This is a genomic window from Phocaeicola sp. GP0067, from assembly GCF_031119655.1.
Lineage (GTDB): Bacteria > Bacteroidota > Bacteroidia > Bacteroidales > Bacteroidaceae > Phocaeicola > Phocaeicola vulgatus.
In genome coordinates this window covers 57,672-146,338 of record NZ_JAVHZY010000013.1, presented here as the reverse complement: position 1 = coordinate 146,338, position 88,667 = coordinate 57,672, and the positions used below count along the sequence as shown (strand labels likewise).

Genomic DNA, 88,667 nt, shown 5'->3' with positions numbered 1-88,667 from the left:
CTGAAGTTCTTCATGTTCAGACTGGCTAGGCTATACGCTTAAAAGAAAGCTTGCCAACCCGGAAAATCCGCTGACCCGAAATTTCCGCAGAGCCAATATTCCTGCCATTCCATGCTGAGTTAAAATGGTGGGAGGTTTAGGGCGTTATTTCGAACTGACCATGTAATCTGATGTCTGTAGAAGAAGCTCCGAGCATTACTTTGAAACTACCCGGTTCCACACGGAAATTCATATTTTTGTCCCATAATCCTAAATCTTGTGGTCGCAATCTGAAATGAACAGTTTGTTCTTCTCCAGCTTTCAGACTGATACGTTCAAAGCCGCGTAATACTTTGGTATAAGTGGTAACGCTGCTGATTTCATCCCGTAAATAAAGTTGTACTACTTCATCTCCTTTTATTTTTCCTGTATTTTTGATTTTACAACTTACATGGATATCTCCTTGTACTCCTTGATGTGATGGTGATATATGTAAATCACTGTAAGTAAAAGTGGTATAACTTAAACCATGCCCGAAAGGATATAACGCTCCGTAAACGGAAGTGGAGGAACTTTCGTCTGACCCTGGTTTAAAGGGAAAAGCAAAAGGAATTTGCCCTACAGATTTAGGAAAAGTAACTGCCAGTCTTCCCCCCGGATTATAATCGCCGAACAAGGCTTCGGCCACAGCTTGTCCGCAAAATTCTCCGGGAAACCAAGCATGTAAAATGGCAGGTACATGAGCTGCTGCGTAGTTTATAGAAGAAGCGCGTCCGTCGAGCATTACTAGAATGACCGGTTTTCCGGTAGCACAAACAGCTTTTAAAAGTTCTTCCTGCCGTCCGGGAAGGTTAAGGCTGGTTCGTGAACGATCTTCCCTGACGGTCAACTCATTCCCTCCTAATACCATGACTACCACCTCGGCTTGTTTGGCTGCACGAATGACTTCTTGCATTAATCGGACTTCTTCCGCAGTTTTCGGGAAATCAAGGATTTCACTTTCCGGGAAATGAGGGTCTATGATGTCACATCCTTTTTTATAGATCACTTCTGCATGAGGCAACAGTTCTTTTATACCCTGATAAACGGTTTTAATAGGAGCATTGGCCGGACCGTATCTGCAAATCAATTGAGTCTGTTCGTCGGCATTGGGACCGATAACGGCAATGGAACGGATAGATTTGGATAAAGGAAGCAGGTGCGTTTCATTTTTTAGTAATACAAGTGACTGACGGGCAGCCTCCAATGACACAGCTTGATGTTCCTTACTATGGACTATTTGTTCTGCTTGTTTACCATTGCCACGATAGGGATTGTCAAATAACCCTAGCCAGAATTTGATACGAAGTATCTCGGCTACCCGTTTGTCGAGAGTTTCCTGAGAGATTTTGCCATCATCAACAGCTTTACGAAGAGGCAAGATAAAATCGGCAGGCGGAGTGAAATGGGTACGGATATTCAGTCCGGCATTGACCGCCTGTGCTATTCCGTCTTCGTATGTATCTGCTACTTTATGCTTGTTGGAGATAAATTCCACAGCTTCACTATCCGATACTACGTATCCTTTAAATCCCCATTCTTGACGTAATATTTCGGTCAGAAAATGGTAGCTTCCCGTAATGGGTTCCCCGTCATAGTCATTATAAGAGCTCATTACTCCCAGCGCTCCGGCTTCTTGAAATGCCATCCGGAAAGGTTCTATATATAAGGTACGCATTTCTCGTGGGGCTACGTGTGGGTCGGTTCGTGTCTTTCCGTCACGTCCGCCTATCGGGATACTATAAACTGCAAAATGTTTCGGAGTAGCTACCAGATTGTATTTTTGCAAACTGGTAATCATTTGTTTTCCTAATTCTCCTACTAAATAAGGATCTTCTCCGTATGTTTCTACACATCTTCCCCAGCGAGGGTCTTGGGCGATATCAAGGATGGGAGAATAGATGTTGGTATATCCCAATGCTACCGCTTCTTTAGCTTCCACTTCTCCGATACGGGCTATTAATTTTTTGTTCCAGGTGGCACCCTGTCCGCACTGGGCGGGGAAGTAGGTTGCCCGGTCATGACATAATCCGCGAATACCTTCATTGGTGAAATCTACTGGGATACCTAAACGTGTTTTTTCTACAAACCAGCGTTGAATGGTGTGTTTGGCATCCACATGTTTGGCGTATGGAAAAGAATATTCGGACTTGAAAGCCCCTAATCCGTTATGCTCTTCATCTATGTTTCCTATTCCGTCTTTCCATACTTCTGTTTTCCAATTGTCTTGAGGCAACGCATCTTTCAGTACGCGTCCTGAACCGTAAAGGGTGGCCATTTGACAGGTTTTTTCTTCTAGTGTCATTTGTGAAAGCAGGTCTTGTACTCTGTCTTCCAGCGGGGCTTTAGGATTTTCATATAGATCCATTTTCCCGTTCTTGTTGAAGTCTATCCATCCTTTGTGGTAAATTCCGTCCGGTGTGCCCCCTGATATTGGGGTACAGAATAGGAAAGTGATTGCTACAGATAAAGTGTGTTTATTCATGCTATTTAAGTTTTGTATATATCTAATACGTACAAAGATAGTTTTTTACTCATTTCTTTGGAAGATAATTTTAGAATAAAGTTGAGTGTTTCTTGATTCTGGTTCGTTTTTATAATAAACAATGAAGATAGCTATGAAACATGTATTTTTATTTGGAATATTCGGTTGGCTTTTATCATTTACGCTTGTTGCACAAACAGGAATTTGGCAATGGTCTGTACCTGTTCGTAATTTTAGCACTCATCCCAAAAATTCTGAGTCAAGGGCTTACTTGTGGATTCCCGGGCAGTGTGAACAAGTAAAAGCAATCTTGGTTGCCCAACACAATATGGAGGAAATTTCTATCCTTGAAGATGAGGCTTTCCGACAACGTATGGCTGAGCTTGATGTTGCTCAAATATGGGTATGTCCTTCTTTCAATCATGGATTTGATTTTACGGATGGGGCATGGGAAACTTTGGATGGCCTTTTGGCAGATCTTGCTGAAGAATCTGGATATAAAGAGTTGTCTACAGCTCCTTTAATAGCCATAGGACATTCGGCTGCTGCTAGTTGGCCTTATTATCTTGCTGCCTATAAACCGGAACGTACATTGGCATGCATTTCTGTCAGTGGTCAGTGGCCATATCATCGTGATCGCTGGCTATGTCCGGATATTTGGGGAGAACGTAACATCAATAAAATTCCTTGTCTGGAAACCATGGGAGAATATGAATCAGCACATACATGGAGCAATGAAGGTTTGAAAGAACGTAAGGAGCATCCATTGCTGCCTTTAAGCATGTTGGCCTGTCCTGCTGAAGGACACTTTGCCTATACTCCGGAAAAAGCACAATATATAGCTCTCTATATCAAGAAGGCAATGCATTATGGACACGTAGATCCGACAAAGGAGGGATGGTTGATGGAGCGATGGAAAAAAAATGAAAAGCCTTCATGTATTCCGGCACCGGTAAATCAATTTAAAGGGGATCCTGCACAAGCATTTTGGTTTTTTGATCGTGAGATGATAGAGGCTACTTTGGCGTATCAATCCCGATATTACGATATGAAGCCACAATTGGTAAGTGTGTCTCAAAACGGAAAAACAGTATCCCAACAGAATACTCATTTACAAGTTCACCCGGCTTTTATACCACAGGAAGATGGTATCACATTTCAATTGACCCCTGTTTTTTTGGATACTGTTCCAGGAGAAAGTCCCCGACTTTCCAATTGGACTGATTTGCCTGTTGGGGCATCTATTGGTCATGCTGGAAAAGCTCCGGTCCTGCAGATGATTACCGGCCCAGTTGTTTTAGTTGATTCTGTGACATTTCGAATACAATGGAATCGGGGAACTTTATGGACGGACAAGAAATCGGATATTGTTTTTTCAATAACTCATCCGGGAGATGAAGAATATAAACCGGCTGTTCAGCAAGCTCAGATGATAATTCCGGTTAAAAATACGGAAGGACAGCAGCAATATATTAAGTTTGCAACGTTACCGGACATAAAGCGTGGTACTAAGTACGTTTCTTTATCTGCTGTTTCCAGTTGTGGCTTGCCGGTCGATTTTTATGTGGAATCGGGACCGGCTTATGTGGATGGTAATCGATTGATATTAACTGCTATTCCTCCTAAAACCACCTATCCGGTAAAAGTAACTGTAATAGCATGGCAATACGGAAAAAACTCTGATCCTAAGATAAAGACTGCAGAGCCGGTAAAGCAAACATTTTATATTCGGTAACTTTAAATTTGAATGGAAGAGGCGGATGATAAAATAATTCATTTGGATTGAGTGGAATAGCTTTATGATACGTATTTTTGTGAAAGAGAATGAATAGAATTATGAGAAAGATCGTTTTATGGATATGCTTGCTTGTAACAAGTGTATTATATGCACAGGAAACTTCCTTATCGGTGAAACTGTCACAAGGTCATCCCCGTTATCTGACGGATAGTAATGGCAAAGTTGAAACGCAGAAGTTGATAAAGGAAGAACCGTGGGCACAGGAAGTGTTTGAAAAGTTAAAGCAACGGACTGACCGGTATGCTGACCGAGGGCCTGAATGGCTTACTTCCCGTTTGCAAATGTATTGGAAAACTCATGCAACGGAGGTATATATTAAAGGAGAATATTATGATCATGCAGGAGGAGAGAAGGCGCCGGCTCCTACGGTGATGTATACCGGTGCACGCAGTCATGCAACTAACTATGTACGTCCCAAGCTGGAAGATTTGAAGCCTTATCAGGAAGATGCTCGGGGAATGTATCTGGCAAATGGGACGTTGGAAGGCAGACCGTACGAATGGGTGAATATCAGTAAAACCGGAAATATCATCCAAAGTATTAATGTAGAGATACTGGGTATCGCCCGTGATGCCGCTTTTCTTTGGTGGATGACCGGGGAGAAGAAATATGCTGATTTGGCAGCTTCGGTATTTGACACTTATATGACGGGGATTTATTACCGGAATGTTCCCAAGGATTTGAATCATGGACATCAGCAGACTTTGGTGGGTATGAGCAGTTTTGAAGTCATTCACGAGGATGCTGTGAATGCTTTGGTTCCATTGTATGATTTTTTATATGATTATTTGAAAACCGATAAGGCTGATAAGATGGACATCTATGCCGGAGCATTCAAGAAATGGGCGGATAATATCATTGATAATGGAGTGCCGCATAATAACTGGAATCTGATGCAGGCACGTTATATCATGAGCATCGGCATGATTTTGGAATCTGATGCTTCTTATCCGGATAAAAAGGGAGGCGAGTATTATATTGATTATGTGTTGAATCGTTCTTCCATCCGTCAATGGTCACTGAAACAGCTTGCTGATTATGGTTATGATGCTGAAACCGGTATTTGGGCTGAATGTCCGGGTTATAGTCAGGTAGTTGTCGGGGATTATACGGATATGGTCACTATCTTTGACCGTAATTTGGGTATGGACCTGACCGAGGAGATTCCTGTCATAAAAAAAGTGGTGGCCGCCGACCCGCAATATTTGTTTCCGGATTGTATGACAATGGGTTTTGGCGATACACATCCCGGTAAATTGAATCCTGCTATCTTTGCCCGTATGGTAGCTAATGCCCAGAAACATGGTAAAAAAGATCAGGAAAGACAATTTACTGCTATGTTGAAGTTATTTGATCCCGATGCCTCCAAACCGGCGACTGAAAAGAAAAATGTGAGGGTGGCGGTAACTTCTTTTTTCAGTGACAAGCCTTTGGTAATTGATGATAAGATACCTGCCGGTGATATCAATGATTATGTAACTCCTACTTTTTATGCTCCCAATGCCAGTTGGTTGGTGCAACGCAATGGCATGGACAAACGTCATAGTTTGATGATTGCCCAAAATGCCAGTGAAGGGAATCACATGCATGCCAATGGCATCAGCATGGAACTTTATGGAAAAGGATATCGTCTGGCACCGGATGGAGGTATTGGCTTGACCCTTTATTCCGGTTTGGATTATTTGGAGTATTATAGTCAGTTCCCTGCACACAATACGGTTTGTGTAGATGGAATCTCTTCTTATCCGGTTATGAAAAGCAATCATGCTTTCAAATTATTGAACTGCTACCCCGAAGCAGGGATGAAAGTAGATTATCAGCCTGTGAGTTATAGTGAAGTCTTTTTCCGTGAACCTGAATCACAAGCTGATCAAAACCGTATGATGAGTATTGTGACTACAGGAGAAAAGAACGGATATTATGTCGATATTTTCCGTAGCAGGAAAGTGGAGGGAGGAGATAAAATGCATGATTATTTTTATCATAATATGGGACAAACCATGAACTTGACTGCTGCTGACGGGAGTAGCTTGTTTCTTCAACCAACGGAGGAACTGGCTTTTGCTGGGGCACATATATATGCCTATTCTTATTTGTTTGACAAGAAAAGTGCCGAGACCTCCAAAGATATTAAAACAACGTTTACTATACAGATGCCGGATGAGGATAATATCAGTATGAATATGTGGATGAAAGGTGCTCCTGAACGTAAAGTCTTCTCGGCTTTGAGCCCGATGACTGAAGGATTGAGCCGGATTCCGGATATGCCTTATGCTATCAAAGAGCAACCTACGTTGACTTTTGTAGCCCGCCAACAAGGTGAAGCTTGGAATCGTCCGTTTGTAGCTGTTTATGAACCTTCTTCGGTAAAGGAGCCGGGATGTATTTCCTCCGTTACTTTTCCAGAAGTGGAAAGTGGTGTGGCTGGAAGTCATGTCGGAATTTGTATTCAACAAAAAGAGGGGCGTGTGGACCGGATTATTTCTTCGGATGATGCAGGTCATTTGTGTAAAAGTGGAGAAATGACTGTACAAGCTGCTTATGCATTGTGGGGAAATAAACAAGGCGATGATTGTATTTTCTTTTTGGGAGGAGGTACACTATTGAAAACTCCACATGTTGAAATAAGTTCATTGACAGTAACAGATGTGATGTTGGTGTATAAAGAGGGCGTTTGGAAATATGCAGCTTCTGCACCTTGTAAAGTCAGGATGAATGGAAAAGAATATAATTTGTTGCCCGGACATGATTTACGCAAACTTTGATATAAACTTTCTTTTATAAAGTAATCTTTTTAAATCATCATCCTTTCTTTTTCATACAGCAAATAAGAAGTGGATGATGATTTTTTCTTTTTTTGATAGGGAAAATATATTCCCTTTTCACTATATTTGCATTATTTGATAAACACGAGGTTCCAAATATGCACAATGTAATGAAAAACATTTTAAGATTTATATTTATATTGTTTCTTATATTCTTGTCTTTACCCATTTTCTCTCGTTCCTACGCTTTTCGTGGCTTGTCTGTAACTGAGGGATTATCAGATTTAGTGGTAAATGCCATCTATAAAGATTCTTTAGGTTATGTGTGGTTGGGGACCGGCAATTCGTTGGAATGTTTTGATGGAATTCATTTCAAGCATTATCTTATTCCGGGTTCAGATGAAAAATTGAAACGGGTAAATGCCATTGCTGAGATGCCTGGCAATGAATTGTGGATGGGGAATGGTAGTGGATTATGGCGTGTTAGCAAGCAGAAAAATAGTTTGGAGCCCATTGCCCGTGAAACGATAGGATATGCTGTGCGCTCTCTTTTACATGATGGGAAAGGAATACTTTATATCGGAACAGAAAGGGGGCTTTTCATTTATAAAGGAGGTAGCTTGAACCAAATTATGATAGATCCTAATATGTTGTCGGCGGCGAACTCTATTGGTGGCTTGAATTTGGGAGAAGATGGAATACTTTGGATGGCTACGGAGAATGGTCTTTATTCTCTGCGACTTTCAGATAGAAAAATAGAGGCTTATCATAATGTGATGGAAGAGAAGCATGTTTGTTCTTTTAAGAATATAGCTAGGATTGGGAGTATGCTTTATTTAGGAACGATGGGGCAGGGAATCATCAGTTTTGATACACAAACTAAAGAATTTGCTCGTTTTGTTGATGTAGGTTGTAATGTAATTTCTTCTTTATCCGGTGATGGGAAAAGCCTTTTGTATGTGGGAACCGATGGTAACGGAGTTCATTTTGTATCAACGGATAAAAAGAAAGTTGTTCGTTCCATGCGTCATGAAACAGGGAAGGATGAAACTTTGCGTTCTAATTCCGTTTATTCTGTTTTGGTTGATAAAGAAGGTTTGATTTGGGTAGGATTCTATCAGCTGGGGTTGGATTACACATTATATCAGAGTGGGCTGTTCTCCACTTATACGTATGCTCCTTTTTTTGATTCCAGAGATATGCCAGTACGTGCACTTGCTATCAAAGAGAAAGAAAAACTGATTGGATCTCGTGACGGACTTTTTTATATTGACGAAGAAAATCATCGTTATAAAAGTTTCAAGGTTCCACAGTTACGCTCAAATATGATTTTCAGTTGTCTGTATTATCAGAATGAGTATTATATAGGTACATACGGTGGTGGAATGTATGTTTTAAATCCTGCGACTTTGACACTCAGAGATTTTGAACCGGATGGAGGAATGCCTTTTAGTAAGGGACATATTTTTTGTATCAAGCAGGATCGTGAAAAGAATTTGTGGATAGGAACATCTTTAGGAATATTCTGCTATAAAGACGGCAGACAGATAGCTCATTATACCAGTGCCAATTCTAAGTTGCCAGAAGGGAACGTATATGAAATCTATTTTGATTCCACTCATAAAGGATGGATATGTACAGAGAATGGAATGTGCATTTGGGACCCCTCTGCCCGGACATTGAAAACCGATGTGTTTCCTGAGGGATTTATTCATAAGGAAAAAATAAGAGTGATCTACGAAGATTCCAACCATGATCTTTATTTTTTTCCGGACAAAGGCTCTCTTTTTATCTCTGATTTGTCTATGACTATTTTTAGGCGTTTGCAGCCGGGGACTCCTTTGGATGGGAATGATGGTATGTTTATTGTAGAGGATCGTGAAAAGTGGTTATGGCTGGGAACTAACAATGGTTTGTTCCGGTATGATAAGAAAGACCATTTTATTCCTTATAATTTTGTTGATGGTATTCCCAGTTCCATTTTTACTCTTTGTCCGCCGGTACGTGATGAGAACGGCATTTGGTTTGGAAACTCCAAAGGGCTTCTGTATTTGGATACAGTGCGGATGAATCAGAGGAAATCCGTTCCCTATTCGGTTGCCATAACAGATATATGTGTAAATGGAAAATCTGTAGTGCAATCTGTTGTGGGAGATGGCGGCAAGAGTGAAATTTCATTGGAAGCTTCTCAGAAGAATGTTACCTTTTACTTTTCTGATTTCAGTTATACGGCACCTGCTTTTATGTCATACGAATATCAATTAGAGGGTGAGGATACCGGATGGATGGCTTTGACAGGTCGTTCGGATATTACTTATTATGATTTACCGTCCGGTAATTATACTTTTAAAGTAAGACAGATGGGGAATCCAGAGTCAGAAACTCAGCTAACGGTTAAAATAGCGTCTTCTATTAGTATATGGAGCATAGTGTTCATCGTGATAGCTGTGGTGACCGGAAGTATTGCTGTCCTTTATCAAAAAAAGAAAGAGGTGGAGAACGAAAGGGAAGAACTGATGCCTGACTCTGCTAAAGTTATAGAAAAGGAGATTCAGCCAGTTGAGGAATCCCATATTGTAGCGGAAGAGAAATACAGGACAAATAAGATAAGTGTGGAGGAATGTAAACGGTTGGCTGAGAAATTGGAGATTGTTATGCATAGAGAAAAACCTTATACTAATCCTAATTTGAAGATTGCCGATTTGGCTGTGTCCATTGGCACATCATCTCATACTTTGTCCTATTTATTTAATCAGTATCTAAACCGTAATTATTATGATTATATCAATGATTATCGCATAGCTGAATTCAAGCGCTTGGTGGAGAAAGATGAATATGCTAAATACACTTTGAGTGCTTTGGCTGAGTTGTGTGGGTTCAGTTCAAGAGCTTCTTTCTTTCGATATTTTAAAAAAGCGACTAATATCACTCCCAATGAGTACATTCGAAGTATTGGGAAAAACAATGAATAACCTCTCTATTTTTTGTTGAGAGTCTCAAATTATTATATGATACTGAGTGTGTCAAATTCTTAATCTGTTATAAATTAGCGGATTAGTATGTCTTTGGTCTAGGGTAATGATATGAGATTTATTAGAATAGAAAAAGTGTTTTTCTTGTCCTTCTACCTTCTATATTTGCATTCGTAAATGTAACCCAAAAAGCTGAAGACATGAAAAACATATCCATGAAATCTACTCAATTAATAGAGGATTCTTATACGAATTATCATCATTCGGTCTATCTGTATATCTATTATAGGATAGCTCATAAAGAAGAGGCGGAAGACTTGGCTCAAGATGTGTATGTACGGCTGATGGACTACGATCAGATGCTCTGTGCAGAGACTATTAAGTATTTTATTTTTACTATTGCCCGTAATTTGGTAACTGACTATTTACGTCGTTATTATAAGAGGCAAGAAGTTACTTCTTATTTATATGAGCATACGGTTGCTTATACAAATGAAACAGAACTTCGTGTGGTGGCCAATGATTTGGAAGCGTGTGAGAAATATAGATTGTCTTTGCTTCCTCCACGGCGTCGTACTATTTATGCAATGAGTCGTTTTGAAGACAAATCTATTTCAGATATTTCAGCGGAATTAAATCTTTCGCACCGTACCGTTGAAAACCATTTAAGGATAGGGCGGCATGAGGTGCGCGAGTTTATCAAACAGTGTATATAATAAGAAAACAACAATAAAACTGTTAATATTAAATTTTAAGTTTATGAAAAACGAATTCTTTAAATTTTCATCGAGAAGAATCTTGTTTTCTACGGTGATGGCTTCTGCCTTGTTGGCAGGTAGCCCGCAGACTGTATTTGCAGAGGTGAATGGGGTGCAGACTGTTATGCAGACTGGAACGGTAAAAGGGCAAGTGGTGGATGCTACAGGAGAACCGGTAATTGGTGCTACGGTACAAGTAAAAGGCACGACTAATGGTACAATTACCGATTTTGATGGTAATTTTACATTGAATAATGTTCCGGAAAAAGGCATATTGGTCATTTCTTATATCGGATACAAGACTCAGGAAGTTAATATATCAGGGAAAACAAACGTTAAGGTCGTTTTGAAAGAGGATACTGAGGTGCTGGATGAAGTAGTAGTAGTTGGTTATGGTGCCCAAAAGAAAGCTTCTTTAACTAGTTCTATTAGTCAGATCAAGGGGGATGAGGCTTTTAAAAATAAGGGTATTGCTAATGCTACAGTAGCTTTGCAAGGTGAAGTTCCGGGATTGACTATTACACGCACTTCTACTCGTCCGGGTAGTGAGGGAGCAGAGATGAAAATACGTGGTGATATTTCTGTTAATGGAAAATCTTCTCCATTAGTTATCATTGATGGTATAACAGGTTCATTGGATGAGTTAAATGCTATGGATGCAAGTGATATTGAAAATATTTCAGTTTTGAAGGATGCTTCGGCTGCGATATACGGTGCCCGTTCGGCTTCAGGTGTTGTACTGGTAACAACAAAGCGTGGTAAAAAAGGAAAGGCTCAAATATCATATAGTGGCTCTGTTAGTCGCACAATTAACGGTATTCAGCCTCCTATTACAAATAATCGGGAATGGTTGGATATGTTTTATGAAGCTCAATATAATGATGCTGCCGCTTTAAATCCTAGTTTAACTACTGCTGATGAAATTCATAAAGCTGTAAATTGGTGGATATTTAATTCTTTTGGTGGTCCTACTTTGGATCAATCGGATATTGATCCGGCTACTGGTGCACCAACAGTATATAAGGGGGAAACTCTTTTTAATGCTCTTCGTGCAGGTAAAGTCTTGACATTACAAAATGGTGATAAAGTGGAACGTTGGGACCCAAATGTGTATATGATGGATTATCTTTATGGTCAGGCAACTTCTCAAAAGCATTCGATTAGTATTTCTGGAGCAGATGAAAAGTTTAGTTATCGAGCGTCTTTGGGGTATGCGGATAATAATTCACAGTTGAAAGTTGCTAATGATGGAGAAAAAAAATATAGTGGTCGTTTAAATGCTGATTATCAAGCGACAGATGCTTTGAAATTTGAAACAAGTATGTCGTATGACAAACGTGATATTATAACCCCAACTACTGATGTGGGAGCTGGATATTTTGATCCTTGGTTTTGGACTGTGTATAATAAAAATGGTCAGGCTTATGATACATTTAGTGGTAACCGGAATCCTATTGGTGGGTTGACCCAAGGAGGGGAGAAGAAAAATTCATTGACAACTTTTAGAGGAAGTGCTAAAGCAACTTATGATTTTTCTAAATGGGTAAAAGGACTTTCTATTTCAGCTTCGGGGGCTTATAAGACTGTACAGAGAAATATGCAGGAAGTGAAGAATAAAGTACAATATTATGATTGGGTAGGTACACAGACTGGTAATAAGCAAGGTCCCGGACAATTGAAAGAAGAAATAGCGAAATGGGAAAACATTACTTTAGGTGCTTTTGCTAATTATAATCGTACTTTTGCTGATGTGCATAGCGTTTCTGCCATGTTGGGTATGACTGCCGAACAAGAAACATATAAAAGGGTAGGTGCGGTTCGTAAATCCGGTGCTGTTTATCCGGGGTCTGGATTAGCAGATTTGGATGTATGGGTGAATGGAAATAATAATGAGGCATATGGTGGACAGAATTCTTGGGGATTGGTTTCTTATTTAGGGCGTTTGAATTATACTTATGCTGATAAATATTCAATAGAGGTATTGGGTCGTCGGGATGGGTCTTCTAAGTTGGCGAAAGAACAACGTTGGAAAAATTTTTATTCTATTTCTGGTTTTTGGAGACTTTCAAATGAAGACTTTTTAAAAGATGTTTCATGGTTGAGTGATTTGAAGCTGCGTTACAATTATGGTAGAACAGGTAGTGTGGAAGGTATTGACAATTACGAGAGATTTGCTACTATCAAAACTGGTACGACTATTTTTGGTGTAAATCCCGGTACGCATACTTCATTGTGGGTAGACGGTATGAGATCTGCGGAACGTACATGGGAAACTATTGACAGCCACGATGTGGGAGTGGATTTTGCTTTTCTTAGCAATCGTTTGAGAGGTTCATTTGATTATTTTATCAAGACCAATAACGGTATGTTTATTGATGTACAATATCCTTCTATTTTAGGTGCGGCTGCTCCTAAAACCAACAATGGTAAGTTTCGTGCCCGTGGTTGGGAGTTGGCTTTGAATTGGAATGATCAAATAGGTCAGGTAAAGTATAACATTGGAGGATCTCTTTCGGATGCATGGTCAAAAGTGCTTGAATTAGCTAATAATGAAAATGTACCTAATGAGGGTAAGAATGAAAATCGCTTAATCGGTATGCCAAGACAAGCATTGTATGTATACCAAACTGATGGTATTTTCCAAAGTGCAGATGAAGTGGCTGCATATTATGAGAAGTATTATTGGAATGCGGATCATTCAGGACCGAAAGCTAATAATATTCTTCCTGCACCTCAGGAGGCATCTACTAATACACTTCGTCCGGGGGCTCGTAAAGTAGTCGATTTGAATGGTGACGGTGCTATAACAAAAGATGATCTTTACTATGCAGGAGATATGGCCCCTCGTTTGACATTTGGCTTTAAATTGGGATTGGAATGGAAAGGAATCGATTTCTCGGCTTTCTTCCAAGGAGTAGGTAAACAAGTATTGTTAAGAGGTGGATATTTGGCTGCTCCATGGACTACAAATTATGTTCTGCAAAATAAAAACTTCGCAGGGAAAATGTGGAGTGAGAATAATCGGGATGCAGAATATACTATTGCTTCACGTGACCAGAATTTTAATAAGTGGAATTATAATAATAAAGATGTCAGTGTTCAGAATAATCGGTATGTCCGTTTGAAATCTTTGGTAGTGGGGTATTCATTGCCTCAAAAGTGGATTTCAAAAGCCGGACTCAGTAAATTGAGAGTTTACTTCTCCGGTGATGATCTTTGGGAATGGACAAAAGTAAAGGATGGATATGATCCGGAATATGGTGAAAATTCAAATAACACATTCCCGTTCAGCAGATTGCTGACATTCGGAGTAGATGTTACATTCTAATAACCTGTTAAAATATAAACATATGAAAACCATAATAAATAAATTTTTTCTTGCATCGGCTGTGGTGATGTCATTGACTGCATGCAGTGACTTTCTTGATAAAGAACCGTTGTCTCAGGGAACAGAGGCTATTGTGTTTAAGACTCCTGAACATTTTGAACAGGCAGCCAATGCTTTATATAATGTAATTGGATGGAAAAATCTGGATAATAAGCCGTCATACGGTGATATAATGGACCGAGGGACGGATATCAGTGGATTAGGAAGCAATGGAGGTGGTTCGGCACCGGAAGGAAATTGGAGTTGGGATAAGCCTTATTCGCATATCCGTACTTGCAATATATTGTTGGAAAAGGCAGAAGCTTATGATGGTAGCCAAAGTGATATTGCCCAGTCTGTGGGGACTGCTTATTTTTTTCGCGCATGGCAGCATTTTTATTTGTTGCAACATTTTGGTGGTGTGCCTATTTCAGACCATGTGTTGACTGTTAGTGATGGAGTGTTACAGGCCCCGCGAAACAGTCGGTATGAGGTGGCAGCCTTTATTATGTCCGATTTAAGAGAGGCTGTAAAGCGTTTGCCTAAAGAAACGGAAATTCCGGAAGGAAGCAAAGGAAAAGTAAGCAAGGAAGCTGCCAAATCTTTTTTGGCCAGAGTATTGCTTTATGAGGCTACGTGGGAAAAGTATGTTCCTGCTATCAATTATGATTTAGATGGTGATGGGACTTCGCAGGGGGCAGGAACTGTTAAACCGGAAGGATATCCTTCTATAACCGATATGTTGACAGAAGCAAAGCAGATGTCAAAAGAGGTGATAGAAGAAGCTGAAAGTGGAACTTATAAGTTGTGGGCAGAATGTGATTCTTTGAGTTATTACTATTTGTTTAATATTGATGATAAGGGTGGAAATATTCCTAATTTCAAAAGTGCTGGAAAAAGTACGAATAAAGAATTTATTTTCTCAAAAAAATGTGACTACGATCTGAGTCGTGGTGGTATTAATTTATCGCATTCGGTCATGGTAGGTGCAGCAACGGGTATGAGTGCTCAGTTTGGTGAATCTTTCCTTTGTCGTAATGGACTTCCTATTCGTATCAGTTATACAGGTAGTATGTCTGATGCGCAGAATAATCCAGAATTCGAGGGATATGCAACATTTATAGGTGAATATCGTAATCGTGATTATCGTTTTGTTGGTTGTACTTTCTTACCTGACCGTGTATCTTATAGTAGCCGTACTGAAGATGGACGTCAACGTATGGATGCTAGTCAACCTTATCCTACTCCTGTGTTTCCTAAGGACAATGATCATTATGATCCTACTGATCCCGTATATAGTAGTTCTTGTGCAGTCTTCCATCCCACAATTAGAAATAATAGTACAATGGGGGGATACAGCAGCCGTAAGTATTTGATTGAAGGGGCAAATCGTCCGGATAATACAGAATCTGCAGATTTTCCATTGATTCGTTTGGCAGAGGTGCATTGTATTTATGCCGAGGCGACTTGTGAATTGAATAATGGAAACATTTCAGATGAAGATCTTAATTTCTCTATTAATAAAAATCGTGCTCGTGCTGGAGTGGCTCCTTTGACCAATGCGTTAATTGCTAATGTTTGGGATGCTGGTTATTGGGATCATGCTACAGGAAAAACTATTTGTAAAAAAATGAATATGTTGGATGAAATACGTAGAGAGCGTGCATGTGAACTTTTTGGTGAAGGTTTTCGTATGGACGATTTAAAACGTTGGGGTATTGCGCATATTAACTTGACTGGTCGTAAATTGGGTCGACATGTTTTGGGGACGGCATACGAAACAGAGAAAGCCAATGATGCCACTTACTTCGGTGAACCCTGTTATTATCCAGAAAAATATCCTTTGCTTTATGGGCTTTATGAGGGCTCTGATCCTAACGACCCTGACTATGGACGTTCTATAGCAACTTTGGCTGGTAATTTGCTTTATACACAAAGGGATTATTTAGATCCTATTCCTCGTCAGCAGATACGTTTGAATCCGCAATTAACGCAGAATCCTGGTTGGTAATAAAAACTGAAGGATAAATCGAAAATCAATAGACTGATTTATAGTAGTTAGGGTGTGAAATAAGAATATTCTTTAGGTAAAGGATTATTTCATGCCCTAATTGATAATGAAATTGTGGTATATTAGAATTGCTGGTAGGCGCTTTGAGTGATTGATAGTTATTGAACGTATATTCTAAAATAAATAGCAGACTTTACAAATGAAAAGAATGAGAACATTATGCTTGACAGGTCTTTTATGGATGATAACCTGTATTCTTTATGCACAAAACCAGTTGATAACTTATACGGTTCCTGGTGACGGGGTGGAGTTGAAAGACGATTTTACAGTTCGGGTGAGGCAATCTGGCAGTGGATGGAAAGAAGTAGTTACTTATCCGGTGAAAGTAGATGAAGTACGCCAGACGAAGCATCATGTTGAACTAGCCTCAATGGGATATTTTGACTTTTCCGGTCAGGTGGAAGTTTCCGTTACCTATAATAAAGGAGAAGTAAAGAGTAGCAGGGTGCGTCCGTTGTCGTATGGTATCACTCCGCAGATTAGCGGCAGTACGATGACTTTTACGCTAGACCGTCCGCGTAATCTGTCCATTGAGGTAAATGGAGACATATTCCATAATCTTCATCTTTTTGCGAATCCGATAGATGAAAATCGCCCGAAGAAATTGAAAGACAAGAATCTGATTTATTTTGCTCCGGGAATACATCAGTTACCCGGCGATACACTTAATGTTCCTTCGGGAAAGACTGTCTATGTGGCAGGTGGGGCCATTGTGCGTGGATGTATCCGTGCGGTCAATGCCCGTGATGTGAAAATTTTGGGACGAGGTGAGGTGCATCCTGAGGGTCGTGGAGCAGGTATCAGCATTATTAATTCACGAAATATATATGTGGAAGGTCTCATTACGACCCAGTGTCCCACTGGAGGTTCGGACAGTGTGATAATCCGCAATGTAAAAGCCATCAGTTCATATGGATGGGGGGATGGCATGAATGTATTTGCCAGTAACAACGTCTTGTTTGATGGAGTATTTTGTCGTAATTCCGATGATTGCACTACCGTGTATGCTACACGTCTGGGATTTCATGGCGGATGCCGTAATGTGACAATGCAGAATTCTACCTTGTGGGCAGATGTGGCGCATCCTATTTTTATCGGATTACACGGAGATGTAGATAGGAATGAAGTGATGGAGAATCTGACCTACCGAAACATTGATATTTTGGATCATCGGGAAATGCAGGTGGATTATCAAGGCTGTCTGACTATCAATGCAGGTGATAATAATCTGGTCCGAAATGTGCGGTTCGAGAATATCCGTATCGAGAATTTCAGGCAAGGCCAATTAGTGAATCTGCGTATATTTTACAACAAGAAGTATTGCAAAGCTCCGGGCAGGGGCATTGAAAATGTGCTTTTTAAAGATATTACTTATAATGGTAATCATGCCGAACTCTCACATATCGTAGGCTATGACGAGGAACGGATGGTAAAGAATATTCGTTTTGAGAATCTGAAGATAAACGGTAAAGTTATATCGGATGATATGGCCGGCAAGCCTGCATGGTATAAAACGTCGGACATGGCGCGTTTCTTTGTTGGAGAACATGTAGATGGTATTGTATTTGCAAAATAAAAAAGGCTATTCTTTCAAGCAAGAGTTTCAAGAAGAGAATTAACTAAAAATATCTACAACAGAGTTTTTTAAAAGTGCTGCCACTGCTACCACTTTTTCCTGCAGAACTTCGATGAACAGGGAATGGTAAGGTGTGGGGGCAGCAGAATAAGTAAACACTGAAAAATACGTGCTGCCACCATTTTTCTATCATCTTTCTTCCTTTTTATTTGTTTTCGGTGGAATAAAACCGTAAATTTGATAATTCTTAAACAAAGAAAAATGATAGACACATTAAATTATGAAAAAGTTCCGGTAAACTTTACGTATTGTTTTAACGGAGCTTGTAAATTGGCGGATACCTGCCTGCGATATCAGGTGAGCCGCCACATCCCCGAAACCAAACGAAGCGTCCGCACACTCAATCTTTCCTATATCAAGACAGAAGAAAGCTGTTCTGAATTTATGAGTGATGTTCCCGTGAAGTATGCTTACGGATGGGGCCACATGTTCGATAAACTGATACACGAGAAGGCGGTTGCTATTAAAGATGTGATGTACAACTCCAAACGTGGTGTGTTATATCTTGTTGTAGAAAAATAAAGTAAGAATAGTGGTGGCAGCAGGCGTTGAAAAGCAGGCTGCCACCACCTCTTGTAACTCCCTGTTTTTCGTGGTTATACAGGAATGGGTGGTGGCAGTGGCAGCATTTTTTAAAAACTCTATTGTAGACACTTCTTCTTGGATTTAAATTGTAGGAGTTAAACAGATTTTTATACTTTATTTTCTCGTTTTTCTTATTAATTTTGTGTCTGTCTAAATGAAAAGAGAATGAATACTATTGGAAAATATATACTGATTGTTGGGATGCTGCTTTTTTGCTTGCTTGGCAGAGCGTATGATTATGTCATAACTACACCTAGTGAGAATGGGGTTCTATTTGATAATTATGTTCATTGTATTTATGAGGATTCCGATGGATATATTTGGGTAGGTACAGGAAGTACTGTTGAACGTTTTGACGGAATAACCGGTCAAGTTTATAAATTTGAGGAAGGGATGCCGAATTATGCTCCGCATTTGGTGAATACAATACTTGAAAAAGAAAGGCATGAATATTGGGTTGGAAATGTACATGGGTTGTTTCAACTAGATCACCATAATCATATAGCAAAACGTATATTTAGAGATCAAATCAATAATTCTGTATATTCTTTAAAGAAAGATCAGAAAAATCATATTTATATCGGTACTTCGAATGGGTTATATATTTATAAAGACGGAAAATTGCATTATATAACGGTAGATAATAAAAATATTATGTCCGAGCATAATAGAATATTGTCTATAGAAGTAACTGATTCAAATAATGTATGGCTGTTGACAGCAAAAGGAGTTGCTGTATATGATATTAAATCAGGAGCGATAAAACTTTATCAAAATACGTTGTCCGATTGTGGATACTTTCGTTGTTTTGTAAAAGCAGGAAATCATTTGTATATAGGGACTGAGAAAAAAGGAATTGTTACTTTTGATTTGTCTCATTATCGTTTTTTGCCTTACTGGAATGAGGTAAAAGTTCCGGTCACTGCCCTTTCACATGAAGAAGGATTGTTAGGCATTGCAACCTCAGGTCAAGGAATTAGTTTGCTCTCTTTGCATAATAAAAAACAAATTTATGCAGCCGGGTGTAATACTAATCAGAATAGAGGATTGTTGTCAGATAATATATCCTCTATTTTGGTATCCAAAGGGAATGTTTGGTGCGGTACAGAATATTATTTGGGTTTTAATTATTTGAGGAGTGTTGAGAAACCTTTTCGTTTATATAAGTGGGGGAATTTTACTTCAAGAAATCTCATAGTTCGTAGTTGCTATTATTGGAATGAATATATGTTTATCGGCACACGTGAAGGATTCTATTTTGTATCTGAAAAAACGGGGCGTGTACAACATTTCGGTTCTGGTAAAGTGGGTTGTGAAAAATTACGTTCCAATTTAATTTTTTCCTTTTATAGCTATCAGGGAAATATTTTGATAGGAACTTGTAGTGGGGGATTGGCTGCTTTTAATCTGGAATCAAATAAATTTGTTGAAAATTTGTTGACTAAGACATTGGTTTCAAATGATATTTTTATGTTTCTTGAAGATGGAGACGGGAATTTGTGGATTGCTGCTTCTGATGGACTTTATTGTTACGAAAAGAAAACTCATGAAGTAAAAGAATATAATGTAGTCAATAGTGGAATGCCAGGTAATATAGTTTATAGTATTTGCATTGATTCTTCCAAACGCTTTTGGGTGGGAACGGATAAAGGGACGGCTTTGCTTGATTGTAAAACAGGTAAATGCAGCCAAGAACAGTTACCGGCAAATTTTTTAAGTAATGAGATTATCCGGTATATTAATGAGGGAAAGGATGGTTCATTGCATTTCTTTTTGTTGGAGAATAATAGATTATATGTTGTGGATAAAGAACTGAAAAAAAGTAGGTTGTTTACAGAAATAGCTCCTTTTAATATGGCTCAGGATGAAGAAGAAGGTTATTGGATGGGATGTGATGATGGTATATTGAAATCTGACAGGAATTTGTCTCACTTTTCTCTTTTTTCTGTAGATGGTTTGGTTGATGTCATGATGGGGGCTAGTCCGGGGGCTTCTATAGGACGATATAAACAAAAACAATTGTTAGTTCCTTGTATGAAAGGATTGGTAGTGGTGGATCCGGAGTCTTCTTATTATGTGACACCGTTACAGGTTACTGAGATGTTTGTAAATGGTGAGCGTTATGCCGATAATTATCAGATTAAATCAGATACTACCTTTGTATTAAAAGAATATGAGAATAATTTGACATTCAATTTTACTTCTTTGGAATACGAGAAACCGGATTTGATAAGATATCAGTATAAACTTGTCGGAAAAGATTCTGTTTGGAATTGGTTGAGAGGAGAAAATGAAGTGTCTTTTTTTAATCTGCCTGCAGGAGACTATGTATTTATGGTTCGAAAGGCATTGAATGAAGATTCTGTTTGTATGGTTACTTTTAGTATTCAAAAGAGTGGAATATGGATATGGCTTGTTTTTTTAGGTATGATATGTATTGGGATGATTGCCGGTTTTATTTATAGTAGACAGAAAAAAGTGAAAGCTTTAGATATTGATTCTGTAAAAGAAGAACCGGTTGGAATACAGGTTTCGAATAATAATGTGAAATTGAATGAGGAAGAAGCTCGAAAAGTGATGGAAGCATTGAAGGAATATATGGAAAAAAGTAGACCTTATCTGAATGTTGATTTAAAACAGTCAGAGGTGGCTGCTGCTATCGGATGTTCAGCTTATATTCTTTCTACTGTCTTTACTCATTATTTGAAGGTGGGATATTATGATTTTATAAATGGTTATCGTGTGGAGGAATTCAAGCAAGCTATAAAAGAAGGTAAACATCAAAAATATACTTTAGTGACTTTGGCTGAAAAATGTGGCTTTAAGTCGAAAACATCGTTCTTCCGTACTTTCAAGAAATTCACAGGATTTACTCCAAATGAATATATACAACATCAAGATGAAAACTGATGGATGAGAGTACCATAAATGAGTGGTACTCTTTTTATTTGTTTGAATATCAGTTGTTTATTTCTGATATGATTACTCTCTTTTGTTTGGAACTTATTACTCCTTTTTTTGTGAATGTTTTTTTCTCCTTTTCTATATATTTGCTATGTGATACTCTCCAATTATATCAGATGGCATGTCCGATAGGTCTGCACAGTATAAAGTATCAGATAGGGCGCGTTTCTTTGTTGAAGAGTATAATGAGTGATGTTATATTTATAAAATAAAAATAATGAGAAAGATAGTATTATTAATCGGTTTAATTTTGATGGCGTCTACTTCATTGGTAGCACAGAAATTTCCAAAAGTAATTTTATCGGGAGATTATCCCGATCCATCCATTATGCGTGATGGAAAGGATTATTATATGACACATTCTCCCTTTTATTATATGCCGGGGTTCTTGATATGGCATTCACAGGATTTGATGAATTGGGAGCCTGTTTGCCGGGTAATGCCCGAGTACGATGGGTCTGCTATGGCACCTGATTTATTGAAATATGGTGATACTTTTTATATTTATTATCCGGCGGCCGGGACAAATTGGGTTATTTGGGCAAAAGATATAAAGGGTCCTTGGAGTAAGCCGGTGGATTTGAAAGTAAGTGGGATTGATCCGGGGCATATAGTTGACAAGCAAGGTAACCGTTATCTTTATGTGGATAAAGGAGAAGTAATCCGCTTGACGGAAGATGGATTGTCAACTATAGGTAAAAAGCAGAAGGTATATGAGGGGTGGCTTTATCCTGATAAGTGGGATACGGAATGTATGTGCTTGGAATCACCGAAACTGAATTATCATAACGGTTATTATTACTTGACTTCTGCACAAGGAGGAACTGCCGGTCCTGCGACAAGTCACATGGTAGTGTCTGCTCGTTCAAAGAGTATAATGGGACCATGGGAAAATTCTCCTTATAATCCCGTTGTACATACTTATAGTGCAACGGATAACTGGTGGTCTAAAGGACATGGCACGCTGATTGATGATGTGAACGGTAATTGGTGGATTGTATATCATGCCTATGCAAAGGGATATCACACTTTAGGACGTCAGACGTTGATTGAACCTATTGAATGGACAGCGGATGGCTGGTATCGTACCAAATCTACTGCTACTTCGATTAAGCCGGATAAACAAATCAAGCATGGAATAGAACTGTCTGATGATTTTAACGAAGCTAATTTAGGGCTTCAATGGACTTTCTGGAAAGAATATGTTCCGAAAGCTTTGACTTTTGATAATGGAACCTTATGGATGAAAGCTAAGGGAAGAACTCCTGCTGACGGACGCCTGCTTCTAACAACTGCTGAAGATAAGAATTATGAAACTCAAGTAGAGATAAATATCGGCAATGGGAATACAGGCGGACTTGTTTTATTTTACAATGAAAACGCATATGCGGGAGTTGTTTCTGACGGAAAGAAGTTTATTGTCTATCAAAATGCAAGCAAGCAACTGGAATTACCTAATGAGTTGGGTAAACGTTTTATTGCTAAAATTCATAATCAGGGTAACAATCTGCGTATAATGGTGAGCAAAGATAGTAAGGAGTGGATTACCCTTGCGGAAAATGTTGATGTGTCGCAAATGCATCACAACAATTATCATGGTTTCTATGCCTTGCGTATAGGATTACTTTCTGCTGGAAAGGGAAGAGCCGGATTTAAACAGTTCCGATATAAGAATGCTGTTCCGCAGGAGAAAGATATGAGTGCTTATCTGATGGTATTCCACAAGGACGAGACGCATGGCTTGTATATGGCTGTCAGCCGTGACGGATATACTTTTACAGCCATGAATGACGGGGAACCGGTAATTGCCGGCGATACGATTGCCTATCAGAGAGGTATTCGTGACCCGCATATTTATCGTGGACCGGATGGCGCTTTCTATTTGGCAATGACAGACTTGCACGTGTTTGCAAAGCGGGACGGTTACCGGGAAACCGAATGGGAACGTGACCGCAATATGTATGGTTGGGGAAACAATTATGGACTGGTATTGATGAAGTCTTGGGATCTGGTTAACTGGAAACGCGCGAATATCCGTTTTGACAAGTTAACGGCAGGGTTGAGTGAGATTGGTTGTGCATGGGCGCCGGAGGTAACATACGATGAGAAAAAAGGGAAACTGATGATTTATTATACAATGCGTTTCAGAAATGAAGCGAATAAACTGTATTATGTATATGTAAATGATGACTTTGATACCATTGAGAGCTTACCGCAGATTTTGTTTGAATATCCTAATGAGGGTGTTTCTGCCATTGACGGAGATATCACGAAAGTAGGAGACAAATATCACTTGTTCTATGTTGCCCACGATGGACCTGCCGGAATCAAACAGGCTGTTTCAGATCGTGCGAACGGTGACTATGAATATGATCCACGCTGGTATGACTTTGAGCCCAAGGCTTGTGAGGCTCCTACTGTATGGAAGCGTATCGGAGAAGATAAATGGGTATTGATGTATGATGTATATAGTGTGACTCCTCATAATTTCGGTTTTATTGAAACGTCAGACTTTGTGAACTTTAAGAATCTGGGGCGTTTCAATGAAGGAGTGATGAAAACGACCAATTATAATGCTCCCAAACATGGAGCGGTTATTCATCTGACTACTGAAGAAGCAGATAATTTAGAGAAGTATTGGCAGAAGAATAAAAGGAAATATGTTTCTACTGCATCTATTCAAAAGAATCCGATTATTCAAGGATATTATGCTGATCCGGAAGTGATGTATTCAGAGAAAACGGGGAGGTATTATATTTATCCGACGTGTGATGGTATTCCCAACTGGGGGAGTACACAGTTTAAGGCTTTTTCTTCGAGTGACTTGGTGAACTGGAAAGAAGAAGGGGGGATTTTGGATTTGAAAAATGTTTCGTGGGCAAAAAAGAATGCATGGGCTCCAAGTATTATTGAAAAGAAGCAGGCAGATGGCAACTATAAGTATTATTATTACTTTACTGCGGAAAAGCAGATTGGTGTGGCTATATCCGACCATCCTACAGGTCCTTTTATTGATTCAGGGAAACCTTTGATTGGACGGGAACTGCCTAAGGGGATGCCGAGAGGACAGAATATTGATCCGGATGTATTTACAGATCCTGTAAGTGGAAATACTTATCTGTATTGGGGAAACTATTATATGGCTGTGTGTGAGTTGAATGATGATATGGTATCGGTGAAACCAAATACAACCCGTATTCTGATAGGTCATGATGCTCATTATAGCGAGGCGGCTCATGTGTTTTATAGGAACGGCTATTATTATTTTACATGGTCTAAGAATGATACGAGAAGTACGGAGTATGAGGTGCGTTATGTACGTTCTAAATCTCCGGTGGGGCCGATAAATCCAGCAGAAAGTCAGGTCGTTATTTGTAAGAAACCGGAACAGGGAATTTATGCCACCGGACATCATTCGGTAGTACAAGTGCCGGGGAAGGATGAATGGTATATTGTTTATCATCGTTTTAAATTTCCAGATGCTGTGACCAAAGGAAGGGATGCCGGCTATCATCGCGAGGTGTGCATAGATAAACTGGAATTTAATACGGATGGAACAATCAAAAAAGTGGTTCCGACTCTTTAAATCGAAATTAATAAACTATTGAAACTCAAATTATATATAATGAAACAGAAAAAGAATCTGATATCAGTTTTGCTTCTATTGTTTTTTTCAAGTTGGGCAAGTGCGCAAAATATTCCTGTGAAACTAAATGTGGATGCGGGACGGCAGATTGCTACTGTAACCAAGTTGTTTAACGGTTCTAATATCGAGGACCTTAATAATCAGACAAATGGTGGAATATTCAGTCAATTGCTTCATGGAGAGGCCTTTGAAGAAAATATTGACATTGATTTCCTGAATTTGGATAAGGCTGACTACTCTAAAATATATGTAGTATTGGATGAAAGGAGAATTCCTCATTTGATTACACAGACGGATATTTATCATCGTATCCCATGGAATAACCTGACAGAAAAATATGACTTTAATTCCAAAGACATTTATGATGCCAAACCTTTCAAGCATCCCCGGGTCATTTCGGGATGGAAGTTCCCCGGTCGTTTTCTTGTGTTTGACTCATTACCTGCTCCTATACAAAAGGTTATGCTTGAACGTATTAATGGGAATGAACAGATATCCAAGTATTGGAGTAAAATGTTGTTAGGAAGTCCGCAATATAATTACGAACTGGTGCATGACGGAGAAGCTTATATCGGGCGTCAGACGCAAACAATCTGTTTTAAAGGAGGCTCGGGAGAAGTCGGACTCACTAATCATGGCTTATATAGAATGGGGATACGGTTTGATAAAGGAAAATCTTATGATGGCATTTTGAGAATCAAGTCAGATTCACCGGAGACTGTATATATATCGCTTCGTGATGAAAAAGGAACCGTGATTGCAGAGGAACCATATTCTCTGAAAGGGGATGGCTCTTATGAAAGAGTACAGTTTAAGTTGGTACCTGATGCTGACGTAACTCGGGGAAGTTTCGGAATATCGCTTAAAAAGCCCGGAAAAATAGAGCTTGGATTCGCTTTTCTGCAACCGGGAGAATGGGGACGGGTGAAAGGTTATCCCATTCGGAAGATGTTTGTGGACGTATTGAAGAAACAGGGGATTGCCGCTTTTCGTTATAATGGTTCTATGGTTGATGTAGGTGCGGATACTTATTTGTATCGTTGGAAAAAAATGATAGGCCCGATTGATGAACGTAGGGTAACTCTTCGAAGTGGATTTAATTTATATGCTACTCATAGTTTCGGTTTTGAAGAAATGCTGCAAGCAGCAGAAGTGATTGATGCAGTTGCCATTATCGGTATGAGCATGGATGAGTCTTATGAGGATATCCGGGATTTTGTAGAATATGTGAATGGAGATGCTACTACCAGATGGGGGGCGTTGCGGGCTAAATACGGACATCGGGAGCCTTATCGTTTGAAATACATACAGGTGGACAATGAACGCCCGATTACGCGTGGGTATATTGAATGTGTGAAAAAGTTTGCGGAGGCAGCATGGGAGGTAGATCCTGAAATGTCGATTATGACTTCACTTAACATCGGTCGCGGATACACCAAAGGGACACCGGAATATAAACTGGCATCTGATATGGTATCATGGTTCATTTCAAAAGGAAAACAGGATAAACTGGCTTGGGACCCTCATTATAGTGGAACCAGATCGTTTGCTGATACAAAAGATTTGTTTGAAAATGAGATGGGGATAGTGCTTCAGAGAGAATTGGCGCAGGATTTTCCCGGATTTAAGTTGAATCTGCATCCTATGGAAGAGAATGGTAGCCGGTGTGACTGGGATCGCGGTTTAGCTCATGCAAATAATTGGAATACCTTACAACGTTATGGTGATTGTTTCCGTATGCTGGGTACGGCTAATACTTTCCAGCCGCATGGTTTGCATTATATATGGGATCAGGGACGTATTCATTATACAGCCGATACTATATGGTTCCAACCTTCAGCACATATTGATGAAATGATGATAAAGACGTGGAAACCTAATGTTGTCGCAACTTCCACCAGTGATGAAGCCCTTGATATTACAGCTAAAATCAATGATTCGAAAACAGAAATGACTCTCTATGTTGTTAACTTGAGTGACCAACCTCGGGAAGCTATATTGAATATTGATAATTTCCGTTACAAATCCAAAGTGGAGGTTCAAACGATTGGCGACTGTGAACTTACAGAGTTTAATACGTATGAGAATAAGGATAATGTAGTATTTAAGCCTTCTCAGGCGGTCTTTTCCAGAAAGAACACTAAATACACATTCCCTAAATACTCGTACACTGTAATTACTCTTAGAAAATAGAAAGCATGAAAAGAATAAAGCACCTTTTAGTCTTATGTTTTTGTCTGATACTGGCTTTGCCGGTATCAGCGCATATTGATGAAATAATGAATGGGCCGGATTCAGTCTACATTTTCCCATACCCTACGTTAAATGACGGAGGAAGGAGAGGAATGCAGTTTGTCTGGAGTTCGGACGGGGAAAATTGGCAAAATGTAGCTGACGGGCAAGTATTCGTGAAGTGTGACTTCGGCCCTTGGAAGAAAATGTATGAACCTTATCTGACGCAGAGCCGCGTGGACGGAACATGGCATTGTTTCTGGAATCTGACTCCGGATGGAGAGGCGATGGCTTATGTATCTTCTGTTGATTTGATAAAATGGAAACCGCAACATTTCTTTATGGCATCTGAAAAAGGAAAATATGCCGTGGAGAACTGCAATGAGCCGATTAGAAAAACGGTGTGGATAGGTGACAAACAGGTGACCGGTTGGGCTCTGAAAGTTGCTTATAAGCAGATTATTGCGATGAACCGTTATGGGGATCACCGGGCGTACAGACAGACATTGCGGGGAGAGCGCACTGCGCAGGATGGAAGCCGTTTTGCAGGATTGAAACCTGTGACGGCCCGAATCAAAGTGGAAGAAGAAAATACTAAGCCTATCAGTGAGCATTTGATAGGGGTATTCTTTGAAGACTTGAATTATGCGGCAGACGGCGGACTCTATGCAGAGCTGATTCAAAATCGTGACTTTGAATATTCTCCTAAAGACGGGAATAAAGACAAGGATTGGAATAGTATGTATGCTTGGAGTGTTCAGGGGAATAATGCGATATTTACAATCGGAACGGATCATCCGATTCATGCCAATAATCCGCATTATGCTATCCTGAATATTCAAGAGCCGGGAGCGTCGTTGGTCAATGAAGGCTATGGTGGTATTGTTGTGCGAAAAGGGGAAAAATATGATTTCTCTATGTTTTCCAAGATTATGAATGGGAAAAAAGGAGGAAAGACAGTTATACGTTTGATGTCAAAAGACGGGAAAGAGCTTGCCCGGACAACCTTGTCGGTTTCTTCCAGAGACTGGAGAAAACAAACTGCAGTGCTGAAGGCTGTAGCAGATGCCGATAGTGCCCTGTTGGCCATATCGCCGCAAGTGGAAGGAGAATATGCTTTGGATATGATTTCATTATTTCCGCAGAAAACGTTTAAAGGGCATAAAAACGGGCTTCGTGCTGACCTGGCACAGGCAATAGCGGATATTCATCCGCGTTTTGTGCGTTTTCCCGGTGGTTGTCTGGCACATGGTGACGGAGTGGATAATATCTATAACTGGAAAGAAACAATTGGCCCGCTGGAAGCCCGAAAATCTGCACCTAATATCTGGAGATATCATCAGACACGAGGTTTGGGATATTTTGAATATTTCCAGTTCTGTGAAGATATAGGAGCTGAACCGCTTCCGGTAGTGGCTGCCGGTGTACCATGTCAAAATTCAGGGATAGGGGGGCCTAGCCATCATTCTACAGATATCATTACCAGTAACGGTCAGCAAGGCGGTATTCCGATGGAAGAGATGGGACAATATATTCAGGATGTTTTGGATCTGATAGAATATGCCAATGGCGACGCGAAGAAAACGGTGTGGGGACGGGAACGGGCAAAAGCCGGACATCCTGAACCTTTTAATCTGAAATACCTCGGAGTGGGTAATGAGGATATGATAAGTGATATTTTTGAAGAACGTTTCACGATGATTTATAAGGCTGTCAAAGAAAAATATCCGGATATTGTGGTAATAGGGACGACCGGCCCCTTTAGCGAAGGGACAGACTATGAAGAGGGCTGGGCGTTGGCAGACAAGTTGGGAATACCGATGGTGGATGAACATAATTATAATTCGCCGGGCTGGTTTATTCACAATCAGGATTATTATGACCATTATGACCGTAAGAAATCGAAAGTCTATTTAGGTGAATATGCGGCACATATACCGGGACGTCACAGTAATATGGAAACAGCTCTGGCTACGGCTCTGTTCCTTACCTCAGTAGAACGTAATGCAGATGTGGTGACAATGACTTCCTATGCACCGCTTCTTGCTAAAGAAGGGTATATCCGGTGGAATCCGGATTTGATTTATTTCAATAACAAGGAAGTGAAACCGACAGTGGATTATTATGTGCAACAGTTATACGGGCAAAATGCCGGTAATGAATATATTACTTCCAAAGTGTCATTGGATAATAATCAGACCTCGGTGAGGAAACGTATAGGAGTGTCAGTTGTTCGTGATGTCCCAAGCGGAGATTTGATTATAAAGTTGGTAAATATGCTTCCAGTGAATGTAAATGCAGAATTGGAATTTCCTTTATTAAAGGGGAAACACATGACAGCTGTTAAAACTGTGCTAGTTGGTCGGCCTGATGATAAAGAGGTACATCCTATATCAGAAAATATGGATGTGGGTGAACAATTCCTTTGTGAATCACCGGCTTATTCGTTTATTGTAATTCGAATTCCAGAGATTGAGAAGTAATAATTCAGATAAAATTTATATTATTGTTGTGTAAAAAAGCATTTAGGGTTGTTGAAATAGGGACTGTCCAAAAATGGAGAGTCCCTATTGTTATTTGTCATTTAAAGCTTTTTTAAATTAGGTAACTGTTAAGAAAAAGTTTTTAATTAAGTGTTTTTTATTTTTTAATCGTATCTTATTTACAAATGGATTTTGAATAAAATGTTTTGAAAGCTATGAATTTAGGAAGACTCTTGTTTTTTATTTCAGAATGGTGGATGGAAATATCAGATTTAAAAAAGGTAACATTCATAAAGAAAATTGTATTGTATCTTTTGTTGCTATTTTGTTATACTGCTACTGCTCAAGAATGGCAATGGTCTGTACGGTTAAAGGGATTTATATCTTCCGAAACAGGTAAAGAACCGACAGCTTTTTTGTGGATACCTTCCGATTGTTATCAGTTACGTGCTGTAATGGTAGGAAAGCATAATATGAGTGAAGAAACCTTATTTGAGATGCCGCGTTTCCGGGAAGCATTGTCTCGAATGGGAATAGGATTAGTATGGATCACTCCCGGTATTGACCAGCAATGGGATGTGACAAAAGGAACTCAGAAGATTTTCAATCAGATGATGAATGATTTGGCAGAAATCAGCGGTTATTCAGAATTGGAACATATACCTATAGTTCCTGTCGGTCATTCGGCAATGGCTACTTATCCGTGGAACTTTGCCGCCTGGAATCCTGAACGGACATTGGCTGTTATTTCTTTGCATGGCGATGCACCTCGTACTAATTTGTGTGGTTATGGCAGAGAGAATTTGGAATGGGGAAGGACGCGTAATATAGATGGTATTCCGGGATTGATGATTGAAGGAGAATATGAATGGTGGGAGGCACGGGTGAATCCTGCTTTAGCGTTTCGGATGATGTATCCTGAAAGTTGTATTTCCTTTTTGTGTGATACAGGACGTGGACATTTTGATGTGGCTGAGCAAACTGCTGATTATATAGCCTTATTTCTGAGAAAAGCGTTGGAATACCGTTTGTCCGGACATTCTTCTTTGAATGAGCCTGTTAGTTTGAAAAAACTGAACCCGAAAGAAGGATGGTTGGCCGAGCGTTGGCATCCGGAGCAGAAAAACAGGGCTAAGGCAGCTTCATTTCATGACTATAAAGGAGATAAACATGACGCATTTTGGTATTTTGATAAAGAAATGGCTGAATTGACTGAAGCTCGTTATGTAAAGTATAAAGATAAACAGATGCAATATCTTGGATTTATGCAGAGAGGTCAGTTGGTAAAATATGCTGCCGGACAACATGCCGGAATTATTGCTGGTTTCTATCCGGAAGCCGACGGTTTAACTTTTCACGTAAAAGGGGTATATACGGATTCTTTGCGTTCCTTACCGGTGAAGGAGCATGCCAATGGCAAGATTGAAATAACCCGTATTTGTGGTCCGGTAGCAAAAGTGAACGATACTACTTTTACCGTGCGTTTTTATAGAATGGGAATGGATAATCCAAGGCGTACCGGTGATATTTGGCTGTTGGCTGCTAATGAGGGGGATGGAAAATATAAAAGTGCGGTGCAACAACTCAATATCCGCATTCCTTATCGGAATACAGAAGGAAAACGTCAATATATACTTTTTCCAGGGATAGAAGATGTAAGGGAGGGAGTGAAGTCTGTATCTTTAGAGGCTGTTTCTGATTGTGGATTACCTGTATATTATTATGTAAAAGAAGGACCTGTTGAGTTGCAAGGTAATAAGCTAGTTTTTACAAAGATTCCTTCTCGCAGTAAATTCCCGATAAAAGTTACTGTTGTAGCCTGGCAGTACGGGATTGCCGGACAGGTACAGACGGCTGATCCCGTGGAACGTAGTTTTTTGATCAAAAAATAATCTAAGTGAAATGAAAGCTTATTTTACGCAAAGGTTTACGTGCTTTTGATTAAGCTGCTTATTCTTATTTTGGAAGATTCTTGAAGAAGGCAGTGGAGTTGCTGTATAACTCCAAACGTGGTGTGTTGTATCTTGTTGTAGAAAAATAAAGTAAGAATGGTGGTGGCAGCATGCTTTTCAAAGTGTCGAAAACGCCTGCTGCTACCACCTCTTGTAATTCACTGTTTATGGTGGCTTTGCGGGGGTGAGTGGTGGCAGTGGCAGCACTTCTTTAAATTCTGTTGTAGGTGTTTTTTTAGAGAGAACATATAAAAGAAATCATCTTTGCGAAATAAAAAGAAAAGGTAATTATTTAGGTAGGATAATTTTTAAAGAATGATCCTTTTTGCTATCTTTGTCCATTGAAAATGAATAAATTATATTCTTATGGAATTACAAGATAAATATATCCGCTTTGATTGGGCTGTTAAGCGTCTGCTGCGTCATAAAGCTAATTTTGGTGTGCTCGAAGGATTCCTTACGGTACTGATAGGTGATGAAATTCATATAGTGGAGATTTTGGAAAGCGAGGGTAACCAGCAAACGGAGAATGATAAGTTCAACCGAGTTGATATCAAAGCTCTCAATAGTAAAAATGAGATTGTTATCATCGAGATTCAAAATACGCGTGAGCTGTATTATTTGGAGCGTATCCTGTATGGAGTAGCCAAAGCCATTACAGAACATATCTCATTGGGTGAAACTTATTATAAAGTTAAAAAGATATATTCTATCAGCATTCTTTATTTCGATATTGGTCATGGAACTGATTATCTTTATCATGGGCAGAATATATTTAAAGGAGTGCATACAGGAGACTTTCTTCAAGTGAGTACTCGGGAAAAGGATGCCATTGTGCCCCGTATGCCTTCCGAAATTTATCCGGAGTATTTTCTGATCCGTGTGAATGAGTTTAACAAGGTGGCGGTGACCCCTTTAGAGGAATGGATAGAATATTTGAAGACGGGTATTATCCGTCCTGACACGACTGCTCCCGGATTGGGTGAGGCACGTGAAAAATTGAAATATTATTCAATGACGCCTCAGGAACGCCATGCCTATGATGAACATCTTAGCGCTTTGATGATCCAGAATGATGTTCTTGATTCTGCTAAGTTGGAGGGAAAGATAGAGGGACGATTAGAAGGACGTGCGGAGGGTCGTGAAGAAGGTCGTGAAGAGGGCATTAAAGAAGGTGTTCTTCGAAATGCCCGGAGAATGAAAGAAAAAGGATTCTCTACAGAAGATATTATGGAAATTACAGGATTGACATTCGAAGAGGTTAGTCAGTTGTAATTCCATGTTTGGTTAAATAAATCCACAGGTGGCTTCTTAAGGTATCTGTGGATTTTTTATTTTACGCAAAGGTTTACGTGCTTTTTGTTAAGCTGACTTATATTTAGGTCAGCTTAATCTTTTTATTTTTGAGCACATAAATAAACGATTTGTTAACGTGTAATGAATGACACAATGAAAAAACTCTTCTTTTTAATAGCGGCAAGCTTCTTTTTAACTTCAGTAGATGCGCAGATAACCGAGCGTGAACGTCCTGCCGAATGGCAGCATTTAGTAAAAGGCGCACGTTTTATGGACCGTTTCCTTCCTATGCCGGACGGCATTCAGATTAAGGGGATTTGGGGTACAGACAGTGTACTGAATCGTTATGTGGATAATGGAATAGAACTTCCCGGAGTTTCTTTTTGGGGAGGAAATATATTGCAGGATACGGATGGTAAATACCATTTGTTTGTGTGTGGCTGGCCCGAGGATTCTCCGAAAGGGCACATGTTTTGGTCGAATTCTACTGTTTTTCATGCAGTAAGTGATCGGTTGGAAGGACCTTTTAAAATTCAAAATTCTGTGGGAAAAGGACATAATCCGGAAGCGTTCCGGTTAAAGGATGGCCGTGTCGTGGTCTATGTGATTGACGGTTACTATATAGCAGATGGGGTGGACAGCAAGGTGTGGACGTATGGTAAATTCAGTTTTGATTCTCGTGACCGAAAAATCATAGAGGGGCTTTCCAATTTGACTTTTGCCCGCCGTCAGGATGATTCTTACTTGATGGTATGTCGGGGTGGAGGTGTCTGGATTAGCAAAGACGGACTTTCACCTTATATGCAGTTGACTGACAAACGAGTTTATCCGGATGTGGAAGGCAGATTCGAAGATCCCGTGGTATGGCGGGATGAGTTGCAATACCACTTGATCGTGAATGACTGGTTGGGCAGAATTGCTTTCTATCAGCGTTCCAAGGACGGAGTGCATTGGGTGACAGAACAAGGGGAAGCATACGTGCCGGGTGTATCATTCCATAAGGATGGAGCGGTGGAACATTGGTTTAAATATGAGCGCCCTAAAGTTTTTCAGGATGAGAAGGGGCGTGCTGTCCAAATGAATTTTGCCGTGATTGATACCATTAAATGGAACGATCTGCCTAACGATAAACATAGTTCTAAAAATATAAGTATTCCTCTGAATAAAGGAATGCTATTGTCTGTTTTGAATGAAGAAGAGATCACTCCGTCTACTCGTACCATTGAGGTAAAGATTGCTGCCGAATCAGGTTTTAATCCGCAGACAGATGTGGATGTAAAGTCGTTGCGATTCGGTTCATTTACCGAAGTGAATTTTGGACGTGGTTGCAAGCCTGTGAAGACCAAGGTTTCGGGCAAAGATTTGATTGTGGTCTTTAAAGCGAAGGGCAGTGGCATCACTTCGGATGAATTTGCTCCTAAAATGATAGGTAAAGATAAAAAAGGGAATATGTTGTATGGTTATGCCCGTTTGCCATACGTGAATTATCGGCCGGCTCTGCTCTCCGCCCGTCGCCCTCTGTTTGATAAAGACAAAGGTGGGTTGAAGGTAGAGATACAGAACTTTGGTTTGTCTGCATCGGAACCGACGGAAGTTGAGGTGATATGCAACGGTTCCAGCCAAAGAAGGATTGCTTTGAAAACATTGCAACCTTATGAGATTGAGTGTCTGATGTTTGATTCGGATATGTTACTATCAGATGATAACGCATCGTATGAAGTGGTATTCTTTCAGGAAGGAAAAGAGGTGGAACGGAATAAATTCTAGAAGATAAGATCATTGTTGATGAGAAAATGGTTAATAGGCTTTTATTTTTGAGTGGAAAATGCTTATCAAACGTATTTAAAAAGAAAAGCATAAAAATGAAAAAGTTATTAGCCTTTTGTCTTATGGTGTGTTGTGCGGTTGCACAGGCTCAGTTGGTGACTTATCCCGAAGGATTGAAAACAGGTATGCCTCATAATGATGATTATACAGTCCGTGTCCGTGTTCCGGGGGGTGAATGGAAAGACCTGTTTGAATATAATGTGCAGGTGGATATGGATAGGGTACAAGATGCTTCGATGGTACAGTTTGATATGGGCAGTCCTGTGGAGGTAATGGTAAAAAAGAATAATGGAACGATTCATGAGGTAGATATTCGTCCGCAGGTAAATGATATACGCTATGTACAATATAAGAATGTGATTACATTTATGCTTGATAAACCCCGATATCTTTCTGTGGAGTTTAATGGGGATAGGTTGCATAACCTTCATGTGTTTGCCAATCCGATGGAAACGGAGACTTACTCGAAAGAAGAGAAAGGAGTGATGTATTTTGGGCCGGGAGTGCATCGACCTAAAGATTTGCCAAACAATCAGATAAGGATACCAAGTAATACGACGGTTTATTTGGCTCCGGGAGCAGTTGTGAAAGCAAAACTATGGGTGGATAAAGCCGAAAATGTACGTATTGTGGGTAGAGGTATCTTGGATCATCCTATTCGTGGCATTGAAATAACAGATTCTAAAAATGTAGTGGTGGATGGCATAACGGTGATCAATCCGGATCATTACACGGTATTCGGAGGAGGTGCTGTAGGGGTGACAATCAGAAATTTGAAATCTTTTAGTTGCAAAGGTTGGAGTGATGGCATTGACATGATGTGCTGTCACGATGTATTGATAGACAATGTGTTTATGCGTAATAGTGATGACTGCATTGCTTTATATAATCATCGTTGGAACTGGTGGGGCGGTTCGGATAATATCACTGTACAGAATTCCATTCTTTGGGCGGATATTGCTCATCCTATCAATGTAGGTGGTCATGGTGATCCGGAATCCTTGACAGGTGAGACCATTGAAAATTTGATTTTTCGGAATATTGATATTTTGGAACATGATGAAGATGATGTGCCTTATCAGGGATGTATGGCTATAGATGCCGGTGATAGAAACAGGGTGAAGAATATTTTATTTGAGGATATTCGGGTGGAAAGTATTCAAGAAGGAAAATTGTTCCATATCAACATTCGTTTCAATCCTAAATATGACAAACAGCCCGGACAGAGCATTGATGGAGTAACTTTCCGTAATATTATTTATAACGGAGTAGGCGAGAATCCTTCGTTGATAAAAGGGCTGGATAAAGAAAGGATGGTGCGGAATATTACGTTTGAAAATGTGGTGGTTAATGGAGAGAAAATAAAGGATTTAAAGGGGTTTATCACGAATGAATATATCGAAGGAATAAAGATAAAGTAGAAAAAAACTGTTTTATAGTTGGATCTATTTATGAAAAGAGAGAAAAGCATTGAGTGTTTTTCTCTCTTTTATCGTATTATGTAGCAAGTTTGAATGTCAATTGAGGAACTAATTAGAAAAAGACAATGAAGAAGAAAATTTTAGTTGTTGCCGGGTTATTGGCTATGTCGGGTGCTTTGACGGCCCAGTCTGTTTATCCCGGCCAACATGCCGGAAAGTTGAAGAGAGAAACCGTGGCTCCGATGAAAGTCAAGAGTTTTGATTTGAAAGATGTTCGTTTGCTTCCAAGCCGTTTTCGTGAAAATATGATGCGTGACTCTGTATGGATGGCTTCTATAGAGGTGGACAGGCTGTTACATAGTTTCCGTACCAATGCTGGCGTGTTTGCAGGTCGTGAAGGTGGTTATATGACAGTAAAGAAGTTAGGTGGATGGGAGTCCTTGGACTGTGAATTGCGTGGACACACCACAGGGCACTTGCTTTCTGCCTACGGCTTGATGTATGCGGCAACCGGCAGTGAACAGTTCAAACAAAAAGGGGATAGTCTGGTGAATGGCCTGGCGGAGGTACAAACCGCATTGGGTAACGGCTATCTGAGTGCTTATCCTGAAGAATTGATCAATCGTAACATCCGTGGCACCAGTGTATGGGCACCGTGGTACACGCTTCATAAACTTTTCTCTGGATTGATAGACCAGTATCTTTACAGTGACAATCAGAAAGCTTTGGAGGTTGTTGTTCGTATGGCCGACTGGGCATATCATAAACTCAAACCTTTGGATGAGACTACACGTCAAAAAATGATACGGAATGAATTTGGTGGAGTGAATGAGTCCTTTTATAATTTGTATGCGATAACCGGGGACGAACGTCATCGGTGGCTGGCTCAATTCTTTTACCATAATGAAGTGATTGATCCGTTAAAGGAACTACGTGATGATTTGGGTACTAAACATACCAATACATTCATTCCGAAAGTGATAGCCGAAGCTCGCAATTATGAATTGACAGAGGATGAGAACAGCAGAAAGTTATCCGATTTCTTTTGGCATACTATGATAGACCATCATACATTTGCCCCTGGATGCAGTAGTGACAAGGAACATTATTTTGACCCGGCCCGGTTCTCCAAGCATGTGTCAGGTTATACTGGGGAAACGTGTTGTACCTATAATATGTTGAAACTGTCCCGTCATTTGTTCTGCTGGACAGCCGATGCTGCCATTGCGGATTATTATGAACGGGCCCTTTACAACCATATTTTGGGACAGCAAGATCCTCAGACCGGTATGGTAACATATTTCCTGCCCTTGCTTTCAGGCTCGCATAAGGTGTATAGTACGAAAGAAAATTCTTTCTGGTGTTGTGTGGGAAGCGGTTTTGAGAACCATGCTAAATATGGAGAAGCTATTTATTATCACAATGACAAAGGCATTTATGTGAATCTTTTTATCCCCTCGGTGGTTAATTGGCGCGAGAAAGGATTGACTCTCCGGCAGGAAACGGATTTTCCGGCAGAGGAGACCACTGTTCTGACCATAAGAGCCCAAAATCCTGTAGAGACTACGGTTTATCTTCGTTATCCTTCATGGAGCAAGGGAGTGAAAGTGTTTGTGAATGGCAAAAAGATAGCGGTGAAACAGAAGCCAGGTTCATATATTGCCATTACTCGTCTATGGAAAGACGGTGACCGTATTACGGCTGATTATCCTATGTGTCTCCGTGTGGAAACGACCCCGGATAATCCTCAAAAAGGAGCGTTGGTTTATGGTCCGGTAGTGTTGGCCGGTAAGCGGGGAACAGAAGGAATGCAGGCACCTGCGCCCGATTCCAATCCTGCTTTGTACAATGATTATTATACGTATGATTATCATATCCCTGCAGGACTTCGCACTACGTTAAAACTCGATGTCAAGCATCCTGAACGCAGTGTACAGCGTGTCGGTACGGAATTAAAGTTTACGACTTCGCAAGGAGATGTGATAGAACCGTTGTACAATATTCATCGGCAGCGTTATGTGGTATATTGGGATTTGGAGAAAGAATAAATTTCATTATTAGATGAGTAAATGAATCCTTTGATTCGTATTTATATATGGTTTGACTAATCAAATGATATAGGAATATGAATAGAGGATTCGTTTTTATTTTGATATTGGCTGTTGGCTTGGTTGTGACTTCTTGTTTACGGCAAGGTAAACAGAATGTAACTTATGATTTTACCCCTTTGGATTCCATAATCAGTACCTGGATGGATAAGGGATACTATCCGGGGGGAGCAATATGTGTGATAAAGAATGATTCAGTGTTGTTTGAAAAGACGTATGGCTCTTTCACCGGAGATACAAAAGTGTATGTCGCTTCTGCCGGCAAGTGGGTGGCTGCTGCCGTAATTGGTGCGGTAGTGGACCGGACGGATTTGAGTTGGGATGATCCTGTAGAGAAGTGGTTACCGCAGTTCAGGGGCGATGCGAAAGGCGATATCCTTTTGCGTCAATTACTCTCTCATACTTCCGGTGTACGTCCTTACCTGCCTGCTCCCCGGGTGGACAATTACAATCATTTGGATTCGGCTGTCACAGAGATATTGCCTTTGGATACTGTTTTTGCACCGGGAATTCGATTTGAATATGGAGGATTGGCCATGCAAATAGCCGGACGTATGGCCGAAGTAGCTATGGGGGAAGAGTTTGAATTTTTATTTCAGAAATTAATTGCCGTTCCTTTGGAAATGACTGGCTCTCATTTTACTCCGGTTAATACTGACGGGGGACATGCTCCTATGTTGGGAGGTGGATTGTGTACCACGCTGAATGATTATATCCGTTTCTTGAAAATGATTTATCATAACGGACGTTTCGGGAACAAAGAGATATTGAAACCGGAAACAGTTCAAACTATGCAGGCAGATCAGGTACGGAATGCTGTTGTTGCTCCTGGTGAGTATGTTGAGAAAGCGTTAGGACAGCACCACACTGGTATCTATGGATTAGGTGAATGGCGTGAACTGGTTGATGAGACTACAGGAGAAGCTTATCAGATTAGTTCTCCCGGATGGGCTGGTGCTTACCCGTGGATAAATAAACGTGATAGCGTGTATGGTTTCTTTATAGCTCACGTACAGGGAGGAGCTAATAAAAAAGACGGCTTCTCTTCTTTTTATGGCAGTCCTGTCCTGTCTGAAACGGTAACCAAGATAGTAAATCAATAAATGAGTATGAAAAATATTTTAGTAACCTTTATTTTATGGATAGGGTGTATGTCGGCTGTTCAGGCGCAGCAACACCCTTGTGTATATGTTTCTCCGGCGGATAGAGCGTCTGTTCTGCAAAAAGTGAAAAATGAGCCTTGGGCTGGGGAAGCCTTTGCAGCTATCCGCTCCAAAGTGGAAAAATATGTGGATCGTCATCAGACTGATCCCGAATGGATAACTTCCCGGCTGGCCATGTATTGGAAAGATGGAGAGCGCTATACCCAATGTTATTTGAAAAAACAGAATTGGGACTATGGAGAGGGGAATGCTCCTGTTCCCACTGTAAGAATGCCGGGAATGCGTACTTGGAATAAGTATGTCAATGTTCCGCTGGAGGACCGCACTCCTTATAATGAAACAGGTGATATGTGGGGAATTAATAAATTAAATCCTTCGGAGCCTTCGGTCAAAGTGCCTTATAAGGAAAGCGGGCACATGATACGGGGGAATAATGTCGAGATCTTGACATTAGCAGAAAATGCCGCTTTTGTTTATTGGGTGACAGGAGAAGAGAAGTTTGCCCGTTTTGCCACAGATATATTTAATGTGTGGTTGGTAGGGACGTATTATATGAATCCTATTTTGGACCCTGAAAAGTCGTGTGGCAGTGTCGGTGGTTGGGAACCGGGAGGTATTTGCGGCTATTATGATTACGAACAGATACATGATGATTTGGTAATGCATGCGGCAATGGCGTATGATTTTGCTTTCGATTATTTGATACGGCATCCTCATGCTCATCTGAAAGCAATTGGGAAAGATACAAAAACGGTAGCTGCCGAAGTCTTTAAGCGTTTTATCAATATAGGGCTGGTACGCGGTGGCAAATCGGGTAACTGGAATGTGAACGGGTGGAATATAATGCTGCGTCCTATGTTGGTGCTCGATCATAATGAGGCTTATGCTGACGGTAAAGGAAAAGAGTATTATTTGAATCTGCTGGTGAACGAATCTACTCCCTATCATGATGCCATTCCCGATATATTGAAAACTTACGATCGGGTGACAGGGCTGTGGCCGGAATCTCCCGGTTATTCATTCGGTACAGTGCAGTCATTGCTTGATTGGGCGGCTCCCTTGAAACGTGCCGGGATAGATATCATAGCCGGTAACCCCATTTTGCAGAAAGCTGCAATGGCTGTATTTCCTTGGATGGACGATGCAGCCAATATGGTGGTGTTCGGTGATTCACGTGGGGGAAGTGCTAATTTCCAGACGTTTGAAAATCTGCTGACTTATTATACCGGAACAGATAATAAGGAGGGGGTGGAAAAAGTGGCAAGTGCCTTGAACAAAGGGATTTCTCAAAAGAAATACTCCAGAAATAATGCCGGTTGGACAGGGCTTTGTACCTATACAGCTACCATCCCGTCTGTACGTGCAGAGAGTAATGAGCGTGCGTCTTATTCTCCCCATCATCGTTTTATTACAATGAAGAACTGGGAGGGAGATTATAAAATGATGTTCACTCTGTATGGTGGTAAAAAAGGATACCATCTCACTCCGAACGGGTTGGCTTTACAATTCTATGCGTATGGTTATGCGTTGGCTCCGGATGCAGCGGCTTATGAGTCCTATTGGAGCAAAGATCATGGATACCATCAGTCTCCTACAGGTTCTAATACGGTTTTACCCGGATATACGGAAGGAGATATCACGATTCATGCTATGGAACCTATGGTGAAGGAGGGAGAATTCGTAAATGAAAGGGAATTAACTCCTTACCTCAACTTTGCCGATGTGTCTGCCGGTGAGAAAAGAAGAATGGTCGCTATGGTCCGTACCTCGGGGAATAGTGGTTATTATGTGGATATTTTCCGGTCGGACAGGGCGGATAATGATTATTTGTTCCATCATGTAGGTACTTCGATGGAAATCACTGATTCGGAAGGGAGCAAGCTTCCCGGTGAGGCTTTGGAGAAGTTTGACAAGACGTGGCATGAAGGATATCATTGGTTTTCCAATCTGCATAAATCCGATTATAACCAGAATTTCATCGCTTCATGGAGTATGCCCGAAGATATAACGGCGCGTTTATGGATGACAGGAGGTGAGGGACGTGAAATTTATCAGGTGGATGCTCCCCCGACTACAATGAATAAAGGGTTGACTCCCGGCGATATTTGTATGCCTCCTATGCCGACTCCTGCTTTGATTGTCCGTCAGGAAGGTAATAATGCTCATACTCATCCTTTTGTTTCTGTTTATGAAGCGTATAAAAAGAGTGGTCCGAATGTGCTCGGTGTAGAAGCCTTGCAGGGAGATGATGGCTGTACCGGGGTGAAGGTGAATACGGCGGACGGATATGCGGATTATCTGTTCAGTGCGACGGACATGCAGGCTCATCATCCTTCCAAACGTGTTTCATTCTGTGGCGGGTTAGGATTGATAAGAGAAAAAGAAGGTCAGATTCAACTGATGTATCTTGGCTGTGGCCGTTCACTAAAGAAAGGTAACTTTGTTTTAGAATCGGATCATGACGTATATGCTGCAATCTATATGCAGCATGGTGTTTGGTACTATTCAGCAACCGGTCCTGTACGGGTGAAAATAGGAAAAGAAACCAAAGAACTGAATGAAGGTTACAATCAAAAATTATAATTTTTTTGTGCATCCTTATTCACCGCAGGGACTAATGCTGAAGGTCTCTGCGGTGAATTGTTTTATCCTATAGATTTTATTTTTCTTTTCGTTGAGTGAGTTTTCCGATTCATCCGTACTACTAATTAAAAAGTAATCATTATGAAAAAAATAATACTCATAGCATATGCGTTGACCTGTACGGCTTCGCTTTATGCAGGTCATTCTAAAGAATTGAAATTGACGTCCCCGGAGGGAGTTCATGAAGTCATGTTCAGGCAGGAGAAAATTTCTTCTTCGGTAAATGAAATAGTATATCAGGTGAAGTATAGAGGCAGAGAGGTTATCGGAAGCTCCCGTGCCGGTCTTCAGCTGGATAACCGTACTTGGGAACTGGCGCTTGCCCGTAAAATAAATCAGGTAAAATGTTGGATGGATAATTTGGAGGTGGATAGTGTGATCTATCAGCCTGCTGTCAACAAGTCTTGGCATCCTCTGTATGGAGAACGCAGTACGGTTCGTGAGGCGTATAATGAGGCAACCATGTATCTTTCCAAAAAAGATGGTTCCAATTATCGTTTGAATATTGAAGTGCGCGCGTACGATGAAGGCATCGCTTTCCGTTATTTTTTTCCTGAACATCCACAGGCCATTTTTCATAAAGTGGTGGGGGATCTGACTGAATATACATTTTCCCCCGGTGCGATGGCGTGGGCAGAGCAATGGGCGCAAGCGCCTTTTGAGCACCTTGCCATTAACGATATTAAACAGCCGGTGGAACGGGCTTTGACTGTGGAACTTTCCAACGGGCTGTGGGTGGCTTTGACTGATGCCGATGTAGATGACTGGTGTCTTACTAAATTGGTAGCTTCTCCGACTAAACAGAATACACTGACTTCGGTCATGTACAGTCCTGTGGATATTGTCACTTATTACGCCACCCCATGGAAAGTTATCATGGCAGCCGATAAACCGGGAGAATTGCTGGAACACAATGATATCATCCAGAATCTGAATCCTCCTTGTGAGATAACCGATACGGACTGGATCAGGCCCGGAAAGATTATGCGTGAAACGACTATTACCACCGAAGGGGCCATAGCCACAATTGATTTCTGTGCCGCCCATCATATTCCTTATATGTTGTTCGACTGGCAATGGTATATGCCTTGTACTTCTCATGACGGAGATGCCACAAAGGTGGTTTCCAAACTGGACATGCTGCGTGTCATTGCATACGGTAAAGAAAAAGGGGTAGGTGTATGGGTGTATGTCAATCAGCATGCCCTGATGAAACAGATGCATGAGCTTTTTCCATTGCTGCATAAGTGGGGAGTTGTAGGTGTGAAATCCGGTTTCGTACAGTATGCCAGTCATCGTTGGGCTACTTGGCTGCATGATATGGTTCGTCTGGCTGCCGAAAACAAATTGTTGATTAATATTCATGATGAGTTCCGTCCATCCGGTTTCAGCCGTACTTATCCTAACTTGCTCACTCAGGAAGGGATACGGGGGAATGAGGAATTTCCCGACGCTACGCATAATACGATTCTGCCTTTTACCCGTATGATTAATGGAGCGGCGGATTATACCATCTGTTATTTCGACAAACGTCTGAAGAACACCCATGCTCATCAGTTGGCGGCTTCATTGATTTTTTACAGTCCTTTACAAACTATCTTCTGGTATGACCGCCCCTCATTCTATCAAGGGGAGCCCGAAATAGAATGGTTCGAGAATCTGCAAACCGTATTTGATGATACAAAAGTATTGGAAGGTGCTCCGGGTAAGCATATAACTATGGCGCGTCGCAAGGGTAATGAGTGGTTTGTAGGAGCTTTGACTAATAATGAAGGTTCTGCTCAATCGGTAAATCTTTCATTTTTAGATAAGGGAAAGACCTATCTGGCCCGTATTTATACGGATGGGGGAGATAAGATAAAGACCCGTACTCAGGTGAAATGTACCCGTCTGTTGGTGGATTCCTCTCAAATCATGCAGTTTGCATTGAAGCCAGGAGGCGGTGCGGCCATGCAACTCGTGCCAGTGACGGATCAGGAAATAAAAGAATATAAAAAGTATAAAGGACAAGTATTATAAAAATAACCACTTTCGTTGAGTGTATTGGTTTTCTTGTCCGTATTATAGACAGATTAGGTTAACAAATGAAGGTTAGGTGATTTTTTAAGTTTAAAGGGGTATGTTTTTTAAGGTAAGAATGATTGTTTCAGGGCATTTTTATAATAGGTAAGAATGAAAAAAATAGTGATTATAGTGGCTTTAGTATGCGGTGCATGGCAACAGGCAGATGCTCAGTATGTATCGAAGGTATGGGTGTCCGATCAGAAGGACGGTACGTATATTAATCCGATTATTCATGCGGATTACTCTGACCCGGATGTTTGTGCCGTAGGTGATGATTTTTATATGACCGCTTCCAGTTTTGGCTGCACCCCGGGATTGCCCATTCTTCATTCAAAGGATTTGGTGAACTGGCGTTTGGCAAACTATGCCTTGAAGGAGATAGAGCCGACCATTTTCTTTAACGCTCCTCAACATGGAAAAGGGGTATGGGCTCCTTCTATCCGTTACCACAACGGTGAGTTTTTTATCTATTGGGGAGATCCCGACTGGGGTATTTTCATGGTAAAGACCAAAGATCCGCTGGGTGAATGGGAAAAACCGGTCTTGGTAAAGGCTGGGAAAGGAATGATAGATCCTACTCCGTTGTGGGATGAGGATGGAAAAGTGTATTTGGTACATGCGTGGGCGGGCAGTCGCGCCGCATTCAATAGTGTGATTACGGTTTGTGAGATGAATGCGGAAGGTACAAAAGTTATTAGTGAACCTGTATTGGTTTTTGATGGCAATGATGGTGTAAATCATACTATAGAGGGACCTAAGTTTTATAAACGCAACGGATATTATTACATCCTGGCACCAGCCGGAGGGGTGGTGACGGGTTGGCAATTGGCACTTCGCTCTCGCAATGTGTATGGCCCATACGAGTCAAAAATTGTTATGGCCCAAGGAGATACGGACATAAATGGCCCTCATCAGGGGGGATGGGTGGAAACCTGTACAGGCGAGTCTTGGTTTATCAATTTTCAAGATAAAGCCATGTATGGCAGAGTCTTGCACTTGAATCCTGTGAAGTGGGAAAATGATTGGCCCGTAATTGGAGAGGACAAGGACGGTGATGGATGCGGCGAACCTGTAAAACGCTATAAAAAACCGGATGTAGGCAGGATTTATCCTATAGAGACACCGATTGAGAGTGATGAATTCAACACAAGGCAATTGGGCTTGCAATGGGAATGGCATGCCAATTATCAGGATACGTTTGGCTTTACCTCTGATTTGGGTTACATTCGTATATATGGACATATTTTGTCCAAGGATTTTGTAAATTTTTGGGAGGTGCCGAATCTCTTGTTACAAAAATTCCCTGCCGAAGAATTTACGGCGACTGCCAAACTGAAAGTTTCTGCGAAAGCGGACGGACAGCAGTCCGGACTGATAGTGATGGGGTGGGATTATGGCTATCTGGGTGTAGTAAAAGAAGGTGATAAGTTTATATTGAATCAAGTGGTCTGCAAGGATGCGGAGCAACGGTCTCCTGAAACAGTGACCCATCTTGCGGAATTACCTGTAAGCCGCCGGTTCGGAGCCGGGCTCTATCCCAATTATGAGCGTGATATTTATTTGCAGGTGAAAGTAACTGGGGGAGGTATCTGTTATTTCAGCTACAGTCTGGACGGCAGGAAATATACATTGGCCGGTGTGCCTTTTACTGCTCGTCAAGGTAAGTGGATAGGAGCGAAAGTAGGATTATTCAGCACAGCTCCTTATGGCAAGGAAAGAGGTTGGGTAGATGCCGATTGGTTTCGTATCGATAAGTAAAAAAAGAAAGGATAATTATGAATACAAAAAATCTATTAGTAGGTATAGGGTTATGTCTACTTTCAGCCTGTACTGAAGTAGACAACAAACTGGAGGTGAACAGGGCTTTGGAATATTGTGATCGCCAGGTACATCGTACTTTGGAGGTTATGCATGGAAAAGGGCGGGAGGTAGATTACACTATGATGCCTCGTAACATAATGGATGGCCAGTATGACTGGAACTATCGTAAAGTGAGTAAGGAAGAATGGTGCGGAGGTTTTTGGCCGGGCATCTTGTGGTATGATTATGAATATACACAAGATCCGAAAATAAAGGAAGAGGCCGAAAAGTTTACTGCTTCTTTGAAATTTCTCTCGGAGATTCCTGCATACGATCATGATTTGGGTTTTTTGGTTTTTTGTAGCTATGGTAATGGTTATCGTCTGACCGGTAATCCGGAATATAAGCAAGTTATAATCAATACGGCTGATTCGTTATCAGCATTGTTCAATCCCCGTGTAGGTACTATGCTTTCATGGCCTCGCAATGTGAAAATGTTTGGCGGTCATAATACCATCATGGACAATATGATCAATCTGGAAATGCTTTTCTGGGCAGCCAAGAATGGAGGTAATCCTTATTTGTTTGACATTGCCGTGGCTCATGCGGATAAGACGATGAAATATCATTTTCGTCCGGATTATACCTCTTATCATGTAGCAGTGTATGATACCCTGACAGGTGAATTTATCAAGGGAGTGACCCATCAAGGTTATTCGGATGACAGTATGTGGGCTCGTGGTCAGGCATGGGCTATCTATGGTTATACAGTCGTTTATCGGGAAACAAAAGATGTCCGTTACCTCGATTTTGTACAAAAGGTAACGGATGTATATCTGAAAAATCTGCCCGAAGACTATATTCCTTATTGGGATTTTAATGATCCGTCCATTCCTGATGCTCCCCGGGATGCTTCTGCTGCTTGTGTGGTAGCTTCTGCTTTATTAGAATTGTCCGGTTATCTGCCGGCTGAAAAAGCATTGGAATATAAACAGGCGGCTGTAAAAATGCTGACCAGCCTGAGTTCCGACAAATACCAGTGTGGTAAAAGTAAACCTGCTTTCCTGCTTCATTCCACAGGACACTTGCCTGCCGGATCAGAGATTGATGCATCCATCATTTATGCTGATTATTATTATATGGAGGCACTTCTCCGTTTGAAAAGGCTGACGGAAAATAAACCGGTCATTGACGAATAATAGATTGTTCAGGGAAGTATAAGTATATAGAGATCTGTAGTCTCCTTATAGGTGGATTATTTATGATAAGTATATCCCGTTTGCATCAGCAGGTGAAAACGGGATATACTGTTTTACAGCAGGTAACTAAAGCTTTTAGTTTACTTTAACTATGAAAATTAGTTTTATAACTAAAAGTTTTAGTTCTTTGTGATAATCAAAAGAAAGATTATGAAAATGTTGACAGCAAAGGAAGAAGAAATTATGGGTTATTTTTGGGAAAAAGGCCCGTTGTTTGTAAAACAGTTACTTGATTTTTATGATGAACCGCGTCCGCATTTCAATACTCTGTCTACCATTGTGAGAGGATTGGAGGAAAAGGGGTTTCTCAGTCATGAGGTATTTGGAAATACCTATCAGTATTATGCGGTGGTAAGCTGTGATGATTTTAAGAAGAAGACGTTGAAAGGAGTTATCAGTAAATATTTCAATAACTCTTATTTAGGAGCGGTTTCTTCACTGGTGAAGGAGGAGGAGATTTCTTTGGATGAATTGAAGCAGCTTATCCGGGATGTGGAAAAGGCGCATGAATAATCCGGATAAAGAGAATAATTAAAGATACATACTATGGGAGCATTTTTTGTATATATTGTAAAGTCGGCAGTTTGTCTGGCGGTATTTTATTTATTTTACCGCCTGTTGCTGAGCCGTGAAACATTCCATCGTTTTAACCGTATTGCTTTGTTGGGAATACTGATATTGTCCTGTGCCATTCCCTTTGTGGAAGTGACTATGAAAGAACCGATGGAAGTCAGTCAACAATTGCTGACTTGGGAAGAACTTCTGCTTATGGCTGATCTTAATCGGACTGCTACTATAGAAGCTGCTCCCGTATCTGCCATTACATGGCGTGAAGTGTTGCTGATGGTTTATTTGTTGGGTATTGTATTCTTCTTTTTACGTAATGTATGGTCGCTGACCCGTATGCTGAGGCTGATAAAGGGTAGCACCCTTGTCCGTCAGGAAAATGGCATCACGCTGATTACCCATCAGAAAAAAATCGCACCTTTCAGTTGGATGAAGTTTGTAGTGATCTCTGAGAAAGACCTGAAGGAAAACGGTGAGGAAATACTGACGCATGAATATGCCCATATACGGAAGAGACATTCCATAGATTTACTTATAGCGGATATCTGCATCTTTTTCCAATGGTTCAATCCTGCCTCCTGGTTATTGAAACAGGAACTACAGAACATACACGAGTTCGAAGCGGACGAAAGCGTGATTGCACAAGGTATTGATGCAAAGAAATATCAGTTGTTATTAATAAAAAAAGCTGTCGGCACAAGGCTCTACTCTATGGCCAACAGCTTCAATCACAGTTCACTTAAAAAACGTATTACTATGATGTTAAAAAAGAAATCCAATCCGTGGGCACGACTCAAGTACCTGTATGTACTTCCATTGGCAGCCATTGCCGTGGCAGCCTTTGCCCGCCCCGAAATCTCTAGTGAGTTAGATGAGATTTCAGCCGTCAAAGTTAATGATTTAACGGCAATTATGAAAACCGAAGAGGTTAAAAGTCCCGAAAAACATCCTGCAAAGGAAATAAAAGTGCAAGGGCAGGTATTAGAAAAAAGTACAAACGCTCCGGTTGTAGGTGCTAGTGTGATTATCAAAGGTACAACTTCAGGTACGATCACTGATTTAGATGGAAATTTTGTTATTTCAATGCCTGTTGGGGCTACTTTGAGTGTTTCATATATAAATATGAAAACAAAGGAATTGACTATTACAGAGAAACTTATTGGAAAAATTAAATCTTTAAAAGTGTATTTGGAGGGAGAAATCACAACTAAGACACAGGAAGTGGTTGTAGTAGGTTATGGAGGTGGTGAAGAAGCTTCTGATGAAGTTCCGGTTTTTCAGGTTGTTGAAGAGATGCCTGAGTTTCCGGGTGGTATGGGAGAATGTTTGAAATTCTTGGGGAAGAATATCAAATATCCAGTGGAGGCTCAGAAAGCTGGAGTACAGGGAAAGGTTATTGTACAATTTGTAGTTGAGAAAGATGGTAATATAGCCAATCCCAAAGTTGTCAGGAGCATTGATCCGGATTTGGACGGTGAGGCCATTCGAGTCATTTCCATTATGCCGAAATGGAAACCAGGTATGCAGAAAGGTCAGCCTGTGCGTGTGAAATATACGGTTCCCGTCACTTTCAGACTAGACGGTAAAGATATCAAATCAAATGAAGCACGTCATTTGGAGTTGAAGACAGACACTGTTTTTCAAGAAAATCCATTGCGGATAGGTAAGGAAACTTTTTCGTTGAAAGATTGGAAGGAGAAACCATTGCTTATAGTTGATGGGATAGAAAAGCCTTATAGTCAAATGGAAAAAATGAATGTTTCGGACATTGAATCTATTTCGGTGTTGAAGGATGCGGCAGGTACTGCCATTTATGGAGCCAAAGCCAAGAATGGCGTGATATTGATTACCACAAAGAAACAATAAGAATAAAGATATGAAAAAATTTGTAACACTGCTGCTATGTATGCTCCCCGTTTCGTTGTTTGCCCAGGTGAATGATGGGATTCGTCAGGCAATGGATAATTATGATTATGAGACAGTAGTTATGCTGATTGAACCCGATTGTCAGGATTCTTTGTTGCTGATTACCAAAGCTCAGGCGCTGAAAGCGATGAACCGTTATCCGGAAGCCATAGGGGTATTGAACTCTCTTATCTTGAAAGACAGCACAAACACAAAAGTTTTGATCGACCTTGCCGAGTGTTACAAATTGACGGGTAACTCCCGTCGGGCGGCCAACTGTTATCAGAAGGCAATGAATTTGCAACCGGAAAATAAATTTTTCCGGTTGCAGTTCATACGCTCTTTATTAGCTTCCGAAGATTATGAAGAAGCGCGTACGGCTTGTCATGGCTGGTTGGAACGCGATTCCTTGTCGGCCACCGGATACAAATATCTGGGACAGGCATACGAGGGATTGCAGGATGCCGCCAGTGCCTTCATCAGTTATAACATAGCCTATCGGCGTGATTCGTTGGATGCCCAGACAGTGGCACGCATTGCCGGTATTTTTAATAACAATCAGCAGTTTAAAGATGCTGTTGATGTGACGGAAGTTTATCGTTTGTCCGATACCACCAATATAGATGTGAACCGCCAGAATGCGAAGGCTTATTGTATGCTGAAAGAGTACGGAACGGCGGTAAAACGCTATGAGTCATTAAAAGAACTGGGTGATCGTAGTTTTCTCACTCTTTACTATTTAGGTGTATCCCATTATGGGGATAACTGGTTTTACGGTGCATACGATAATCTGAAAGAAGCTTATCAAAAAAATCCGATGGATGTGAATGTGCTCTATTATCTGGCAAAAGCTTCGGCACGCACTTCCTGGAAAAAGGAGGGTGTGGAATATATGGAAGAAGCCTTCCGCATAGCAGTTCCTTCTGATAGTATGATGGTACGTCTTTATGACGGGTTGGTAGAATGTTACGATTATGCGGGGGATACAAAGAAAGAGGTGGAAGCCTTGGAGAAGTTATATATTTATACAAAGAAAAACTCCATTCTTTATAAAATAGCCTGTCTCTATGATTGGAAAGAAGATGAGAAGAATGCCATTCGCTATTATAGGAAATACATGGCTACAGTTCCCGAAGATCAGCGTTATGCCTTGGACGAAGACGGGAACCCGGTGGAAGACCGCATAACACTTTACCAGCAGGCATGGAAACGTATCAAAAAAATAAAGGAGGAAGGTTTCTTTAGAGGTGATATTCCGACAAAGTCATTTCCTGTAGAGAAAAAAGATACGTTGGCACTTCGTCATGCAAAATAACGGAAGTCATTTATATAAAAGTAAGAATATATGAAGAAAATTTTAGCTTTGGCACTCTTTGCAGTGGCTCTAGTGTCATGCCGGCAAACTATGCAGACCGATGGCTTTAAACTATCCGGTCATTTGGAAGGGCTTCAGGTTGGAGATACTCTTTTTCTTAAAACTTTTTTATTACCCGATTGGAAAGAAGACGGAACAGATACCATATTGGTGGAAAAGGAGGGGATTTTCTCGGCTTTTATTCCTATGGAACATACTACTTTTTATTTATTGACGCATCAGCCTAAAGTGGGTGAACCGTTACGGAGTTGTATTCGCGGAGCTGAGATTATAGCTCGCGTAGGTGATGATATAAAACTGAAAGGGTCTTTGGATTACTTGGGTGCGGTTCGTCATTCGGGTGGTTTTTATGACAATTCGTTGGTGGCTAGGTATGATAGCCTGACTGCGTCTTCCAATACTGAAATGATTGATATCTTCAGTCAGATACTGAAATATCAGGATACAAAGCAAAATGATAGTGTGGCAAAATACGGGCAAATGTATAATGAATATCATCGTCCGCTAATGCTGAAGACTGTTCGTGATAGTCTGGCATTGAAAGTGAACGATATGGAATATGCCGCTTTTATGTATGCATCCGCTTTTGTTTTTGATGCTACTTATAAGGATGTAAAAGAGCGTTTGGCACAATTTACTCCAGAGGTTCAAAATTCATATTTTGGACAAATACTTGACAAGCAATTGCTTGTATTGAAGAATATTGAAGTAGGCTTTGCGCCAGCGGAGTTTACAGTGACAGATAAAGACGGCCGGAAAGTGTCTTTGTCTGATTATAAAGGCAAATATGTGTTGATTTATCATTGGGGATTATGTCCTGGTACTTTTTGGGTAAATCCTAAAATAACGGATCTCTATCAAAAATATCATGAAAAAGGTTTGGAGGTATTGGGATTTACCCGTGATGATTTGTTGAAATCGTTGCAGGGAAGTTCTGAAGAGTTTAAGAAAGATGAACGGGTACAGGGATTGCTAAGCCATCCGTGGACTACAGTTTACACAGAGGATGAGGGCAACGGCTTTATAGTGAAAGACCTTTATTTTTCAGGAGTTCCCATTCTTATGTTAATCTCTCCGGATGGTATTACTTTGGCCCGTGGATATACAAAGGCATACGAAGAAGTAAAGAATCTTTTGGATAGGAACTTGGGAAATAAGTAAGTATGTTTAAAAAAAAGATACAATGAAAAACTTTGGTATTTTACTGCTTGCTATGGTGAGTTGCTGCCTTTTGCAGGCAAAAGACAGGGTGGTTAAACAGCCGCCTTTCATCGCTCGTAGCTCTTCTACTATCGAGATAGACAGAGTGGTGGTTTCGGATACGGCAACCGTATTGGATGTAAAAGCCTTTTTCCGTCCTCATAATTGGATTCAGATAAGTAATGAAAGTTATTTGTTGGCTGATAATGGAGAGAAGTATCCGATTCGTTCCGGTAATGGAATTATCTTGGGCGAAAAATTTTGGATGCCCGATAGCGGTGAAGCTTCTTTTAGTCTTATTTTTCCGTTATTGCCCCCTACAGTGAAAGTGATTGATTTCATTGAGAGCGATTGTGAGGACTGTTTCAAGGTATGGGGAATCCATTTGGATGGTAAATTACCGGAATTGGATTTATCGGATGATGTGAAGAAACAGAAATTGAATTACGCTGAACCGTTGCCTAAGGCTGAATTGAAAGATGGCAAATCAGTGATAACCGGTCGTTTGTTAGACTATGAGAAGCACTATGCACTTCCGTTTTCTTGTAGGATTTGTGATTTGTTGACGGCAAAATTTGAGGATACTGAAATAAAGGTGAATGAAGACGGAACATTTCGGACAGAGATTGAACTTTGTGCTCCGACTACGGTCAGTTTTTCTGTGGGACGTGATATTTATTTTGACGTCTTTTTGGTTCCCGGTGGTGAATTGGATATGGCTGTCAACTTGCGTGAGTTGAGTCGTTCTGAAAGCAAATTGTTGAAAGGCAAGCGTGCTGGTGGAAAGAAAGTCTATTTTTCAGGTACCATGGCGGCTTTGAATGATGAAATGATAACCGATGATGAACATTTGATGGATGTATGGGGAATGGTTCATTGGAATATGAATGATTTATATAATATGACTGCCGGTCAGTATAAAGCTTATTGGTTGAAAAAATATGAAGAAACCAAATCCGCTATCTGTTCCGATAAGAAAAGAAGTCAGGCATACCGGGAGCTTTTATTGGCTCAGAATGATTTGCTTTGTACTTTGACATTGACCCGTGTAAGTTCTAATTTAGCCTATGCTTATGTGCAGTGCAGTGGATTACCGGCTCGTGAAGCTTATCAAAAGTTTAAACAACCGGAATTGAGTGATGATTTCTATGACTATATCCGGCAGTTGAATATACTGAACTCGCCTGTCATGCTTTATGCCAATGGTTATGCTGATTTGGTAAGGGGAATGGGCTATCTGAGGGTGAAGATGGATGATGAGTTGAGTGATATATTTGCGTTTATTCTCTCTTCCGATAAAGTTTCTGCTGAAGATGCTAAGATAATACGTGAGTTCAAGGCTGATACAGATACCGGAAAAACATCTGTCTATCAGGAAAAAATGGGCGAATTGCGAATAAAATACGATGAATTGTTTAAAGAATTCAGTTCTATGCAGCAAGACTATATTTTGAAAAAGATTATAGCCGGATATTTGGGCACAGACCAAGGACTTTTTTTCGACTTGCAGAAAATGATGAAATATGCTCAGAAAATCAGTGACTTCACTCCATTGACTGTACATGATTTTGAGGAGATACGGAAGATGAGTGACCCTTATTATCTCGGCAGACTGACAAAGATGAACAACCGTCTTTTGGAAACGATTGAAGCTAATAAGAAAAAGAAAGGTTATACCGTTAATGAATCCGGAGAAGTAAAAGATGAAGATTTATTTTATTCCATCATTTCTAAATTTAAGGGTAAGGTGGTTTTGGTCGATTTTTGGGCGACTTGGTGCGGTCCTTGCAAAATGGCTATGAAACAGATGAAACCGATGAAGAAAGATCTTGAAGGTAAAGATATTGTATATGTTTTTATTGCCGGAGAGAACTCGCCCAAAGAAACATGGGATAACATGATTCCGGATATTCATGGAGAGCATTACCGGGTAACGGCAGCTCAGTGGAATTACCTGAGCAGGCAGTTCAGCATACAGGGGGTTCCGACTTATATTATTGTCGATAAAGAAGGGGGTGTTATTCAAAAATACACCGGTTTCCCGGGAGTGGATACCGTAAAAAGAGAATTAATGAAAGCATTAGAGAAATAAAGACCGTGTTTGTCTTGCAAGAATAAAGTGGAAAAGGATCTGTAAGGTGCTGTAAGCATTTACAGATTCTTTTTTTGGATTTATATTACTATCTTTGGCAAGACAAAACTAATATTGAATAATGAAAAACTGGGTCGTTAAGCTATTGTTATTACTTTTCATTCCTTCTTTAGCAGGAATTTTGTTCACTGTTGCTCTTGGTTTTAATCCGGGGGGCTGGTTACAAATTACGACGTATGCTTTACCTCCGTTACTCACTCTCGCCGGAGGGGCTTTTATCGTTGCTTCAAGATGGAAAATTCCTTTTCTTATATTGATGGCAGCTGCAAGTATGGCCTTTAATATTCCTTTACAGAACTGGCTTTTTCATTCGGCAGATGAAGTGGTGCGTTATCATGCTGTTACCGATTTATATAATTTGGAGAATAATGCTCTGTATTTTACTTTCGATACTCTGGAGGTGGATTATGCCCGAAGGAGCAGTGTGACTGTCACTCGTGAGGTGACACGAAGTATGGGCAGACACCGCTATCGTAAGGAACAGAAGCAATATCATTTCTCTGTAGCTCCTGCATTTACCGATTCATTGCCCCGTCATAAGTATGAGGAGCGGGAAGTTAAGGCATGGGTTATTCCGGTGAGGCATGAGAAAGGACAAGCCGTTGTATGTTATGAGCGTTGTATTTTTGATTTAGATGATTATCAGAAAGCCATTGATCGGTCCCGCTGTAAACTCCACCATCCTCAAGCTCCGATTATACGACCTTTGTATTCACAGTTCATTACCCGGCAGGAATGGAAAGGAATCTTTTTGAATGTTGCATGGATTGTACTTTCTGTACTGATAGTACTGGGGGTAATTCTGAATTATCAGGCAGACAGGAGGAAAGCATAATATCGGAACAGACTGTATGAAGGGTACTTTATGAATATTATGATCTTCATGCATGAGGCCTGTCAGTACTATTGGTAAATTCTAGAATGATGTTTTCTTTATATAAAACTTTCCCCGGACATTTCATGACAGAAACATCCGGGGAGAGGTATTTCATTTTTTATTTATTGAAAAGTTTTATTTTGCCTCTACCTTCAGATTGGATAATTCTGTGTCCTTATGGATGGATGGCAGATTATTCTGTTTTACAACAACAGTATGAACTTTTCCTTTTGCCACTTGCGGCAAAGTGAATTTCTGCTTGTAGATAACCTGTTCCGCTGATGGGCGCAGCAGATAGCCTGTTTCTTTTTCAAAGCGGTTGTATATTCTTACCACAATTTGGTTACTGCCTTTTTGAAGCGGTAGCAGCACCTTTTCCTCGCGGAACTTGCAGCGGTAAGGGTTGAGGTGTTTCATTACCGACTTGCCGTTCAGATAGATTTCGATACCGTTTCCGGCACCTACATCTACTAGAATATCTTGTGCTTTGGGCGATTCTACCTGCTGCATCAGGAAGTAACTTTCCAGAATATTGCTGGGGAACATGGCTTTTTCCTCATTCACTTCTTTCCATTGTCCTTTTCTTACCGGTGCTTTGTCCGGATCAGTATGGATGGTGGCAGGAGCATCGAACAATCCGCTGCCCGGTCCGCAGAAGTAACGCTGACCCCATACGGTCTTGGAAGGCAGGTTTAATGCCTGTGCCTTGCCTGCGTCAAGGGTTACTGTGTAAGGTATTCCATCTACTTCAACCAGTAATTCCTTACCGTTCTCCTGCGGAGTATAGGTAAATTCCAATGCGTTGAGGTTGGATTTGTTGATGTTCCATTGATAGCTCACCGTACTGCGGTAGTTGCTGTAATAATCGAAACAGGAATAACTATAATTGGGAGTGCGCTGTGCAGCCATAGGTTGCGGTTTCACCGGTTGGTCGAACGTGGCGCAAATCACTTGGATGTCTTTTCCGTATGCGTCGGCGGGCAGTGTGAAGATCATCTCCTGTCCTTTCTGAATAGCTTTAATGTCTGCTTTTTGCAGTTTGCATCCCGGCACGTTCAAAGTGATTTTACCATCGGCAGGGCGGTTGCCTGATAAGATGAGGTAGAGGTTATTGCCTTTGCGGGTAATGGTTCCCCATTCGAATTGCTCACGGAAAGGAGAGGCTTCTGTGCCATAAATGGCTTCACCGTTTTTCTTCAACCAGATACCGATTTCTTTCAGCACCTCTCTTTCAAAGGGTACTACGGAACCGTCACCTTTGGGACCGATGTTCAGCAGGAAGTTTCCGCCATGGGAAACTACATTGATCAGGCTGCGTAGTTTTTCCATCGCTTTGGTGTGAACGTCCCCCCTTTTCTGCCAGGAACGGTAGCTCCAGGTTTCATCGAACATGGAAGCAGCTGTTTGCCATGCGGTCTGCAAGGAGCCTTCGGGGTATGTGTTGTCTGCCATGACACTGAAGTCATACTGATCGTTGCCCAACCGGCCGCTTACCATACAGTCTGGTTGCAATCTGTGCACCAGTTGATACAGTTCCTTGCTTTGTTCAGGAGTGTTGGAACCCATGTCAAACCATAGTTCGGAGATGGGACCGTAGTTGGTCAACAGTTCGGTAACTTGGGCTTTGGTGAATTCATGATGCTGTGGGGTGATGAAATCACAGTTATGGCTGGAGATAGGATAGGCTTGTGGAAAATGCCAGTCTATCAGTGAGAAATAGATGCCGAAGTTGATTCCGCCACGTTTGCAAGCTTCCGCCATCTCTTTTATGAAGTCGCGCTTGCCGGGGGTGGCATCGTATGAATTATAGTCGGTGGTGGCTGTACGGAACATACAGAAACCGTCGTGATGCTTGGTGGTAATGATGATGGAGCGCATACCGGCTTCTTTGGCCAGTGACACGATAGCGTCTGCATCAAACAGGGTGGGATTGAAGCGCAGGGCGGTATCTCCATACCAGTCACTGAAGATTCCCGCAAACGATTGGATTTGTTCACTGTATCCTCGGGTGACGGGGTTGCCTTCCCATACGCCTCCCAGTTCGGAATAAAGACCGAAGTGGATGAACATGGAATACTTGTTCTGATGCCATTTCTCAAATGCTTTTTCCGAGATTTGGGCTGTTGCACCCAGGCTTATGACACAAGCCATGATGAAGGTTAGTAATTTTTTCATGATTGTAATTAGTGGTTAACTGAATGAATATATTGCATAATTTCTGTTTGTTGGTCGGGATGGAACCACACGATGTCTTTGTCCCGTTTGAACCAGGTCATCTGTTTACGAGAGTAAATGCGGGAATTTTGCTTGATTTTTCCGATAGCGAATTCCAAAGTCCATTCTCCGTCCAGATACTTGAACATTTCTTTGTATCCTACGGTATTGAGCGAGTTCAGATGCCGGAAAGGATATACCTGCCGGGCTTCTTCCAGCAAGCCGTCCTGTATCATGATGTCCACGCGGCGGTTGATGCGGTCATACAATTCTTCGCGGTCGCGGGTTAATCCTATTTTGATGATGCGGAAAGGGCGTTCCTTGTGAGTACGGGTACGGAAAGAAGTATAAGTTTTTCCGGTCATGTAGCATATTTCCAATGCATGTATTACCCGTTTGGGATTTTTCAAATCCACTATTTTGTAATACTCGGGGTCCAGCAGCCTTAGTTCGGCGCACAGAGTGTCCAGCCCTTCCTGTTCGTAACGTCGTAGCATCAGCTGGCGTGTTTCATTGTCTACAGTGGGGATATCATCTATGCCTTTGCAAATGGCATCTATATACATCATGGAACCTCCGGTCAGTATTACAGTGTCATGGTTTTGGTATAGGATTTCCAGTTGTGCCAGTACGTCTGCTTCGTATTGTGCGGCGCTGTAATAATCTGTTAGCTGTAATGTTCCGACAAAATAATGAGGAACACGCGCCAGTTGCTCGGGGGTAGGGGCGGCAGTTCCTATCTTCAGGTCTGCATACAATTGGCGTGAGTCTGCCGAAACAATGGAAGTCCGGAAGTGTTCGGCAATGGAAAGGCTTAGTTCGGTCTTTCCTACACCGGTAGGGCCGATAAGGACGATAAGGGTGTCAGGCATGGTGTTTATAAAAAGAGAGGGGCGGACGTGTAACGTCCGCCCCCGTTAAGATTAATAGTTTTCTTGCTCATAAGGGTCCGGTGAGGAGGCACCGCCCATATCAAATCCTTCGGGATCAAAGTCTTCCATATCGAAGTCCTGGTCGCCATAGAAATTCTCGTCTATATCCAGATTTCCGCTATTGCTTTTTGCCATCATTTCGTCAAAGTCGACGGTTTGTTTCGGGGCTTCTCCGGCTTTGCGCGAACACACTGCTTTGTCAAGGTCTTTGCCGGTGATGATTTCCGACAGTTCAATGAAAAACACTCGTTCTGCCAACGGGTCGAATACATACAGCAATTTTTGCTTTTCGTCTTCCACCAAATCACTCAAGCGGGTTTCTCTCATGATGTAGCTGTCTTCTTCCGAACTGCTTCCCATATCTTCCAGTGTGATTTCCTGGTCTTTCTCCCAGTCGTCATCACAAATGAAGAAAGAGGTCATCTGGTCATCTTTATATCCTGCCGCTTTCAATATTGCTTCGTGCAAATCAAAGAAAGTTGCTTCCGAGTCTATCTTTATTTCTCTTATAAAATCATCGACTTCATCAGAGATTAGTGTAAATCTGTAAATCATATATTTATACTGTATATACTATATAACTTTTTTTTCGTGCAGTAAAGTTATAAAAAACTTTGTTATCTGATGATACCTCTTTGAGAATTTTCTATGAAAGAAATAATATATTCTATTTCTTTGCTCATAGGTATTTCTTTGCGTACTTGTTCCAAGGCATCGGTAACGTTCATGCCATTTTGATAAATAATGCGATAGGTGTTGTGTATATTCTCTATTAGTTCATTAGAGAATCCGCGGCGGCGGAGTCCTACGATATTGATTCCTGCGTAGGCAATGGGTTCGCGCCCTGCTATAATATAAGGAGGAATGTCCTTGCTGAAACGTGAACCGCCCTGTACCATTACATAACCGCCTACCCGGCAGAATTGGTGCATCAATACGGCGCCGCTGATAATGGCGTTATCATCAATGATAATTTCACCTGCCATCTTGGTGGCATTGCCTATGATGCAACCGCTGCCTATGATGGCATCATGTGCTACGTGTACTCCTTCCATCAACAGGTTGTTACTGCCCACTATGGTTTTGCCTTTAGCCGCTGTACCACGATTGATGGTTACATTCTCGCGAATGGTGTTGTTATCACCTATTTCGGCAGTCGTTTCTTCACCGCGGAATTTCAAATCCTGGGGAATAGCGCCTATAACAGCTCCCGGAAAAATGGTGTTGCCGTTCCCTATGCGTGAGCCATACAGTATATTGGCGTTAGGCATGATTGTGTTGTTATCACCGATAACTACATTCTTGTCGATAAACACAAAAGGACCGATTTCTACATTCTCACCAATTTTTGCTTCGGGATGTATATATGCTAATGGACTAATCATGTTGTTTTTTTAGTGGTTATTTATTTTTTACTATTTGTGCCATAAACTCGGCTTCGCAGACTACTTTCTCGCCTACAAACACATATCCTTTCATTGTGGAGATGCCCCGGCGGATAGGAGCCAACAATTCAACACGGAACAATAAAGTGTCTCCCGGCACTACTTTCTGGCGGAATTTCACACCGTCTATTTTCATGAAGTAGGTGGAGTATCTTTCGGGTTCGTCCACTGAATTAAGAACAAGCAGACCACCGCATTGTGCCATGGCTTCTACTTGAAGCACACCCGGCATGACAGGTTCCTGTGGGAAGTGTCCCTGGAAGAAGGGTTCGTTGGCGGTTACGTTTTTCACACCGACAATGTGGTTGGCGCCAATGGCAACGACTTTGTCCACTAGCTGGAAAGGATAACGGTGCGGAAGCAGTTCGCGGATGCGGTTGACATCCATGATGGGAGCTTCGTTGCAGTTATAGGACGGAGCCTGTATTTCGTGAAGTTTGATTTCTTTGCGTATCTGGCGGGCAAACTTGTTGTTGATGGTGTGCCCCGGACGGGTGGCGATGATACGTCCCTTGATGGGTTTGCCTATCAGTGCCAGGTCGCCGATGATATCCAGCAGTTTGTGGCGGGCCGGTTCGTTGTCCCATACCAAGGGAACATGGTTGATGTAGCCCAGTTTGGTGGCGTCCATGTGGGGAACCCCCATGACGTCTGCCAGCTTGTCGTAGTTTTCCTGGCTCATCTCTTTTTCGTAGATTACGATGGCGTTGTCCAGATCGCCTCCCTTAATCAGTCCGGCGCCCAGCAATGGTTCTATTTCGCGGACGAATACAAAGGTACGCGCGGAAGCTACCTCGGTGGGGAATTTAGCCATGTCTTCCAGTGTGGCGAACTGATTGGACAGTATTTTAGACTGATAAGAGATCAGTGCATTCACACTGAAATTTTCGTCCGGAAGAACAATGATGGAAGATCCGGTTTCCTCGTCCCTGAATTCGATTTTTGATTTTATGATATAGTAATCCTTGACAGCATTCTGTTCTTCGATTCCTACACGCTGTATATTTTCTACATACGCTTTGGCACTGCCGTCCAGAATAGGGAATTCGGGACCGCTTACCTGAATCAGGCAGTTGTCTATACCAGCTGCATAAAGAGCTGCCAAAGCATGTTCTACTGTACTTACTTTTATTCCGTTTTTCATCAGCACAGTGCCGCGGGTAGTATCACCTACGTTTTCTGCTACGGCATCAATTATTGGTTGTCCTTCAAGATCAATTCGTTGGATTTTATACCCGTGGTTGTCCGGTGCAGGATTGAATGTCACCGTCAAGTTTACTCCGGTGTGAAGGCCTTTTCCATTTAAAGAAAAACTGCCTTTTAATGTCTTCTGTTTCAACATGGGGTTTATTTATTTAGTTGTTTTTTTAATTCTTCTATTTCTTTCTGCATGGCGTTCAGTGTGGTGTAAATTTCGGGCAGTTTTTTGTATACGGCCGATGATTTCATGAAATTCTTGGCATCGATGGCCGGAGTGCCTAGAATTTGCTCGTTGGATTTCACGTTACCGGGAACGCCTGCTTGTGCGCCGATACCTACCTTGTCACCTATCTTAATATGTCCGGCTAGTCCTACCTGTCCGCCAAACATGCACCATTCACCTACTTTGGTGGAACCGGCAATACCCACCTGTGATGCCATGACAGTGTGGCTTCCTACTTCCACATTGTGTGCTATCTGGATCAGGTTATCCAGTTTCACTCCTTTATGTACAATGGTGGCGCCCATGGTGGCACGATCTACGCAGGTATTAGCACCAATCTCCACATTATCTTCTATGATGGCAATACCTATTTGTGGAATTTTTTCGTACCCTTCGGGAGAAGGTGCGAATCCGAATCCATCAGCACCGATTACGCAGCCTGCATGCAGGGTACAGTGGTTTCCTACCAAGCAGTCGTGATAGATGGTGGCATGTGGATAAAGTGTACAATTATTACCTACTTTGGCATGGCTTCCTACAGTAGCGTGCGGGTGGAGGGAAGTGTTGTCACCAATCTCAGCACCATCGCCTACGCAGGCAAACGGAGCGATATATACATCCTTCCCCAACTTCGCAGTGGGGGCAACGTATGCCAGCGGATCTATACCAGTCTTTTTAGGTTTGCTCATTTCATAGAGGGTCAGTAGTTTAGCCAGACTTTCGTAGGCGTTGTCTACCTTGATTAAGGTAGCTTTTACTTCTTGCTCGGGAACGAAATCTTTGTTTACCAACACAATGGTAGACTGAGTATCGTAAATGTAATGAGTATACTTAGGATTTGAAAGAAAAGAAATCGCTCCCGGCACGCCTTCCTCTATTTTAGCAAAAGTATGCACAGTTGCGTTTTCATCGCCAACAATAATTCCCTGGATGTATTCCGCAATTTGTTTAGCTGAGAACTCCATAATACTGTCTAATTCTTTATGTTCTAAATGTTTCAGTTTTGTTACTTGCGTGTTACATGTTAGTGTAAACACATCATTAATTATGCAAATTACGCATTTTTTTTTTATATATCCGTACAATTCGCTAATTATTTAATGTCCGTCGTTTTCGGAACGCAGGTAACATATATAATATTTTTTGACTTTTCGGGAGAGAAGAGAGATGTTGAGCATATCCGAAGCCTTGGCTATATCGCGGGTGCTTCCATCTTTATAGATGATTTCAATACTGTCATCCTCCTTTTTATACATATTGTTTTCTATACTGGATATGGATAGGAAGTATTTTGCTTCTTTCTTATTGATATTCAGTTGTTTACTTATTCTTGAAAGAATTTCTTCTTTTCGTGCTTTTGTGATGGAAGAGGAGGTTACCTCTACTTTGAATAGTTTCCTGTTAATCATTCCACGACTCAGAGTGGACAATACCACATCGCTGTGATTGCTCCAAACTTTCAGTGCAGTCCATATGTCATTATCATCTAATTGAATAAAATTTTCAAGACAATCCGGGCTGTTATAAAATTCTTTTTTATCAATAGGATGGTATAAAAAGAATCTTAAAGCGGGTGAGGCGAACAGCTCTACGCCACGTAAGGCTAATTCCTTTGCTCGTGTCAGAGTGTTGACCAGCATTTTTTCACTGGCAACGGAGGTCTTGTGCAGATATACCTGCCAGTACATCAGGCGGCGGGACATCAGGAAGTTTTCGATGGAGTAAATGCCTTTGGATTCTACTACCAGGTGATCGTCTTTTACATCAAGCATTTTGATGATGCGGGCGGACCCGATATTGCCTTCGGATACACCGGTATAGAAACTGTCACGCCGCAGATAGTCCAAACGATCCATATCCAATTGACCGCTGACCAGTTGGTGCAGGAATTTCTTGGGATATTCATCTTTGAATATCTGTATGGCAAGATTGAGTTGACACCTTTCATGTCCTTGTTCATTCGTTCCATCAGCATCAAGGAGATTTCTTCATGTGAAACGCCTCCTGCCAATGTGTTTTCCAGCACATGGGAGAAGGGACCGTGTCCGATGTCGTGTAACAGGATGGCAGCTTGTACGGCTTCCGCTTCGCTGTCAAAGATGAAGTTACCTTTGGCGGTAAGGTGCTTGATCGTTTCGCTCATTAAGTGGAAAGCGCCTAATGAGTGTTGGAAACGGGTATGTTGTGCTCCCGGATATACGGCAGAGGACAGGCCCAGTTGCTTGATGCGGGTAAGACGTTGCAGCAATGGGTGACATACAATGTCATATAGTAACCCCTTCGGGATGTTGATAAACCCGAAGACGGGGTCATTTATAATTTTTCGGTCACTCATGGGGAATAATTATTCAGTGTGCTGATATGCTTAAACCAATGTATTACGCTATGTATCTACCTGGTAATTTGCATATTAGCACATTGTTTTATTGGCACATTATTTTCTCCATCTGTGCCTGGACTTTCTGAGCTTCTTGTCCTGCTACAGTCGCAAAATTCTCAGTTTTATCCGCATAGATAATGGCACGGCTTGAATTAACAATAAGTCCACAGGTACTATTCATGCCATATTTGCAGACTTCCTCTAGAGAACCTCCTTGTGCGCCGATTCCAGGTACAAGCAGGAAGTGGTTGGGAACAATTTTACGGATGTCTTCGAAAGCGCGTCCTTGTGTGGCGCCTACTACGTACATCATGTTTTCATCGTTGGCCCATTCTTGTGATTTGCGCAATACTTTTTCGAAAAGGCGTTCGCCGTTGGTGTCCTCGGTCAGCTGGAAGTCGTGGGAACCCTTGTTGCTGGTAAGCGCTAGCAGGATTACCCATTTGCCTTCGTAACTCAGGAAGGGAGTCACGCTGTCTTCACCCATGTAAGGAGCTACGGTGACTGAGTCAATGTCCAGCTCTTCAAAGAATGTGCGGGCATACATGGCCGAAGTGTTTCCGATATCGCCACGTTTTGCATCGGCAATGATGAATTGGTCGGGATAGTTTTCCTTGATGTAGGATACAGTCTTTTCGAAAGCGATCCATCCTTTTACGCCCATGCTTTCATAAAAGGCCAGATTGGGTTTATAGGCGATGCAATAAGGGGCGGTAGCGTCAATGATGGCTTTGTTGAAAGCGAAGATAGGATCTTCTTCTTTTAACAGATGTTCGGGGATCTTCTTTATGTCGGTGTCCAGTCCTACACAGAGGAATGATTTTTTCTTTTGGATATTTTCAAATAATTGTTGCTTGTTCATTGCTATGTTTACAGTTTATGGTTTACGATATTTAAATTATAATTCGCTCTCTTTCAAACGTTCGGCATTCTCGGCTACAGTCAAATGGTCAATGCAGTCTTGAATGTCGCCATCCATAAAGGCGGCCAAATTGTAAATGGTATAGTTGATGCGGTGGTCGGTGATACGTCCTTGCGGATAATTGTAGGTACGTATTTTTGCCGATCGGTCTCCGGTAGATACCATTGTTTTTCGTTTGCTGGCAATGTCGTCAATGTACTTTTGGTGTTCTTTATCATATATAAAGGTACGCAGGCGAGAAAGGGCTCGTTCTTTATTCTTCGGCTGGTCACGGGTTTCGGTACATTCTATCAGGATTTCCTCTACTATTCCGGTGTTGGGGTTCTTCCAGTTGTAGCGCAGGCGTACTCCGGATTCCACCTTATTTACGTTCTGTCCGCCGGCACCACCGCTTCGGAAAGTGTCCCATTTGATTTCCCCTTCGTTAATTTCCACATCAAAAGGCTCGGCTTCGGGTAAAACGGCGACTGATGCGGCTGAAGTATGTACACGTCCTTGGGTTTCGGTGGCTGGTACACGTTGCACACGATGTACGCCCGATTCATATTTCAGAGTGCCATATACTTTATCTCCGGTTACGGAGCAGATAATTTCCTTAAAACCTCCTGCTGCTCCTTCATTGGCGCTGGATACTTCCAGTCTCCAACCTTTTGTCTCGCAGTATTTGGAGTACATACGGAACAAGTCGCCTGCAAAAATGGCGGCTTCATCACCTCCCGTACCACCGCGTATCTCCAGAATGGCATTTCGGTCATCTTGCGGATCCGCAGGAACGAGTAACAGTTTGATTTCCTCTTCCAGTTCTGGGATGCGGACTTCGCAGAGATTTGCCTCTTCGCGTGCCATCTCTTTCATCTCCGGGTCGGATTCGTTAGTCATGATTTGTTTGGCCTCTTCCAGTCCATTCAGGCATTGTATATATTCTCTACGGGCTTTCATGATGTCATTCAAGTCCTTGTATTCCTTGGTGAGCTTGACATAACGTTTTTGGTCAGCTATGACATTAGGGTCTGTAATGAGGGTGGAAACTTCCTCAAAGCGAGCCACTAACCCGTCTAATTTCTCAAGTAATGTATTATTGTTTTCTGCCATTCTTTTCTAAACATTTATTTGCGACATACCAAGTGAGTAATATCCACCCAAGTATGGCAAGTACTTTTCTTACTGTATATAGTATGTCATGCCAAGTTGTTTCATGACCCCATGCGGTAGAGATGAAATACAACTCGCGTATTGTATCAATCGTAACTAATGAGCATATTATTGCTCCTATGCCATAAAAAAATCTTTTTTTCAATGTAGCAGGCTTGGAAGTGTTATTATAATATTGCTTGTCAGTATTTGAATTCTCCAAACTCACTTTTGATAATTAGCTCCTTCTTGTCACTTTCTTCTATACGTCCCACGATCTTCGCGTCAATATTGAATGACTTGCTGATGGCGATCACCTCTTCGGCATGTTCGGGTGAGAGGTAAACTTCCAGGCGGTGGCCCATATTAAATACTTTGTACATTTCTTCCCAATCGGTGCCGCTTTGTTCCTTGATGGTTTTGAACAGAGGGGGAACGGGGAACAGGTTGTCCTTTACTACACGGCAATTGTTTCCTACAAAGTGCAGGACTTTGGTTTGAGCACCGCCTGAGCAGTGAACCATTCCGTGAATTTCAGGTCGGAGCGCATCCAGTAATTTCTTCACTACCGGAGCATAGGTACGGGTAGGTGAGAGTACCAGCTTTCCTGCATCCAGCGGACTTCCTTCCACAGCATCGGTCAGCTTCAAATTGCCACTGTACACTAGTTCTTCGGGTACTGCCTTGTCATAGCTTTCGGGATACTTCTCGGCCAGGTATTTTGCGAACACGTCGTGGCGGGCACTGGTGAGTCCGTTGCTGCCCATGCCTCCGTTGTATTCTTTTTCATAAGTAGCCTGTCCGTAAGATGCCAGACCTATGATGACGTCACCCGGGCGAATATTGGCATTGTTAATGACATCGGTACGTTTCATGCGGCATGTTACGGTAGAATCTACGATGATGGTACGAACCAAGTCACCTACATCAGCAGTCTCGCCTCCGGTAGCGTATACGCCTACACCCATTTCGCGAAGTTCGGCCAACAGTTCATCCGTTCCGTTGATGATAGCGGAAATGACTTCACCCGGAACGAGTAGCTTATTACGGCCGATAGTTGATGAAACCAGAATATTATCTACTGCACCTACACACAACAAGTCATCGATGTTCATAATCAGTGCATCTTGTGCAATGCCTTTCCATACGCTTAAATCGCCGGTTTCTTTCCAATACAAATAAGCCAGTGATGATTTGGTACCTGCACCGTCAGCGTGCATAATGTTGCAATATTCAGGATCTCCGCCTAGAATATCGGGGATGATTTTACAAAAAGCTTGCGGAAAAATACCTTTGTCAATGTTCTTAATGGCGTTGTGCACATCTTCCTTGGATGCTGACACACCGCGCTGCATGTATCGTTGATTGCTCATGAGTTATATATTTTATTCAATTGAATGTGCAAAAATAGTTATTATTTTGCTTATAGCCTTGAGTTTTATGAAAATAAAAGAGGAGAAGGGATTTATTCTGTTCCCATATTATTGCCGTTCCTGTTTTAGATTTATTGTTATGCTCTTATTTTTTAGACAAGTAAATTTAATATGTATATCGAACAGGCATTAATATCATACACTATTTATATGTTACAATGCCTTGTCAATATAGCGTTATAAAGAAAGACGCATAGTACAACCACCCCCCCATCAATATCAAAGATCTTAAAGACTATAAAAGAAAACACGGCCTAATTTAACGTGAAATATAAAATTCCCCCGTCATCTCATCGTCTTCATTATCAGTATGTTCCGGTGTGAAAATATCTGTAAAGGCCCCGAAACGGTTGGTAATCGCCGGTCAATGTACCACATTGCGCCCACCATACCCATAGCGGCAAAACTCCAACAGATGTACCTTGCCGGCAGTATGTTACCATGAAAACAGCCTTATGGCTTTATTGCTTCACCTGTGTGAAGCGGCAGTTTCACACAGGTGACAACGGCTCTTCACCCGAATGATAGGGCCTGTTCATCTGGGTGATGGTACAGATGGTGCACTCTTCTTGCACGGATACTGCCGTAAATATACCAAGATTACGTATCCAATATGACAACCGGCATCTGACGAGCTGGCTTCCGCAAGGAAAAACGAAAAAAAACACTTTGTGGGGATACAGAAAATTCTGTCACTGCATATCGTTGTATATCAGTATAATGCGGTGGCGGAACAAAAACATTGCAGTGCGGAAATAAAAAATAACAGTACGTAAAGTTTTATCAGATTATAACTTAACGACAAAGATGGATATGCCCGGCAGACAAACTTTTTGAGAGCCGGGCATCTGCAACGACATAATGTGTCATGCCAAAGAAGCAGTTTGCATTTTATTTTAGATTTTCATCAGTTTGATACAACCGATTGAAGAATAAACTTTTAGCGTAGTATTTGAGAAACAGAGGTAACGATTTAGCAACCGTGCGAATATCAGCGATTTGCGGTGCTATGCTGTCAAATAACTCTTTGCATTTATAAAGTTAATAAAATTATTCGGGGAATAATGCCTACTATCAAAAAAACTGCATCCTATCTTTGTAGATAGTCCATATAAAAAGAATGCAACCTCACAAATTATAGCTATCTTTGTGATTGAAACTCAATGCATCAATTACAATGGCAAAAATTACCGTTCAAAATACAGATATTAGCGTTGTCAAATACAATGAAGAAGACTATATCAGCCTTACAGACATGGCAAGAAGCCAACTGCAAGAGCATATTATCTTCCGTTGGCTTAGCCTTAAAAGCACTATCGAGTATCTTGGCGAATGGGAAATGTTGTATAATCCCGATTTTAATTGTACCGAATTCGGTACAATTAAAAATGCGGCAGGAAGCAATAATTTTGTGCTTTCGGTGAAAACGTGGATAGAAAGGACCAGTGCAATTGGTATTCGTTCTAAGGCTGGTCGTTACGGTGGCACATATGCACATCGGGATATAGCATATCATTTTGGTATGTGGATTTCTCCTAAATTCCAATTACTTCTTGTTAAGGAGTATCAGCGGCTAAAGACAGAAGAACAAAGGCTGCTCGGTTGGTCAGCGAAACGTGAATTGTCTAAAATCAACTACTGCATACATACTGATGCCATAAAACAAAACCTTGTTCCGATGGAAGTCACACCGGTACAAGCAAGCATTATTTATGCCAATGAAGCCGACGTACTGAACGTGGCGATGTTTGGTATGACAGCAAAACAATGGAGAGAAGCGAATCCCGAACTGAAAGGCAACATCCGTGATTATGCCACTATCAATGAACTTATATGTTTGTCGAATATGGAGAATCTAAATGCTGTGTTTATCGAACAGAATATGACACAAAGGGAACGTCTTGTTAAACTAAACCAAATAGCTATCCATCAAATGAGCATATTGGAAAGTAATGATAATCAAAATCGTAAGTTGTTGAAATAAAGATTATGAAAGACAATAAGAATTACGATTATACAGATGAATTTAGCTCTATGGTTCATTCTGCAAGATTTATAAATGCGGCAGAGTTGTCCGGACTGTTCTTTTCCGCTCCTAAGTGGATAACCATTTGGATGAAATTTCGTAATGTCATGGTGAAACCTTTGGGGTTGAAAAAAGAAAGAGATTTATGGGATTTGGTACATATTGAATCCGAGAATATAGCAACGGTATGCAAAAATGATAAGCATCTTGATTTAGAAATTGCGTTTATAACCGAGAGCACGGAATGTGATAGCCAACGCATATCTGTCAGCACAAAAGTCAGATTCCATAATAGTTTAGGAAAATGTTATTTTGCCATAATCAAACCGTTTCACAATTTAATTTGCAAGATACTCTTACAACGGGCAAAAAATAATATTGAAAAATCTTTTTACAGATAAGCATTTTAATGTGTCAGTAATCAATAAAGAATATGAATGCAGAATATAAAGTTGGTGATTTTATTTATAATGCAGATATTTATGATGGGTTGAATAATTCTCTGTCCGATTTGGCGTTTTACAAAAAATGGCTACCTCAAAATAAAGATGCTAAAATACTTGAACTCTGCTGTGGCACGGGTAGACTTACGATTCCAATAGCAAAGGATGGGTATAATATTAAGGGAGTTGATTATACTTTATCCATGCTTGAACGGGCAAAAGAGAAAGCATTTCAAGCTGGGTTAAAAATAGATTTTATTGAAGCGGATATTAGAGAATTAAACTTAGGAGAAAAATTCGATTTTATTTTTATTCCGTTTAATTCAATCCATCATTTGTATAAAAATGAGGATTTATTTGATGCATTGAAAGTCGTAAGAAATCATTTGAAAGAAAAAGGTTTGTTTTTATTGGACTGTTTCAATCCTAATATCCAATATATTGTTGAAAACGAGCGGAAGCAACATGTTATTGCCGAATATACAACCAATGATGAAAAAAAAGTGTTGATAAAACAAAGCATGCACTATGAAAGCGCATCTCAAATTAATCGTATAAAGTGGCAATATTTTATTGATGATAAATTTCATTCAGTCCAAAATATGGACATGAGATTGTTCTTTCCCCAAGAGTTAAATTCATATCTCAAACAAATAGGATTTAATATTATCCATAAATTCGGGGATTTTACAGAGCAAGAATTTGATGACAATTCAGAGAAACAAATATACATTTTGGAACTTAAAAAGTAAGGGTAAGATTATAAAATCATAAACGAAATACAACAAAAATACTGTTTATCTAAAAGTTACAAGCAGTATTTTTTTATTGTATTCAGTAAAATGAACGGTTATATTTTTATCTCTCTGCTTTTCCTTTGTGGTTGTGTTTATTTTACGATTGTTCCGACAAAGGTTTGTGCTCCTGCATTATTCAAGATATATACTGTATAGAATCCGCTGGGTAATGAGGCTATGGACATTTGGGGTGCATAAACAAAATATTTTATTTCTTCACCGGTAGCAGTAAATATTTTCACTGTCTTTGCCTCTTTTATTTCAGGCAGGGTGAGAATATCTCCGTCATTTAGTAAAGGCATGTCCGTTTCTGAAATTGCATTCAGTTCCAAGGGAGCACTTTCGTTTCCAAAACGGTCGGCAGCTGTTACGGCAAAATAACGTTTTTGTCGCCAAGGTGAAATAGGGGTATATTCGTATTCCGTATGGGTGAGATAGGTTTCCAGTAAGTTTCCGGCATCTGTGATATCTACCGGATAGGTATCCGAGGCATAAAGATGATAGGTGACAAGACCTCCGTTGTTATCTGTGGAAATCTGCCAGCTCATATGCATTTTGCCGTCCGGCAACAGTTGCAGGGAAGGCATGGCCGGAGTGGATGGGGGGATGCTGTCCATCCAGGTCATTGGGGGAATCAATGCCGGAGTGGTATAGAAATTCTCTTGGAGTTCGTCCCAAATGCCTTTGGTGTTGTTCAATAGAAAACGATTGCGGAAGTAGGCTTGTCCGTTTAGTTTTATCTGACGGGTGAAATGAAGTTGGCGGACTATTTCGTCCAACGGCCAATTTTGTTCGTCGGGAGAGAGGAAATAAATGCCCAAACCTGGTACTATCCAGCGGTTACCGCAATTCTCTTTCCAATCCAATGCAAAAGGATAGAAATTATTTCCCTGAAAATACATCATCGGGAACAACGCATCATGAATACCTTCTTTTAGCCATTTCTGAGCATCTTGGTAAACTACATGATAAGCGTTCCATCCACGGGAGGGATATCGGTTGGTATCTCGGTATTTGCCAATAGGGGAACTGCTGACTTTCACCCAGGGTTTGATAGTCTTGATGTCGGTATAGAGCCTATGCACAATATCTGTGATATTATCACGCCGCCATTGTTTCAACTCCTTACCTTTGCCGTATTTCCGGTAGGTGTCCTTGTCGGGAAAGTTGTCGGCTTGCTCAGGGTAGCGGATGTAATCGAAATGAATGCCGTCTATATCATAACGGGAAGTTATTTCTTTTACGATGCATGACAGATATTCTTTGGTTCCCGGATTTCCCGGGTCCAAGTACCAGTTACCTTTATAAAGTTTGCAAATAGTCCGGTTTTTCCGTACTACGGAGCTACGTCCTTGCAATTGTACTTGACGGGTGTTTCCGGCAGGAATCGTAACAATCCATGCATGTAGTTCCATGCCGCGTTTGTGGCATTCTCCGATGGCGAAAGCCAAAGGGTCATATCCGGGATTCCCTCCTGTGCTACCTGTCAGTGATTCGGCGAAAGTTTCTATGGCGGAAGGATAAATCATATCTCCGCGCAGACGGGTTTGCAACAATACCGTATTGAAATTGGCGGCTTTCAGACGATCCAGTATATCACATAATTCTTTTTGCTGACGCCGGATGCCTGATGCGTTTACTGCCTTGTTACGAGGCCAGTCCATTCCTCCGAGCGTAGTGAGCCAGGTGGCACGGATTTCATATTTAGGTTGTGAGAAAACGGGTGATAAACTCACTATGACTAGTAATAAAGTTATAAAGAATGTTCGCATTTACTTTAATTTTAGGGCAAAGATACGAAGTAATCAATTAATTCGTTACTTTTGCCCCAACAAAACAAAAAATAGAATATGATAACCTTTATTATTGCATTATTGGTTCTTGTAGGCGGATACTTTTTGTATGGAAGTTATGTGGAACGTGTGTTCGGTCCTGACAAGATAAGGAAGACACCTGCCCTGACCATGGCGGATGGCGTTGACTTTATTCCACTTCCTACTTGGAAGATTTTCATGATTCAATTTTTGAATATAGCCGGCTTAGGACCTATTTTCGGTGCTATAATGGGAGCGAAGTTTGGTACGGCGTCTTATTTGTGGATTGTTTTAGGTACCATTTTTGCCGGGGCGGTACACGATTATTTGTCCGGAATGCTTTCCATTCGGCATGATGGCGAGAGTTTGCCGGAAATTATCGGTCGTTACTTGGGCCTTCCCACAAAGCAGTTGATGCGCGGTTTTACGGTTGTGCTGATGATATTAGTCGGAGCGGTTTTTGTGGCAGGACCTGCCGGATTGCTTGCCAAACTTACTCCGGAGTATATGGATGTTACTTTTTGGATTATAGTCGTATTTGTCTATTATATGTTGGCTACATTGTTGCCGGTAGATAAGATTATAGGAAAAATATATCCGTTGTTTGCCATTGCTTTATTGTTTATGGCGGTGGGGATTTTGGTGATGTTGTTATGGAATCATCCGGCATTGCCCGAAATTACGGACGGGCTGCATAATACCCACCCTGCCGGATTACCAATTTTTCCTATCATGTTTGTTTCTATTGCTTGTGGGGCAATCAGTGGCTTTCATGCCACACAATCTCCGTTGATGGCACGTTGTATGAAGAATGAGAAGTATGGCCGTCCTATTTTTTATGGAGCGATGGTGACCGAAGGGATCGTGGCATTGATTTGGGCTGCTGCCGCTACTTGTTTTTTTCATCAAAATGGTATGGAGGAGAGTAATGCTTCGATTATTGTGGACAGCATAACCAAGGAATGGTTGGGTACGATAGGAGGTTTATTGGCTGTACTGGGGGTAATTGCCGCTCCTATTACCAGTGGAGATACCGCTTTACGTTCAGCTCGTTTGATTGTTGCCGATTTTATGCATTTGGAACAAAAAAGTATAGCGAAACGTTTATTGATTTGTATTCCTATTTTTGCGGTAACTATCGGTATATTGTTGTACAGTCAGCGTGATGCGGCGGGATTTGATATGATATGGCGTTATTTTGCCTGGTGTAATCAGGCTTTGTCTGTGTTTACTTTGTGGGCGGTCACTGTTTTTCTGGTACGTGCGAAAAAGAATTATTATATTACCTTGTTTCCTGCCTTGTTTATGACGGCTGTATGTTCTACTTATATTTGCATTGCTCCCGAAGGATTGGCACTTTCTGATTATGTATCTTATATAATCGGTGGTCTTTGCACGTTGGTAGCCGCTATAGGGTTTGTAAGTTGGTATAGGAAACAAAACAGCATAGTTTATGAAAAAATATAGAAAATCGATTTGGTTGCCTGTCGCTTTGTTGGTTTATACTACAGCGATGGCCGTTTATTTTATTCCGCGTAATACGGAAATAAGTGATACGGAAAAGTATCTCACAGTAGGTTTATCCTATATGATAATAGCGTTGTTATGGATTGTCCTTCGTAAGAAAGAAAAGGCGGAGGAAAGACGTGAACGTGATTTGGAAAATAAAAAATAACTATTAAACGACAACATTATGAAGAAAATTTTAGTCAGCTTGATGCTGTTGGTAATGACTGCACTGAGTGCACATGCTCAATTTGAGAAGGAGGTATGGTATGTGAATGCTTCATTGACAGGGCTTGACCTATCTCATAGCAAGAATGAGGGTACAAATTTTGGTTTCGCTTTGACCGGTGGTGCGTTTGTAGCCGATAATGTGGCTGTATTGCTGAATTTTAAGGGCAATTATGTAGAACATGGAATGGATGAAACCAGTATTGGTGCACAAGGACGTTATTATTTTTCCAGTTGCGGTATTTATGGAGGATTGGGAATGGCGTATAAGCACCTTTCTTGTGTAGGATTTAAAAAGAATCTGGTTTGTTTGACACCGGAAGTCGGATATGCTTTTTTCTTGGGCAGAAATGTGACTATTGAGCCGTCTGTATATTATGACTTGAGTTTTAGTGATATTTCAGAATTTAGTAAATTAGGCTTCAAGATAGGGTTCGGAGTTTACTTCTGATTGATGTAATTCCACCACAGATTACGCAGATTATTGAATGGGAGAATTCATTGAAATTCAATCTATGTAAATCTGTATAATCTGTGGTGGAAAAACTTTTTATGTGAGATTAATGCGCATAGAGATGCGTGAACGGAATTTCTTTACCATCACTACCTGTTACTTTTAATTTCAGTTGTCCTCCGTTTTGGTCGAAATAACGTAATTCCATTGGATGATATCCTTTCGCCAATGCCTTTTGTCCCACTATTTCTTTAGGTCCGTGAGGTCCGTCATTGTCTACTATCTGTTCACTGTCTATGGTCAATGTACTACCATCGTCGGACAGGAGTGCAAAAGTGTAGATATCGTCTTGAGGAGCATTGAAATATCCTTTGATAATCAGTCCGATATTTCCTTTTACTTTTTTAGGAATCATAACGTCTTCCACTGGATAAGTACCATTGACCGGAGCTTTTTCTATTTCACTGCATTTATTTCCTTTAAATTCGTGCCATGTAGCTTTCAAACCCGGATTGGAAGGAGCGGCAGTTACAGAGGGGGTATATTCACTTTTGATGAAACGTGTCTTGGCTATGTCACCTTTCTTTCCATTAGGGCGGAAGGTGCAGAAAGTAAAGTCTGTGGTTTCAGTCACTTTGATGGGACCTTCATATACGGGAGATTGTAAAGTAGGAGTACTGCCATCAGTGGTATAGTGAATTTTCGCAGTGGGGTCAAGGCAAGTTACATTGATGGTTCCTTCACCGATAAAGGCGTTGACGGCATTAAAGCCTTCCAAATCGGGTATACGGTAATTGATACCCATGATATTGAGACGTTCAAACTGATCAGACAGGCGTTGTTTGAAGGCATTCCAGTCTTTTTGCTCCGGTTTGCTCCAACCTAATTCGGCAATAGCCAGCAAACGTGGAATGGCCATATATTGCATACGTGCGTTGGAAGGAATCCATTCGCACCAAATATTTCCCTGCACTCCTAAAATCAGCGACTGCTGCTCGGGAGTCAGGTTGTCTGTCGTATCCAGATTATAAATGCTTGCCATAGAATTCTTGTCTTCTGCATAATCCAAATAAAATTGTCCGTTAGGAGTGAAAATGACAGGGTTGCCTTGTGCCGTTGCCTTGGTCGCTGCATCTTTTACCCAGCTGCGCCACCACATTACGGTGGCTGTTTTAGACAATCCGCCTTCAATGATTTCATCCCAGCCTATCATTTCTTTGCCTTTCCCGTTAAAGAATCTCTCCATGTCATGAATGAACCATGATTGCAGTTCTTCTTCGGTTTTCAGATTATTGTCATGCATACGTTTCTGGCAGTCCGGACATTTTTTCCAATTGGTTTTTTCTACTTCGTCACCTCCTATATGTACATACTTATAGGGGAAAAGGGCTATCAGTTCTGCATAAATATTCTTGCAGAACTCCAATGCAGAGTCTTTCCCCGGACAAACAGGTGAGGAGAAGACGCTTCCCCAACCGGTTTCGTTAAAACAGGAAACACCTTCATAGTTACTCACAGCTGCCAGCATGTGTCCCGGCATATCAATTTCGGGAATAATATCTATGCCTCGTATTTTGGCGTATGCTATGACATCCTTGATATCTTCCTGAGTGTAGTAGCCTCCATATAGGGTGTCACCTTCTACGATGCGTATCTTGTCTTCGGGAATTGCCATATCCGGATTGTTGTCAGTCTTTGACTGACGTATGCATTCGCGGTCATGGGAATTGAATTTGCGCCAGGCTCCTTTTTCCGTCAGTAAAGGATATTTCTTGATTTCGATACGCCATCCTTGGTCATCGGTAAGATGCCAGTGGAATTTATTCATCTTGTAAAGGGCCATGACATCCAGTAATTCTTTCACCTCATCTATTGTGTAGAAATGGCGGGATACGTCCAGCATGATGCCTCTCCATTCAAAGCGGGGGGCATCTTGAATGTTAACGGCCGGTATGGCCCAGTCTGTACCTTTAACAATTTCTTTAGATTCTATTTGCGGGGGAAACAGCTGTCTGAGGGATTCGATACCTGCAATGACACCTCCGTAAGAGTTACCTGTAATGTTGACCTTATCGCTCTCGGCTGTCAGGGTATAAGCACCTTCTTTTCCTTGAACATCCCCCAAGGCAAGGGTGATGGTTCCTTCGCCTTCTTTTACTTTAAGGTCGTAGCCTGTGGCACTGGAAAGCATATCGGCCAAATACTCGGCTGCGGGAATTAGTTCGGCGTCAATAACACCGATGGAGGTATTACTTTTCAATACAAAAGCACCGTTTGTTTCCTCCAGATGGTTGGTTATGGGTACAATGGATACCTCTTTTGTTACAGGGGGAGTACTGGTACATGCTCCCAACATCAATGTGCCTGCTAACATACAGGCGGTCATTAACTGCTTATGTGTACATTTGGTCATAGGATAATAAATTAGGTTATTGGACAAAGATAACAGAAATATTGGGAAAAACGATATTATTTGGCGGGATATTGGAAAGTAACCAGTACTCCTTTATGGTCTGTAGGCCATACGCCCAATGGTTCTATAAACTTGTCTTTAGATGTTTCCTGAACACGCTGTGCACGGACTATGGAATTTTTCGGACCGAAAATGGCGGCGTCTTTCACTTTCAACCCCTTTTCGGGATAATACCAAATGTAATCTATACGGTCGCGTTCATCTGCTTTGGGAGCCCAGGTTATTTTGTCGGCGGGCTTTGCCGGATTATCCGAAGGATAAGTGAAGCCGGGATAGTTTAATACATCTGGATAGAATTCTCGATAGGCGTCTTTCAATCCGGCTTCGTCTAACAGGACAGGAACTGTCCAGGGGATTACAAAGCCATGATGGTCATACAGGTCTTTGGTCTCTTCAGTCCAATCTTGATGTGAAGGTTCATTAAAATCTCCTCCTAAAATGATGGTGTAGCCGGCTGCACGATCTTTTTTTGCCTGTTCAATGAATAGTCTGATGGCGTCATCGCGTTGTGAGGCTACATTTCTCTTTAATACTTCTTCTACGGTAGTGGGGATAGGGATTTCTTCCCAAGTAGAACCATCATATCCGCGTACATTATAATAGGCGTCATCCAAATAATCAAGATGAGCGGTATAGACTGCTATTTTCTGTCCGTTCATATCGGCTGTAAGGCGATAGATACTGCCGTGGTCATTCTTTTCGGGAAAAACGGTTAATGAATCAGTGATGGGGTATCGGCTTAACAGACCTGTATCATAGGTATAGAAGGAATAATAGGTTTCTCCTTTTTCCTTTAATGATTGTACTAGGCGGGCAGTGAAATTGGTGTTTTCGTAATTACGTACTTCGCTCAATGTGACGAAGTCCGGACGAAGACGGGCTATTTCATTCACAATAGCGTCGTAACCACCGGGAATTACAGTTCCTTCTTGCCAAATGTTCCATTGAAGAACGGTGAATTCTTTCTCTTTTTGTGAACATCCCAATAGGAAAGGGAACAGCAAGAGTAGTAAAAAAAGTTTTTTCATATTCTGTTGATTTATAAGGTTGTTAATTCAATTCTAAATTTACTCATATTTTCGTTTAGATTGACAATGCGGAAAACATTAAAACAGATTTTTAGTAAAATGATTCTGCAATCATACCACAAAATGCTAAATTTACAGAACGGAATAAATCACTTTTAAATTCCCATTTATCATCTAGTGGTATATTGCGTATAATCATATTTAATAATTTGTATCAGTTTGGACAATCAGCGGTGAATAAAAAATCAATCAGGAGAATCCATCGCCAGTTTTTCCTTCAAAAACTGTCCCGTATAAGATGCCGCACATGCTGCAACCTCTTCCGGAGTGCCCGCAACTACCAGATTTCCTCCCATATTTCCTCCTTCGGGTCCTAGGTCAATCACATGGTCGGCACATTTTATCACATCCATATTATGCTCGATAATGATAATGGTATGTCCGCGGCTGATTAAGGCTTCAAATGCTTCCAGCAGTTTCTTGATATCATGAAAATGCAGACCTGTGGTTGGTTCATCGAATACAAAAATAGTGGGTTGTGCTTTCTCTATGCTCAGAAAATAAGCTAGTTTTACGCGTTGGTTCTCGCCGCCGGAAAGAGTGGAGGAGGCTTGTCCTAACTTTATATATCCCAATCCCACTTCTTGTAATGGAATTAGTTTCTTCACTATCTTTTTTTGATTGTATTCGGCAAAGAATTCAATGGCTTGATTCACTGTCATTTCCAGAATGTCATAGATGCTCTTGTCTTGGAATTTTATTTCCAGCGTGTCGCTCTTGAAACGTTTTCCATGACAAGACTCACATTCTAGTACCAAATCTGCCATAAATTGCATTTCAACGGTTACCGTACCGTCACCTTTGCATTCCTCACAGCGCCCGCCTTCGGTATTGAATGAGAAATATCCGGCAGTATATCCCATTTGCTTGGCAAGAGGCTGTTCGGCAAAGAGTTTTCGTATTTCGTCGTATGCTTTTACATAGGTTACCGGATTGCTGCGTGATGATTTTCCGATAGGATTCTGGTCTACAAATTCAATATCTTTCACCAGCTGTACATCTCCTTCCAAAGAGATGAACTCACCCGGCCGTTCGCTAGCTTCACTATATTCGCGTTTCAATGCCTTGTAAAAGACATCACGTACCAACGTACTCTTCCCCGAACCGCTGACTCCCGTAACTACCGTCATTACATTCAGTGGAAATTTTACGTCAATGCCTTTAAGGTTGTTTTCACGCGCACCTTTTATTTCTATATAATTGTTCCACGGACGATGGCATCGGGGAATCTCTATGTTTTCTTCTCCCAACAAATAGCGCACCGTATAACTGTTACTGTTTCTTTGAAGATCGTTCATGTTGCCTTGATATACTATTTGTCCTCCTAAACGTCCTGCTTGAGGACCGATATCAATGATATAATCGGCAGCACGGATTATTTCTTCATCATGTTCTACCACTACTACGGTGTTTCCCAGCTCCTGTAACTGACGAAGTACTTTTATCAGCCGGTCGGTGTCACGGCTGTGTAATCCGATACTGGGCTCGTCCAGGATATAGAGTGAGCCTACCAAGCTGCTGCCTAATGAGGTGGCCAGATTGATGCGCTGGCTTTCACCGCCGGAGAGCGAGTTGCTGAGACGGTTCAGTGTAAGATATCCCAAACCCACATCCATGAGGAAGTTGATGCGGTTGGTAATTTCCGTTAAGATCCGTTTGGCGATGGCTGTGTCATGTGCATCTAGTTCTAGAGTGCGGAAGAATTCTTTTAAGTCGTGAATAGGTAAGTCAACCAGTTGAGAGATGGATTTTCCACCTACTTTTACATAACCGGCTTCTTTTTTCAAGCGTGTTCCGTGGCAGACAGGACAAATAGTTTTTCCCCTGTATCGTGCCAGCATCACACGATATTGTATTTTATATTGGTTTTCTTCCAGCATTTTGAAGAAAGAATCTATACAGGCCTTATTTCTAGGTCCATGCCATAAATAATCTTTTTGTTCCTGTGTCAGTTCATAATAAGGGGCGAAGATGGGGAAATCGTGGGCGGGAGCTTCATGAATGAATTCCTGTAGCCATTCCCCCATCTTTTCACCACGCCAGCAAAGGACAGCTCCGTCATATACACTCAGAGCACGGTTTGGAATCACCAGATGTTCATCTATACCTATCACTTTACCGAAGCCTTCGCATTCGGGACAAGCGCCGAGAGGGGAATTGAATGAAAACATTTGGTCATTCGGTTCTTCGAATTTAATTCCGTCGGCCTCGAATTTAGTGCTGAAAGAGAACAGCTGCGTACTTCCGTCAGCAGAGTAGAAGCGGAGGAGGCAATTCCCGTCTCCCTCGTACATGGCCGTTTCGGCAGAATCGGTGAGGCGGCTGATACTGTCTTTGCTATCATCGGCTGTCATGCGATCTACCAGCAGATAGATGTTTTGTTTTTTATCTTCGGCAGCTGTTTGTTGCAGAAAATCTTCTATACGGACTATTTCACGGTTCACCTCTATACGGGTAAATCCTTGTTTCAAGTCCATTTCCAGTTGCTGGAGCAGTGTACGGCCTTCACGGGGCATCATAGGAGTGAGAACCGTGTATTTCGTTCCTTTAGGAAAGGAAAGCATACAGTTTACAATATCTTCAATACTATGTTTTTTCACCAGTTGCCCGCTAATGGGGGAATAAGTCTTCCCCACGCGTGCATAGAGCAGTCGCAGATACTCATATATTTCGGTGGAAGTACCCACGGTGGAACGAGGATTGCGGCTGTTCACTTTTTGCTCTATGGCGATAGCGGGTGGTATACCTTTGATGAAATCACACTCAGGCTTGCTCATGCGGCCCAGAAATTGACGGGCGTATGATGACAGGCTTTCTACATAGCGTCGCTGACCTTCAGCGTATAATGTATCAAAAGCCAAGGATGATTTTCCGGAACCGGATAGTCCCGTGATGACGACCAGCTTGTTGCGTGGAATGTTTACATCGATGTTTTTGAGGTTGTTTACCTTTGCTCCTTTTATGGATATATAGTTACTTTCTGACATTCTTTATTGAATTTGGTTTAATATGCAAAGATAATTATAAGTTTTCTTATCTTTGCAAGCGTATTAAACAAGAATAACAAAATGAGAGCAAAAACTATTCTTCTTTTATTGATAGCACTACTTTTTACTTCTGTTGTCAGTGCTCAGACACGTTATCCTAAACGTGAGTTCCGCGGTGCATGGATTCAGTGTGTGAATGGACAGTTCCAGGGAATGCCGACAGAGAAGATACAGCGGCTGTTAATAAATCAACTAAACAGTCTGCAGGGCGCAGGCATTAATGCGATAATTTTTCAGGTACGTGCAGAAGCCGATGCCTTGTATAAATCTTCTTATGAGCCGTGGAGCCGCTTTCTTACAGGAGTGCAGGGCAGAGTGCCTTCACCTTACTGGGACCCGATGCAGTTCATGATTGATGAATGCCATAAGCGTGGAATGGAGTTCCATGCCTGGATTAACCCTTACCGTGCCAAGACAAAGGGAACTACTGCCTTATCACCCATTCATCCGTATAATAAGAATCCGGAACGTTTCGTGAATTATGCTGGTCAACTTTATTTTGATCCGGCTTTGCCCGAAAACCGTAAATACATTTGCAAGATTGTGCGCGATATTGTTACCCGTTATGATGTGGATGCCATTCATATGGATGATTATTTCTATCCTTATCCCAACCCGGGCGAAGATTTTCCTGATCATGTCAGTTTTGCGCAATATGGTCGCGGATACAGTAATAAAGCCGATTGGCGCCGTGACAACGTGAATGTGCTGATAAAGGAAATTCACGAAACTGTGCGCGAGTGTAAGCCGTGGGTGAAGTTCGGTGTTTCTCCTTTTGGTATCTACCGCAACAAGAAAAATGATCCGAATGGAAGTGATACACGCGGTCTTCAGAATTATGATGATTTGTATGCAGATGTGCTGATGTGGATTAATAATGGTTGGGTAGATTATAATATCCCTCAGATTTATTGGGAAATAGGTCATCCTGCTGCCGATTATGACAACTTGATACATTGGTGGGCAAAACATGCCGCTTCGCGTCCGTTATTTATCGGTCAGGATGTGATGCGTACGGTGAACAAGGCGGATGCCCGTAATCCGTTACAAAACCAGATGCCTGCCAAAATGAAGTTGCAACGGTCGCTTCCTACCGTGCAGGGAAGTTGTCAATGGTATGCTGCTGCAGTGGTGGATAATGCCGGCAATTACCGCACTATGCTGGAGAAGGAGTATCATCGTTATCCGGCTTTGATTCCTGAATCTCCTTTTATGGACGATAAGGCTCCAGGTAAAGTAAAGAAGGTGAAGATGGTATGGACGTATGAAGGTCCGGTACTCTTCTGGACAGCTCCGAAGGCAAAGGACGAGATGGACAAAGCTGTACAGTATGTGGTTTATCGCTTTGATAAAAAAGAAAAAGTCAATTTGGATGATGCTTCCCATATTGTAGCCATTACCCGTGACCATTTTTATCCATTACCTTATAACGATGGAAAAACGAAGTACCAGTATGTGGTGACAGCGTTGGACCGTTTGCACAATGAGTCGAAGGGTACTAAAAAGAAAGTAAAACTGTAAGAAGCGGGAGTGTTTCTTTAATTTTAGATTTTATTTTTACTGCCACTGCCTGGGTATTATATTCACGTCCTATCGATGAATAAAGAATTCCGGGGCAGTGGCAGTTGATTTGTATGCCGCCTGTTTTCCGGGTGCTATATTGTTTATGTTGAAATCAGGAAAAGGTTATAACATCTGTAATCCATCTATTGCGGCTTTATCTAATCAGTGATGACAAAGAGTTGATGATTATTTCCGGAGCCGATCATATGGATTTTTTTGATGATTTCCCATAATCGTCCTATTCTCAGTAAAGCAGGAACCCTGCCACTCCGCAAAGTATAATCATTAATATAGGATTGATTTTGTATTTCCGTGTACCTATAAAGGTTACTAGAAAAATAATTATACTGATGATGAATTGATACAAATCTATTTGATAACTGCCGAAGTTTTCAGCATTCATCAAGACGAGTGCAGCTGCTGCCAGCAGACCTACTACTGCCGGACGCAACCCTTTGAATACGGCTTCTACAACCGGATGCTTTTGGTATTTCAAGAAGAACCGGCTGATGATTACCATTAATATGAACGATGGAAAAACTACAGCAAAAGTAGCTATGCAAGAACCGAATATAGCCCAGCTTTCATTGTAGCCTGCATTCAATACCGCAGTATATCCCACATAAGTAGCAGAGTTGATGCCAATGGGACCCGGTGTCATTTGGCTGATAGCGATGATATCTGTAAATTCGCTGGCACTGATCCAATTATATCTTGTTACTACTTCTCCTTGTATCATGGACAACATGGCATAGCCTCCTCCGAAACCGAAGAGCCCTATTTTACAGAATGTGTAGAATAAATATAGAAAAATCATTTGGATGAATATTTATGTTTGTACTTGCCATATATAAAACCTCCCACGCCCGCTATTATGATAATGTAGACTGGAGACACGTCCAATACCCAGATAAGCAATGCGGATACTATTGGTATCCAGACAGTGTAACGGTTTATCTTGGCGGATTTTGCCATGGAGAAAGTGGGAGCTGCAATAAGGGCTACTACCGCCGGGCGAATTCCCTTGAATATATTCTCTACAATTGGATATTGTTTGAACTGTTGAAAGAACAAGGCAATTGCCAATATGATAAAGAAAGAGGGGAGTATTGTGCCTAAAGCCATTGCCAATGCTCCACGGAATTTACGCAATTTATATCCGATAAATATGGCAATATTTACAGCAAATATTCCGGGTACAGACTGAGTGAGGGCTAATAAATCAATAAAATCCTCTTTGTCAATCCATTTTCGTTTGTCCACTATTTCATCTTGAATTAGGGGAACCATAGCATATCCTCCGCCAATAGTAAATAGTCCTATTTTTAGGAAGATAAGAAATGATTGTAAATAGAAATTCATTTTTTTAATTTTGTTTCATATAAGTGCTTGGTGGAACTCCGTAGTATTTCTTAAATGTATCCGTAAAATATTTGGGATCACTGAATCCCATCATATCCGAAACTTCGGATACGGTATAACGTTTGCTTTTCAATAAAATGCTAGCTTCGTTCATACGTACTTTACGTATAAAGTCACTGGGCGAATCATTGGTTAAGGCCTTTATTTTATTGTATAAACTACTCCGGCTCATATTCATTGCATCACATAGGTTTTCTACGTTCATTTCTTTGTTTATACTACTTTTTATGATGTCGGTAGCTTTTAAAAGAAATTCCTGTTCCAAACTGACCGTCGGATCATCTGATACCTCGTCTGCATTGAATTTGAATTGTGAGAAACGCTTTTTCATGATTTCCCTGTTCGCCAGAACGTTGGTTATGTTTGCTTTCAGTACTTCCATGTCAAATGGTTTGACTATGTATTTATCGGCTTTGGTCTGTAAGCCTTTGATAATACTTTCTTTATCGTTCAATGCGGTCAGCAATATGATAGGTATATGACTGGTTTCAATATTACTTTTCAATATATTGCACATTTTGTCTCCATTCATGATAGGCATCATTACATCCGACAGTATCAGATCAGGTTGTCGCTCTTTGATAAAATCCAGTGCTTCTTGCCCGTTTCCTACATCAGACACATGATAATCTTCCGATAGTGTATGCAATAGGAAAGTACGCAATTCCATATTATCTTCCACTATCAGAATGGAAGCGGCATGTGTTTTGACCGGCTTGTTTTTGATCTCTTTCACCAGTTCTTCCGGATTGCCTTCGATGACAGGCAGCGGGTCAATTACATCAGCTTTTTTGAATATACGGTAGTTGTATTTCCGACTTTTGATAGGGAATGCCAGTTTGAAGGTAGTTCCTACATTCTCTATACTGCTCATTGATATTTTGCCGGCATGGCTTTTTATCAGTTTGTAGGTAAGCAGCATGCCGATGCCGCTTCCTGTGATTTGCAGATTGATGGCATTATTCCCTCTGAATAGGCTTTTGAACATTTTCTTTTGTTCATTGGCGGGGATCCCGATTCCTGTATCTGTAATAGTGATGAACCAATGACTTTTATTTTTCTGAGTTTGCACAGTGACATTGCCCCCCTGACAGGTATATTTCAAGGCATTTGTCATCAGGTTACGGATAATGGAATCCATCTTGTTTCTGTCCAGCCATACTTCCTGGCTTTCGAAATTAGTTTCAAATATGATATTTATCTGTCTTTTGCGGGCATATAAATTGAACTGTTCCAAATAGTTTTTGATATAGTTGTTCAATTCGTATCGGGATACATATACAGTGGAGGTATACAGTTCCTCTTTTTCAAAATTAATCAGATTACTGGCTAACTCAGACAGATTGTCTGTATTTTGTATAGCTAGGTTGATATTGATTCTTCCCTGTTCGGACAGGTTTTCGTTTTTAAGAATCTCTCCCAAAGGAGCTTTTATCAAAGTCAGCGGTGTACGTATATCATGCGCCGTGTTGATAAAGAACCGGATTTTTTCTTTTGAATTGTTTCTGTCTTTCCTAAGCCACAAATAACGTAAGACAATTACTCCGACCAGTATAAAAATGATCAGATAAAGAATGCCTGCCCAAAAAGTAGCCCACCAAGGTGGGGTTACGGTTATGAAAAGTGAACGTTCTTCTAACAAATGGTGATCATCCATCAGGATGGCCCTCACTCTTAATTTATACTTACCGGGACCGATATTAGTGTAACGTATGCGGTTATCGTTCGTGAGTGAAGTCCATTCATCATAAAACCCTTCCAGTTTCCAGGAATAGACGATGTTGGAGGGATTATCATAATTGATGGAAGACACATCCAATGAAAAAATATTCTGGTCGTAATTCAGTATGATATGCCGGGTATCATCAATTTCTTCTTTTAAAGGGGAACCTTTTTCACCAGGCATTACTTTCTGATAGAGCAGTCGGAAATTATCAAATACCATTTTGGATTTGAATTGATGAGGCAGCGTGACGGTATCTGCCAGTTCAATGGCTCCGTCTCCACATCCGAAAATAAATTTTTTATCGCGTGTATGTACTCCGGCAGCTTGGTTAAAGCTGGTAGACATCAACCCTTGTTCTTTTGTCCAGTTAGAGAATATTTTTTCTTTTGTTTTGAAACGGGTCAACCCTTTTTCTGTACTAATGATCAAATCGTCTTCCAAAGCAGACAGTATGCAATGAATATTATTAGATATCAGAGCTGAATTATTGACATGGTAATTAGTTACTTTTTCTGTATAATTGTTGTAAATCCATATACCGGAACCATGTGTACCAATGAAAGTGATGTTCTTTTTACTTTGATAAATAGTATTTATGCAGCCTAGTTCGGAGTCTAGATTCACCGCTTTGAGCTCTTGATTGACCTTATTGAACTGATACAATCCATTGATAGTTCCTATCCATAAATTGTGGGCGTCCTTATTGGTGATATAGGTGATAGGGAAATCCATTTTATAACAATGCATTTCCTTTGTATCCATATCATAACTTTTTAAATTGTAATATCCTCCGGCCCAAATCAGATTATCCCAATCCTTATAAATACAACGAATATATTTATCCGGTTTTATGGTGTCATCATTTAATGTCTGGGGAATAAAATATTGTGTGGTCATGTTTTTCTTATCTATTTTGTACATTCCCGACATATATCCTCCTACTAAAATAATTCCTGGCCGGGATTCACATATAGAGATAAATACATGATTTTGATTAGGTGTGTCATGCTGATAAGTTGATAATAAATTCGTCCATTGTTTGGTGGAAGGACGGTAGCAACATACGCCATTATTGGTCGCATACCAAATATCTCCTTCAGAATCTTCCAATATATAGTTCACTTGGTTATCTATCAGTGAGTTGGGATTGTCGTAAGAGTGCTGTATCCATTTATATCCGGGATATTTCTCGGAATACACAGTAATTCCTATAGGATAGACTGCCATCCATAATTTTTGATCATCATCAATATAGATATCATTAATGATATTACCGTTCATTTTATTGGAATGGTTGTGGTCGGCATTTAGAAAATTTGTCAATTCGTAAGTGCCCAAGTTTAATTTATATACGCCTGCGCCATTAGTTGCTATTAGCACCTCGTTTTCATTTTCTTTACTTGCTATGATAGAGTTGACATTAATGTCTTGTAGTCCGTTGTGTACATCAATCAGTTGGCGGCTATGGATATTGTATAGATAAATACCATCCAGCAAGGTACCTATTACTAGCATTTGGGTTTCCGGATGAAAATAGATGTAGTTCACTATATGAAAATTATCCAGTTCCGGATGCTTGATTGTTTCTAATCGGCCATGATTCAGTTTTGCACAGTAAATCTTGTGGCTGGATGCCAGAAAATATTGGTTGTTCGTAGATTTTGCAATATATGTGATTTCTTCTTTGATAGGACTTTCCAGTTGAATAAGTTCATGGGTATCTATGTCGAAAAGATATTGTTTGTTTTTAGTGCAAAGCAATATATTATTGTCTTTGGAGTCAAGAAATGAAGCGGTGAGCGGCAGTCCGCTGTTGCTTTTGTCCTTACTGGCAAAATCGCAAACTAGTTCAAATTTATCTTGTAAGGAATTGTACCTGAATAGATGACCGGTTTTTCCTATCTCCCAAACCACTCCTGCCGTATCTGTTTGCAAAGTGTTCAAGTTAGGAAAAAAGTTCAATAGTTTTCCGTTGGCTGTTAAGCTATAGTGTGTGTATTGTTTTCCGTTGTACCTGTCTATTCCTTCGTGAGTGAGAAACCACATATAGCCCTTTTTATCTTTTCGTATAGATAAAACTCTACGGCTGCTCAAACCATTCTGAGTATCCAGATACTGGTATAGTTGAGCAACGGCAGGTGTTACCAAAATAACAAAAAGGCATATAAGTAAAAGAATTCTTCTCATATTATTAGGAGGCAAAATCCTTACAAAGTTCGTAATTTCCCTTAACATATCAAAATCTGTTATATACAAAAAAAGCGGTAATCAGTATGACTCACCGCTTTTTTAGTAAATATAACAAATCGTTTTTATTTTTTGTTCATCTCAATCCATTTTCTAGCATTGACAAATGCTTCCATCCATGGAGTAATCTGATCGTTCTTTATTCTATCAGCCGGATAATAAGCATTTTGCCATGGGAAACAAGAGCGTTCCAGATGAGGCATCATGGCCAAATGGCGACCGTCAGGACTGGCCAGACCGGCTACGCTGTAATCTGAACCGTTCGGATTGCCGGGATACTCATCGTATGAGTATTTCAATACAACATTGTATTTATCTTCATGATATGGCAATGAGAATTTACCTTCTCCATGGGCTACCCAGATGCCAAGCTTGCTTCCGCTTAACGAACCGAACATGACGCTTCTATTCATAGGAACAGTAACACCTACAAACTTGGATTCGAATTTATGTGAATCATTGTGCAGCATTTTCGCTTTCTTGGTGAAGTCTGGGTTAATCAGGTTTAATTCTATCATCAGCTGGCATCCGTTACATACGCCCAATGACAATGTATCTTTGCGT

Annotated in this window: 54 protein-coding genes and 1 pseudogene (1 of these 55 only partly in view); 36 read left to right on the top strand and 19 right to left on the bottom strand. The window is 41.1% G+C overall.

The window, feature by feature from the left end; all coding sequences use genetic code 11:
* Positions 1-136: 136 nt before the first annotated feature.
* Positions 137-2,503 (bottom strand): glycoside hydrolase family 3 N-terminal domain-containing protein, encoded by a 2,367-nt coding sequence (locus RE317_RS12070; RefSeq protein ID WP_008670299.1) that lies wholly within the window; start codon positions 2,501-2,503, stop codon positions 137-139.
* A 133-nt stretch (positions 2,504-2,636) separates the two neighbouring features.
* Here RE317_RS12070 and RE317_RS12065 point away from each other — a divergent pair, with 133 nt between their 5' ends.
* The 29 genes from RE317_RS12065 (at position 2,637) to RE317_RS11925 (ending at position 55,347) form a co-directional block, all read left to right on the top strand.
* Complete coding sequence (locus RE317_RS12065; protein WP_032939591.1) at positions 2,637-4,238, top strand: hypothetical protein; 1,602 nt, start codon at positions 2,637-2,639, stop codon at positions 4,236-4,238.
* 89 nt (positions 4,239-4,327) lie between these two features.
* Positions 4,328-7,066, top strand: a complete 2,739-nt coding sequence (locus tag RE317_RS12060) for a heparinase II/III family protein (RefSeq protein WP_008670296.1) — start codon at positions 4,328-4,330, stop codon at positions 7,064-7,066.
* A 158-nt stretch (positions 7,067-7,224) separates the two neighbouring features.
* Complete coding sequence (locus RE317_RS12055) at positions 7,225-10,038, top strand: two-component regulator propeller domain-containing protein (RefSeq protein WP_008670294.1); 2,814 nt, start codon at positions 7,225-7,227, stop codon at positions 10,036-10,038.
* 200 nt (positions 10,039-10,238) lie between these two features.
* On the top strand, positions 10,239-10,754 hold the full coding sequence (locus tag RE317_RS12050) for a sigma-70 family RNA polymerase sigma factor (RefSeq protein WP_303266245.1): 516 nt from the start codon (positions 10,239-10,241) through the stop codon (positions 10,752-10,754).
* A gap of 43 nt (positions 10,755-10,797) precedes the next feature.
* Entirely contained in the window at positions 10,798-14,124 is a 3,327-nt protein-coding gene (locus RE317_RS12045; protein ID WP_005843090.1) for a TonB-dependent receptor, read from the top strand.
* Positions 14,125-14,146: 22 nt separating this feature from the next.
* Positions 14,147-16,174: a RagB/SusD family nutrient uptake outer membrane protein gene (locus RE317_RS12040; protein ID WP_117873319.1), complete on the top strand. Its 2,028-nt coding sequence runs from the start codon at positions 14,147-14,149 to the stop codon at positions 16,172-16,174.
* A 199-nt stretch (positions 16,175-16,373) separates the two neighbouring features.
* Entirely contained in the window at positions 16,374-17,810 is a 1,437-nt protein-coding gene (locus tag RE317_RS12035; protein ID WP_008670287.1) for a glycosyl hydrolase family 28 protein, read from the top strand.
* Between the two features lie 261 nt (positions 17,811-18,071).
* A complete protein-coding gene (locus RE317_RS12030; protein ID WP_008670285.1) occupies positions 18,072-18,392 on the top strand; it encodes a DUF6078 family protein in 321 nt (106 codons plus the stop codon).
* A 13-nt stretch (positions 18,393-18,405) separates the two neighbouring features.
* A complete protein-coding gene (locus tag RE317_RS12025) occupies positions 18,406-18,540 on the top strand; it encodes a hypothetical protein (protein ID WP_258968638.1) in 135 nt (44 codons plus the stop codon).
* 80 nt (positions 18,541-18,620) lie between these two features.
* A complete protein-coding gene (locus tag RE317_RS12020) occupies positions 18,621-21,365 on the top strand; it encodes a two-component regulator propeller domain-containing protein (protein ID WP_008670283.1) in 2,745 nt (914 codons plus the stop codon).
* A 271-nt stretch (positions 21,366-21,636) separates the two neighbouring features.
* Positions 21,637-25,005, top strand: a complete 3,369-nt coding sequence (locus RE317_RS12015) for a family 43 glycosylhydrolase (RefSeq protein ID WP_008670281.1) — start codon at positions 21,637-21,639, stop codon at positions 25,003-25,005.
* 39 nt (positions 25,006-25,044) lie between these two features.
* Positions 25,045-27,258, top strand: coding sequence for an alpha-L-arabinofuranosidase C-terminal domain-containing protein (locus RE317_RS12010; RefSeq protein ID WP_008670280.1), 2,214 nt, complete (start codon positions 25,045-25,047; stop codon positions 27,256-27,258).
* A 5-nt stretch (positions 27,259-27,263) separates the two neighbouring features.
* Positions 27,264-29,780 carry an alpha-L-arabinofuranosidase C-terminal domain-containing protein gene (locus RE317_RS12005; RefSeq protein WP_008670279.1) on the top strand — a complete coding sequence of 839 codons (2,517 nt, stop codon included), beginning with the start codon at positions 27,264-27,266 and terminating at the stop codon, positions 29,778-29,780.
* A 257-nt stretch (positions 29,781-30,037) separates the two neighbouring features.
* Entirely contained in the window at positions 30,038-31,672 is a 1,635-nt protein-coding gene (locus RE317_RS12000; RefSeq protein ID WP_008782276.1) for a hypothetical protein, read from the top strand.
* Positions 31,673-32,098: 426 nt separating this feature from the next.
* A complete protein-coding gene (locus tag RE317_RS11995; protein ID WP_008670277.1) occupies positions 32,099-33,007 on the top strand; it encodes a PD-(D/E)XK nuclease family transposase in 909 nt (302 codons plus the stop codon).
* A gap of 174 nt (positions 33,008-33,181) precedes the next feature.
* The gene (locus RE317_RS11990) at positions 33,182-34,795 is read left to right on the top strand and encodes a glycoside hydrolase family protein (RefSeq protein WP_008670276.1); all 1,614 of its coding nucleotides are present in this window, start codon (positions 33,182-33,184) and stop codon (positions 34,793-34,795) included.
* A gap of 95 nt (positions 34,796-34,890) precedes the next feature.
* Complete coding sequence (locus RE317_RS11985) at positions 34,891-36,276, top strand: glycosyl hydrolase family 28 protein (protein ID WP_008670275.1); 1,386 nt, start codon at positions 34,891-34,893, stop codon at positions 36,274-36,276.
* A gap of 125 nt (positions 36,277-36,401) precedes the next feature.
* Positions 36,402-38,324 (top strand): glycoside hydrolase family 127 protein, encoded by a 1,923-nt coding sequence (locus RE317_RS11980; protein WP_008670274.1) that lies wholly within the window; start codon positions 36,402-36,404, stop codon positions 38,322-38,324.
* 77 nt (positions 38,325-38,401) lie between these two features.
* Positions 38,402-39,487 carry a serine hydrolase gene (locus RE317_RS11975; protein ID WP_008670273.1) on the top strand — a complete coding sequence of 362 codons (1,086 nt, stop codon included), beginning with the start codon at positions 38,402-38,404 and terminating at the stop codon, positions 39,485-39,487.
* A gap of 6 nt (positions 39,488-39,493) precedes the next feature.
* Entirely contained in the window at positions 39,494-42,130 is a 2,637-nt protein-coding gene (locus tag RE317_RS11970; protein WP_008670272.1) for a hypothetical protein, read from the top strand.
* 141 nt (positions 42,131-42,271) lie between these two features.
* Positions 42,272-44,209 (top strand): glycoside hydrolase family 97 protein, encoded by a 1,938-nt coding sequence (locus RE317_RS11965; RefSeq protein ID WP_008782278.1) that lies wholly within the window; start codon positions 42,272-42,274, stop codon positions 44,207-44,209.
* A gap of 153 nt (positions 44,210-44,362) precedes the next feature.
* A complete protein-coding gene (locus RE317_RS11960; RefSeq protein WP_005843066.1) occupies positions 44,363-46,012 on the top strand; it encodes a glycoside hydrolase 43 family protein in 1,650 nt (549 codons plus the stop codon).
* Between the two features lie 17 nt (positions 46,013-46,029).
* Positions 46,030-47,253 carry a glycoside hydrolase family 88 protein gene (locus RE317_RS11955; RefSeq protein WP_005851032.1) on the top strand — a complete coding sequence of 408 codons (1,224 nt, stop codon included), beginning with the start codon at positions 46,030-46,032 and terminating at the stop codon, positions 47,251-47,253.
* 210 nt (positions 47,254-47,463) lie between these two features.
* Complete coding sequence (locus RE317_RS11950) at positions 47,464-47,826, top strand: BlaI/MecI/CopY family transcriptional regulator (RefSeq protein WP_007831675.1); 363 nt, start codon at positions 47,464-47,466, stop codon at positions 47,824-47,826.
* A 33-nt stretch (positions 47,827-47,859) separates the two neighbouring features.
* Positions 47,860-49,746, top strand: a complete 1,887-nt coding sequence (locus RE317_RS11945) for a M56 family metallopeptidase (RefSeq protein WP_008670267.1) — start codon at positions 47,860-47,862, stop codon at positions 49,744-49,746.
* Positions 49,747-49,756: 10 nt separating this feature from the next.
* Positions 49,757-51,100, top strand: coding sequence for a tetratricopeptide repeat protein (locus RE317_RS11940; protein ID WP_008670266.1), 1,344 nt, complete (start codon positions 49,757-49,759; stop codon positions 51,098-51,100).
* Between the two features lie 30 nt (positions 51,101-51,130).
* Positions 51,131-52,321, top strand: coding sequence for a peroxiredoxin (locus RE317_RS11935; protein ID WP_005851040.1), 1,191 nt, complete (start codon positions 51,131-51,133; stop codon positions 52,319-52,321).
* A 22-nt stretch (positions 52,322-52,343) separates the two neighbouring features.
* A complete protein-coding gene (locus RE317_RS11930) occupies positions 52,344-54,452 on the top strand; it encodes a TlpA disulfide reductase family protein (protein WP_008670263.1) in 2,109 nt (702 codons plus the stop codon).
* A gap of 121 nt (positions 54,453-54,573) precedes the next feature.
* A complete protein-coding gene (locus RE317_RS11925; RefSeq protein WP_008670261.1) occupies positions 54,574-55,347 on the top strand; it encodes a hypothetical protein in 774 nt (257 codons plus the stop codon).
* Between the two features lie 177 nt (positions 55,348-55,524).
* Here the strand turns inward: RE317_RS11925 and RE317_RS11920 are convergent, their stop codons facing one another.
* The 10 genes and pseudogenes from RE317_RS11920 to RE317_RS11875 all read right to left on the bottom strand — a co-directional run bounded on the left by RE317_RS11920 (position 55,525) and on the right by RE317_RS11875 (position 67,209).
* Entirely contained in the window at positions 55,525-57,564 is a 2,040-nt protein-coding gene (locus RE317_RS11920; RefSeq protein WP_008670258.1) for an alpha-L-fucosidase, read from the bottom strand.
* A gap of 8 nt (positions 57,565-57,572) precedes the next feature.
* Positions 57,573-58,475 carry a tRNA (adenosine(37)-N6)-dimethylallyltransferase MiaA gene (gene miaA / locus RE317_RS11915; RefSeq protein WP_005851054.1) on the bottom strand — a complete coding sequence of 301 codons (903 nt, stop codon included), beginning with the start codon at positions 58,473-58,475 and terminating at the stop codon, positions 57,573-57,575.
* 51 nt (positions 58,476-58,526) lie between these two features.
* The gene (locus tag RE317_RS11910; RefSeq protein ID WP_005843033.1) at positions 58,527-59,090 is read right to left on the bottom strand and encodes a hypothetical protein; all 564 of its coding nucleotides are present in this window, start codon (positions 59,088-59,090) and stop codon (positions 58,527-58,529) included.
* 62 nt (positions 59,091-59,152) lie between these two features.
* Positions 59,153-59,920 carry an acyl-ACP--UDP-N-acetylglucosamine O-acyltransferase gene (lpxA, locus tag RE317_RS11905; RefSeq protein WP_005843031.1) on the bottom strand — a complete coding sequence of 256 codons (768 nt, stop codon included), beginning with the start codon at positions 59,918-59,920 and terminating at the stop codon, positions 59,153-59,155.
* 16 nt (positions 59,921-59,936) lie between these two features.
* Positions 59,937-61,322: a bifunctional UDP-3-O-[3-hydroxymyristoyl] N-acetylglucosamine deacetylase/3-hydroxyacyl-ACP dehydratase gene (locus tag RE317_RS11900; protein WP_005851058.1), complete on the bottom strand. Its 1,386-nt coding sequence runs from the start codon at positions 61,320-61,322 to the stop codon at positions 59,937-59,939.
* A gap of 5 nt (positions 61,323-61,327) precedes the next feature.
* Positions 61,328-62,368: a UDP-3-O-(3-hydroxymyristoyl)glucosamine N-acyltransferase gene (gene lpxD / locus RE317_RS11895; protein WP_005851060.1), complete on the bottom strand. Its 1,041-nt coding sequence runs from the start codon at positions 62,366-62,368 to the stop codon at positions 61,328-61,330.
* A gap of 132 nt (positions 62,369-62,500) precedes the next feature.
* Positions 62,501-63,738 (bottom strand): annotated as a pseudogene (locus tag RE317_RS11890) (HD domain-containing protein).
* 88 nt (positions 63,739-63,826) lie between these two features.
* Positions 63,827-64,645 carry an orotidine-5'-phosphate decarboxylase gene (gene pyrF / locus RE317_RS11885; RefSeq protein ID WP_005843024.1) on the bottom strand — a complete coding sequence of 273 codons (819 nt, stop codon included), beginning with the start codon at positions 64,643-64,645 and terminating at the stop codon, positions 63,827-63,829.
* Positions 64,646-64,681: 36 nt separating this feature from the next.
* Positions 64,682-65,797: a peptide chain release factor 1 gene (gene prfA, locus RE317_RS11880; protein WP_005843023.1), complete on the bottom strand. Its 1,116-nt coding sequence runs from the start codon at positions 65,795-65,797 to the stop codon at positions 64,682-64,684.
* Positions 65,798-66,039: 242 nt separating this feature from the next.
* On the bottom strand, positions 66,040-67,209 hold the full coding sequence (locus RE317_RS11875; protein ID WP_005851064.1) for an AIR synthase-related protein: 1,170 nt from the start codon (positions 67,207-67,209) through the stop codon (positions 66,040-66,042).
* Positions 67,210-68,446: 1,237 nt separating this feature from the next.
* Here RE317_RS11875 and RE317_RS11870 point away from each other — a divergent pair.
* Genes RE317_RS11870 through RE317_RS11860 form a run of 3 tightly spaced genes read left to right on the top strand, consistent with a single transcriptional unit; the run spans position 68,447 to position 70,490 of the window.
* Entirely contained in the window at positions 68,447-69,253 is an 807-nt protein-coding gene (locus tag RE317_RS11870) for a KilA-N domain-containing protein (protein ID WP_008670246.1), read from the top strand.
* Between the two features lie 5 nt (positions 69,254-69,258).
* Positions 69,259-69,696 (top strand): DUF2867 domain-containing protein, encoded by a 438-nt coding sequence (locus tag RE317_RS11865; protein WP_008670244.1) that lies wholly within the window; start codon positions 69,259-69,261, stop codon positions 69,694-69,696.
* 32 nt (positions 69,697-69,728) lie between these two features.
* A complete protein-coding gene (locus RE317_RS11860; RefSeq protein ID WP_008670242.1) occupies positions 69,729-70,490 on the top strand; it encodes a class I SAM-dependent methyltransferase in 762 nt (253 codons plus the stop codon).
* Positions 70,491-70,627: 137 nt separating this feature from the next.
* On the opposite strand, the gene RE317_RS11855 is transcribed toward RE317_RS11860, so the two are convergent.
* On the bottom strand, positions 70,628-72,307 hold the full coding sequence (locus tag RE317_RS11855; protein WP_008670240.1) for a glycoside hydrolase family 10 protein: 1,680 nt from the start codon (positions 72,305-72,307) through the stop codon (positions 70,628-70,630).
* A 78-nt stretch (positions 72,308-72,385) separates the two neighbouring features.
* Here RE317_RS11855 and RE317_RS11850 point away from each other — a divergent pair, with 78 nt between their 5' ends.
* The 3 genes from RE317_RS11850 to RE317_RS11840 are packed head-to-tail and all read left to right on the top strand — an operon-like array spanning position 72,386 to position 74,534.
* A complete protein-coding gene (locus RE317_RS11850; protein ID WP_005851068.1) occupies positions 72,386-73,816 on the top strand; it encodes a carbon starvation protein A in 1,431 nt (476 codons plus the stop codon).
* Positions 73,803-74,024: a hypothetical protein gene (locus RE317_RS11845; RefSeq protein ID WP_005851069.1), complete on the top strand. Its 222-nt coding sequence runs from the start codon at positions 73,803-73,805 to the stop codon at positions 74,022-74,024. Before RE317_RS11850 ends, RE317_RS11845 begins: the two co-directional genes overlap by 14 nt.
* Positions 74,025-74,042: 18 nt before the next feature.
* Positions 74,043-74,534 carry a hypothetical protein gene (locus tag RE317_RS11840; protein ID WP_005851070.1) on the top strand — a complete coding sequence of 164 codons (492 nt, stop codon included), beginning with the start codon at positions 74,043-74,045 and terminating at the stop codon, positions 74,532-74,534.
* 109 nt (positions 74,535-74,643) lie between these two features.
* On the opposite strand, the gene RE317_RS11835 is transcribed toward RE317_RS11840, so the two are convergent.
* The 3 genes from RE317_RS11835 to uvrA all read right to left on the bottom strand — a co-directional run bounded on the left by RE317_RS11835 (position 74,644) and on the right by uvrA (position 81,085).
* Positions 74,644-76,950 (bottom strand): family 20 glycosylhydrolase, encoded by a 2,307-nt coding sequence (locus RE317_RS11835; protein ID WP_008670239.1) that lies wholly within the window; start codon positions 76,948-76,950, stop codon positions 74,644-74,646.
* Positions 76,951-77,006: 56 nt separating this feature from the next.
* On the bottom strand, positions 77,007-78,038 hold the full coding sequence (locus tag RE317_RS11830; protein ID WP_005843009.1) for an endonuclease/exonuclease/phosphatase family protein: 1,032 nt from the start codon (positions 78,036-78,038) through the stop codon (positions 77,007-77,009).
* A gap of 245 nt (positions 78,039-78,283) precedes the next feature.
* Positions 78,284-81,085, bottom strand: coding sequence for an excinuclease ABC subunit UvrA (gene uvrA / locus RE317_RS11825; protein WP_008670238.1), 2,802 nt, complete (start codon positions 81,083-81,085; stop codon positions 78,284-78,286).
* Positions 81,086-81,166: 81 nt separating this feature from the next.
* Here uvrA and RE317_RS11820 point away from each other — a divergent pair, with 81 nt between their 5' ends.
* Positions 81,167-82,666, top strand: a complete 1,500-nt coding sequence (locus RE317_RS11820; RefSeq protein ID WP_005843004.1) for a glycoside hydrolase family 10 protein — start codon at positions 81,167-81,169, stop codon at positions 82,664-82,666.
* A gap of 286 nt (positions 82,667-82,952) precedes the next feature.
* Here RE317_RS11820 and RE317_RS11815 read toward each other — a convergent pair whose 3' ends face one another.
* The 4 genes from RE317_RS11815 to purL all read right to left on the bottom strand — a co-directional run.
* Complete coding sequence (locus tag RE317_RS11815) at positions 82,953-83,525, bottom strand: chromate transporter (protein WP_005843003.1); 573 nt, start codon at positions 83,523-83,525, stop codon at positions 82,953-82,955.
* On the bottom strand, positions 83,522-84,070 hold the full coding sequence (locus RE317_RS11810) for a chromate transporter (RefSeq protein ID WP_005843001.1): 549 nt from the start codon (positions 84,068-84,070) through the stop codon (positions 83,522-83,524). Before RE317_RS11810 ends, RE317_RS11815 begins: the two co-directional genes overlap by 4 nt.
* Before the next feature lie 4 nt (positions 84,071-84,074).
* On the bottom strand, positions 84,075-88,091 hold the full coding sequence (locus RE317_RS11805) for a hybrid sensor histidine kinase/response regulator transcription factor (RefSeq protein WP_005851075.1): 4,017 nt from the start codon (positions 88,089-88,091) through the stop codon (positions 84,075-84,077).
* A gap of 77 nt (positions 88,092-88,168) precedes the next feature.
* Positions 88,169-88,667: the final stretch of a phosphoribosylformylglycinamidine synthase gene (gene purL / locus RE317_RS11800; protein WP_011964614.1), read on the bottom strand. The gene runs 3,206 nt beyond the window's last position; 499 of the gene's 3,705 nt are visible here — the last part of the coding sequence; its start codon lies beyond the right edge, outside the window — the gene reads right to left on this strand; the stop codon is at positions 88,169-88,171.

Excerpts from the sequence above, each read along its gene's own strand:
- RE317_RS12070 (WP_008670299.1), bottom strand. The coding sequence starts at position 2,503 with ATGAATAAACACACTTTATCTGTAGCAATCACTTTCCTATTCTGTACC.
- RE317_RS12065 (WP_032939591.1), top strand. The coding sequence starts at position 2,637 with ATGAAACATGTATTTTTATTTGGAATATTCGGTTGGCTTTTATCATTT.
- RE317_RS12060 (WP_008670296.1), top strand. The coding sequence starts at position 4,328 with ATGAATAGAATTATGAGAAAGATCGTTTTATGGATATGCTTGCTTGTA.
- RE317_RS12055 (WP_008670294.1), top strand. The coding sequence starts at position 7,225 with ATGCACAATGTAATGAAAAACATTTTAAGATTTATATTTATATTGTTT.
- RE317_RS12050 (WP_303266245.1), top strand. The coding sequence starts at position 10,239 with ATGAAAAACATATCCATGAAATCTACTCAATTAATAGAGGATTCTTAT.
- RE317_RS12045 (WP_005843090.1), top strand. The coding sequence starts at position 10,798 with ATGAAAAACGAATTCTTTAAATTTTCATCGAGAAGAATCTTGTTTTCT.
- RE317_RS12040 (WP_117873319.1), top strand. The coding sequence starts at position 14,147 with ATGAAAACCATAATAAATAAATTTTTTCTTGCATCGGCTGTGGTGATG.
- RE317_RS12035 (WP_008670287.1), top strand. The coding sequence starts at position 16,374 with ATGAAAAGAATGAGAACATTATGCTTGACAGGTCTTTTATGGATGATA.
- RE317_RS12030 (WP_008670285.1), top strand. The coding sequence starts at position 18,072 with ATGATAGACACATTAAATTATGAAAAAGTTCCGGTAAACTTTACGTAT.
- RE317_RS12020 (WP_008670283.1), top strand. The coding sequence starts at position 18,621 with ATGAATACTATTGGAAAATATATACTGATTGTTGGGATGCTGCTTTTT.
- RE317_RS12015 (WP_008670281.1), top strand. The coding sequence starts at position 21,637 with ATGAGAAAGATAGTATTATTAATCGGTTTAATTTTGATGGCGTCTACT.
- RE317_RS12010 (WP_008670280.1), top strand. The coding sequence starts at position 25,045 with ATGAAACAGAAAAAGAATCTGATATCAGTTTTGCTTCTATTGTTTTTT.
- RE317_RS12005 (WP_008670279.1), top strand. The coding sequence starts at position 27,264 with ATGAAAAGAATAAAGCACCTTTTAGTCTTATGTTTTTGTCTGATACTG.
- RE317_RS12000 (WP_008782276.1), top strand. The coding sequence starts at position 30,038 with ATGGAAATATCAGATTTAAAAAAGGTAACATTCATAAAGAAAATTGTA.
- RE317_RS11995 (WP_008670277.1), top strand. The coding sequence starts at position 32,099 with ATGGAATTACAAGATAAATATATCCGCTTTGATTGGGCTGTTAAGCGT.
- RE317_RS11990 (WP_008670276.1), top strand. The coding sequence starts at position 33,182 with ATGAAAAAACTCTTCTTTTTAATAGCGGCAAGCTTCTTTTTAACTTCA.
- RE317_RS11985 (WP_008670275.1), top strand. The coding sequence starts at position 34,891 with ATGAAAAAGTTATTAGCCTTTTGTCTTATGGTGTGTTGTGCGGTTGCA.
- RE317_RS11980 (WP_008670274.1), top strand. The coding sequence starts at position 36,402 with ATGAAGAAGAAAATTTTAGTTGTTGCCGGGTTATTGGCTATGTCGGGT.
- RE317_RS11975 (WP_008670273.1), top strand. The coding sequence starts at position 38,402 with ATGAATAGAGGATTCGTTTTTATTTTGATATTGGCTGTTGGCTTGGTT.
- RE317_RS11970 (WP_008670272.1), top strand. The coding sequence starts at position 39,494 with ATGAAAAATATTTTAGTAACCTTTATTTTATGGATAGGGTGTATGTCG.
- RE317_RS11965 (WP_008782278.1), top strand. The coding sequence starts at position 42,272 with ATGAAAAAAATAATACTCATAGCATATGCGTTGACCTGTACGGCTTCG.
- RE317_RS11960 (WP_005843066.1), top strand. The coding sequence starts at position 44,363 with ATGAAAAAAATAGTGATTATAGTGGCTTTAGTATGCGGTGCATGGCAA.
- RE317_RS11955 (WP_005851032.1), top strand. The coding sequence starts at position 46,030 with ATGAATACAAAAAATCTATTAGTAGGTATAGGGTTATGTCTACTTTCA.
- RE317_RS11950 (WP_007831675.1), top strand. The coding sequence starts at position 47,464 with ATGAAAATGTTGACAGCAAAGGAAGAAGAAATTATGGGTTATTTTTGG.
- RE317_RS11945 (WP_008670267.1), top strand. The coding sequence starts at position 47,860 with ATGGGAGCATTTTTTGTATATATTGTAAAGTCGGCAGTTTGTCTGGCG.
- RE317_RS11940 (WP_008670266.1), top strand. The coding sequence starts at position 49,757 with ATGAAAAAATTTGTAACACTGCTGCTATGTATGCTCCCCGTTTCGTTG.
- RE317_RS11935 (WP_005851040.1), top strand. The coding sequence starts at position 51,131 with ATGAAGAAAATTTTAGCTTTGGCACTCTTTGCAGTGGCTCTAGTGTCA.
- RE317_RS11930 (WP_008670263.1), top strand. The coding sequence starts at position 52,344 with ATGAAAAACTTTGGTATTTTACTGCTTGCTATGGTGAGTTGCTGCCTT.
- RE317_RS11925 (WP_008670261.1), top strand. The coding sequence starts at position 54,574 with ATGAAAAACTGGGTCGTTAAGCTATTGTTATTACTTTTCATTCCTTCT.
- RE317_RS11920 (WP_008670258.1), bottom strand. The coding sequence starts at position 57,564 with ATGAAAAAATTACTAACCTTCATCATGGCTTGTGTCATAAGCCTGGGT.
- miaA (WP_005851054.1), bottom strand. The coding sequence starts at position 58,475 with ATGCCTGACACCCTTATCGTCCTTATCGGCCCTACCGGTGTAGGAAAG.
- RE317_RS11910 (WP_005843033.1), bottom strand. The coding sequence starts at position 59,090 with ATGATTTACAGATTTACACTAATCTCTGATGAAGTCGATGATTTTATA.
- lpxA (WP_005843031.1), bottom strand. The coding sequence starts at position 59,920 with ATGATTAGTCCATTAGCATATATACATCCCGAAGCAAAAATTGGTGAG.
- RE317_RS11900 (WP_005851058.1), bottom strand. The coding sequence starts at position 61,322 with ATGTTGAAACAGAAGACATTAAAAGGCAGTTTTTCTTTAAATGGAAAA.
- lpxD (WP_005851060.1), bottom strand. The coding sequence starts at position 62,368 with ATGGAGTTCTCAGCTAAACAAATTGCGGAATACATCCAGGGAATTATT.
- pyrF (WP_005843024.1), bottom strand. The coding sequence starts at position 64,645 with ATGAACAAGCAACAATTATTTGAAAATATCCAAAAGAAAAAATCATTC.
- prfA (WP_005843023.1), bottom strand. The coding sequence starts at position 65,797 with ATGGCAGAAAACAATAATACATTACTTGAGAAATTAGACGGGTTAGTG.
- RE317_RS11875 (WP_005851064.1), bottom strand. The coding sequence starts at position 67,209 with ATGAGCAATCAACGATACATGCAGCGCGGTGTGTCAGCATCCAAGGAA.
- RE317_RS11870 (WP_008670246.1), top strand. The coding sequence starts at position 68,447 with ATGGCAAAAATTACCGTTCAAAATACAGATATTAGCGTTGTCAAATAC.
- RE317_RS11865 (WP_008670244.1), top strand. The coding sequence starts at position 69,259 with ATGAAAGACAATAAGAATTACGATTATACAGATGAATTTAGCTCTATG.
- RE317_RS11860 (WP_008670242.1), top strand. The coding sequence starts at position 69,729 with ATGAATGCAGAATATAAAGTTGGTGATTTTATTTATAATGCAGATATT.
- RE317_RS11855 (WP_008670240.1), bottom strand. The coding sequence starts at position 72,307 with ATGCGAACATTCTTTATAACTTTATTACTAGTCATAGTGAGTTTATCA.
- RE317_RS11850 (WP_005851068.1), top strand. The coding sequence starts at position 72,386 with ATGATAACCTTTATTATTGCATTATTGGTTCTTGTAGGCGGATACTTT.
- RE317_RS11845 (WP_005851069.1), top strand. The coding sequence starts at position 73,803 with ATGAAAAAATATAGAAAATCGATTTGGTTGCCTGTCGCTTTGTTGGTT.
- RE317_RS11840 (WP_005851070.1), top strand. The coding sequence starts at position 74,043 with ATGAAGAAAATTTTAGTCAGCTTGATGCTGTTGGTAATGACTGCACTG.
- RE317_RS11835 (WP_008670239.1), bottom strand. The coding sequence starts at position 76,950 with ATGACCAAATGTACACATAAGCAGTTAATGACCGCCTGTATGTTAGCA.
- RE317_RS11830 (WP_005843009.1), bottom strand. The coding sequence starts at position 78,038 with ATGAAAAAACTTTTTTTACTACTCTTGCTGTTCCCTTTCCTATTGGGA.
- uvrA (WP_008670238.1), bottom strand. The coding sequence starts at position 81,085 with ATGTCAGAAAGTAACTATATATCCATAAAAGGAGCAAAGGTAAACAAC.
- RE317_RS11820 (WP_005843004.1), top strand. The coding sequence starts at position 81,167 with ATGAGAGCAAAAACTATTCTTCTTTTATTGATAGCACTACTTTTTACT.
- RE317_RS11815 (WP_005843003.1), bottom strand. The coding sequence starts at position 83,525 with ATGATTTTTCTATATTTATTCTACACATTCTGTAAAATAGGGCTCTTC.
- RE317_RS11810 (WP_005843001.1), bottom strand. The coding sequence starts at position 84,070 with ATGAATTTCTATTTACAATCATTTCTTATCTTCCTAAAAATAGGACTA.
- RE317_RS11805 (WP_005851075.1), bottom strand. The coding sequence starts at position 88,091 with ATGTTAAGGGAAATTACGAACTTTGTAAGGATTTTGCCTCCTAATAAT.